Genomic DNA, 111,492 nt, shown 5'->3' with positions numbered 1-111,492 from the left:
CGTGCTCACCCACACCACGCCGGTTGACGCCTATCGCGGCGCGGGGCGGCCGGAGGCTGCCTATCTCATCGAGCGGCTTGTCGACGAGGTCGCCTTTCAGACAGGGCGCAAGCCCGAGGCGGTGCGCAGGCAGAATTTCGTGAAGCCGCGTCAGATGCCCTACAGGACGCAGACCGGCCCCATCTATGACTCAGGCGAGTTCGACGGGCACATGCGCCTGGCCATGGAACGCGCCGATTGGGCCGGCTTCCCGGCCCGGGCGCGTCAGGCGGCGCGTGCGGCCAAGCTGCGCGGCATCGGCATGGCGAGCTACATCGAGGCCTGCGGCGGCGGCGGGCCGGAAAGCGCCTGGGTGACGATCGAGGCGGACGGCTCGGCGACCGTGAAGATCGGTTCCCAGTCCAACGGGCAGGGCCATGAGACGGCCTACGCGCAGCTGGTTTCGCAGGAACTCGACCTGCCGCTCGACAGGATCCGCGTCCTTCAGGGCGATACCGACCAGATCGAGCATGGCTCGGGCACGGGCGGCTCGCGTTCAATCCCGGTCGGCGGCTCGGCTCTGGCCCATGCCTCGCGCACAATGGCCGAGAACCTGAAGCGGCTGGCTGCCGACAAGCTCGAGACGGCCGTGGCCGACCTCGAGATCGGCGCCGGGGCCGTGCGCATCGCCGGCACGGACAAGGCGATGAGCTTCGCCGAGATCGCGCAGCTGCCGGGCGCCACGCCTGACCTGCTCACCGTAAAGGACACGTGGAAGCCGCCCGAAGCGACCTACCCGAACGGCACGCATATCGCCGAAATCGAGATCGATGGAGACACGGGCGCGACCCGCATCGTCAACTACGTGGTGGTGGACGATTTCGGCGACACGCTCAATCCGCACATGCTGGCTGGTCAGGTTCATGGCGGCGCGGTCCAGGGCATCGGGCAAGCGCTGATGGAGGAGGTCAAATTCGACTCCAGCGGGCAGATGCTGACGGCCACCTACATGGACTACGCCATGCCGCGCGCGGCGGACTCACCGAGCTTCCATTTTGAAACACGGAACGTTCGCTGCGTCACCAACGCGCTCGGCGTCAAGGGCGCAGGGGAGGCCGGCGCGATCGGCGCTTGCCCCGCAGTGATGAACGCCGTGGTGGATGCACTCAAGCGGGCGGGCAAATCCACCTGCATTGACATGCCCGCGACGCCTGCCAAGCTGATGAAGCTGATCCGCAGCGGAGCCTGACGGAAGCGCCGCAGCGCTTCAGCGCGCTGCGATTTGTCGGCGGCCAGCACGCGGGGGCAGGCTCTTGAGGTACTCGGCCATGGCGCGTCGATCCTCAGGGCTGAGTTGTGCCGTGTTCTTCACGACGTCGGCCATCTCGTCGGCGACGAATGCGCCGGCAGGCGTGCCGCCATTGAGCAGCAGCATCTCGAAATCCGTTACGCTCCAGTCGGCCAGACCATCGGCGGCATGTTGCGAGATGTTCGGCACGAAGCCCTTGCCCTCGGCATTGGGGCCTCCCGCCATGCGGCCCCCGGCCGTGATCGCACCCAGCGCATTGCGGCGTGAATGGCACTCGGCGCAGTGGCCGGCGCCTTCCACAAGATAGGCGCCGCGGTTCATTGCCGGGCTGAGAGACGTTCTGGGCTCGAAAGCTTTGCCGTCGAGGAAGAGAAGCTTCCACATGCCAAGCGTGAGGCGTATATTGAACGGGAAAGCCAGATCATGGGGAGCATTCGGCTTGTCAACGGCCGGAAGCGTCTTCATGAAGGCGAACAGGTCCTGAACATCCTCAAGCTTCAGCCTCTGGTAGGATGTATAGGGGAAGGCGGGGTAAAGATGTTCTCCCCTCTTGCCGACACCCTTGATCATCGCAGTCGCAAATTCCGCCTCGCTCCAGCTGCCGATGCCGGCCGTGGGGTGAGAAGAGATGTTTGGTGCTATGAAAGTGCCAAATGAAGTCTTGAGCGCGTGCCCGCCGCCAAGGCTGAACGGATCTCTCTTGTCGCCAGTGGCGTGGCATGATGCGCACCCGCCGACATGGAAGATGGTCCTTCCATTGGTCAGATCTGCCTGGCGGGCGCTCATCGCAGAGGCCGGGATGACAGCCGGCATAGCAAGATAGAGCAACATGCCGCCGCCTGTGGCCAATGCTGCGCCGATGCCTGCAGCCACAAGTTTGAGCAGTCTTGGCATCACAGGCTCCCGGACGCGGTTTCACTCCAGTTCAGGCAGCCGCGAAGCCGACTGAGCGAAGAGCGCAGCCCTCGCGGGCCGGACTTCACTGGAGCGGGGTCTGCATCCGGCGGAAAGAGTCGCTCAGGCCAGGTGCATAGCCGCCCCGGTTCCCATGGCAGCTGCCGCAGGTGGCGGCGAGCTTCGCATACTCGACCTTGAACGAGGCTTCGTCGGTGATGGAGACCGAAGCGGCCTTGGCGTCCGCCACCCACTTGTCGATGATCGCGTCGAATTCCGCGCGGGAAGTCCAGACTTTCTCGGTCGCATCGGTGGAGCCGGTCTTCGAGTTGTCCGGAAACGCAGCCCTGAACCTGGGCGCGTTGTCCTGGATCGACTTCAGAACCGCCTGGACCGGGGCAAGGGCGAAGGGAAGCTCGCCGCGGGTCATCTTGAAGGGGTCTCCGCCAGCCTGGGCGATGGCGCGCATGGCCTCGCGCCGCTGCTTGATGGCGTCAGCATTCTGGGCTTGCGCCGTGGTCGCCATGAGGATGACCGCGGCTGACAGTGCGACGAAACGCAGCATTTTCGGAGGACTCCGGATTGTCGAAAGGTGTTATGCGGCGAGCTCTACCCGAAGGCGCTCTCTGGTGCGTGAACTGACGAACTGACACTGCATGCCGTGAGCCGTCATGCGAGACGGTACTACACAGCGCAAGCATGTAAACTCCCGCGCTGCTTCAGCTCGTTACACTTTAATTTGATCTTGCAGTTCCGCCAGAAAGCCTCTGCAATAATGCCGGAAGCTCCTTTGGCTGGCGCGTGCGCAGCGACCGCAAACCGGATCCTGTCAGCCCTGCCTGGCCGGGGTGTGGACCACCAGCCCGTCCAGCGCCTCCTTCACCTTGATCTGGCAGGACAGGCGCGAGGTGGGGCGCACGTCGAAGGCGAAGTCGAGCATGTCCTCTTCCATGGGCTCGGCCTTGCCCGTAGCTTGCGCCCAGTCCTCGGCGACATAGACGTGGCAAGTCGCGCAGGCGCAGGCGCCGCCGCACTCGGCCTCGATGCCCGGGATCGCGTTCTTGATCGCCGCTTCCATCACGGTGCAGCCGGCCTCCGCCTCGACCGAGCGCGAAGCCCCTGTGGAATCGATGAAGGTGATCTTTGCCATGGCCAAACCCGTAAACGGCCGCCGGTCCTTGCGGCGGCGGCGTGAAAAAAGGGCGCCGCATAGGCTGCGCGCGCCCGTCGATCCCGTCAGTTAAGGCGCAAGCTCAGCCTTGTGAAGGCGTCGCAACTCATAAGCCGCGTGAAATTTTGGCGAGGGCGCCTCAGGCCGCGCGCGCCATGAGCGCAATGGCCGCACGCGCGGCGTCGGTGGCGCGGCTGAGTTCGTCAAGTCCGGCCAGAGGCGCAGGGTTGGGGGCGGCCATTTGGGCCGCGCCGGCGCTCGAGAGCGCATGCTCAACCTTCTCGGCCGCGTCGGCCACGCCCCAGGCGCCGATGGCGCGGGCGGCACCCTTCAGCGTGTGCGCCGCCTCCATGCCGGAGCGGGACTGCGCGGACCGGATGGTGGCGAGATGCCGGATGCACTGATCGGCGAAAAGCGCCAGCAGCTCATGTTCAAGCGTCGAATCTCCGCCGCTCTGCCGCGCCAGGTGGACGAGATCGATCGGACCTGGATTCGTGCGGCTCATGGCGCTGGTTCCTTCGTGATGCGGGGATGGGCAGTCGCCATGCCGGCCGCGATGGCCGTCAGCCCCGTGCTGACCTTGGTCTCACGAACAGCTGGACCAGCATCGCCCGACATCCTGACCAAGCCGTTAACGACGTTTTGTAAAGATTGGTGGATAGACGGCGGTTGGCAGTTTCAATATGAGTTCCGGTCATTTACCTTTCGAAGTGGTAAACGTGTGGGCTTGAAGCGCCCGCTCCCTGTGGCGTGGCGTGAAAAGGCGGCTCTCATGTCAAAGATCAGAAAAGAAAATGATCCGACAGATATGGCGCTCAATGCGATCAAGGAAGCACTGAAGCTGGGTCAGCCTGGCGGTTCTGCTTCGAACCAGCACCGCACTGATGCCGCCGCCGGACAGGATCAGCAGGACGTTCGCAAATTTGGCTCGACCTTTGACCGGGCGGATGATCTGCGGATGCCGTCGGTCCATGACACGAATCTGGGTCCGCTGGAGCCCAAGGCCGCGTCGAGTGTGCAGCCGCTGCCCGATGCGCAGTCGTTGCCGCCCCTGCCGCCGCCATCGCAGCAAACCATTGTGCCGCCATCGGTGGTCGCCCCTGATTCCAGCCGCGTCGCCAATGACGACGGCCACAGCATGAACGATCTCGTGCAGGCTTTCTCGGCAAAGCCTTCACGCCGTCCCTTTGTCGTGGCGATCCTGAGCTCCGCCCTGTGGGCTGTCGGCATCGGCTTCATGCTCCATGCGCAGCATGACGGACTTGATGAGGCGGTGAGGGCCGTCGCCAGCTTCAATCCGGGGCAGTGGGCCCTGCTGGTCGGGGTGTTGCTCCTGCCCATCTTGCTCATGTTCGGGCTTGCGGCCATCTATGTCCGTGTGGGCGAAATGCGGCTTGCCGCGCGCGCCATGACCAGTGTGGCATTACGCATGTCGCAGCCGGAGACGGTGGCGACGGATTCGGTCGTTTCGCTCTCGCAGGCGATCCGGCGTGAGGTCGCGGCCGTGGGCGATGGCATCGAGCGCGCCGTGGCTCGCGCCGGCGAGCTTGAAACCATCGTCCGTTCGGAGATTTCCTCGCTCGAACGCGCCTATTCCGACAATGAGGTGCGGCTTCGCGCCTTGGTCGACGAACTCGTCACCCAGCGCGAAGCGATCGCTTCCAATTCCGAGCGCGTGAAGCATTCGATCAGCGGCGCCCACCAGAACCTGTCGCGTGACCTCGAGAGCGCTAGCCGTGTCATCGCGGAAGCGGTCAACACAGCGGGCGACCGCGTGACTTCGGCGTTGGGGGCGAAGGGCGACGACATCACCGACGCGCTGTCGCGCGTCGGTGACCGCATGGTCGACGACATCGCCATGCGCGGCACCGATCTGGTCGAGCGTCTGCAAGTGACGTCGGGTGAGGTGTCCAACCGGCTCGCGCGCGCCAGCGAAACGGTTTCGTCCACGCTTGAGGAGCGTTCGGCCGAAATCGCGCAGCGCCTGGAACAGGTCAGCGGGGACATGGCCTCCACGCTTGAGGAGCGTTCGGCCGAAATCGCGCAGCGTCTGGAACAGGTCAGCGGTGACATGACCTCCACGCTTGACGAGCGCTCCGCGCAGATCGCGCAGCGCCTTGAATTCGTCACTGGCGCGATGGCCGAAACACTGACGGATCGTTCCACCGAGATCGCGCAGCGGCTTGAGCAGGCCGGCAGCGCCATCGCCAACACGCTTGGCGAACGCTCGGCGGCGATCGCGCAGAGTCTCGAGAGCACCAGCTTCGAAGTCGCCAGCGCGCTGGACGCACGTTCTCGTGAGGTGGCCGCGCGCCTCGAGCACACCACGCAGGATGTGACGATGCGGCTGGACGCCAAGTCGCAGGAAATCACCGGTTCGCTGGAGCGCACCGGCTCGTTGGTCACCGAAGGGCTCACCGGCGGCGCGCGTGAGGTCACGCGCTCGATCTCCGAGACAGGCCGCAGCGTGGCCGAGGCCATCGCCATGCGGGCGGCGGAGGTCAACGAGGCGCTGGCGACCACGGGGAATCGCCTGTCCGGCGACATTGCCAGCCGCGCAGACGAGGTCGTCTCGCGGTTCAACGACAGCGGCCAGCAGCTTGCAGCGCTCATCAGCGAGCGTGGCAGCGAGCTTAATCGTCAGATCGGGGATGTCGGGTCGCGTATCCATGAGACGATCACGGTCAACGGCCGCACGCTCGCCGACGAACTCGCGGCGCGCACCGAGTCGCTGGGCAACGCGCTGGCGAGCCGCACGGCCGAGGCCCAGATGCTGTTCGGCAAGGCGGCCGACGAACTTGAGGCGCGCACCGACGTGCTGGGCGACGCGCTGGCGAGCCGCACGGCCGAGGCCCAGATGCTGTTCGGCAAGGCGGCCGACGAACTTGCGGCACGCACCGAGGCGCTGGGCGACGCGCTGGCGAGCCGCACGGCCGAGGCCCAGATGCTGTTCGGCAAGGCGGCCGACGAACTCGCGATGCGCACCGAGGTGCTGGGCGACGCGCTGGTGAGCCGCACGGCCGAGGCCCAGATGCTGTTCGGCAAGGCGGCCGACGAACTTGAGGCGCGCACCGAGGTGCTGGGCGACGCGCTGGCGAGCCGCACGGCCGAGGCCCAGATGATGTTCGGCAAGGCGGCCGACGAACTTGAGGCGCGCACCGAGGTGCTGGGCGACGCGCTGGCGAGCCGCACGGCCGAGGCCCAGATGATGTTCGGCAGGGCGGCCGACGACCTCGCGGTACGCACCGAGGTGCTGGGCGACGCGCTGGCGAACCGCACGGTCGAGGCCCAGATGATGTTCGGCAGGGCAGCCGACGACCTCCAACGCCGCATCGTGACCGAAACCGAGCAATCGCACCGGCTGCTCAGCGGGGCGGGCGAGGACATCGTCAGCGCGCTCCAGACCGAGCGTGCGCGAATCGACCAGGCGCTCACCGCCGGGTCGGCCACGCTCCATGACGGGCTGGCCAGCCGGACCGAGGCCCTGCGCGACACGCTTGCGATGCAGACCGCAGAAGCGCAGCGCCTGTTCTCTTCGACCACGACCGAGATGCAGATGCGACTCGCCGCAGAGAGCGAAGCCTCGCGCAACCTGCTCGCAGGCACCGGCAAGGACATTGTCCTGGCGCTCGCCAGCCAGGGAGTGCGCGTCAACGAAGCGCTGGCGGCAAACGGCGCCTCGATCCTGCAGACCGTCGAGGCGCGGGGCCGCGAGATTGAAAGCCTGATAGGCGGACGCCTGGAGACGCTGGAGGATGTGATCATCAACCAGGGCGGCCAGCTCGCACAGAAGCTGTCGACAGACTCGGTTCGCTTCGCCGACGAGATGGGCCAGCGCCTCATGCAGATCGAGATGCTGATGACCCGCGAGGGTGACCAGCTCATCGAACGGCTCACGCAGCGCACGGACAGCGCGGCGATGACCCTCTTGATGCGGACCAACGAGGCAGCGGCCGTGATGGAGACGCAGATCAAGGCGTTCGAGGACCGTTCGGGCACAAAGAGCATGGAGATCGCCAGCTCGCTCGATGGGCTCATCGCGCGGATCGACACCAATCTGGGCACTCGCGCCGAGGTCCTGAACGAAGCCCTTGTTGAGCGCACGGTGGAGATCGCCCGCGTGCTGGCCGAGGGCGGCCGCGAGGTCACGCAGGCTCTCGCAGCCAAGGCCGACGAGATCGGTGCGGTGGTGACATCCAAGAGCGACGCGCTCGCCCGCACGCTGTCGAGCAAGGCCGAAGAGATCAACGCGACGCTCGGTGGACGCACGCTCGAGATCGCGGAAACGCTGGACCTGCGCATTGCCCGCTTCGAGGAGCGCGTCGTTGATCGGCTCGACAACGTGTCGGGCATGCTTGACGAGCGCAGCCGCCTCATCGCGGAGACGCTCCAGTCCAAGTCCGCCGCCATTTCGGCGACGCTTGGCGCGCGCGCCGAGGAATTGCGCCAACTCTTCGACGAGAAAGGCGGCGGCGTCGTTATGGCCATCGGCCTTCGCGGCGAGGCCATCGCCGAGGATGTCGCCAGCATCGGCCAGACGGTCGTCTCGACCCTCGAAAGCCGTGGCGCGACGATCCTTGACGGGCTGCGCGCGCGCGGCGCCGAAGTCACCGACGCGCTGCAGGCGTCCAGCGACTCCCTGGCGCTGGAACTCGGCCGCAAGACCGAGGAGATGTCCGGTCTGCTGGCCCTCTCGCAGGAGCGGCTGCGCGATTCGCTCGACCAGCGCACCAGCGAGATGAATGCGGTTCTGAATACGCGCCGCACCCAGCTTGACCAGACCCTGGCGCAGCGGGCCGGAGAACTGGCCGCGGCGTTCACCCAGTCCCAGGATCAGCTGCACGAATCGCTCGACCAGCGCACCAGCGAGATGAATGCGGTTCTGGACAGGAGCCGCACCCAGCTCGACCAGACCCTGGCGCAGCGCGCCGGGGAACTGGCCGCGGCGTTCACCCAGTCCCAGGATCAGCTGCACGAATCGCTCGACCAGCGCACCAGCGAGATGAATGCGGTTCTGGACAGGAGCCGTACCCAGCTCGACCAGACCCTGGCGCAGAGGGCCGGCGAACTGGCTGCGGCGCTCACCGAGTCCCAGGACCATCTTCGCCAGACGCTCGAAAATGGCACCAGCCAGTCGGTGGCGACGCTTGTCAGCACCAACGAGCGCATCCGCAGCGATCTTGGCGGGACCCTGGAGCGGCTGGGCGACGCCAACCGCCTGATTCAGCAGATCGTAGCCTCGGCCAACAACAACCTCACGGGCGTGGAGATGAGCCTGGGCGAGCGCGTGCGCGAACTCGAGGCCATTCTAACGGCCGTCTCTGACGAGACATCACGCGCCAGCATGCAGGTCTCGGCCCAGGTGGATGCCCTCAAGGGCGTTTCGACCGGCGCCATCCAGGAAGCCTCGACCCTTGTCGGGCGTCTTGGCGAGCAGGGGCGTTCGCTCGCGGACAGCACCCGCGCCAATATCAATGCGCTCGTCGAAGCTACGGAGCAGCTTGAGAGCATCGAGGCGCGGGTCGGCGTGGCCCTGTACGACCGCAAGCAGAGTCTCGAGGAACTGCTCGAGGCGATCTCGACCCGCACTGAGGATGTGGAATCGATCACCAGCTCCTTCACCGCGCTGGTCGAGGATTCGCTGAAGGCCGCCGAACAGCGCGCCCGCCAGATCGGCGGCGTGCTGGCCGAGAGCGCGCAAGCGACCACCCACGCCATCACGGAGCATTTCGAGACGGTGCGCACCAACACTGGCAAGGAACGCGAGCGCACGGCCGCTGCGCTCCGGGCCGCCTATGAAAGCGTGGCGGGCGATCTGGGCGGGGGACTGACGCGGGCAACCGAGCAGTTCCAGCAGACAGCCGTCGAACTGCGCGCCATGAACGCCGAAATCCAGCGCGAACTGGAGGCCACACGCGCCGAACTGCGCCGCGGCGTGCTGGACATGCCGCGGGAGACGCAGGAAACCACCGCCGCCATGCGGCGGGTCGTGGCCGACCAGATCAAGGCGCTGAACGAGTTGTCCGACATCGTGACGCGCTCGGGACGAAACCTCGACGTAGCCGAGCCAGAGCCGGCCCGTGCCCGCGCCGTGGCGCGCGCGCCTGAGCCGGAGATGCCGCGCGTCGAGCCGAGGATCGAGGCCCGGGTTGAACCGAGGATCGAGGCCCGGGTCGAGCCGCGCGTCGAGCAGCCTCGCATCGAACAGCCGCGCGAGATCGCCCGAGAGCCTGCCCGCGAGTTGCCTGTCCGTGCTCCGGTGCGCATCGCCGCGGTGCCGCGCGCTGATTTGATGGGGCTTCCAGCCGAGGCTGCGCCGGCGCCAAGGGGCGGGTGGCTCTCGGACCTGCTGACGCGTGCCAGCCGCGATGAACGGCCCGCACACAAGCCGGCCGTCCCGGCGCTGGAGAAGCTGGATTCGCTCTCCGTCGACATCGCCCGCATGATCGATCATGACGCCGCAGTCGAGCTGTGGGATCGCTACAAGCGCGGCGAGCGCGGCGTGTTCACGCGGCGCCTCTACACCTTGCAGGGCCAGCAGACTTTTGACGAGATCCGCCGCCGCTATCGGCATGATGGCGAATTCAAGGAGACGGTCGACCGCTATATCGATGAGTTCGAGCGGCTGCTTGACGACGCCAGCCAGAGTGGCCGCGACCAGGCCACGGCCAACAGCTATCTCACCTCCGAAACCGGCAAGGTCTACACCATGCTGGCCCATGCGAGCGGCCGCTTCGAATAGGCAATCGCATCATCGCGCGAGATGCGAGAGCCGCCTGAGGGCGGCTTTCTGCTGTCGGGGGATGCTGGAAGGAAGGGGGGGCGCCCCGTGCCGTGGGACTGCAGGCCCGGCGGCTTGAGGCAGGCCAGGTGGTGGGGGGGCGGCCGCGCTCTAGCGCGCGTTCGCCCAGCGCACGATGTCGCGCAGGACCACGCCCATGGCCTGATCAAGGCCTTGCGCGGCTGCCGGTCCGCTGATGGCCGAGACCGGCATGCGGGCGCTGAAGCCGCGCGCTGCCGCCACGCGGCCCGAGCGGTCGCTGACGATGCGGACCGTCACCTCCACTACGGCCTCGGACGTGGCTGTCTCCACGGCAAAGGTGCGCAGATCGGCGTTGAGGCCCAGATCCGCCACGACCCTGTCGCCTGGACGGCCGACGCGACCGAGGCGGGATGCGTTCTCGAAGGTCTGGATCAGGCGGACCTGAAACAGCTTCGGCAGCCGGTCGGCCCATTGCCCATCCGGCAGATAGGAGATGACGGCGCCGTCGCGGACCATGATCCGGTCGGAATCGAGCGCCTGCAGGGCGGTGGGCTCGTTGACCACGAGCTGCGCGCCGCCCCGCGCGCCGCGGGCCCCGACATCGCCGGGGGCGGTGAGGTCGAAGGTGGTGCGCTGGGGCTGGCCGCAAGCGCCCACCAGGCCTGCTAACGCCAGCAGGGCCGGGGCAAGGGTGACGCCGCGAAGCTGGCGGCAGGCCGTGGCGCGGGGCATGATCAGCGTCGTCCGTTGTAATCCTGGATGGCGGGACGGCCACCGAAGATGAGCTGCTGCGGATTGCGCTCGAGGCTCCTCAGGGTGCGGTTGAGATCGTTCAGCGTGCGCCGCCCATCGGTGGCCAGAGCCTCGATGTCGCGCAGGCCGGGCCCGGTGAAGCGGCTGATCCCCGATGATATCTCGGCGGTGCGCTTGTCGAGGTTGTCGGCCAGCGTGCGCACCGAGCGCGCCGCGGCGCCGATGTCAGCCAGCGCGCCCTGGCCTTCGTCGCCTGCTGCCGAGCCGAGGAATGCCTGCGCGCTCTTGAGCAGGCCGTCGACCTGATCGGCGGCGCGGTTGAGCTTCTCGGTGATTGCGGCGACGGACTGCAGGGTCTTCGTCACATCGCCGGAACCGCCGGCCAGCGCGCTGGTGAAGGTGTCGACATTGTCGAGCGTGCGGTTGATCTTGGCGACATCGATCTGCTGCGCAACCGCCATGATGGTGCGGCTGAATTCCTCGAGCTGGTTGGCCAGTGGCCCGATTCGCTCCGCCGCCACCGCCACGCTGGCCAGCATCTTGTTGATGCCGTCGGCATTGTCGCCAAGCGCTGTGGAGAAGCGCTCGATGTTGCGCATGGTGCGCCCGATCGAATCATCATTGTCGTCGACGAGGCGCCCCAGCCGCTCGAACAGGTCGTTGGTCCGGGTCGCGACGTTACGCACAGTCTCAAGCAGATCCTGCACCTCGGAGCGTTCTGCGATGATGGTGGGCAGAGGCTGGCCTGCCTTGGCGACCAGGGGCGCAGCTGCGGGATTGCCGCCGAGAAGCTGCACGGCAACGACGCCCGCCAGCCCCTGCGCCTCGATTCGCGCGCGCGTGTCCTCTCGCACAGGGGTCGTCCCCGCGATTTCGATCACCGCGAAGATGGAGCGCGGATCATCGGGGAAAAACTGGATGTCCTTCACCTCACCCACGCGCAAGCCATTGAAAAGCACACTGGAACCGGATGTCAGGCCTGTGACCGAGCCTGAGAACACGATTCGGATCTGCCGGCGGTCCGCGCCGCCGCCAAGGCCGGAATACCAGGAGACGAAGCCGAAAGCTGCCGCCAGCACAGCGAGCGTGAACAGCCCCACCAAGGCATAGTTGGCCCGGGTCTCCATGTCGGAAACATCAACCTTTCAGCCGGGCGAGCGCACGCTCGCCGCGGAAATATGATTTCACCCATGGGTGGGGCGAGGCCACCAGCTCCGAGAGCGTGCCCACCGCAACCACCCTCCGGTCCGCCAGCGCCGCGATCCGGTCGCAAGCCGAGGCCAGACTGTCGAGGTCGTGGGTTACCATGAACACCGTCAACCCCAAAGTCTGCTGAAGGGTCCTTATCAGCTCGTCGAACTCCGCCGCGCCGATTGGGTCGAGCCCGGAGGTGGGTTCGTCCAGGAAGACGATCTCCGGATCGAGGGCGAGGGCGCGGGCGAGCGCGGCTCGCTTGATCATTCCGCCGGACAATTCGGAGGGGTGCTTGTCAGCAGCATCGGGCCGCAGCCCCACCATCTGGATCTTGAGCGAGGCCAGATCGTCCATCATCGCGGGGGAGAGGTCGAGATATTCACGCATCGGGACCTGGATGTTCTGCAGCACGGTGAGCGACGAGAACAGGGCGCCGTGCTGGAACATCACGCCCCAGCGCTTCTCCAGCAGCCGGTGATCGGCTTCCGGGATCGTATCGAGATCCTGGCCGAAGACCTCGATCGAACCTGCCCGCTTCTCGACAAGACCGAGGATGGTGCGCGTCAGCACCGACTTGCCGGTGCCCGAGCCTCCGACGAAGCCGAGAATCTCGCCCTTCATGACATCAAGCGACAGGCCATCGAGAATCACCTTCTCGCCGAAGCCCACGACAAGATCGCGCACGCGGATGACCGCTTCACCTGGTCCCGGAGCGGGCGGCTCGTCATGGTCCAGGGCCTGGGCGTCAGTCCGGGGCATGGTCAGTACCGGATCGCGGCGAAGAACATGGCAAAGAGGCCGTCCACCACGATCACCATGAAGATGGCCTTCACCACCGAGGCGGTGACCTGCTTGCCGAGCGATTCGGCCGAGCCCTTGACGTTGAGGCCCTCGATGCAGGCGATGGCGCCGATCACCACCGCCATGAAGGGCGCCTTGATCAGCCCCACGGAGAAGTGCTTCGTGGTGATGACGCTTTGCAGGCGCGCGAGGAAGGTGTCGGGTGCGATGCCGCCATAGAACCAGGCCGTCAGCCCCGCGCCGAACAGGCCTGCCATGGAGGCGAGAAAGGTGAGGATCGGCATCGCGATGATGAGCGCAAGGATGCGCGGCACCACCAGCACGTCCACGGGGTTGAGGCCCATCACGCGCAACGCGTCGATTTCCTCGCGCATCTTCATCGAGCCGATCTCGGCAGTGAAGGCCGAGCCCGAGCGGCCTGCGATCATGATGGCGCAGAGCAGAAGCGCCAATTCGCGCAGCGTGATGATGCCGACGAGGTCCACCACGAAGGCCGTCGCGCCGAAGCGCCGGAGCTGGAAGATGCCTTGCTGGGCCACGATGCAGCCGACGAGGAAGGTGATGAGGATGATGATGGGCGCGCCGCGAAAGGCGATCTGCTCCAGCTGGTTGACCAAAGAAGCCCAGCGGAAGGTCGATGGCCGGAGCATCACCCGGCCGATGGCGACGACCACCTCGCCGATGAAGCTGATGCCGCGGGCCAGATCCGAGCCGGCCCCGACCACGGCCCGGCCGATATCCGCCAGCATCTCCACGATGCGGGATGTCTGCGGCGGGATCACCGTCTCGCTGCGCGTCCGCACAGCCTCGATCAGCGTGGCATGGGCTGGCCGCGCGCGCGCAAGCTGCACGCGAACGCCATCACTGCCGATCCTGTGGGCGATCTGGTCGATGACACGGGCCCCGAGCGTATCGAGGCGGCCGACATCGCCTACATCGAGTTCGGCGCGGCGGACCTCGCCCAGTTCGGCAGGGAGCTCATCCAGCAGAGCCTCGAGGCGCCGCCCATGATCGAGGGTCCACTCGCCGCTCAGCGCGACGGTGGCCCGATCGTCGCTGCGGGCGATCCGGTAACCTGGAGAAACCAGTGTCTGTGACATGTGCTCGGCTCACGGCGTGCCGTCGGAAGGCGACGCCATGCCCACAGGTAGCGCGTGCGGGGAGAGACTGTCGAGGGCGAGAGGCCGCGCCAACCGATACGTGATGAGCAGTAGCACGAGGCCTGCCAGCGCCATCGGGATCATGCCGAGGAAGGCCTGCGCTCCGAACCGCTCATAGGCGAAGCCCGAGACGAGCGTGGCAGCGCCCATCAGGCAGGCATTTGCGGCGCTGAGCCGGCCCTGCATCAGCGCGCGGCGGCCCTCCGGCGCCAACCGCGCCACGATCGCCATGATGCCCATGAGCTGCGCGCCGAAGCTCAGCGCATGGAGAAGTTGCAACCCCACGATGAGCGGCAGCGAGGTGGCGAACGGCATGGCCGCGAAGCGGATGATGGCGGCGAGGCCGGCCAGTGCGAGGTAAAGCACCGCAGCCGACCAGCTCGACCAGGCGCGTCGGCCGAACCACCAGAACATCGCGATCTCGGCGACGACGGCCAGGGCCCAGAGCACCCCGATCGTGGCTTCGTCGAGGCCGATGGAGCGCCAGTGCAGCGTACCAAAGCCATAGAGCGTGGCGTGGCTGGCGTTGACGAGCGCCGAGCCGATGATGGCGAGCCATAGAAGCCTCGCCTTGGTGTCCGCGTTCGGATCGGCCGCGCCCGTCCTTTCTGCGGCTGCGGCCGGGGCGCGGTGCTCGGGCGCGAAACGGGCGGCCGCCACGGCCACAAGCGCGCACAGGCACAGCGCGAAGGGCACGATGGCGATGCCAAGGCGGGAGATGAGCAGCCCCGACAGGATGCTGACGACAAGGAAGGCCAGGGAGCCCCAGAGGCGGATGCGCGCGAAATCGAGGGCGGGACGCAGCCGCACCTGCGCCGTGGTGAGATGATCGCCCAGAGGCACGATTCCTGCCGCCAGAAGGGCGATGACCGCCATCGCGGCCATGATCGCACCCGGTGAGGGCAGCCACGCCAGGAGCAGATAACAGGCGGCGCTCAGGCCCTGAAGCATCATCAGGATGCGCGCGGCGCCCCACCGGCCGTCTCCCATCGCCGTCACCGGCTGGGACGCCAGCATGCGGATGATCATGCCGAGCGCAAGCGTGACGCCGATCTGCCGGTCGCTGAGACCCTGCGCGGCCAGCCAGGGCGGCATGAACGGCATGTAGATGCCGATGCCGGCGAAGCTCGATGCCTGGAGCGCGCCAAGGCGCACATCGACCCGCCTGCTCCAGCGGACAAGGGCCGGGTCCGCGGCCGCGGGGGAGGCTGGCTCGATGGTCATGGAGGTTTTTTTATCGGCAATATGATAATAATCCTTCGCGGAGACTGACGACAGCAGCGATTCGGACGCTGCGGCATGCCCTCCGGACATGGCCCATTATGACTAAAGATCCCCGCGCACTCACCCAGCTTTCGGCTTCCGATTATGAAGCGATCGAGCTGGCCGTCATGGAGACTGCAAGAGGCCGCTGGTTCCTGCACGAATTCGCCGCCCGCAACCGTACCGCAGACACCAACATGCTGCTTGGCGCCATGGCGCGGCTGGAAGGCGCCGTGGGCGGGGAGCGGGCGATGGAGCAGGTGGAGCGGGTGCGCTTCGACTTGCTGGAAATGGCCAAGTCCATCGCCGGGCTCAAGGTCGAGCTGGACCAGCATGAGAATGGCCCGGAAGGCGGACGCCTCGGTCAGGCGACCAATGCGCTCGACGGGATCGTGCGGACCACCGAGCAGGCCACCTCCAACATCCTCAGCGCTGCCGAAGCGATCCAGGAAATCGCCTGGAGCCTGCGCGAGCAGAAGCATGACGAGGCCATCTGCGATCGCATCGACAAGCTGGCCACCGACATCTACGCCGCATGCACCTTCCAGGACCTGACCGCGCAGCGCACGCAGAAGGTGGTGCGCACGCTGCGCTTCCTCGAAGGGCGCATCAACGCCCTGATCGACGCCTGGAGCGCAACCGAAGCGCCCATGCGTGATCGGACCGGGTGCGACGATCCAGGCCTTGGAGGGGCAGGCCCTGAAACCGATGGCGTCACGCCGTTGCCCTTTGATGGAAGGCTGGCGGATTCGTCGTCAGCCCTCCTGATGCTCCCCGCCTCTGCGGAACTGACGCAGAACGACGTGGATTTCGTGATCGTCGACGACGAGATCAGGGACGGGCCTCACGATGGCGAGCCCGCCATGCCGATGGCGCTGCCGCTGCCGGACGCGGCGGATGAGACCTGCCCCGGCGCGAGCCAGGCGTCTGATGGCGTGGACGACATCGCCTTCGGCCCGGAAGAGACGGTGTTCGAAGCAGCAGCGCCGGACTGTGTCCCTGCGACGCCTCCAGGTCCCGATCACGACCTGATGGCGGGGGACGAGCCGCAACTCATTGTTGGTGATCTCGACATGCCCGACGTCGATCTGCCGCCCGAGGATGCCGATCTCTTGCTGGACAGGTCTCCTGACAAGCGAGACGATGCCCTGACGGAGGACGAGCAAAGCAGGCCCGAGCATAGCGCCTCACTGGCGCAGATCGACGCGATGAGCGCGGTGATGAAGGCCCGCATCTTCAGCTGAGCGCGGCGACGCGAGCTGAGCGGCGCCAGGGCGTGCGCGCGAGCCGCAACGCTGCTGCATGATCCCCCTGCATCTTTGCGCTGGCGTGCCGGGAGAGGCCGCGCGATAACGCTGCCGGCAATTCAGGGAGTCTCGCCATGGATCTGGGTTTGGCAGGCCGCACGGCCATCATCTGCGCCTCGAGCCGCGGTCTGGGGCGCGGCGTGGCGTTCTCGCTGGCGCGGGCAGGCTGCACCGTGGTGCTCAACGGCCGTGACCAGGCGGTTCTTGAAAAGACCGCCGACGAGATCAGGGCCGAGACGGGCGTCAAGGTGCATGCCGTGGCGGCGGATGTCGGCACCAGGGCCGGGCAGGATGCGCTGCTCGCTGCGGCGCCGGATGTGGACATCCTCATCAACAACAATGGCGGGCCGCCGCCAAAGGGCTTCCGGGAACTTGACCGGGCCGCCATGCTCGATGGCGTGACGCAGAACATGGTCACCCCGATCGAACTGATCCAGCGGGTCATCGACGGCATGATGGCGCGCCGCTTCGGCCGCATCGTCAACATCACCTCGGCGAGCGTGCTGACCCCGCTGCCAGGACTCGACCTGTCCTCGGGCGCACGCGCGGGCCTCACCTCCTTTCTCGCCGGGGTGTCGCGCGAGGTCGCCCATGCCAACGTCACCATAAACAATGTGCTGCCGGGCATGTTCGACACCGATCGGCTGCGCGGAACCACGCGCAAGCTCGCCGAAGCGCAGGGCAAGACCGTGGAGGAGATTGTGAAGATCCGGATGGGCAACGTGCCAGCAGCCCGCTTCGGCACCGCCGAGGAGTTCGGTGAGCTGTGCGCCTTCCTGTGCTCGCGGCAGGCCGGCTACATCACGGGGCAGAACCTGCTGATCGATGGCGGCTTCTTCCGTTCGGCCTTCTGAGGCTGGCGGGCTTCAGGCGCGGTTCGCGACCGCGCACCCCTGATGCGCGCAAAGCGGGTTCCGGTGTGGAAGTGGCTGGGCTAAGAGGGGGGGCTCCTCCAGCCATTTGTCGATCTTGAAGCCGCTTCTTGGAATTTCACTGAAGATACTGTCCGCACTGGCTTTCACGCTGATGTCCTCGGTGGTGAAGACCTTGAGCGTGCGCTATCCTGTTGGCCAACTGATTTTCTGCCGCTCCTTCTTCGCGCTGATTCCGCTGATGATCTGGCTGAGCTTCCAGGGGCCGATTCTTGCCAACCTGCGCACCTCGCGCTTCGGCAGCCATCTCAGGCGCGGGCTCATCGGCGCGTGCGGCATGGTCTGCGGCTTCCTCTCGCTGGGGAGCCTGCCGCTGCCTGATGCCGTGGCCATCGGCTACGCGTCGCCGCTGCTCGCTGTGGTGCTGGCGGCGGTGGTGCTCAAGGAAACCGTGCGCATCTATCGCTGGTCGGCGGTGGCGGTGGGGTTCGTGGGCGTGCTGATCATGCTCTCGCCGCACCTCAACCTGTCCACGCTGGCGGCCGTCGCCAGCGGCGGGGCCGCGACCGGAGCCGCCTTCGGGCTGGTCGGGGCGCTGTGCTCCGCCTGGGCCATGACCGAGGTCCGGCGCCTAACCCGCTCCGAAACAACCGGCGCGATCGTGTTCTACTTCACCGCGCTCAGTTCCTGCCTTGGCCTCATGACGGCGGCACTCGGCTGGATCATGCCGATGGGCTTGTGGGATGCCAGCCTGATAGTGCTGATGGGCATTCTCGGCGGGATCGGGCAGATCCTGCTCACCGTCAGCTATCGCCATGGCGATGCATCCCTGGTGGCTCCCTTCGAATACACCTCCATGATCTGGGCCGTGGCGCTCGGCTGGATGCTGTTCGGCGATATGCCGCAACAGGTCGTGCTGATCGGGGCTGGCGTGGTGATCGCGGCCGGCATCTTCGTGATCTGGCGGGAGAAGCAGCTTGGCATGCTGCGCCCCGAAAACCGCGAGGCAGGACCCTCCATGGCCAAGTGAAGCTCGCCAGCTTCTCGCTCAAGGGCTGGCCGCCTGCCGCCGTTGGGGCGCTCGTGCTGCTGTCGATCACCATGATCATCGCCTGGGGCACGCTGTTTTACGGCATCACCCTGATCGGGCCGCGCATCATGGCCGAGACCGGCTGGAGCAAGACGCTGATCTACGGCGCGTTCTCGCTCGCCATGCTGACCTCGGGGCTCGTCGCGCCGCGCGTCGGCGCCGTCATCGACCACAAGGGCGGGCGCGGTGTGATGGCCCTGGGCTCGGTCATCGGCGGGCTGGGCTATCTCATGCTTGGCCTGTCGACGACGCCGCTGGCGCTTTACGCCGCCTACCTGGTGATCGGCCTCGGGATGGCGGGCAGCCTTTACGATCCGGCCTTCGCCTCGCTGGCGCGCATCGCCGGGCCGCGGGCGCGCATCGCCATCACCATGCTCACCCTTGCGGGCGGGCTGGCCTCGACCGTGTTCTGGCCGCTGGGGCTGTGGCTGCTCTCGTTCATGGACTGGCGCAGCCTGTGCTTCGTCTATGCCGCCCTCAACGCCATCGTGTGCGCGGCGCTTCATTTAGCCCTCAGCCCAGAGAAGGCGCCCTCCGCGCCTGCGGGCGGGGCCTCCGGCAGCGCCCATGGCAGCGCGCCGGCCGCGCTCAGGGGCAAGGTCATCGCCCTCCTGGCGCTGGTGTTCATGCTGCATGGGCTGGTGAGCAACGGCATGTCGGTGCACATCACCACGCTTCTGGCCGCGCTGGGCCTCACCGAAGCGCAGGCCGTTGCGGTCGGCACGCTGATCGGCCCATCGCAATCGGCAGGCCGGCTGGTGGAACTGGCGCTTGGCGGGGCCTATCCGGTGCTCAGGCTGGGCTATGTCGCGACCGGCGTGCTGCCGCTGGCCTTCACGGCGCTGCTGTTCGCGGGCGCGGCCATGGCCGGCGTCTTCGCGTTCGCGGTGCTTTACGGGATATCGAACGGCCTTGTCACGATCGCACGTGGCGTGATGGTGCTGGGGCTGCTGGGACGCGAGAATTACGGGCGCACCCTTGGAGCCGTCGCCGCGCCGACGCTCGCGGCCAAGGCGCTGTCGCCCATGGCCTTCGCCCTGCTCATCGATGGCGCGGGCGCGCCGGTCGCGCTGGGCGTGATGGCTGCCTGCGGGCTGGCCGCCTTCGTCGCCGTGGTGGCGCTGGGGGCGATGTTGCGCCGGGCGGGGGCCTGAACAGCAGGCTCGCGTGCTTGGTCGAGCCGCTTGCGGCTCCCCTCGTTCGATCCGCGCCAAGGCTTGCGCCCAGCCGCCATCGCGGGCATGGTTCGTCCTTAATGACAAACGCATGTTCGTTTTGACGGACAGCGGGGCAGTGACCGCGCCGCGGGCGCGACACGACGAAACGGAGGCCTGATGGGCATCGAGATCAAGGACAAGCCCCGCGAGCTGGAGAGCGGCGCGCAGATCATCTCGGGCAATCTCGGCAAGACGATCCAGCGCCTGCGCAAGGCCTACAACCTGTCGCTCTCGGAGTTGGCGGAGCAATCGGGCGTGGCCAAGTCGATCATCAGCCAGATCGAGCGCAACGAGACCAACCCGACCCTCGCCACCATCTGGCGGCTGTCGCAGGCGCTCGACGTGTCGATCGAGCGCGTGCTGTCCGACGCCGAGGAAGAGGCCTTCATCGAGAAGTCGACCAAGGCCGACACGCCCATCCTCGTTTCGGAAGATGGCAAGATGCGCCTGGCCATCGTCGGCTGGATCAAGACGGTGGAATGGCTGCAATGGTACGCCGTCTCGTCCGAGACGGGCGGCCAGCTCGAATCCGAGGGCCATCAGCGCGGCTCGGTCGAGTGCCTCTCGGTCACCTCCGGCGAGTTCGAAGTGGATGTGGCCGGCGTGATCCAGCGGGCCAGGGCCGGCGAGACGCTGCGCTATCGCTGCGACCGGCCCCATACCGTGCGCTGCATCAGCGAGGGGCCGGGCGAGGCCAGCATGGTCTGCATCCTGAAGGCCGCGGTGATGGAATGATCGCCGCGCAGGGCGCCGGCCGGGGCTCGGCGCTTAGTTGCCCACGAGGATGATGTGCACGCGGCGCGGCCCGTGCGCGCCCAGCAGCAGCACCTGCTCGATGTCGCCCGATCGCGAAGGGCCTGTGACCCAATTGACCGTTCGCGGCATCTCGCCCTTGCCGGTGGCGAAGCGAAGCCGTGTCCACATCTCCTCATAGTCGCCAGCGATGTCGCGCGCGTTGACCACGACGATGTGGTTGTCAGGCAGGAAATTGAGCGTGGTGGGGTTGGCGGAGCCCGATGTGAGCACGAGCGTGCCTGTCTCGGCCACGCCTGCGAAGGCATAGCAGACGCTGTTGAGGTCGCGCCCGTCGCTGGGGCCGCTCGCCATATCGAGGGCGGTGGACTGCCAGGGCATGGCCTTCAGCCTGAGATCATCGCCCATGCGGATCGTGGCGGGCAGGTTGTGATTCCGCAGATAGCTGGCCACCTCGCCCGGCACCTCGGACGCGCTGTCCACTGCGACGACGGTGGCGAATGTGGCCTCCGCCATCTGGCGGAACAGGGCGAGGCGCGCTTCGCCCGTGAGCTGGCTGCGCTCCACCACCACGCCGCGGGGCGCGCGATCGATGCGCTCATCGACCGCCTGGCGGCGCGGAGCCTCCTTGCCCGTCACGGCGAGCGAACGGCGTATGGACAGCATGATCTCGTCACGGGCGCTCATGAGCGGCGCTCCTTCTTCCAGCGTTCCTGGAATGTCGCGCCCTGCGGCGCGGGGAAATCGCGATGCTTCGTCCAGCCGTCCGCGAAGGGCAGCGAGGTGAAGCGGCCCCTGGCCTTGCCCATGGCCGCCATGGCCCGCATGCAGAGCGAGGTGGCAAGCCGGTAGAGCCTGGGCCGCTTCGCGAAGAAGCCCCAGAAGCTGATGCCATAACGCATCGTGGCCGGGGACAGATGCCGCTCGAACTCGCGCTCGCGCCACGAATGCATCATCTTCGGCAGCGGGATCTTCATCGGGCAGACGCTCTCGCAGCGCCCGCAGAAGGTGGAGGCGTTTGGCAGGTGCCCGCCCTTGTCCACCCCGATCAGCGAGGGCGTCAGCACAGCGCCCATGGGGCCGGGATAGACCCAGCCATAAGCATGGCCGCCCACGGCATGATAGACCGGACAGTGGTTCATGCAGGCGCCGCAGCGGATGCAGCGCAGCATGTCCTGGAACTCTGTGCCGAGCATCGACGTGCGGCCATTGTCGAGCAGCACGACATGGTACTGTTCGGGGCCGTCGGGGTCGCCCTTGCGGCGCGGGCCGGTCGAGAAGGTGGTGTAGACGCTCATCTCCTGGCCGGTAGCCGAGCGGGCCAGCACGCGCAGGATCTGGCTTGCATCCTCCAGCGTCGGCACGAGCTTCTCGAGGCTGGCGATGACGATGTGAACCTTGGGCAGGATCTGCGTGAGGTCGCCATTGCCTTCATTGGTGACGATGATCGAGGTGCCGGTCTCCGCCACGAGGAAGTTGGCGCCGGTGATGCCGACATCGGCTGCGAGGAAGCGGTCGCGCAGAACGCCGCGCGCCTCGGTGAGCAGCTGCACGGGCTGGGAGAGGTCGCGGCCCTTGTCGAGATGGGTGTGAACGCGCCGGAAATCCTCCTCCACCTGCGTGGCGTTGAGGTGGACGGCCGGGGCGATGATGTGGCTCGGCAGCTCGTTGCGCAGCTGGATGATGTATTCGCCGAGGTCTGTCTCGACCGGCGTGATGCCGTTGGCCTCGAGATGGGCGTTTATCGCGATCTCCTCGGAGATCATCGACTTGCCCTTGGTCACGGTCCTGGCGCCCACGGAACGGCAGATGTCGAGGATGAGGGAGCGGGCCTCGGCAGCGTCGCGGGCAAAATGCACATGCCCGCCGGCGGCCTTCACCTTGTCCTCGTAGCGCTCGAGATAAAGGTCGAGATGGGCCAGCGTATGGTCCTTGATGGCCTTGGCGCTCTCGCGCAGCTCCTCGAACTCCGGCAGCTTGCCGGCTGCGGCGAGGCGCTTGTCGATGAAGCCCTTGCGGACATTGCCCATCGCCTTCTGAAGCTGCTCGTCCTTGAGCGCCCGGACGGCGTTGTCCCTGAACCGGGGGGAGGTGGGGTGCGCGGTCATGCGGGCGTCCGGTCCTTGTGTCTTGACGATGTGGTCGGGCGTGGCGGACGGCGGGGAGCGCCGGCGAAGCGCGCGGCAGCCGCCCGGCAGCCGGTCATGGCTTCACCGCGCCGATCGGTGGGTCCTCGGTCATTCCGGCAAGCACCTCGGCCACGTGGCGCACCTGGATGGCGCGGCCCTCCCGGCTGAGCTTGCCAGCCATGTTCAAAAGGCAGCCGAGATCGCCCGCCAGCAGCAGGTCGGGTTCGGCCGCGGCGATGTTCTCGGTCTTCTTGCCGACTATGGCGTTGGAGATGTCGGCATACTTGACCGCGAAGGTGCCGCCGAAGCCGCAGCACACGTCGTTCTCGGCCATCTCGACCAGTTCGAGGCCTTCGACGGTCCTGAGCAGCTTGCGCGGCTGGGCCTGGACCTTCATCTCGCGCAGGCCCGAGCAACTGTCGTGATAGGTAGCCTTCGCGGTCAGCCTCGCCTCCACCTTGCTCACAAACATCACGTCCACGAGGAAGCTGGTCAGTTCATGGGTCTTGGCGCCGAGCGCGTGGGCGCGTGGCAGCCAGTTCGGATCATCGGCGAAGATCTCCGGATAATGCTTCCGGATCATGCCGGCGCAGGAGCCTGACGGGGCCACGACATAGGCGAATCCGCTGAAGGCCTCGATCACCTGCTCGGCGATGGCGCGCGTTGTGGCGCGGTCGCCCGAGTTCCAGGCCGGCTGGCCGCAGCAGGTCTGGCTGGGGACATGCACCTCACAGCCCGCTTCCTCCAGAAGCTTCACGGCGGCGAAGCCGATGGAGGGGCGCATGAGGTCGACAAGGCAGGTGACGAACAGGCCGATGCGGGGCCTGGCGAGCGGTGGTTGCATTTCCGACGGCATTCACTGGTTCCCGCGGTGGCCTGTAGCCATTGAAGCATGACGCCCAAACCTGCGCCATGTCCACCCCGTAACGCAAGGCCGTGCTGCCGCAGGCTTGTGCGCGTCTTTGCGATGACGTTGTGGATTGGGGAACAACACGGACGGCATGGGCGCAAGTATTGGGCTAGGATGAGGCGTCCGCGGGGGGCTGCGCCCCGTATAACCAGCGAGCGCATCCACAGGCCACCCGCATGACAAGCACCACCGACCAGGCCGCCCATGGCGACCATCCGCAACGCGAGGCGCTGCTGAGCGAGCTGCATGCGCGGCCCTTCGCCACCATGGATACGCCGCGGCGCGTGCTGCACTTCGCCTACACCACCGATGGCGGGCAGTCGATGGCGGCCGTGGCCGCGCTCGCGGCCTTCTGCTCGAAGCGATCGCTGCCGGCGCCTGCCGAGAATGCGCGACACCACAGGGTGAACGTCCAGGGCGCGATCCTGCGCTTCGAGCGGCACAGCGAGTTCTGCACCTACAGCTGGGAGTTCGACGCCGCCGCCGGCGCCGACGATGCGCCGTTCCGTCCGGCCGCGCGAGAATTCGGCAAGCTCATGCAGCTCTTGCCGCAGCCCGGGCCGCTGATGGTGCAGGTCGATCTGCACATGGTCAGGAGCGCACGGGTCACCGACAATCTCGAGACGGTGTTCGGCGTCGCCAACCTGGCCGCCTCCCAGGTGGAGGACAACACCGCCATCCTCGCAACGGACTTCCGCACCGATACGGACGGATATGTGCGTCTGCTGATCCTTGATGAACGGCTCACCCCGGCGCGGGCAGGCTCGCTCGTGCAACGCGCGCTGGAGGTCGAGACCTACCGCACCTTCGCGCTGCTCGGCCTGCCGGAGGCGCAGGCGCTGTCGCCGTCCATCCGCAAGATCGAGCTGCAGCTGCCCTGGCTGATGCAGCAGATGCAGGCGACCGAGGGCTTCGAGGCGAACCGCAAGCTGCTGTCTCGGCTGACCGAGCTTGCGGCGGAGCTGGAGGGGGGGGCGGCGGCCTCGCTGTTCCGCTTCGGCGCCACGCGCGCCTATGACGAGCTGGTGAGGCTCCGCCTTGACGCGATCGGGGAGAAGGCCGTGCCGGGACAGACGACGCTCTCGGGCTTCCTGTCGCGGCGGCTGGCGCCGGCCATCCGGACCTGCGTCACCACCGAGGAGCGGCAGGCCAACCTCTCGCGCAAGCTGGCGCGAGCGGCGCAACTGCTGCGCACCCGCGTCGACATTGACCTGGAGAGCCAGAACCAGGAATTGCTGCGGGCCATGAACGAGCGAGCCCAGGTGCAGCTCAGGCTGCAGCAGACCGTGGAAGGCCTCTCGGTGGCCGCCGTGAGCTATTACGTGCTCGGGCTGCTGGGCTATGTCTTCAAGGCGTGGAGGGAAAAGGGTGGAGGCCCCGATCCCACGCTGGCTGCCGCGATCGCGCTGCCCCTCGTGGTCATCGCGGTGGCGCTGGCCGTCAGGCGCGTGCGCCGGGGCCATGGCGAGAAGAAGAGCTGAGGCCGCAGCTCTGGCCGTCATCGCCAGCGCAGCGGGGCGATCGCGCGTTGCCGTTTGCCCGGCTGGTCGGCGGAGGCGTTGGGGTTGATGGATGGGTTGCTTCGGCCGCGCCTCGCAGTGATCGGGTTCACTCTGCCGCGAGCAGCGCATTGCGCCGCGCTTTCGGCCCCGTGATGGGCGGGTCGGTGAAGCCCGCTTCCTCAAGCGCCGCCGGAATCGGCCCGCCCGTGGCCCAGTCGATCAGCTCGGCGGTGTGGACCACCGGGATGGGGTGGCCGCCATCGACGAAGCCCCTGCCGATCTGGGTCATGCAGCCGATGTTGCCGGTTGCCACGAGATCGGGCCGCGTCTTGAGGATATTGCCGACCTTGCGGTCCCGCAGCTGGCCGGCGATCTGTGGCTGGAGGATGTTGTAGACGCCGGCCGAGCCGCAGCAGATATGGCCCTCTGGCACTTCGCGCACCCTGAAGCCTGCGGCGGTGAGCAGCTTTTTCGGCCCGTCCTTGAGCTTCTGGCCATGCTGCATCGAGCAGGCGGAATGGTAGGCCACGCTCAGGTCGAAGTCGCGAACCGGAGTCACTTCAAGGGTTTCCATGAACTCGCTGATGTCCATGGCGAGGGCCGAGATGCGGGCCGCCTTCCCGGCATAGGCCGCGTCATCCTTCAGCATGAAGCCGTAATCCTTGATCGTCGTGCCGCAACCCGATGCCGTGATGAGGATGGCGTCGAGGCCGGCGCCCTCGACCTCGGCCATCCAGGCGTCGATGTTGCGCCGGGCGGCGGCATGGCCGGCGTGCTCCTGGCCCATATGGTGCACCAGCGCGCCGCAGCAGCCTTCGCCCCTGGGCAGCACCACCTCCACGCCATTCCGGTTGAGAAGGCGGATGGCGGCATCGTTGATCATGGGGTTCAGCACGGGCTGCGCGCAGCCGGTGAGCATGGCGACCCGCTTCACGGGCGCTGCTGGAGGCGAGAAGGTGCGGCCCGGCTCGGCTGCCGAGCGCGGCGGGATGGAAGAGGGCGCAAGTTCAAGCATCGCCTTGATGCGAGGGCCCATGGCCGGGATGCCGGCGAGCGCATTGCGGAAGGGCCGGCCGATCATCGCGCCGAGGATCGCGAGGCGGAAGCGGTTGGGGTAGGGCAGGATCGCGCCCAGCACCCTGCGCATCAGCCGGTCATGCCAGGGGCGCTCATAGGTTTCCTCGATATGGGCGCGGGCGTGATCGACCAGGTGCATGTAGTGCACGCCGGAGGGGCAGGTGGTCATGCAGGCAAGGCAGCTCAGGCAGCGGTCGACATGCCTGACCACTTCCTTGGTGGCCGGCTTGCCGTTCTCCAGCATGTCCTTGATGAGGTAGATGCGCCCGCGCGGACTGTCGAGCTCGTCGCCCAGCAGCAGGTAGGTGGGGCAGGTGGCCGTGCAGAAGCCGCAATGCACGCAGGTGCGCAGGATCTTCTCTGAGCTCGGCATCCGGGGATCGGAGGCGAGTTGCTCGGGCGTGAAGTTTGTCTGCATCGTGTCGCCTGCTGTCTCAATGCTTCATGGCCTGAGCCGGGGCGCCGCCCTCCTGCGGGCAGGCCTCCGGCTGGCCCGGTATAACTGTTGTCATCAAGGATTGGCGGGCCCGGAATGGCTCCCTCATATCCCCGCATGCATCCGGCCGGGTTCGAAGATGCCGGCCGGATCGAAACTTGTCTTGATGCCGCCGGTCACGCCCGCGAGGGGGCCCAGCGGCTGGAAAACGTCGACGCTGGCGCGCACCTCGCGCGGGGCGCGGATCAGCGTTGCGTGCCCGCCCGCGGACGCCACGGCGGCGCGGATCGTGGCGCTGGCGGCATCGGACGAGGGCGGCACGGCCAGCCAGACCAGCCCGCCGCCCCAGTCATAGAACCAGCGGGCGCCGCCGATGTTGGCCGCGATGCCTGCCACCATGGCGGGGGCGCGGCCCGGAGCGGTGGAGATCCGCCACAGCGCGCTGTCCTGCGGTTCGGCCAGGAACTCGCAATCACGGATGCCTTGCCAGAGGCTGCTTGAATCCTCACCTTCCAGCACAACAAGCTCCTGAAATGATTCAAGAAGCTTGCGCAAGGCCTTGATCCGATAGTCAAGCGAGACGGAAAAGCCTTCCAGCCGGAGGATGGTCCTCGCCTGCGGCCTGCCGAGGCCAGCGGGCAGGTGGGCTGCGGCCGACGGCTCGAAGGGCGAACCCAGCGCAGCCGAAAGCGCGGCAATGGCGCGGGCGTCGTCGAGCCCCTTGAGCAGCAGGGTCAGCGTGCGCTCAGGTCGCGGGAGAACCTTGAAGGTGACCTCGGTGAGCAGGCCCAGCGTGCCGAACGAGCCGGTGACCAGTTTGGCGAGATCGAGGCCCGTGACGTTCTTCATCACGCGGCCGCCCGACTTGATCGCCTCACCGCGGCCGTTGATCACACGCACGCCGATGAGGCTGTCGCGGCAGGCGCCGGCCTGGATGCGGCGGGGGCCGGAATGATTGCCGGCCACAACGCCGCCGATGGTGGGCTCGCCGCGGGTGCCGTAGATCAGGCGGTGATCCATCGGCTCGAAGGGCAGCATCTGGTTCTGCGCCGCGAGCGTGGCCTCGACCTCCGCGACGGTGGTGCCGGCACGGGCCGAGATGACCAGTTCCGCCGGCTCGTGCAGCGTCACGCCCGCCATCTGCAGCGTCGAGATCGTGGCTTCGGTCTGGTTGGGACGGCCCAGGCCCGCGCGCGTCGCGCCGCCCTGGATGGTCACGGGCCTCTTCGTCAGGGCAAGGTCCGCGACAAGGCGCGCGGCTTCATCCTCGGTCTTGGGCGTGAACAGGCTCATGGCCTGACGTCCTGGATCATGCCCGGCCGCAGCGATCGCGAAAGGCGCGGAACCAGGCGCGGTTCATGTTGGCACCTCATCATGCCGCGATCCTTCCATCGAGCGGGAAGACCTTGGCCGGGTTGAGCAGCCAGGCCGGATCGAAGACCGCGCGCACGCGCATCTGCTGGGCGAGGTCTGCGGAGTTGAACTGAACATGCATCAGGTCGCGCTTCTCCACGCCGACGCCATGCTCGCCGGTAAGGCAGCCGCCCACTTCCACGCACAGGCGCAGGATATCCATGCCGCAATCCTCCGCCTTCTGGCGTTCGGCCGGATCGTTGATGTCGTAGAGGATCAGCGGATGCAGGTTGCCGTCGCCGGCATGGAAGACATTGGCGACGCGCAGGCCGTAATGGCTCACCAGTTCGCCGATGCGGGTCAGCACATGCGGCAACTGGCCGGTGGGGATGGTGCCGTCCATGCAGATGTAGTCGGCGATCTTGCCCGTGGCGCCGAAGGCTGATTTGCGACCCTTCCAGATCGCGGCCGTCTCCATGGCGGACTTGCTCTCGCGCACGGTGGTCACGCCATGGCGCCGGGCGATCTCGATGATGCGCACCAGCTGGTCGTCCATCTCCTGCTCGGAGCCCTCGACCTCGATGATGAGCAGCGCCTCGGCGTCCATTGGATAGCCCGCCTTCGCGAAGTCCTCGCAGATGGCGATTGCCATCTTGTCCATGTATTCCATCGCGACGGGGATGATGCCTGCGCCGATGATGGCGGCGACGGCTGCGCCCGCCAGCTCGGGCTTGGGAAAGCCGAACAGCACCGGGCGCGCGCCCTCGGCGCTGCGCAGGATCCGCACCGTGGCCTCGGTCACGATGCCGAGCTGGCCTTCGGAACCGATCAGCAGCCCCAGAAGGTCATAGCCCGGCAGGTCGAGATGATCGCCGCCGATCTCCACAACCTCGCCGTTCAGCAGCACCAGCTTGAGGCCGAGGATGTTGTTGGTGGTGACGCCGTATTTCAGGCAGTGCGCACCGCCCGAATTCATGGCGATGTTGCCGCCGATCGAGCAGGCCAGCTGCGAGGAGGGGTCGGGGGCGTAGAAGAAGCCGTCCGCCATGACGGCGCCGGTGATGGCAAGGTTGGTGACGCCGGCCTGCACGCGGGCGGTGCGGTTTGCGTAGTCGATGTCGAGGATGCGGTTCATCTTGGAGACGCCGATGACCACGGCATCCTCCTGCGGCGTGGCGCCGCCCACCAGAGATGTGCCCGATCCGCGCGGCACCACTGGCACGCCGTTCTCCGAGCAGAACTTCAGGACCGCCGACACTTCCTCGGTGGTGGAGGGCAGCACGACCGCCAGCGGCAGCTTGCGGAAGGCGGTGAGCGCATCGCTCTCATAAGGGCGCAGCTCATCCTCGGCGGTGATCAGCGCCTCGGGCGCCATGAGCCGGGCCAGCCCCGCGATGATCTCGGGTCGCCGGGCGAGGATCGCAGCATCGGGCGCGGGAAAGGCGATCGCTGTCATGACGGAGTTCCCCTGATGGTCGCAGGCGTTGTTAACCCAGCTGTTCGTCCGTTGCCACTCTAGCGCATCGGAATCGGACTTGAAGCGCGACAAAAAGGCGATCATTGTTTCCGTGATGGAAACAATCAGGGGTCATCTGGGCATCGGGGCATCAGCGCGCTGCAGAGGCGCACGCGCCGGCGCGTCCGGGCCATTCGCTGAGTGGCTGCGCAGGGCCTGATGGACCGGCTCGGAGATCTCGATGTGTTCGCGCGGGTCGTCACGGCGCGGTCGATGTCCGCGGCGGGGCGCGAGCTCAAGCTCTCGCCGGCCGTCATCTCGAAGCGAATACGGCGGCTGGAGGAGAGGCTCGGCGTGCGGCTGCTCCAGCGCACCACAAGGCAGCTGTCGCTGACGCAAGCCGGGCAGGGCTTTTATGAGCGCGTGATCTCCATACTCTCCAGCGTGGAAGAGGCGGAGAGCTGGGTAGCGTCCGGCGCCGCCACCGCGCGGGGGATGCTGAAGGTTTCCGCGCCGACCTCGTTCGGGCGGATGCATGTGGCTCCGCACATCAAGCAATTCCTCGACGCCAACCCGCTTGTGTCGGTGGAGCTTGTGCTCAGCGACAGCTTCGTGGACATCGTGGGCGAGAGCTTCGACCTGGCGGTGCGCATCGCAGACCTTCAGGATTCGAGCCTGGTGGCGCGGCGGCTCGCGTCCAATCACCGGGTGCTGTGCGCGACGCCTGCCTACGTCGCGGCACGCGGGGCGCCGCGCTCGCTGGCCGAGATCGAGGCGCATACGCTCATCGCGCACAATGCCGACCAGTGGCGGCTTGATGGGCCGAAGGGACCGGCGATCGTCCGCATCAACGGACCTTTGCGAACAAATTCCAGCGAAGTGGTGCGCGAGGCGCTGCTGGCCGGGCTCGGCATCGCGCTGCGTTCGACCTGGGATGTGGGCCCCGAATTGAAGGATGGCCGCCTCGTGCGGCTCCTGCCCGATTATTCCGGCGGACGCCGCGTCGCGATCCACGGCGTGTATCCGAGCCGGCGCCACATGGAGCAGAAGGTCAGGGCCTTTCTCGATTATCTCGCCGCTTTGTATGGACCCACGCCCTATTGGGATGACGGGCTTGAACTGGGCTGAGGCGCGGCAAGGGCCAAGGTGGCCTGCCCGGCCGGCGCGGTCCCGGCCCTCGGCAGCAGCGTGGTTTCCATACGCAATCATGCGGCGCATGCGGAGCGCGCGTGATCCAGATCAATCTGCGGCATCAGTGGCGGTGCAAGATGCGAGCGACAGAAGGAGGCAACATGTACAAATCAATCCTCGTTCCCATCGACCTGGCGGACATCGAAGTCGCGAGGCCGGCGCTGGATGCGGCGATCGAACTGGCAGGCCTCTCGGACGGGCATGTCCGGCTCGTGACGGTGCGCTCGCTGATGCCCGTGACCTACATGGAATACGTGCCGCCCGATTTTGACATCACGGCCAAGGCCGAGGCCGAGAAGGAGCTGACCGCGCTGGCCGCAACGCTGCCGCTGCCCAAGACACGGATCAGCGCCGTGGTGCGCATCGGTTCGGTCTATGGCGAGGTTCTGGACGAAGCCAAGGACTGCGCGGCCGATCTCATTGTGGTCGGCTCGCACAGGCCGAGCATGGCCACCTACCTGATCGGCTCCAACGCCAAGACCATCGTGCGCCACGCCACCTGTTCGGTGCTGGTGGTGCGCTGAGCCGGCGCCGCCTGCGCCCCGTCAGGGCCTGGGCGGCGAGGGCATGAGATGGGCCGGCACCTCGCCGGCCCGCAACGTGATCGGCTTGTTCAGGCGCACCATGGGCAGCATCTGCCAGAGCGCGACGACGCCAAGCAGCACCCCGATCCACATCGCGCCGGTGAAGCCCTGCGCGAAGGCGCGCCAGGCGAAATAGGCCATCATCCCCACCGACAGCGCCGCCACGCCCGCAAAGAGCGCCCAGACCAGCGGCGGCTTGCCGGCGAGGAACCGTGCGCGGGGGTTCTCGCGCGCGATCCCGGCTGCAAGCGCCGTGATGAAGGCGACGTAACGGGGCCCACCACGCTCGATCTCGACCAGGGAGCGCCATGAGGTGTCGCCGATGGTGATGGTCTTCCCATCCTTGAGGCGCAGCTGGGTGACGTAGCCCGTCGAGGCGATGTTGCCGGGCTTGAAGGTGAAGCGCACCTGCTCCACCGAGCCGAGCGGCACGCGGTCCACCTTGCGGGTGGAGTCGATGACGAGATCCGCTCCCTCCAGCTTGTAGGCCAGATCAAAGCCGATGGGCCGCGGGCGCTGCCGATAGGAAGGCAGCCCGTCATCATGATCGTGGCCGGGCGGAAGATGAAGCAGTGACATTCACAGCCTTTAGGGCACCAGGCAGGGAGCCGGCAAGCGGCGAAGGCGCGCGCAGCCGATCCTGAAGCGGATGCATCCAGAGCACGTTGACCTTGGTGCGCCCCCCTGGCGCTGGTTTGGCCGTTCGTGACACGCCAGCGCCTTCCACCTGCGCCGTGATCTGGCGTTGCGCTCCGCCAAAGGCTCCGCGCCAGATCCCGAAGCTCCCGCCAACGCAAACCCAAAATCCAGCACTCAGAGCGAACGCCGAACCGGACAAGACCTGGGGACAACGTCAGCGTGGCTGAGGGAATCGAGACGGCCCTGCTTCCCGCAAGCCGGCGGTTTCAAGGGCCGCAACTTGCCTTCCAGCCAGTGCTGATCGGGCTGGCGCTCCGGGTTGGCCGATGGCTGGTGCGCGTGCCTAGCGCGAGAGCGCCCTGATGGCGCGTTCCAGCCCGTCGAGATTGAGCGGGAACATCCGGCCGCCCATCATCCTGCCGATGAGGCCGATGGAGTGTGTGTAGGACCAGTGGTTCTGTGGGACGGGGTTGAGCCAGGCCGATTTCGGGAAGCGCTCGACAAGGCGCTTGAGCCAGACCTGGCCCGCCTCGTCATTCCAGTGCTCCACCGAGCCGCCGGGCTGGACGATCTCGTAAGGGCTCATCGAGGCGTCCCCGACGAAGACGGCGCGGTAATCCGCAGGGTAGGTCCGCAGGATGTCCCAGGTGGAGATGACCTGATCATGCCGCCGCCGGTTCTCGCGCCAGACGCGCTCATAGGGGCAGTTGTGGAAGTAGAAATGCTCGAAATGCTTGAACTCGGCCCGCGCGGCCGAGAACAGCTCCTCCGCCTGCTCGATGTGCCAGTCCATCGAGCCGCCAACATCGAGGAAGAGCAGCACCTTCACGGCATTGCGCCGCTCTGGCCGCAGCTTCACGTCGAGGTAGCCGTGCTCGGCGGTTGACCTGATGGTGTCGTCGAGATCGAGCTCCTCCGCCGCGCCGGTGCGCGCGAACTTGCGCAACTTGCGCAGGGCCAGCCGCATGTTGCGCACGCCAAGCTCGCGCGTGTCGTCGAAATCCTTGAACTCGCGCCGGTCCCAGACCTTCACCGCGCGGAAGTTGCGGTTGCCGTCCTGGCCGATGCGGATGCCCTCGGGATTGTAGCCATAGGCGCCATAGGGCGAGGTGCCGGCGGTGCCGATCCACTTCGAGCCGCCCTGGTGGCGGCCCTTCTGCTCATCAAGGCGCTTTTTCAGGGTCTCGAAGAGCTTGTCCCAACCCAGCGCCTCGATCTGCGCCTTCTCCTCCTCGGTGAGCATCTTCTCGGCCAGCTTGCGGAGCCATTCCTCGGGAACAGCGCCCTCGGGAATTGAATCTGACAACCGCTCCAGGCCCTTGAAGACATGAGCGAAAACCTGGTCGAATCGGTCAAGGTGTCGCTCGTCCTTCACAAGGCAGGTGCGGGCGAGATAGTAGAAATCCTCGACGCGCCAATCGGCGACGCCAGCCTCGACGCCCTCCAGCAGCGCGAGGTATTCACGCAGCGTGACCGGCACCTTGGCGGCGCGCAGCTCGGTGAACAGGTTCAGGAACATCCGCCAAGATTACGGGCGCGGGCAGCCCTTGTCACGCCTCAGCGCGCGGTGCCGGCGAGGAACCAGATGGCCACGCAGACGAGCGAGAGGGCCAGAACGCGCCGCACCGCCAGCATGCGCGCCTCGTCGATCAGGTTGCGGCGTGCTCCATCCGCCAGCAGCACCACGAGCGTGTGGATGATGGTGGCGACCAGGACATAGGCTGCCGTCAGCAGAGCGAGCTGCCAGCCGAGCGAGCCCAGATCGGGCTTCAGGAACTGCGGCAGCATGGCGACATAGAACACGGCCGCCTTGGGGTTGAGCAGATTGGCGATGAGTCCGCGCTGAAAGAGGGCGCGCGTCCCGTCCGAGACGGAGTTGAGGCCACGCTCGCTTTCGTCGATGGATCGCCAGGCATCCCAGGCCAGCCAGAGCAGATAGCCGGCACCTGCCCAGCGCAGGCCCTGATAGACCCATTCATTGGCCTCGATGACGGAGCCGAGCCCCAGCGCGGCCATGGCGCCGACGATAGCGAGCCCCAGCGCCACGCCCGCCACGACGGCAAGGCCCGCGAGCCGCCCGCGATCGAGGGCGACCTGCGCGAGGTAGGCCATGTTGGGCCCCGGCGTCAGCTCGATCAGCGTGGCGGCGAGGATGAAGGACGGCAGCACCGCCAGCGCGATGTCGAGCAAGTTCATGCCTCGCGGCCGCTCGCCTTGTTCGCTGCGGTGGCGCTCTGGCGCAGGCGGGTGGGGCCCGGCCGCGCGTCGCCGCGGTCGATGGTCTGGAACTCCGCGCGGAACTGGTCCCTGCGCTCATGGACTGAGGCGATGGCGAGGCCCAGCGGCACGCCTGCGCTGATCAACGTGGCCTCGGCCAAGTGCAGGCTGGCCTCGAAAGCTTCGGGCACGGCCTCGGTGACGCCTCGCGCGTAGAGCTCGCGCGCATGGTCGCGGTCCTTGGCGCGGGCCACCACCACGACATCGCCTCTGGTGCGGCGCACCGTCGCGGCGACGGTCTCAACCGCGGCGCGGTTGTCCATCGTCACCACCACGGCCAAGGCGCGGTCGAGACCGCAGCGCCGCAGGAAGTCCGGGCGGGCCGCGTCGCCATAATAGACCGGCCGGCCGCCCCGGCGCGCCTGCGTGACCGAGGCTGCATCGGTGTCGACTGCGATGTAGGAGACCTTGTTCTCCTCGAGCATGGCGGCGACCAGGCGGCCGACGCGGCCGAAGCCGACGATGATGACCTTGGCGTTGTTGTCGGTTCCGGGTTCGACGAGAGCCTCGTCGGGCAGGATCCGGGGCGGGGCGATGGCCTTCGCCACCGCGCGCCCTGCCATGCCTACCAGCGGCAGGATGACGAGCGAGAGAGAGGCAATGGTGATGGCGAAGCCGCCAATGTCGGCGCCGATGACATTCAGCCCCATGGCGATGCCCAGCGCCACGAAGGCAAACTCGCCGCCCGGGGAGAGCAGGGCCGCGCTCTCCACAGCCGCAGGGCGCGCGATGCGGAAGGCGCGCACGGTGGGGTAAATCACGGCGGCCTTGATCAGCAAAAGGGCGATGAGCGCTCCAAGGAGCGCAACGGGCTGCGCGAGGATCTTCTCCACGTTCAGCGTCATGCCGACGGAAAAGAAGAAGACGCCGAGCAGCAGGCCCTTGAAGGGCTCGATGGTGACCTCGATCTCGCGGCGATACTCGGTCTCGGCGAGGATCAGGCCAGCAAGGAAGGCGCCCAGAGCCATGGACAGGCCGCTGACCGCAGTGACGAGGCTGGTGCCGAAGATGACGAGCAGGCAGGCGGCCATGAACAGCTCGGGGCTGCGCGTGGCGGCGACGCGGCGGAAGACGGGGCGCAGAAGATAGCGGCCCGCCAGCACGATGCCGGCGACGGAAACCACGGCCTTCAGCCCGGCAAGGCCCAGCACGCTGGCGAGCCCACCGCTGGCCGAGGCGCCCAGAAGGCTGATCAGCACCAGGAGCGGCACCACGGCGATGTCCTGAAGCAGCAGCACGGCGAAGGAGGAGCGCCCCACCGTGCTGCCAAGGCGCTTCTGTTCCGCCAGGATCTGGATGACGAGCGCGGTCGAGGACAGGGCAAGCGCCGCGCCAACGATGAGGGCTTCAGCCGGCGTGCGGCCGAACTGGAGAATGACGACGCCAATGGCCAGCGTGCTGAGGACCATCTGGGTGAGGCCCATGCCCAGCACGAGGCGGCGCATGGTGCGCAATCGCTCGAATGAAAGCTCGAGCCCGATCATGAAGAGCAGGAACACCACGCCAAGTTCGGCGACATGCTCGAATTGTTCCCGCTCCGTGATGGTGACGTAACCCATCCAGGGCCAGGCCGCGGCCAGCCGTCCCAAGCCGTCAGGGCCGAGGATGACCCCCATCAGCATGAAGCCGAAGATCGGGCTGATCTTCAGCCGGTGGAAGGCCGGCACGATGATGGCCGCCGTGCCCAGAACGAGCAGGACTTCCTTGTAGGTGGCGGGATCGACTGCGGCGGCCATGGCGGAACCGTAATCGATTCGATGCGGAGCGCCAGCGAATCAGCGCAGGCGCCGGGTCAGAGCAAAGGCTCTCAACCTTCGCCTGAGGACAGGCCCGCCAGCGCCTGCGTCATGTCCGCGAGCAGATCGTCGATATGCTCGATGCCGATGGAGACGCGGATGGTGCTGTCGCTGACGCCGATGCGGTCGCGCACATCCTTGGGCACGCCCGAATGGGTCGTGGTGGCAGGGTGGCACATCAGCGACTCGGTGCCGCCCAGGCTGACCGCCAGCTTGAACACGGTGAGGGTGTTGAGCACCTGGAAGGCGGCTGCCTTGCCGCCCTTCACGTCGAAGGAAAAGGTGGAGCCCGGGCCGGTGGCCTGCGCCTTGTGCACGCGCGCCGCCTTCGAGCCGCGGGGCAGGGCGGTGAGATCATGCACCTTGTCGATCGCCGGGTGAGCCCGCAGGAAATCGGCCATCATCCGGGCGTTCTCCGCTGCGCGGTTCATGCGCAGTCCGAGCGTCTCCAGCGAGCGGCCGAGCATCCAGCACGAATGCGGATCGAGCTGGGTGCCGATGGCGGAGCGGAGCGCCTTCACCGGCCGGATCATATCCGCCGAGCCGAGCGCCGCGCCGGCGATCAGGTCGGAATGGCCGCCGACGTACTTGGTCAGGGAATAGACCGAGACATCGGCGCCTTGCTTCAGCGGGGTCTGGAAGACCGGCCCGAGCAGGGTGTTATCGCAGATGATCACCGGACGCATGCCGTCCTGCTTCGCCGCAATCTCCTCGGAGACGGCGCGCATCAGGGCGACGTCCACCAGCGTGTTGAGCGGGTTGGACGGCGTCTCGATCATGATGACCGAAAGCCGGCCCTTGCGCTTCCTCGCCAGCGACAGGGCCTCGCGCGCAGCGGCGCGCACCGCCCTGCCGGAGAGCCCGTCGGCAAAACCGATGCCCGCCATGCCGAAATTGGCGAGCGTCTTCGTCACCAGCGTCTCGGTGCCGCCGTAGAGCGGCTGCGAGTGCAGGATCACGTCGCCGGGCCGCGCATAGGCGAGGATGGTCGTGGCGATGGCCGCCATGCCGGAGGCGAAGAGCAGCGCGGCTTCCGCCTGCTCGTAGATGGCGAGCCTGTCCTCGACGATCTCGGAATTGGGATGGTTGAAGCGCGAATAGACAAGCCCTGCCGCCTCGCCCTTGGGCGGGGCCTTGCGGCCGGCCACAACATGGAAGAACTCCTCGCCATCCTCCGCCGACTTGAAGACGAAGGTGGAGGTGAGGAAAACGGGCGGCTTGACCGCGCCTTCCGACAGCAGCGGGTCGTAGCCATAACCCAGCATCATCGTCTCGGGGTGGAGGCGATGGTTGCCGATCCTGTCCTTGGAATAACGGGCTTTCGACATGGGTCATCCTTTGCGATGGCGTGCAGCATAGCGGATTCGGCCACGCCTTGCCGCAACGATGCGCGCCTCGCAATGCCGCGCGTGGCGCGTCCTTGGCGCGCCCGCCCGCCTTGTCGCCTGCCGCGCGCAATCGTAGAACTCGCCATCCTTGCGAAAGAGAGCCCATGCGCTTCACCGGCACGAAGAACTATGTCGCCACGGACGATCTCAGGGTTGCGGTCAATGCCGCGATCACGCTCGAGCGGCCCCTGCTGGTGAAGGGCGAGCCCGGCACGGGCAAGACCGTGCTGGCCGAGGAGGTGGCGGCCGCGCTGGGCACCCCGCTCATCACCTGGCATGTGAAGTCCACGACGAAGGCCCAGCAGGGACTGTACGAATACGATGCCGTGAGCCGCCTGCGCGACAGCCAGCTCGGCGACGCGCGCGTCTCCGACATCGCCAACTACATCAAGCGCGGCAAGCTTTGGGAGGCGTTCACGGCGCCGGAGCGGCCCGTGCTGCTGATCGACGAGATCGACAAGGCGGACATCGAGTTCCCGAACGATCTCCTGCTCGAACTCGACCGCATGGAGTTCCATGTCTACGAAACCGAAGAGACCATCAAGGCGGCGCGGCGGCCCGTGGTGATCGTGACGTCGAACAACGAGAAGGAACTGCCCGACGCCTTCCTGCGGCGCTGCTTCTTCCACTACATCCGGTTTCCGGATGCCGAGACGATGCAGGCCATAATCGACGTGCACTTTGCGGGCATCAAGAAGCGGCTGGTCGAGGAGGCGCTGAAGCTGTTTTTCGAGATCCGCGAGGTGCCCGGCCTCAAGAAGAAGCCGTCCACCTCGGAGTTGCTGGACTGGTTGAAGCTGCTGGTGGCAGAGGATATCGGGCCGGAGACCCTGCGCGAGCGCGATCCGAGGAAGCTCATCCCGCCGCTGCACGGGGCGCTTCTCAAGAACGAGCAGGATGTCAGCCTGTTCGAGAAGCTGGCCTTCATGGTCCGGCGCGAGGGGCGATGAGCCTTGCGCCGCCTTACTTGTACCAGGCCTCGACCTCGCCACTCAGCTTGATGGTCAGCGGCATGCCGAAACGGTCCTTGGATTTGCCGGCTGCAACCCGCACCCACCCTTCGGAGATGCAGTATTCCTCGACATCGAAGCGCTCCTTGCCGTTGAAGCGGATGCCCACCTCGCGCTGCAGCGCCTCGCCATCGTAATGCGGGCTGCGCGGGTTGACCGAAAGACGGTCGGGCAGGGCATGGGGGGGCGTCTCGGTCATCGTGCGGCTCTCAACATGGATGCTGTTGGCGCCACATAGTCGTAATGGCTGAAAAAATCCAAGGGCCATTGCAGTCAGCGCCTTGGTCAAAAGGAGGTGTTGCGCTCCGGCGCTGTCCGGCCAAAATCTGCGCTAGGGATGGTTCGAGCCATCACACGACTCAGGACGCCGCCACCGATGCTGCCGCACGATCCGATGACCTGGCTGATCATGTTGGGCAATGCTGCCCTGCTGGTCGTGCTTTACAGGCTGATCCGCGGCCGGCGCACAAGCTGAAACGCCGCGCAGCAGGGTGGCTTGCGCGGCGAATCGATGGCTTGGCGGCTGATGGACCTGGTCAGCCGGGCTTGCTTTCGGAGCCGCCTGCCGCGCCTCCGGGCTTGTCGCCCTGGCGCTGTTCGGCGCCTTCGCGGCGCGATTCGCGCTCCTGCATGAATTGCTCGAACTCGGTGCGGTCCTTGGCGCGCCTGAGGTCATCCAGGAAAGCGCCGAACGCTTCCTGTTCCGCCACCAGTTTGCGGCGCTCCTCTTCAAGACGGTCCAGCGTGGCGCGCTTGTAGTCCTCGAACACGGCGTTGCCGCTGTCGCGGGAGAGGTCGCGGCTGGTGCGGGACCACTGGCCGCCCTGCCATCCGCCGGCCATGCCCGCGCCCATGCCGCCGGTCATCGCCGCACAGGAATGGCGGATCTGACGGGCGGACCAGATGTTCCAGACCAGGAACGCAAGGCCGAGGGGAAAGACAATGATGAAGCCCACGATCATCGCCGCGATGTTGAAGCCGGTCCAGCCATAGGCCGGCCGCCAGGACAGCACATCGTTCAGGAAGCCGTTGCCCGTCATTCCGGCCCGGCCCGCATTGAAGCGCGCGCGCCATTCATCCTTCATCGCCCGGCGCTCGCTCTTCCACTGCTGCCGCTGCTCGCGGCTCCAGCCTTGCCCACACGATCCCATCGCACACTCCTATGTTAATGTGACTTACATTCACATAAAGGAGCGACGCGGCGATTTCAAGATCGTGGGTCCGGATGTCCGAAATTTAATCCAGCGGGGCTGCGCCGGCCGGCGAGCCGGCCTGCTGCGAAGCTTGGCCGGATCTTGCGCCCGTGCGCGCCAGCGCGCCGGCGACCAGCCGCTCGACGCCCTCGGTCAGCAGGTCCTGCGGATTGACGCCGAACCCATGTTGCAGTTGCCCGCTGGCGGCGAGCATCGCCACGCCGTGCGAAAGGGCCCAGACTTGGCAGGCGAGCTTCATCGGATCGAGCCCGTGCGGCGGTGGATCGCCGACCAGCGGGCGCAGGGCCTTGACCAGCGCCTCGAAGCCGGATTCGCGGACATCCCCGGAATGCGGCTGGCCCGCGCCCATGAACATGGCGGCATAGGCCCCAGGCTCCTCTCGAGCGAACGCAAGATAGGCGAGCCCCATGGCGCGGAAGGCGGCTATGGGGTCCGAATGGCCAGCCAGCGCGCCCTTCTGGCGTTCGGCAAAATCCTTGAAACCGCCCAGCGCGACCTCCGCCAGCAGGGCCTCCTTGTCGCGGAAGTGACGATAGGGCGCGGCTGCGCTGACCCCGGCGCGCCGCGCCGCATCCACGAGCGTGAAGCCGTGAGCGCCGTGCTCGGTGAGCAACTGTCGCGCGGCTTCGACCAGCGCATCGCGCAGGTTGCCGTGGTGGTAGCCTTTACGCGCCGAGAGATCGGATGTTAATGGCGTTGACATCGTGTCCATGTGGCGGAAGCATCGCCTGCTGGCAAGGGATCAGGTCCGGGGCAGAGCGTGGGCCTGCCTTGCGCCATTGGCAAGCGGCGCGCTCAATGGCTATGTAGGTGCGGACCCTGCCCGACCTCGAACCGATCGCCACCCCCGCCTATGCGCCGTCTGATGATCCTGCGCCATGCGAAGTCGGACTGGCCGTCCGGTTTCAGTGATTTCGAGCGGCCGCTCGCCCCGCGCGGCAAGCTAGCCGCCCCCCTGATGGGCCGCTACCTCAAGGCCGAGGGGCTGATGCCTGACCTCGCCATCGTGTCCTCCGCGCGCCGCACCGTGGAGACATGGGGCCTGGTGGCTGCGGAACTGGGCGAGGACGTGCCGCATGTGCTGGAGCGGCGCATCTATGAAGCGCCCTACGAGATGCTGGCGAGCGTCATCCGCGAGACGCCGCCGCATGTGAGGACGCTGCTCCTTGTGGGGCACAATCCCGGCTGCGAGGAACTGGCCGGCGCGATGATCGGCTATGGCGACCGTTTCGCGGCCCAGCGCATGCAGGCGAAGTATCCTACCGCAGGGCTGTGCCTGCTCGATTTCGATGTCGAGAGCTGGGATCACATCGCCGAAGGCTCGGCGCGGCTCGACCGCTTCGTCACCCCGGCTTCGCTCGGCGAGGGGCCGGACGAGTGACGGGTCCGCGATGAGCGCCGCCGCCACAGGCTGGCTTGATGGCATCGCCCAGGCCGCCACAGCCTTTTCCGAGGCGCTGATGGGCGTGGCGCAGCCGACGCTGAGGCTCGGCGTCACGGGCCTGTCGCGCTCGGGTAAGACCGTCTTCACCACCGCGCTGGTGCATCACCTCATCGAGGGCACGCGGCTGCCGCTGCTGCGCGCCTCGGCGGAGGGGCGCATCGCACGCGCCAGGCTTGCGCCGCAGCCCGACCAGGGCGTGCCGCGCTTCGCCTATGAGGCGCATCTGGCCTCGCTGACCGGGCCGGAGCGCAGCTGGCCGCAATCGACGCGGCGGATCAGCGAACTCAGGCTCGAGATCGGCTATGAGCGCCCGGGCGGCTGGCGCACGGGCGAGCGGACGCTGACGCTCGACATCGTGGATTATCCCGGGGAGTGGCTGCTTGATCTGGGGCTGCTCGGGATGAGCTATGCGGAGTGGTCGCGGCGCACCCTGAGCGATGCGCGCAAGGCCCACCGCCTGCCCTTCGCGCAGGCCTGGCTCGCGCTCACCCAGTCGCTCGACCCCGCGGCGAAGGCGGATGAAAGCCAGGCCCTCGCCACGAGCGAAGCCTTCAAGACCTATCTCTCCGCCCTGCGTGCGCATCCCGAGATGGTGGCCGTCACGCCGCCTGGCCGTTTCCTGATGCCCGGCGATCTCGAAGGCTCGCCCGCCTTGACCTTCGCCCCGCTCGAGGTGGGGAGCGAGTGCGCCGCTGGCTCGCTCGGCGGGCTGATGGAACTGCGCTTCGAGGCCTACAAGGCGCTCGTGGCGCGGCCATTCTTCCGTGACCACTTCGCGCGGCTCGACCGTCAGATCGTGCTCGTCGACGTGCTGGCGGCGCTGGATTCAGGCCCGCCCGCCCTGGCCGATCTCGAGACCGCGCTGGGCGACGCGCTGTCCGCGCTGTCGGTGGGCCGCAACAGCCTTTTCAGCAGCCTGTTCAGCCCGCGCATCGACCGCATCCTTTTCGCGGCCACAAAGGCTGACCATGTTCATCATGCGGAGCATGAGCGGCTGGAAAGGATCATGGAAATGATCGTGGGGCGCGCCCGCAGCAGGGCCGAAGGCTCGGGCGCTGACGTGCGGGCCATGGCGTTCGCGGCGGTGCGGGCCACGCGCGAGGTCCGCATCGAGGATCGCGGCGCAAGCCTGGCCGCCATCGCCGGCACGCCGGAGGCTGGCGAGGCCGTGGGTGAGGACCGGTTCGACGGAACCACGGAAGCGGCTGTGTTCCCTGGCGAATTGCCCGCCAATCCGGCCGCCCTGTTCGATCGCGACGGGCCGCGCTGGCGCGTCCGCGCGCCGCGATTTCGACCGCCGCTGCTGTTGCCCGATGCAGGGGGGCGGTTGCCGCCGCTGCCGCATATGCGCCTCGACAGGGCTCTGGATTTTCTGATCGGTGACAGGCTGACCTGATGAGCGCCGATCCCAAAGCGCCGCGCGCCTTCCGCCTGGAGCCTGGCGACGCCGGCCCGGCAGGCGGCATGCGCGCCCGTGACAGCGAGGTCGACATCGTGGCGGAGGTCGAGCCGCAGCTTGGGTCCGCATCAGCGCCAGATCTCCCGCGCAAGACGGGCTGGCTCTGGGCTCTGGGCTCGGCGCTGTCCGGGCTTGCGCTGATCTCGCTCTGTCTGTGGGTGCAGGACGCGGTGATCGCTGCGATCCGCCAGTCCGACGTGCTAGGGCTTGTTGCGCTGGGGCTGGCGGTTGTCGCCGCCATTGCGGGCCTCGTCCTTGCCGCCCGCTTCCTCAGGGACCTGCTTCGCGAGCGACGGATCGAGCGTCTCAGGGTGGATGCCGCCGCAGCGATCACGGCACGTTCGGCGCAGGGGGCAAGGGCAGTGGCCGAGGCGCTGGCTGCGCTGCAGGCGCACCGGCCGCAGACTGCACAGGCCCGGGCGCGCTTCGCAGCCGCCCTGCCGGGCATGAGCGATGCGCGCGACATCATCGCGCTCGCCGAGCGTGAACTGCTCGAGCCGCTGGACCGGATGGCGGCGGACGAGATCGCGCGGGCTGCGCGCCAGGTCTCGGTGGTCACGGCCGTCAGCCCACGGGCGTTGGTCGACATCATCTTCGTGGTCTTCGCCGGCGGGCGTCTGCTGCGCGCCGTGACCTCGATCTATGGCGGCCGTCCCGGCACGCTCGGGCTGCTGCGCATCGCGCGGGCCAGCGTGTCTCACCTGCTGGTGACGGGGGGGCTCGCCGCAGGCGATGCCGTCATCCAGCAGCTTGTCGGGCAGGGGCTCGCCGCGCGCCTCTCGGCCCGGCTGGGCGAGGGCGTGCTGAACGGGCTGATGACGGCGCGGTTCGGGCTTGCGGCGCTTTCAGTGTGCCGGCCGCTGCCCTTTGTCGAGGCTCAGCCGCCCACGCTGGCCGACGTGGCCTCCGGGCTGCTGTCATCCAGGGAGACGCCTGCGCAAGGCTGAAACATCAGCCAAGATAGTTGACGAGGCTCAGTCGCGAGAGGATCGAGGTCGTCTGATAGCTGGCCTGTAGCCGGGTCTGCATGGACAGGATTGCCGAGGCCACCTCCTCCTGCCGCGCATCCTCGACATCGGCCCGGGCGCTCCGGAAGAAGTTCGCCGCGAAGGTATGGCGCTCCTTGGCCGCCTTCATCGAGACCTGCGCTGCGGCGATCTCCATTCCGATATCCTGGGGCTTTTGCGCGCTGGCGAAGGTGAGCGTCGTGCGCACCCGCTCGGCGATGGCCTCGTAGCGATCGCGCGGCACGGGGTTGTAGAGCGGGCTGGCCGGGTTGGTGTTCTCGGTGAAATCGGCCGAAGCATAGACGGCGAAAGCCGCCAGCCCTTCGCGGAAGGCTTCCTCGTTGGCGCGAGCCCCGGTGGCGACCACCTGACCTGAATCCACCTGGAGCGGCGCTGTGTTGCGCGCCTGGATCGCCGGCTCCGCATCGCCCTTGTACCAGATCACTGTGGTGTTCGGCACGGGCGTGGCCGGGGGCGCGGTGGCGGTGGCGAAGCCCGGCCCTGGCACGCGCACTGGCGGATTGGCGGCCGTGCCCGCAAAGAAGGCGCGGGCCGCGACCGTCGCCGAGGCGGCGTTGAGGGCGGTGGCGGATTTCTTCTTCAGCGCGGCCTCGATGGAGGCGCCGAGATTGGCCGCGGTGGCGGCGGGCGTGGCCCCGATCGTGAAGCCCGTATCGGCCGGGCCATTGGACGTTCGCGCCTCAAGCTCGATCGTCTCGACGCTGCCGTCGGGCAGGTTCAGGGCGAGCGTGATCTTGTCGCCGGCGGCCGGGTTGGCGGCCACGTTGAAGCTCGCCGTCGCGGGCGTTCCGGCAGTGAAGGTCGCCGCGATGGCGGCTGTGCCGCTGGTCGCGCCGCGGATGGTGTAGCCATAGGGCGGATTCCCGGTCTCACGGGCCAGGTTCACGCTGGCACCGGCGACGGTGCTTGCCAGCCTGCCGAGATTGCCAACCCCGGCATCGGCCTGCTGGCGCTCCGAGATCATGGTGCGAATGCCGTCGAGGCCCGCGCCGTTGCCGTTCATGATCGTCTCGAAGCTCTCCACAGGCTTCACGTCATGGGTGCGACCCGAAAAGAGGTAACGGCCATTGACCTCGGCGTTGAGCATGTCGATCGACCGGGAAAGCCGGTCGCGAGCCAGGATCTGGCCAGCGACCTGGCCGCCGTTGCCGACGACAAAAGCGCCCGGACGCGCATCGCTCTTGCCGTCGAGCGTGGTCTTGGCGAAGCCCTCTATGCTCTGCATCATGAAGCGGATGCGCAGGTCGCCCTGATCGATGGATTGGGTCCAGCCTTCCAGCGCCGAGATTCGGGTGCGGGCGTCGAGGCTGATGCGCCGCTCGACGCCCAGATCGCTGAAGCTGTCGGCGCGCTTGCCGGTGGCGAGCTGGCGCTGGAGGTCCTCCATCTGCGTGCGCATCTGCACGAACATGTTGCCGTTGCGGCGCGCCGTGTAGGAACCGGGAATGAAGGGGTCGACCGCCATGTGCACAGCTCCTCGATCAGATCCGCAGCAGCACGTCCATCAACTCCTTCACGGCGGAGATGACGCGTGCATTGGCGGCGTAGGCGTTCTGCAGTTCAACCAGATCGGACATTTCCTGATCGACGCTGACGCCAGACTGTTCCGCGAAGCGGGACTGGATGGCGTTGAGCGCGATCTGCTGGCCGTCATTGAGGCGACGGCCGCTCTCGATGGTGTTGCCCTGCGCCTCGACAATGCGCTGGGCGAAGTTGACGATCGTCGAGCGCAAGGAGGAGGCCGTGCCGCCAATCCCCGTCTGCGGCGAGAAGGTCCGGACGGAACTGGTCAGGCGGCCCAGCATCAGGTCGACGCGCGTGGATTCGCCCTGCGGCGTCGTGCTGTTCGATGAGTACTGGACCAGCAGCGCCTTGTTGGCCACCAGTTCGGGGTTGATTTCGATGCGGCCGGAGAGGCCGCGCAACTGCGAGCGCCCCTCGAACGAGCCGGTGTAGAGATTGCCCGGCGCGCCCTTGTCCACGAAGAAAGGCAGTTCGGCGATGCGGGGCGCGGGCGGGGCGGGCTGCGCGCTGGTCGTGCCGACTACGGTCGGTCGGGCGGTCAGCGCGTCGACATTGCGCGTGTTGCCCGAGCCGTCATCAACAATGCGCAGGATCGTGCCGCCGGTATTGCTGGCGGTGAAGCCGACGCCCAGCGGCCCACCATCGAGCGCAGCCTGGATGCTGGCGGTGACGGCGGCCATCGAAGTGGGAAAGCCGGTGAAATCGATGCCGATGACGCGGTTGTCGCCAGAGTTGAGCCCGGAGGCCGCAATGCGGGCCACGGCAGCAGCGCTGTCGGCGCGGACGAAGGTGAAGCGGCCCTTCGCGCCGGTGACGCTGTCGGTGTAGTCCATGGTGATCTGGTTGCCGGCGGCGAGGCCGGCGATATCCACCTCGAAGCCGGCCGCGGCGCCCGCCGTGACCGGTGTGCCTGCAATCTCGCGGTCCGAAAGGGCGCTGGCCATGGCGGCGGCCAGCTCGTCGATCTGGTTCTGCGCCTGGACCAGCGTGCGGTCGCGCAACTCGATGAAGGCCGCAAGTTCGCCCGAGCGTATGCTGTTGGTGGCTATCAGGTCCGTGGAGCCGCCAAAGCCCATCTGCGCCCGGATGGTGCCGACTCCGCGCTCGGCGTCGTTGGGGCTCCAGAACTGGTCGGGGCCCACGCTGGCGGCGGCGTCGAAGGTCAGCACGGTGGCGTTGGAGCCTGCGAAGAGCGTGATGCCGTAGGTCGTGAAAATGCTCAGACTGCCCGACTCGTTCTCGCTTGTGCGTATATCGATGTAGCGCGACAGCTCGGTGACGAGCCGGTCGCGCTCATCGCGCAGCGGGGCGGAGGAATTGACGCCGGCACTTTCGCGAATGCGGCTGTCGACCGACTGGATCTGCCTGATCACCTCGTTGACGCGGGTCACCCCGGCTGCGATGCCTTCCTCGGCCTCACGCCGCAGGCTCTGGATGCCGCCCGAGAGGCTGCGCAGTCGGTTCGCCATCTCCTCGGCGGCCGTAATGACGCCGCTGCGCAGCGCATTGCTCGACGGATCGCCCTGAAGCTTCTGGAGCGACTGGGTGAAGCGGCCGAACACGGCACCGAGAGTGGAGGTTGAGGTGGGCGGGCCATAGACCTGATCGAGCGCGCCGAGCGCATTGCTGCGCGCCGCCGTGTAGCCCGCGCCGGAGGTTTCGTTCCAGAGCTGCCGCTGGACGACCCTGTCAAGCATGCGCTGCACGCCATCGGCGCGGGCAAAGCCGGAGGTGTCGCCGAGCGCCTGCTCGGAGACGGTCAGGCGGCGCCGGACATAGCCGATCGAGTCTGCATTCGAGATGTTTTGCGAAACGACGTCGAGGCCGGCTTGCGTGACCCGCATCCCCGACACCGCATTCAGCATCACCCCGTTCAGGCTCATGATCTCAGCTCCTGGCCCGCCTCAGGCGGCGTCTTCTTCAGCGGATGATGTTCAGGATGTCCGACAGCATCTGCTGCGAAGTGGTGATGACGCGGGTGTTGGCCGAGTAGGCCTGCTGCGTCACGATCATCTTCGAGAACTCGTCCGCGATGTCGGCGTTGGACTGCTCGGTGGCGCCGCCCACCAGCTGCGATCCGCCCGAGGCGGCCGAGCCGACGAGGGGCAGGCCCGCTTCGACCGTCTCCTCGAAGGTGCCGCCATCGAGGCGCTTGAGCGCGTTCGGCGCGGAGAACTGCGCGGTGAGCAACTGGGCGAGGGTCGCGACCTGTCCGTTTGAATAGGTGCCGATCACCGCGCCGCTTTCGTTGATGGTGGTGCGCTGGAGCGCGCCGGCGGCGTAGCCATTCTGCCGGATGGCGTTCGCTTCGAGCTGGCCGACATTCTGTGTGGAATTGACCTGCTTCATGCCTGTGCCGCCAATGCCGGTGGTCAGGCTGACGCCCGAGAGCGTGAGGCCGTTGGTCGTGACGGTCGGCAGCGTCGTTGTGGCGGCGGAGGTCAGTTTGCCATTGCTGTCGAAGGTGAAGGCGCCAGATGCGCCGGCGCGCGTCCAGGCGGGGGCGGCGCCGGTGGCTGCGGGGTCGCTCTGGACGTAAAGGCTCCAGGCGTCGGTCCCCATGCCGGAGGTGGTTTTGGCCCAGGCCAGCCGCACCGGGACGGGACGGCCAAGCGTGTCGTAGCCCGTGATCGTGCCGCCCTGGATGGACCGCGCCTCGAAGGTGGAGCTGTCGGAGGCTGCGATGGTGTTCAGCGCTGCCGGGCTGGCGGGGAACTGCGTCGACGCTCCGAGCAGTTCTGAGCCCACGGCGCCATTGGCCGCCACCCAGGCCGCGGTTCGTGGCGTCGCCGGCAGCGTGGCCCGATACTCGATCTCGGTAGTGCCGCGCGGGGGCAGCGAGTCGGTGGGGATGCGGATCACGTCAGCCTCGGTGGCCTTTGGGTTGCCGGTGATGGGGTCGATGTTGAGGCCCTTGAGGAAGTAGCCCGCGCCGTTGACCAGATAGCCGTTGCGGTCGAAGTCGAAATCGCCGCGCCGGCTGTAGAAATTGGTCTGCGAGAAGTTCGGCAGGCCATTCAGCTCGTTCTGCTTCTTGGCGACGATGAAGAAGCCGTCCCCGTTGATCGCGACGTTGGTGGCAATCGCGCTCGCGGTGATGTCGCCCTGGACTGAGTTGGTGGTAGCGGAGCGGGCCAGCACCGAGCCGGCCAGCTGGCGGCTCGCGGGCGCGTCGGGGATGAGATCGCCGAAGCTGGTGTCGATCCGCTTGAAGCCCGCAGTGCGGGAGTTGGCGATGTTGCCCGAGATGTTCTCCAGCGCATAGGACTGAGACCTCAGGCCAGATATCGCGGTCGACATTGCACCAAAAACACCCATTGACCCGTTCCTTCCAAAACCGCCGCGCAACGGCGCAGCACACATCAGCTCAACCTTGCCCAGCAGCAATTGTGCCACGGGCAAGATCCAGCAATGTCAATAGCTTGGATGGTTAAGGGATCGTTGCGCCGGCAAGGACGGGCAGGGGGCCTGGCGCAGGGCGGCAGATTTTGCCGGGAGGGCGAACCTCAGACGCCCACGCCGCCATCGTTCAGGTGGCAGGCGCTGACATGGCCGGGCGCGATCTCGCGCAGGGCGGGGCGCTCGGCCGAGCAGCGCGCCCCCGCCATGGGACAGCGGGGATGGAAGTGGCAGCCCGCCGGCGGATTGAGCGGCGAGGGGATCTCGCCCTTGAGGGGGGCGAAACGCTTGTGCCGGCTGGCCAGCGTCGGGACATTGGCGAGGAGAGCCTGGGCGTAGGGGTGGTTCGGCCCCCTGAACAGGTCCGCCGCGCTCGCGGCCTCCACGACACGGCCCAGATACATGATGACAACCTTGTCGGAGAGGTGGCGCACCACGCTGAGGTCATGGCTGATGAACAGATAGGTGAGCTTGAGATCCTGCCTCAGCTTCATGAAAAGGTTGAGCACCTGCGCCTGGATGGACACGTCGAGCGCGGCCACGCTTTCGTCGCAGACAAGGAAGCGCGGGTTGACCGCCAGCGCCCGGGCGATGCCGATGCGCGCACGCTGGCCGCCCGAGAACTGGTGGGGGTAGCGGCGGCGATAGGTGGGATCGAGGCCCACCCGCTCAAGCATGGCCTCGACATAGCCCTCCTGCTCCGCGCGGGTGACGAGCCCGTGGAACACCGGCGCCTCGCCCACGATGTCGGTGACCCGCAGGCGCGGGTTGAGCGAGGACATCGGGTCCTGGAAGATCATCTGGACCGCAAGGGTGGCGGCCTTCTTCCCGGCGCCGTCGAGGGCGGAGACGGGACGACCCTCCCAGACCAGTTCGCCGGAGCTTGGGGCATGGATGCCGGCGACGACGCGGCCCAGCGTGGACTTGCCGCAGCCTGACTCGCCGACAAGGCCGACGACCTCCCCCTCGCGCACGGCGAGGTCCACGCCGTCCACCGCATGCACGACCTGCTCGCGATTGCTCGCGCCCATGAGGTTGGCGAGGCGCGCGGCGGCGTCGAGCGGCTTGACGAAGCGCTTGGAGACGTCGCGCAATTCGATGATCGGGGCTTGCATCACGCGGCTGCCTTCGGCGCATCGAGGGGGTGGTGGCAGCGGGCTTCGCGGGCCGCGCCATGGTGCAGGCTCTCGGGAGCCGCCGCGCGGCAGATTTCGCTGGCGTAGCGGCAGCGCGGAGCGAACGCGCAGCCCTGCGGCAACCGCGCGAGCGAGGGCGTCGCGCCCGGAATCTGGACCAGCGGCTGGCCGGGCGTGCCGGCGGATGGCAGCGAGCCCAGAAGACCCTGCGTGTAGGGATGGATTGGCGCGTCGAGCAAAGCGTCGACCGGGCCTGTCTCCACGATGCGTCCGGCATACATCACGGCCACGCGCTGGGCGAGGCCTGCGATGACGGTGAGGTCATGGGTGATCCAGATGAGCGCGGTGCCCGTCTCGGCGCAAAGCTGCTGCATTTCGGCGAGGATCTGGCTCTGGATGGTGACATCGAGCGCCGTCGTGGGCTCGTCGCAGACGATCAGCGATGGCGAGTTGAGAAGCGCGATGGCGATGGCGACGCGCTGGCGCATGCCGCCGGAGAACTGGTGCGGATAGGCGCTGAGGCGCTCATCCGGCGAGGGGATGCCGACGCGGGCCAGCGCATCGCGCGCGCGGGCGCGCGCCGCCTTTTCCGAGACCTTCTCGTGGGCTGTTATGGCCTCCATCATCTGCGTGTCGATGCGCAGGACCGGGTTGAGCGTCATCATCGGGTCCTGGAAGATCATGGCCACGTCGCGGCCCCGGATCTTGCGCATGGCCTCGTCATCGAGACCGACCAGTTCCTGGCCATGGAGCCTGATCGAGCCGCCGACGATCATGCCGGGAGGGTCGATCAGCCCCATGATGGAGAAGCCGGTGACGGACTTGCCGGAGCCTGACTCGCCGACAAGGCCGAGCACTTCGCCCTTGTTCACATGAAACGAGATGCCGTCGACCGACTTCACGGTGCCGGCGCGGGTGATGAAATGGGTCTTGAGATCGGTGACCTCGATGACGGGCGCGGTCATCATTTCTCCAGCCTCGGATTCAGAACGTCGCGGATGCGATCGCCCATCAGGTTGATGGAGACGATGGTGAAGAGCAGCGCAAGGCCAGGAAAGACGCTGATCCAGTAGCTGCCCGAGAGCATGTACTGGAAGCCGTTGGCGATGAGCACGCCGAGCGAGGGCTCGGTCTGCGGCAGGCCGACGCCGAGGAAAGAGAGCGTCGCCTCCAGCGCGATGGCGTGCGCGGTCTGCACCGTGACGATGACGATCACCGGTGCGAGGCAGTTGGGCATGATGTGACGGAAGACCACGCGCGCATTGGACAGGCCGAGCGATTGCGCGGCCTCGACATATTCCTTGCGGCGCTCGACCAGCGCATTGCCGCGGACGGTGCGCGCATAATAGGCCCATTGCACCACGACCAGCGCGAAGATGATCTTGTCGACGCCCTTGCCGAGCGCCGCGACCAGGATAAGCGCGATCAGCACGGCGGGCAGCGACAATTGCAGGTCGACGATGCGCATCAGGATCGTCTCGACGCGCCCGCCGGCATAGGCGGCGATCAGCCCGACCGCCATCCCGATCGAGGCGGCGAGGATGCCCGACAGCGCGCCGACCATCAGCGAGATGCGCAGGCCGTAAAGGATGCCGGAGTAGAGATCGCGGCCGACGCCATCAGTCCCCAGCCATGCGGTGAAGCCTTCGCCGGTGACCCCGCCGGGCGGCAGGCGCGAATCCATGATGTCCACGCTGCGCAGGTCATAAGGGTTCTGCGGCGTGATGAAGGGCGCAAGCAGCGCCAGCGCCACGATGAGCGAGAAGACCAGAAGGCCGGCGACAGCCACCTTGTCCTCGAAGAAGGCCCTTGAGAAACGTGCAAGTGGCGTTTCTTCCCTGGGCGGGGCCGCCACCGCGCCGGGAAGCGTGTCCTTGAGGGCGCTGTCGGTCATGGCCTGTTCCTCACGCCCGGGCTTCGGTGAGCCGCACGCGCGGATCGAGAATGGAATAGAGCACGTCGACGATGAGGTTGATGGCGACGAAAAGGACCACCACCACCATCACATAGGCCACGATCACCGGCCGATCGAGCCGCTGGATGGCTTCCAGCAGGAGCTTGCCCATGCCGGGCCATGCGAAGATGGTTTCGGTGACCACCGAGAAGGCCACGAGGCTGCCGAACTCCAGCCCAAGCACGGTCACGATCGGGATCATGATGTTCTTGAGGATGTGGACGCCCACGATGCGCCGCTGGGACAGGCCCTTGGCGCGGGCGAACTTCACATAGTCCATCAGCGCGGCCTCGCGCGTGCCGGCGCGTGCCAGGCGGATGACGAGGCTGATCTTGAGCAAGGCGAGGTTGAGGGCCGGCAGGGCCACGAAGGTCCAGCCATTCCAGCTCAGCAGCGATGTCTCGATGCCGAGGATGCGCGTGGTGTCGCCCCGGCCGGTGGCCGGCAGCCAGCCCAGCATGATCGAGAAGAACATGATGAGCATCAGCCCCACCCAGAAGGTGGGCAGCGAGAAGCCGAGGATCGAGACGGCCATGATGCCCTTGGCGAGCCGGCTCTCCGGCTTCAGCCCGGCATAGATGCCGAGCGGCATGCCGATCACGATCGCCATCAGCAGCGCCACCAGCGCCAGCTCCATTGTGGCCGGCATGCGGCTGAGGATGAGCCTGATGGCCGGCTCGCCATGGACGAAGGAGCGGCCGAGGTCGCCCTGCAGCGCATTGCCGACGAAGATGAGGAACTGCTCCCAGATGGGCTTGTCGAGGCCAAGCGCGACCTTGGTGGCCTCGACCGCGTTCTGGTCCATTTCAGGCGAGATCAGCATCCAGACCGGATCGCCGATGACGTTCACGCCAAAGAAGACGATCACGATCATCACGCCGATGACGAGCGCAGCCTGGCCGAGACGTCGCAGGATGAAGGCGAGCATTCTTGATCCTCAAGCCCGGCTGGGCGCTTGTCGTGTTCGGGCCGGCGCCGGGCTTCGCCGCAATGCCGCCTGCATGGCCGGCCGGAAGCGAACCGGCGGAGAGGCGGCTGGACCCTGTGGCGCCCCGAGACGCCAAGGAGCCGGCCGCCAGAAGGCTCACCTGCGGCGAACGCCCGTCGCCAGGGTGTACTCGTCGGCGCGCGGGGTCACCGCGAAGCCCTTGCGGGAGGCCCAGACGTTGGTCTGGTAATGGGTGGTGATGATGCCGACATCGTTCATGGCGATCTCGGAGGCTTCCGCCAGCAGGGCCGCGCGCCTGGTGTCGTCGACGGTGCGCAGGGCTTCGGCCAGCTTCTCGTCGAACGCCTTGTTGGAATAGCGGCCACGGTTGGCCCCGCCCGAGCCCTTGGCGCGGTCGAAGGTGCCGAGCAGCGCGAGCAGCGAGCCCGAGGTTTCCCCCGTGCCGGCGCCCCAGCCGACGAGGATGAAGGAGAATTCCGGTTCGCCATTGGCGCCCTGGGACGCGCGCGTGAAGAAGTTGGCGGGCGGGATCGTCTCCAGCTCGGTATCGATGCCAAGGCGGGTGAACATCTGGGCCACCGCCTCGATGATCTTGGTGTCGTTGGTGTAGCGGCCATTGGGGCCGTGCATCTTCATCTTGAAGCCGTTCGGAAAGCCGGCGTCAGCCAGAAGCTTGCGCGCGCCTGCCAGATCGAAGGCGGTGGGCTTGAGCGTCTTCGATGTGCCGAAGAAGCTGGAGGGCAGCACCTGCTCGGCCGGCACGGCCTGGCCTTCCATGATGCGCTCGACGATGGCTGGGCGGTTGATCGCCATGGACAGCGCCTGGCGCACGCGCAGGTCGCGCAGCGGGTTCTTGATCGGCGAGCCGTCCTTGGCGGTGATGAAGGGGCTGGTCTCGCGGAAGTGATCCATGTGGAAGTAGATCACGCGGTTGGACAGCTCCTGCACCACCTCGAGGTTGGCGTTGCTCTTCAGCCGCGCCATGTCGGATGGCGGAACGCCTTCGATCACGTCGACATCGCCGGCGAGAAGGGCTGCAACGCGGGTCGGGGCGGCGGTCAGGAAGCGGAAGGTGACCTTCTCCCAGTCCGGCCTGGCGCCAACGAACGCGTTGTTGCGCTCCATGACGATGCGGTCGCCGGGCTTGAATTCGGTGTATTTGAATGGGCCAGTGCCGCCCTGGCACTTGATGGCGTTGAAATCCTCGGTGCTGAGGGTTTCCGCGCAAGCCTTCGAGACAATGCCGAAGGTCGAGAGGTTGGTGGGCACCAGCGGCGCAGGAGCCGCCGTCTTGATGCGGATGGTGTGGCTGTCGACCTTCTCGACGGTCAACCCGGCGATGAAGGAGGCAAAGCTCGATGGCGAGCGTGGCACGTTGGGCACGCGCTTGAAGGTGGCGAGCACATCGTCGGCGGTGAAGTCGGAGCCGTCGAAGAACTTGACGTTGCGGCGCAGCTTGAATTCCCAGGTGGTGTCGTCCACCGCCTTCCAGCTTTCGGCGAGGCCGGGCTCGAGCGCCTGCTTGGAGTCCTGGCTCACCAGCGGCACGAACACATGCCGAGACAGCATGTTGTTGGGGCTGAGGTTATGATAATGCGGATCGATGGAGCTTGGCTCGGCGGCCATGCCGACGCGCAATTCCTGCGCAGCGGCGGCTCCGATGAACGACAGCGCGGCAACAGTCGCCAGCGCCAGGTGCCTGATTGGTTTCATGGTCCGGTTCTCCCTTTGCAAGGCACGCGGCGGCCCTTTGTCGAAGCCTGTCGCTGCTTATGCCCACCTATCCCCCGCCCGGCCGTGGCTTGGCAAGAGCCTTGCCCCCGCGCCGGAGCCCTGGAAGGGTCATTCGCGCCCTGACAAGAGTAGATATGTCCGACCTGCATTTGTCATCTGAAATCATATAATGATAATGCATGATTGTATGTTCGCGTCGGATCAAACCGTGCCGTCCGGCGGCCATCAGTATTCGGCGCAGGTGATTGTACCGAATGTCCGAGCAATCCAATCAGGGCAACGAGTCCAGGTTAACGCGGTGAGGCATGGATGATCTGGGCGAGGGTGTTTGTGTTCCATCCAGCGGCTTTTCGGGCTGTTTTGATGGAGCGGTTTCCCTTTCCTGCGCGGACGAGGTTGAAGGCGAGCCTTCGCACGAGGGCCATGTTCTGCGCTCCATGACCGCGCCTGAGGCGTGATTGATCCTCCTTGAAGACGACATCGAGCACCCAGTGGAGGCTTTCGATGCCCCAATGGCTGCGAATGGCGGTTGCAGCGCGTTCGGGTGTGAGAAGGGCGGAGGAGATGAAGAACCGCGTCTCCCGGGAGGTCTTGCCCTGCCGTTCGACTTGTGTGGTGGCTCGCACGATGCTTCTGAGACGGTGGAAGCGATGCTCGCCGGGATGGCGTCGCCCGCCTTCCAGCCAGCCGATCTCATGGCTGACCGTGGTGGTACGGGTCTCGATGCGTCCATGATCCTTGTCGACGCTGATGCTGGTGGCGAGCCCTGTCGTGGCCGGATCGTCGAAATAGGCCGCGACCTCGTCGTGCAGGGTCGGCTGGTTGCGCTTGAGGGCCAGAAGATAGTCGCCTTCCTTGTCCGTGATCGCCTTGGCCATGGACGGGTTGGTGGCGATGGCGTCGATGGTGACGAGCGCGCCCTTGAGCGTCAGCCGCTCCAGGATTGCCAGCATGGCGGCGCATTCGTTGTCCTTGGCGTCCACGGCCTCCTGCGCCAGCACGAGGCGCTGGGTCGAGGCCCAGGCGCTGACCAGATGGATGGGGGGCAGACTGCGGCCAGCCTCGCCGCTGCGGCGCGCTGTCTTGCCGTCCAGCGCGATCAGGTCCGCCGCGTCCGGTCGCAGCTGCGTCGCCCAGGCCGTGAAGCAGGCCGCAAACAGCGCCGGATCGATCCGGTTCAGCACCACCCGCAGCCAATCCTCCTTGGGAGTGCCGAAGAAATACTCGGCATGCTCGCGCAGGAAAGGCAGATGCGCATCGCCCCAATCGGCGATCTCGTCATAGTCGTCGCAACCCGCGACAGACGCGCAGGTCACCAGAAAAAGCACTTCCGCAAGCGGATACTTGACCTTGCAGCTCTCGCGCGGGTCCCCGACGCGTCCGAAGTGATCCAGCAGAAGGCGCAACCGGTCCTTGACGAAAATCTGATCCATCGTTCGGGCTCCTGATCCGAGCCCGTTGAATCAGAAGCCATACTCCAAAGCTATCCCGTGCGCTCCGCCGTTAACCTGACAAAGTTGCCGTGGCAATCCAATGACCCGAATTGACATCTACTGTATGTCCACATAATCTTCACAAATTAGCCATGTATAATGTAAGCGCATAGATCCATGCATGCAAATGCGGACGCTGGACAGGACCGTCCAAGCCTGAGAGAGCTTGAGGTGCTGCGCGCGCTCATCAGGTCGCGCAAGACCACTTCCGCCGCCGCCAGCCTTGGCATCTCCCAGCCTGCCGTGTCGCGCGCCATCGCCTCGCTGGAGGAGCGGGTCGGACGGCCATTGTTCGCACGTGAGGGCGGGCGTCTGATCCCCAATGCCGATGCCTTCGCGCTCGACGAGGAGGCGCGCCCGATCTTCGCCGCCATGGACCGCATCAGCGCATGGCCGGACGGCGCCATGCGGCCGGGCATGCTGCGGGTCGCGGCCTCGCCGACGCTGGCGCATTTCCTCCTGCCCGACGTCGTGGCGCGGTTTCAGTCGCTGGAGCCGGCGTTGACGGTCCATGTCGAGATCGGAACAGGCTCGATGGTGATCGCGGCCGTGGCCGATCGCATCGCCGATCTGGGGCTGGTCGATGCACCCTCCTCGCATCCCGGCGTTCGCGCCGAGCCGGTGCGTGAGGAGATCGCGCATTGCCTGATGCGTGCGGACCATCCGCTCGCTGCCAAGCCCACCATATCGGTGACCGATCTGGCCGGCGAGGCGATGATCGCGCTGGCGCGGCGCTTTCCATCGCGCATCGAGGCGGAAAGGTTGTTTGCGAGCGCCGGCGTCGTTCCGCGCATCGTGGCGGAGGCGACGACCTCGGCCTTTGCGGCCGAACTGGTCAGGCGCGGCGTCGGCGTCGCGCTGATCAATCCGTTTCCGCTCGATTGCGGCGGCCTGGGCGGGCTTGTGGCCCGGCCGTTCACGCCCGCCATCCGCTACACGACGATGTTGCTGTTCGGGGTGGACGGCCCTGCCTCGCCCGCGGCGCGCCGCTTCGCTGACGCGCTGAAGGCGCATGCGACAGTCGAAGCGCTATCAACGCCGGCGCGCTAGGCGGCGTCTGTCCGCTTCGCGGACGCTGGCCCGCTTTTTCAGAACGCCTTGAAGGTGATGATCGTGTGCGTGTCCTGAATATCAGGCACGGTCTGCACGTTCTGCGCGATGAAGTGGCCGATGTCGACATCGCGCGGGATGTGGAACTTGGCGAGGATGTCGTAGTGGCCGGCCGTCGAATAGATTTCGGATGCGATGTCGCGGTCGGCCAGAGCGGTCGCGACATCGTAGGTCTTGCCGAGCTTGCATTTGATTTCGACGAAAAACGTTTGCATGGCCTGCCTCCTTGTGGGTTGGGTCCCGCTTAAACGATCCGCCGCGCCGATCAAGCGTGGCACAGGCCGGCGAGGCGCGCCGTCATGGCGCTGCCGGGCTCCGCCAGCGGGGCGATCACGGTGAAGTGGTTGCCCGGCAACTCCTCATAGCGCGTGACCACGCCTTCCAGCCCCCAGACATCGGTGATGCGGCGGCTCTGCTTGAGGTACTCGGCGCTTTCGTCGGCGCCGACCACGGCATCGAAGGCAAGGCGCGAAGGCGCGGGCCAGAACAGCGGGCTTTGCCGTTCCGCCTCGTCCATGTCGAGGCCGAGCGCCCTGTTGACGGATGTCTCGGTCAGCGGCTTGAGGTTGTAGAGCCCGGATATGCCATAGCCCGAGCGCACGAGCCGGGGCGGCAGATCCTGCGCAACGGCCTGCCAGTCGGTCGCCAGCAGGCAGGCTGCCAGATGTCCGCCCGCGGAATGGCCGTAGGCGACGAGGGGCAGCGCGAAGCGGCGGTGCAGGGCGGCGCAGGCGAAGCGCGTCTGCCCGATGATGCCGGCGAGCGACACATCGGGGCACAGATCATAGCCGATGACGGCCACGGCGACACCGTGCGCGTTGAGCCCGCGCGCCATGTGGCTGAAGAAGGTGATGTCCAGCGCCTGCCAGTAGCCGCCATGGAGGAACACGGCCAGCGCATCGGCGCTCATGTGCTGCGGCCGGAACAGATCGTAGCGCTGCCGGGGCGAAGGGCCGTAGGATACGCCATGCTCGGCTGACGCAATGTCGCGATAGGCGGCCGCATCGCGCGCCCAGCCCGCGATGATGCCCGGATGCTCCGGCACCCGGCCGCGGTTGTCATACTCGACCTCGTAACTGCTCATCATTCCGCTCCCGGCGCCGCCCAGCCAACAGCGCAAGCGCCGGCCGGGCTGTGGCCAACCTAAGGCAAGCCGTGCGGCAAGGCGAGGGTGCGGCAAGGGCAGCGTGCGCGCCGCGCGGGCTGCCCTGCAGGGGCCGGCTTTGACAGCCGCGCCCGGTTCGGACAACAAAAGCGCCCAACAAGGGGCTGAGCCATGGACAATCCTGTTCTCGTCGAGGTGGTGCGCGGGTCGGCGGTGGAGTCGGGCCATCGCGGCGCCTTCATCGTGGTCGATGCGGACGGTGCCGTGGTGATGTCGGCGGGCGATGTCGAGCGGCCCGTGTTTCCGCGTTCGGCCGTGAAAGCTATCCAGGCGCTGCCGTTGCTCGAAGGCGGCCATGCCGATCGCTATGGTCTGAGCGCTGCGGAAATCGCGCTGTGCTGCTCGTCTCACTCGGGCGAGCCGCACCATGCCGCAGCTTCGGCCTCCATGCTTGCCAAGGCCGGGCATGATCCCTCCTGCCTGGAATGCGGGACGCACTGGCCGATGTACGAAAAGGCCGCCCGCGCGATGGCGGCGTCGGGCGCCTCGCCTTCAGCCCTTCACAACAACTGTTCGGGGAAGCATGCAGGCTTCGTCTGCCTCTCATGCGGGCTTGATGAGGACCCGGCTGGTTACATCAATGCCGGCCATGCCGTGCAGCGCGCGGTGCGCGGCGCGCTGATCGAGATGACAGGCGCGGCGCATGATCCCGAAACGGCCGGGATTGATGGCTGCTCGATCCCGACCCATGCCGTGCCGCTGCGCGCCCTGGCGCTTGCGTTCGCGAGGTTCGGGGCCGGGGGCGGCAAGGGCGCGGCGATGGGGCCGGAGCGGGTGAAGGCAAGCCGGCGCATTCGCGCCGCGGTGGCCGCGCATCCGGAAATGGTGGCCGGCACGGGGCGCTTCGATACGAGGGTGATGCAGGCGCTCGGCGCGCGGGCCTTCACCAAGACGGGCGCCGAGGCCGTGTTCTGCGGCGCGCTGCAGGAACTGGGCTACGACATCGCACTCAAGATCGATGATGGCGGCACCCGCGCCTCGGAGGCGGTGATGGCGTCGCTTCTGGCCCGGCTGCTCGCGCCGGATGGTCCGGCGGCCGAGGTGCTGGACATGTTCGCCAGGCCGCGCATGGTCAACTGGAACGGCATCGAGGTCGGCCACGCCAGGGTGATCGGCCTCTGACGCGATCATGGCGACCGCAAGCGCCGCGATTTTTCAGGCGGCTCCCTGCGCCGGAGGGGTCTCGACACGCGTGCGCAGGCCCGAGGCGATTTCGCGGTTGATGTTGATCAGCACCTGCAGCTTTGCCGGATCAGGGTCATGCTGGGCGGTGAGCGCGATGGTGTGGTTGAAGATGAACATGCCTAGCCCGATGATGTTGCGCTTGATGTCGAGCGGCAGGGGGCTGGCCTCCTCGCTGACTGCGCTGACGAGCACAGTCCAGATCTTGCGGTTGATCACGAGCGCTTCGTCGAGCTCGCCCTTCTTGAGCTCCCAGTTTTCCTTGATCTGCTGCAGGCGCGCGGCTGACTTGATCAGAACATGGGCTTCGAGTTCACGAGGGCTGGTCGGAGCCGATTGGGCCGTCTTGGCGTAGGCGTTCGCCGCGTAGGACATGGGCTAAAAGCTCACTCTCATATGTGATCAGCTTCTTGGCTGCTTTCAGAGCTTTGTAGAGATCACCATTTAAGATGCGGTTATTGAGTTCGGACACCGCCGGGGCGGAACTGGGCACCGCCTCCAGAAACTCGCGCACGAGCGTGAAATAGATCTCGTGATGCTTGCCGATGACCTGATCGAGATACATCAGTTGCACGGCCAGGTAGATGCGCTTGGCCGGCGTGTCCGCGGTGCGGTGGGTGAGGATGTCCTTTTCCCGCAGGATCGGCGCATCGCCCTCGATGAACAGCCGCGTGCGCTGGTCGTCGGCGCGGATCACCACCGTGCCGATGATGATGCGCTCGTGCGGCTTGAGTTCGACCTTCAGAGCCATGACGGCCTCCTGTGATGGCCGCCGGGCGGCCGTGATGCAATCAGCTGAAGAGCCGCAGGATCGCCTGATCCGACTGGGACGCCAGCGACAGGGCCTGGGTCGACAACTGCTGGCGCGTCTGCAGGGCGAGGAGGTTGGCGCCCTCCTCGTTGAGATCGGCGACGATCAGCCCGTCGGAACCCATCTTCAGCAGCTTGACGGCCTCCTTGGTGAAGGCCTCGCGCGTGGTGGCGACGGTGTTGTTGGCGCCGAAGGTGGCGGCCTGGGCGCGGATCAGCTTGATGGACTCGCCGAGCCTCGCAATGCCGGTGTTGATCTCGGTGTCGGACTGCATGTTGCGGCGTGTGTCGCTGGGCGAGAGGCCGAGCCCCTTCGAGTCGAATACGACGCCGCGGATGACCATGCGCGTGGTGGCGTCCTCGTTGAAGATCATGTCGAGGCTCTGCCCGTACAGCAGGTTGGTGCCGTTGAAGCCGGCATCGCGCGCGGCAAAGGTGATCTGGGTCAGGAGGTCATTGTATTGTTCGGCGAACTTGGCGCGCGTCGGGTTGGTCGTTGCCCTGATCACGCCCGTGTCCGTGGCAGTGGAGGTTGGCAGCGGCGGCTCGAAGGTGCCAAAGAGCGTGCCCAGCGAGTTGGGCGGCACGCCCGTGCCGCCGAGCACCAACTGCAGCGTGCCATTGGTTGTGTTGTCGATGACCAGCCGGCCGCCTGCGTCGATGGAGGCGTTGATGTAGCGCTCGCCTGTGGTTGTGTTGTTGTTGGCGGTGTTGCTGTTGATCTGGTTGACCAGATCCTGCGCCGTCATCGGATTGGTGAAGGTGATGGTGAAGGTGCCAGCGGTGGGCGCGCCGGTGGCCGGGGGCACGGGCGGGACATCGAATTTGAGCTCGAGCGTGGCCCCGGCCGCGAAAGCCCCGGCCGCGCCGACGCCGGAGCTGCCGACCAGGTTAGAGTTGGTGAGATAATCCACCGCGCGCTTGTTGATCAGGTCCATGCCCGAGGCCAGCTTGGCGTTGGTGGCGGCGGTGTTGAGCGCCGTGCGCAGTCCTGCCTGCATCTGCTCGACCATGCGCGTGATGGCCTTCAGGCCATTGTCGGCGGCTTGGATCGTCTTGATGCCGAGGCCCTGATTGTCGAGCAGGCGGGTGAGATCCTTGCTGCGCGTGGTCAGCGTCTCGGACTGGAAATAGTTCAGCGGGTCGTCGAGGGCGGAGTTGACCTTTCGTCCTGTCGAAAGACGGTTCTGCGTCATGTCCTGGAGCGCAGAGGCGTTCTGCAAGGAGATCAGGTTGCTGCGAATGCCTTTTGAAAGAACAATGTCGTTCATCGATCAGATGTCCCGTTCTGGAGCAGCGATCCTTCTGAACCGCATGACACTGATCATGCCTTGTTAACCCTAATAGTTCGTTAATCGTTGCAGCCCCTTTCAGGCCAAAAAAAACCGGGCGCGGGCCCGGCTTGCGGCGATCATCGATCAAGGCGCGCGTTCAGCCCGGCTTGCGGGCATACAGCTCCATCTGCGCCTTGTAGCGGCCCGGAATGTCGAACATCTCCACGGTGAAGCCATGCTCGACCAGCTTGGCCGAAAGGGACTGGCGGGTGAAGTTATGATGGTGCTCGATCTCCATCCAGTAGGGATTGGCCGAGGCCTGGTCCATGAGCCGCCAGCTCGACGAATCCATGTTGGGCAGGGAGATGATCAGCAGCCCGCCCGGAGCCAGCAACTCACGCGCATGATCGAGCGCGCGGCGCGGGAAAATCATGTGTTCGAGCACGTCGAACATGGAGATGACGGTGACGGGCTCGCCGGCCTGGGCAGCCATGAACTCACTCTGCGTGGCGGCATAGCCCAGCCGCTGCAGCGCCGTCACGGGCTCGGCGCGCGCATCAAGCCCCAGCGCAGCAAAGCCGAACTCCGACGCCGTCATGACGAGCGCGCCGTCTCCGCAGCCGACATCGAGCCATGTCGGCGTGCCGGGGCCGGCCATCACCGACGGGTAGCCGCCCAGCAGGCGCAGCGCGTTCTGCAAGGTGGGGCGCCATGTCTGCCGCTTCTGGTCCGGATCGCCGCCGGCGACCTGCGAGGGATGCGACTTGCGGAACACCTCCGCGAGGCCGGCCTCGGTCCAGTAATGCTGGGTGAAGACATGGCTGCAGTCATCGCAGCGCATCCAGTCGAGAGTCGGCGGCAGGCCGCCATGCCAGTTGACATAGGATGTGGTGGCGGCGGCGCCGACATGGCGCATCCGGGTGCTGTCGCAGAGCGGGCAGCAGGCATAGGCCGTGCGAATGGCGTCGAAGCGCCCGGCGTGGGGCGCGGCGGCGACGCTTCTCTTCGATTCGGACATGGCGCGGCTCAGCGGGGCAGGGCGAGGCGCTGCTGGCGCGCGGCCTTGCGCTCGCTGTAGCCCTGCGCATACGCGACATGGCTGCCCTCGGGCAGCTTGCCGCGCTTGACCAGTTCGAGGATGCAGCGAATGGCGAGGTCGATGCTCTCATAGACCACTTCCGCGAGATAGGCGGTGCGGCGCAACGTGTCATCGTCGATGCCATCGGGGTGGACAAGATCGCGCATGTAGACGATGTCGGCCTCAAGAAGCTGGTTGAGCGGCCTGCGGAAATCGTTGCCGAGCACGGTGGGCGCGATGATCCAGCGCTTGCAGGCCTGCATGTGGTGCGGGATGAACCCCTTGGACCGCATGAAGCCGTCGATTTCGCCGAAGCTTGCCTGGTTCTTGTAGAGCGGCACGAAGGACACTTCGATCTGGATCATCGCCAGCTCATCCAGCTTGGCCCCGCCATGCCGCAGGATCATCAGCTCGGAGCCCTGAACGTCGATCTTGACGTAATGCAGGGCGTCGACCTCCTCGACATCGGCCAGCTTGCGGGTCGGCATCGGGATGGTGCGGTTGACCGTGCCGAAGCCTTCGAAGCCGTTGAAGAAGTTGAGCGCCGCAGGATCGGGCTCCAGCAGCGAGGTCATCCCAGCCGGGCATATGTGCAAGGTGTGCGTGCCGCCATCGCCGAGCGCGTAGGGCAGGTAGGTCTGCCGGTCGTTGTTGGTCCGCACCAGATCGTTGAAGCAGGCTTCCTCCGGCTCGAAGCCGAACTTGCGGGCATGGCCGCGCAGCGCGAGGTCGGCGAAGGCGTCGGGCTCGCCGTAATGGGCGGCGCCGATATCGGCGATGACCACCGGCCTGTCGAGGCCGAGGAAGGTCTTGAGCCAATCATGATCGGGCGCGAGCGCGAAGGCCGGCTGAAGCGCGCCGGCGATGCCGCCGATATGCGGAGCGGCGGGAGCAGGCTTGTTGAACACGAGGGTCTGCGGCCTGGCGCTCATCTGTGCGTCCTTCGGTAGCGCCGTGCGCCTGTGCATGGGTGGTGAGCCCCATGATTAGGCCGATCATGGTTAACGCATCGTTTGCCTTTGCAGGCTAGGTGTGGATCAGGGTCCGGGGGCGGGCCGCCAGCACCGGCGAGGACGAGACCATGGCCAAGCGCGAATGCGGATCCTGTTCGCTGTGCTGCAAGGTTCTGGATGTGCCGGCTGTCTACAAGCCGGCGGGCCAATGGTGCCGGCATTTCCGCGCAGGCGCGGGCTGCGACATCCATCAGCTTCGGCCCAAGCCCTGCCGCGAGTTCTCCTGCCTGTGGCTGGCCGAGGACTGGCTTGGCGAGGAATGGAAGCCCAGCACCGCCAAGTTCGTGATGGCCTGGGAGTATGGTGGCGATTGCCTGACGGTCTATCCCGACCCCAAGGCGCCGAATGCCTGGAAGCTCGAACCCTATTACACCGTGCTCAAGAAGCTGGCCCAACGCCACCTCTCCGAGAACCGCCTCGTGATGGTGGTGGAGACGAGCCGCCGCATCCTGATCCTGCCCGACCAGGATGTGGTGGTGGGCGTGCGCTCGGATGTTTTTGAATGGCAGATCACGCCGAAGGATGACGGCTCTGGCCAGTTCGATGTGGTTTTCGATCCCGTGTCGGACGGGGCCAAGGGCGGCGCGACCCGCTTCGATCAGCCGCCATCGCAGCCGCAGGCAGCCTCCGACAGCATCTCTTTCAGCTGATCCCCCCGCTTCGATCAGCGCAAAGCGCGATAGCGGGTTGCTGAAACACGTCAGCGATTTCGTCATTGCGAGCGAAGCGAAGCAATCCAGCGCGCTCAGTGGCGCATCTTGCGGTCTGGGCCCAAAGAATGCGCCCCAAGCCATGCTTTCGTGGCGCTTCTGGATGGCTTCGCTGCGCTCGCCATGACGCAAGCGCGGTTTTCGATGCCGTGTCGGACGGGGCCAAGGGCGGCGCGACCCGCTTCGATCAGCGCGAAGCGCGATAGCGGACCAAATCCCTTCAAGCGCGCGACAGCGGGTTGCTGAAACACGTCAGCGATTTCGTCATTGCGAGCGAAGCGAAGCAATCCAGCGCGCTCAGTGGCGCATCTTGCGGTCTCGGCCCAAAGAATGCGCCCCAAGCCATGCTTTCGTGGCGCTTCTGGATGGCTTCGCTGCGCTCGCCATGACGCAAGCGTGGTTTTCGATGCCGTGTCGGACGGGGCCAAGGGCGGCGCGACCCGCTTCGATCAGCGCGAAGCGCGATAGCGGACCAAATCCCTTCGATCAGCGCGACAGCGGGTTGCTGAAACACGTCAGCGATTTCGTCATTGCGAGCGAAGCGAAGCAATCCAGCGCGCTCAGTGGCGCATCTTGCGGTCTCGGCCCAAAGAATGCGCCCCAAGCCATGCTTTCGTGGCGCTTCTGGATGGCTTCGCTGCGCTCGCCATGACGCAAGCGTGGTTTTCGATGCCGTGTCGGACGGGGCCAAGGGCGGCGCGACCCGCTTCGATCAGCGCGAAGCGCGATAGCGGACCAAATCCCTTCGATCAGCGCGACAGCGGGTTGCTGAAACACGTCAGCGATTTCGTCATTGCGAGCGAAGCGAAGCAATCCAGCGCGCTCAGTGGCGCATCTTGCGGTCTCGGCACAAAGAATGCGTCCCAAGCCATGCTTTCGTGGCGCTTCTGGATGGCTTCGCTGCGCTCGCCATGACGCAAGCGCGGTTTTCGATCCCGTGTCGGACGGGGCCAAGGGCGGCGCGACCCGCTTCGATCAGCGCAAAGCGCGATAGCGGACCAAATCCCTTCAAGCGCGCGACAGCGGGTTGCTGAAACACGTCAGCGATTTCGTCATTGCGAGCAAAGCGAAGCAATCCAGCGCGCTCAGTGGCGCATCTTGCGGTCTGGGCCCAAAGAATGCGTCCCAAGCCATGCTTTCGTGGCGCTTCTGGATGGCTTCGCTGCGCTCGCCATGACGCAAGCGTGGTTTTCGGCAGCGCAATAGCGGGCTCTTCCCCCTCAGATCGTACCGGTGCGCAGCCGGTCCATGTAGTTGCCGGCGAAGATATACATGCCGATATGGCCGATCTTGCGGTCAACCCTTGCCCAGACCTCGCCGCCGCATTCCTTGATCCAGCGCTCGCAGAAGGACAGGTCCTCTGAAAGGTAGCGGCCGCTCTCCTCGGAGAAGACCGGATCGAAGAAGCCTGTCACGGCGCCGCTGAAGAAGCCGCCATTGTTTTCGGCCTTGCCGGGCTCGGGCGTCTTGACCACGCCCTTGTCGATCATGGTGCGGAAGGTGCTGAGCTTGATGAGGCACAGCCCCATGCCGACGCCGGCCACGGGGCAGAGCCCTTCGGTGATCTGCAGCGTCGTGGCCGGCAGGTGTCGATGCACGAAGTCGAGGGCGGCGGTGGAGGCCTCGTCCATCGTCTTGCCGGCCCTTGCGGCGGCGAAAAACTGCTCCTGGTTGAACAGCCGCTTGGGGTAGATGTAGCCGATCACATCCTTGTCGGCGCGCAGCAGGTCCACCACCGCGTCGGCCTCGAAGCTCATGTCGTCATCGACGAAGAGCAGGTGGGTGACATGCTTCTCGCGCAGCGCGTGGGACGCCATGGTGTTGCGCGCCATCGTGATCTCGGCGCTGTCGATGTTGATGACGTCGCAAGGGATGTTCAGCGTGGCGAGCAGGAACACGGTGCGCGACAGGCTCACCATGGTGTGGCTCATCACCGTGCCGCGGATGCTGGGCACGCAGATCAGGATGTTCACTTGGGTCTTGCCGCTCATGCCATGGCCTCCCGCCGCCCATGGGGATATGCGATTCGCGGGGCTTGCGTGAGGACAGAACCGCGCCGCGCGTTGGACGCAAACCGAAACGGCAAAGCCGGCGGGTCGCCCCGCCGGCTTGCCTTGCGCCGCTTCGTTGAAGGAAGCGTCGCGATCGGGATCAGAACAGACGCAGGATGGCCTGGTCGGCCTCGTTTGCCAGCGCGAGCGCCGTGATCGAGAGCTTCTGGCGTGTCTGCAGCGAGGTGAGGGCGGCGCCTTCCTCGTTGATGTCAGCCAGCGTCAGAATATCTGCGCCTTCGTTCAAGGTCTTGATCGTCTCGTTGTTGTAGTTCTGACGATTCTGCAGGATCGTCGCGTTGTTCGAGAATGCCGACGATACGGCGTTCACGGTTTCCTTGGCCCTCGCTATCTTTGCCAGTGCGGAATTGATTTCTCGATCATTCTGGAAGTTGCGCGCTGCATCGCCAGACTGGGCCACGGGGTTGTCGAGCGTGAAGCCCAGGGACGACGTGTCGACGCGTCGGCCCTGCGTGGTGATCGAGGTCGAACCGCTTTCATTGAACGAGGTCCGCATGAAGTCGCCCTGCAGCAGGTTCGTGCCGTTATAGCCAGCGTCCAGCGAGGTGTTGCGGATCTGGTTCAGCAGTTCACGGAACGAGGCGGCCGCAGCTTCGCGGATGGGCTGGTTGGCGGTGCCCCCAACCATGGTGACCGTCTGGGTGCCCGCACCGGTAGAGGTCGGCAGGCCGCCGACAACGCCCGAGAAGGCGAAGATGTCGGTGGTGTTGTTCTGGGTCTGCGTGCCGCCGCCGGCGGTGTTGACCACGAACTGCAGCGCCAAGACTTCGCCGGTGCCGGCATCCCTGCCGTTCACGGCATTCTCGATGACGATGTTGCCGGAGTCATTGAGATAGGCGGAGATGCGGGCCGACTGGCCGGCGCTGTTGATCGACGTGTTGTTGTTGACGTTGTCGAGCAGGTTCTGGACGGTGGTCGTGGCCGCCGTGGTCAGGGTCGTGCCGGTGCCTATAACTGTAGCCGTGCCGGCCGTGTTGACGCGCACGAGGTTGACCGTGATCGTGTCGCCAGCCTGAAGGCGGTTGGTGGCGGTGCCGGCGGCCGCTTCGGTCAGGAGTTGCGTCGCGTCAGCTGCGCCCGTTGCCGCGTTGCGGAAGGCGAATGTCGAAATGGCCTTGGCGTTGGTGCCGGTGCTGTTGAGAGCGCCCTGAAGGGCGCCTTCGGCCTGGTCAAGCGAGGCCTTCATCGAGTTCAGGGCCTTGCCGGTCTGCTTGATGACCTGAATGCTGAGGCCGATGTTGTCCTGGATCGTGGTGATGCTGCGGGCGCGGGAACTGAGTGAGTCTGCCTGGAAGAAGGTCAGGGGATTATCGATAGCCGAGTTCACCTTCTTGCCAGTGGCAAGGCGGTTGTTGGTCTTCTGGATGTTTTCCTGGAGGTCGGTGAGCGAGTTCAGGGCATTGCGCATGCCGATGGTAAGGGAGGTTGGCACTGGAGGGATCCTTTCTGGGTCCAAAGTCCGGTTTTGTGGATTGACGGACTTTCTGCCCGCCGCTCCGCCTGCCAGACTTGCCAGCGCCTCCTAATGCTTCTTCAAGTTGTATGGTGAGTCGTATTTAACGTTAAACGCTAGTGGACAAGCCTGGTTAGCGCGACGTTTCCCGATAAGGTTAAGCCTGTGTGTCCCGAATGGGCCCTGAAACGGCAGATGGCGGGCTCCTTGCGGGGCCCGCCATCCGTTTTCGCGCCTTGGCCTTCTGGCTGCCGGTGCGTGGTGCGTAGTCGGGCGCGTTCTGCGCCGTGGAAATCAGAACAGACGCAGGATGGCCCCGTCGGACTGGTTGGCCAGCGAAAGGGCCTGCACCGAGAGCTGCTGCTTGGTCTGCAGCGAGGCGAGAGTGGCGCCTTCCTCGTTGATGTCGGCCAGGGTCAGCAGATCCGAGCCGTCGGTGAAGTTCTTGATGGCGAACTTGGTGTATTCCTGCCGGTTGGTCATCAGGCTGCCGTTGGCCGCGAAGGCGGTGGTCATGCCGGAGATCGTGACCTTCGCGGCCTTGACCTTGGCGAGCGCCGCCGAGAGCTCGCGGTCGCCCTGGAAGTCGCGGAAGGCATCGCCCGACGCCGAGAGGATGTTGTCGAGCGAGAAGCCCAGCGCCGAAGCGTCGACGCGGCTGCCCCGGGTGGTGATCGAGGTGCTATCCTCCTCGTTGAAGCCCGTGCGCAGGAAGTCGCCCTGCAGCAGGTTCGTGCCGTTGTAGCCAGCGTCCAGCGCCGTGTTGCGTATCTGGTTGAGCACTTCGCGGAACGACTTGGCAGCCGAGGTGCGAGGCTCCTGCAAGGTGGAGGCACCCATCATGAGCACGGTCTGGGTGCCAGTGCCGCTGACCGTCGGGGTTGCGCCGACCGCGCCGGTGAAGCCGAACACATCGAGCGAGTTGTTCTGGGTCTGGGTGCCGCCGCCAGCCGTGTTGACCACGAACTGGAGAGCGAAGGTGTCGCCGGTGGCGGCATCCTTGCCGTTGACATTGTTCTCGATGACGATGTTGCCGGCGTCATTGAGGTAGGCGCTCATCCGCGCCGACTGGCCCGCGACGTTGATCGACGTGTTGGTGTTGATGTTGTCGAGCAGGTTCTGGACGGTGGTCGTGGCCGCCGTGGTCAGGGCCGTGCCGGTGCCGACAACCGTGGTCGTGCCGCCGGAGCTGACGCGCACCAGGTTGACCTGCACCGTGTCGCCAACCTGAAGGCGGTTGGTCGAGATGCCGCCGGCTGCTTCGGCGAGGAGCTGGTTGGCGTCGGCCGCGCCGGTGAGCGGGTTGCGGAAGGAGAAGTTGGTCGTGGCCTTGGCATTGGTGCCGGCGGTGTTCAACGTCGCGCGGAGCGTGCCTTCAGCCTGCTCGAGCGAGGTCTTGATCGAGTTGAGGGCCTTGTCAGTCTGCTTTATGACGTTCAGGCCGAGGCCGATATTGTCCATGACCGTCTGCAGGCCGCGGGCCTTGGACGAGAAACCGTCAGCCACGAAGTAGTTCAGGGCGTTGTCGAGCGCCGAGTTGACCTTCTTGCCGGTGGCGAGGCGATTGTTGGTCTTGTCGATCTGACCCTGGATATTGTCGAGCGCAGATAGGGCATTCTTCATGCCCGTGGTAAGCGACGCAGCTTTCATTTTACGCACCATTCTTGGCTTGGAACAGCCCATCCTGGGCTGGCCGGCCCTTCTGGCCGACGAACGGGATCATGGCGCGTTAAGTTTAATCGGCGGTAAACGCTAACCAGGTTTTTCGGTTAAGGCTTCACCATGGGGCGCCGGCAGCCGGAAAGCGTCTGCCTTCAGCTGCGCGGGGTCAGGGCGCTTCAGGCCGAGCGGGAGACGGAGGGCGCGCCGGGGGTTTCTCCGGCCCGGGCATCGCGCTCGCGATTCATGTATTCTCGCAGCTTGAGGCGCGTCTCGTCGGGGAATTGGCGCACCACCTCGCCGGTGCGGGTGTCGACGGCGCGAAACACCAGTTCACGGGTGCGGGGATCGACCTCGTTGCGGTTGCGGATGAAACTGCGCAGCAGACTTTCGCGATCGATCTGCTCGCGCGCCCTGTCATTGCTGATGTCGATGCGAACGCTCGGGCTGTCGCCTATGGCTTTCACTGCCGCCTCGCGCGGCAACTCGGTCGCTACGGCGCGCGCGCCGCTGGCCGTGGGCTCCACACGGTTGGCCGCGGGAATTGGCGCAGCGGCGGGTGCCAGTTTAACCCCGCCGATATCCATTGTCCGGGACTCCTGTTCCCGCCGGACTGACATATCCGGCACTGTCAGGATGTCACAGAAATACTAACGTCGGGTAAGAAATATTGGTGAATCCTTAAAGTCCCGACCAGCGAGGATTCATCGAGTCATCACAAGGATTTGCTCACCACGATGGGGCCCGCTCCGCCGCGCTGGGGGGGCTGGGTCACGGCGCCATAGCCGGAGCGGGAATAGCCCTGGGCCTGCGGCGCGCGTCCCGCATCCTTGGCGAGGTCGCGCACGATGGTCTCGGAGACAGCGCGCGCGGTGGCCAGCACGGCCTGGTTGGTTTCCAGCAGATCGCTGAAGGCCTGGTGCGCGCCCTTGAGCCGCTCCAATTCATCAGGAACGAAGCGCGCCAGCGCCACGGCGTTGGCCTTGACCACTTCCAGCCCGCGCATGTAGCGCCCTGCCAGCTCGGTCTTCTTCGGTTCGCGATCAAGCGCCGCACCGATCTGGCCGTCGCGCATCAGCTGCGTCTCCTCGCCCACCACATGGGAAAGGCCGGAAAGCGTCTCGACGATCATGTCCACAAGTTCGCGCGCCTCCGCCGCCGACGTGACGCGGGGGCGATCATGGACGGACTTCTCATGAGCCAGCATTGGCGCGCTCCTGCATCTGCAGCATCTGGCGGTAGATCGTGTCAGAAATGCCGATGCCGCCGGATTTCGCGACCGAGCGTGCATATTCGTTGACCAGCATGCCGCGATAGACCTCGGAGCCGGTGCCGTTGTCGCCCACGGGGCCTTCCCTGGCGTCCTGCGGGAAGACCTGCGCCATCATGTTCTCAAGGAACATGGTCTCGAAATCGTCCGCAGTCTTGCGGATCTTCTGTTCCTGCGGATTCAGCGCGTTCTTGACGGCGCCGAGGGCGGAGGTCGCAACGCCGATGGCGAGCTTGGCGGCCGGAACGGCCAGTCCGGTCAGGGCAAGGGTCATCACATCACCTCGATTTCGGCTTGGAGGGCTCCCGCGGCCTTGATGGCCTGCAGGATGGAGATCATGTCGCGCGGGCCGATGCCGAGCGCGTTGAGGCCATCGACGAGATCGCGCAGCGATACGCTCTCGTTGACGATGGCGAGCTTGTTGCCGCCTTCGGCATCGACCTTGACGCTGGTGCGCGGCACCACGGCCGTCTGGCCGCCGGCCAGCGCATTGGGCTGGGAGACCTGGGGCTGTTCGGAGATCGTGACCGTGAGGTTGCCCTGCGCCACCGCGACCTGGGAGACGCGCACGTCGCGGCCCATGACAATGATGCCGGAGCGCTCGTCGATGACGATGCGGGCGGTCTGGTCGGGCTCGACGCGCAACTGCTCGATTTCGGTCAGCAGGCGGATCATGTTGCCCTGGTAACGAGCCGGGATCTGGATCACGACCGTGGACGGATCGGTCGGCTCGGCCGTGGCGGCGCCCATGAAGTCGTTGATGGCGGCGGCCATGCGGCGGGCGGTGGTGAAATCGGGGTTGCGCAACGACAGGCGCAGCGTCTTGAGCTTGTTGAGCGCGAACTCGATCTCGCGCTCGACCATTGCGCCATTGGCGATGCGGCCGACCGTCGGAACGCCGCGCGTGATCGAGGCGGCGTCGCCCCCGGCTGCGAAGCCGGAAATGGAGACGGCGCCCTGGCTGACGGCATAGACCTCGCCATCGGCCCCCAGCAACGGCGTGACCAGCAGGGTGCCGCCCTGGAGCGACTTGGCGTCGCCCAGCGAGGAGACGGTGACATCGACCTTGCTGCCCTGGGTCGCGAAGGCGGGCAAGGTGGCGGTGACGATCACGGCCGCCATGTTGGCGGTGCGCATGTTGGCGCCGCGGGTATTGACGCCCAGGCGCTCCAGCATGGCCTGCGCTGACTGGCGCGTGAATGGCGCGTTGTTGAGCGTGTCGCCCGTGCCGTTGAGGCCGACGACGATGCCGTAGCCCACCAGCTGGTTCTGGCGCACGCCCTCGACAGAGGCGAGATCCTTGATGCGCGACATGGCGCTGGCCGGGGCTGCCGCCACGACGCAGAGCGCCGCCATGGCGGCGGCGGCAAGGAGGCGGAGCTGGCTGGCGAAACGAGGCTGCACGATGTCGCTCTTCCGGTCGATGAGGGCTGCGGAGCCCGATCAAGACAGTGTTCTGCGAAGGTCATGCCAATAGCTTGATTCAAATTTTATGTATTGATCTCATGGGCTTGGAGGATTCATGCCTGATGCTGGACGGCATTGGGGCCCGGCCGATCCTGCCCAGGCCGGCAAGTTCTGCCGGGCACGAAACGTATCGTTAACCATGTTCACTCCAAGGTGCAGCCATGTTGCCGATCGATCCCCGAGCCGTGATCCAGCGCACAGCGTCGACCCCGGCGCGCGCCGCGAACGGCAGCGGCGCGAAGTTCACGCTCGGCGGCGCCACGGCGGGTGGTGAGAGCGCCCGTATGGCCGGGGTCAGCGCCGCCATGCCGATGGACGCGTTGGTGGCGCTACAGGCCAATGAGGATGCCACCGAGCGCAAGAAGCGCCAGGTCCGGCGCGGGCATGACCTGCTCGATGGGCTGGACCGGTTGAAGGCCGCGCTGCTGGGCGGCGTCGTGCCGGTGTCGCAGCTGGCGCAGCTCAAGACGCAGCTTGAGGCGCGGCGCGAGAACACGGACGATCCACGCCTTGAGGACCTCATCGGCCATATCGAGCTGCGCGTCGCGGTGGAGCTGGCCAAGCTCGGCCGCTGACTGAACGGCGCCGGAAGGCCCACGCCCGATCAGCGCCCTGTCATGACATGATCGCGGCCGTCTGGCGTGACAGGCCCGCGCAGCCTCAGGGGCGGCTGGCAGGGGCGGCCGGCGCGATGGCCTGCAGTTCGTTCGAGCCTGCCGGCGCAGCTGCGGCCGCGGCGGTCGGCTCTGTCCGGGCGCGCGCGCGCAGGGCGAGGGCCACCGTGAGCTTCTCGGCCGACTCCGAGCTCATCGAGGCCATGACCTCGGACATCTTGCGCGGATTCATTTGCAGCACCATCGGCACCAGCACATCGGCGGGGAGACGGTCGAAGACCCGGGCTGCGTCCTTGGGCTTCATGTTCTCGTACATGATGACGAGCTTCTTCAGGCCCTGCGACTCGGCGCTTTCCTTCTCGTCCTTCTTGCCGTCGAGCTTCTCCTCAACGGCCTTGAGTTCGCCTACCCGGCCATCGAGCTTGCGTTCGGCGGTCTCCAGCAGCTTTTCGCGCATATCGAGCTCGCGCTGGCGCGCCTCGATCGCATCGCGGCGCTCTCCGAGGCGTTCGGCCAATGCGCGCTCGGCGGAGGACAGGGTGCGCTGGCTCTCGTTCATCACGGCGGCACGATCCTTGAAAGGCGGCTCCGGCATGGCCGGGGCCGTCGCGGGCGTGGCGCCGGCCGGAGCCTGGGCGGCGGACGTCTGGGGCGGCTTGGCCGGAACCGAGCCAGTGACGTCGACCCGGTCCGGGAAGTAGGGCTCGCGGGCGCGGGCGAACATCTGGGTCATGCCCCTGAAATCGGACGGATTGTAGCTGCCATCCGGCTGGACGATGGCCGTGCGCGGCGCCACCTGCTCAGCCAGCGGCGTGATCTGGAGGCTGCCCGCAAGCCCCAGCCACGACATCGCCTTCAGCGCGAGAAGGCCCATCGCGCCAAGGATTACTGCCGGGATCAGGCGCCGCCTGTCGATCATGATGAGGCCGAGCCAAGCACAAAACCGTTCATGCCGCGTTGCCATCAAGGCGACGAACCGCGCGTTGCGTGATCGCTGCGGCGAGTTCAGCGGCTTCAGAGAGCTTGCGCGTGGTGGCGCCTGGCTCCGGCTCGGCATTGGCCGCCGGGGGCGCGACAAGGCGCGAAGCCTCGACGATGCGGGTGATCCGGGACATGACCTGCTCCCCCGCCTCGATCTGCGCCGCAAGGTCGGCGGCGTAGCGCTCGGCGGTGCGCAGGCGCTCGGCGAGCGTGCGGTCGCATTCGTTGAGGGTCAGCTTGAGGCCCGAGATCGCGCGCTCGGCGCTGTCGGTGGCGGCCAGCAATTCGCCGATGGTGCGGCGCATGGCGCCTTCATCGGCCTTGAGACGCTCGATCCGCTTGGAAAGCACGATGCAGGTGCTGATCGTGGCGACGAGCAGCACGGCCACAAGCAGATCCGCAACGAGCGCGATGGTGAAACTCATGGCCTATGGTCCTCTGGATAACGCACTTATCGGCCGCCATCGCCGCGAGGCGATGCCGTCGAGTCAAACACGCCGATCGTGGTCTTGGAGCGCCTGAGCGGCGCTATGGTCTGGACGGCGATCTTGTCGTCCACCCGGCCGACCCGGCCCTCGGTCACGCCGAAATCGCCGCAGCGCAGCGTGATGAAGCGGTCCGGCTTGGCGTCGAAGACGAGGGTGTCGCCGATGTCGAGCTTCATGATGCGCGAAAGAGGCATCAGCTCCTCGTGCAGCACCGCCTCGACCGGCACGCTGGACTGGTAGATCTCGGTGGCGAGGTGGTTCTCCCAGATCGGGTCACGCCCGATCTTTTCACCCATGAAGCTCTCGAGCAGCAGGTCGCGGACCGGCTCGATCGTGGCATAGGGCAGCAGCACCTGGAGCGAGCCGCCCCGGCCTTCCATGTCCAGCCTGAGATCAACGCGGATCGCGGCGTTGGCTGGGCGCGAGATGGTGGCGAAGCGCGGGTTGGTCTCGATCCGGTCGACCGTGAAAGTCACGGGCGAGAGCGGCTTGAAGGCCAACTCGGCATCCATCATCACGACGCTGATCATCCGCCGGAGCAGGTTCATCTCGATTGTGGTGAAGGGGCGGCCGTCATTGCGGATGGCGGCATTGCCGCGCCGTCCGCCCAGCATGGTGTCAAGGACGGCGTAGGTCAGTGTCGACTCGACCGTGACCAGCCCGAAATTGTCCCATTCCTCAGCCCGGAACACCGCAATCATGGCCGGCAGCGGGATGGAGTTCACATAATCGCCAAACCGGACGGAGCGAATGGCGTCGAGCGTGACTTCGACGTTGTCGTTGAAGAAGTTGCGCAGGCTGGTCGAAAGGTGCCGCACCATGCGCTCGAAGATGATTTCGAGCATCGGCAGGCGTTCGTAGGACACCGTGCCTGAATCGACGATGGCGCGGATGCCGGCGCGGCCGCCCGCGCCAAGCTCGCCCACCGAGAAGCCCAGCATCGAGTCGATCTCGTCCTGGTTCAGCAGGCGATCGACCCCGCTCTCGGCGTCCTCGAAATTGGTCTGCGAATCGAGCATGGAGGCCCATTCGGTCGACTTCGTGTCGCCGCCGCCGCCATCGGCGCCCTGTTCGGCGAGCGCCGCACCCCATTCGCCGGCCAGGGAATCCTTATCGCCGCCTTCGGTGTCGTTGTCGTCCGGTCCTGCCATGGTGATGCCTATTGAACCAGAAGTTCCTTGAAGAGGATGGCGTCCACCTTGGCGGGCTGCACCGCCACGTTGACGCGGCGCAGCAGCTCTTCCTTGAGGCGGAAGGTTCCCGCAGAGCCTTCAAGGTCGGCAGGGCGCAGTTCGCGCAGATAGACCTGGAACATATCCTCCACGCGCGGCAGGAGCGGCTGGATCTCGGGAGCCATCTTCGAGTCCGCGATCTCGAGCGCGACCTTGATCTTGATGAAATTCTGGCGTTCGCCGGGCTGCGCTCCGGCGATGTTCACCATGATCTCCTTCATATCGACGAAACCGGTGGTGCGGGGCGCGGGCTTGGCGGACTCCGCAGCTGCCGCGGCCGGCTTCATCTTGAGAAAGTAATAGGCTCCGCCGCCGCCCAGAAGCAGCACGACCGCCACGCCGCCGAGAACGAGCTTGTTGCCAAGCAAGGACTTGAGCCCGCCCTTCTTGGAGGCGTCGCCCTCGCCCGGGGTGGCCCCGTCGGCCTCCTTCTCAGGTGCTGTTGGTTTTTTCGCCATGGATCCGTGAAGCCTCAGGCTGGCAGTTCAGCGCAATTCAAGCTGCATGACATGCAAAGTGGGCAATCATGGTTAACGCCTCGTTAAACCCGGCAGATGTTGCCGGGCCGCTTTTGCCGCCAGGTGCGAACCCGGCAGGGGAGGCGCAGCGCGTAGAGATCGCCTAACATATTGATAGAAAAAAGATTAATACAATTCATCTGGTTTGGCACGGCTCATGCGAACCCTTGGGGTGCGGTGGCCGCGCTGGGGAGCGTCCCGGTCTGCCGCGTAACATGGGAGCAGGCAGCATGGAGAACTCGCTTCTCGTCGGATTGTCACGCCAGATGGTGCTTCGGCGCGAGATGGATGTGATCGCCAACAATGTGGCCAACATCAACACCAACGGCTTCAAGGCCCGCTCCTTGCGGTTTGCGGAGCATATCCAGCCCGCCGCCAAGGCCGAGACATTTCCCAACGCCGACAAGAAGGTGTCCTACGTCATTGACCGCGGCACGCCGATCGACCTTTCGGGCGGGATGATGGAGCGTACTGGCAATCCGCTGGACGTGGCGGTGCGCGGCGACGCCTTCTTCACGGTGCAGACCCCGAACGGCGAGAACCGATACACCCGCGATGGCGGTTTCGAGATCAATGCCCGCGGCCAGCTCGTCACCCAGAGCGGCCTGCGCGTGATCGGCGAGAACGGCCCCATCGAAATCTCCGCCAACGAGACGGGCGTGCGAATCGCCGAGGACGGCACGGTGCTGACCGACCAGGGCACGCGAGGCAAGCTGAGCCTGGCGCGCTTCGCCGACCCGCGCGCCCTGCGCAACGAAGGCGGCAACCTGTTCACCAGCACGGGTCCCGCCCAGCCCGCCGGCCCCACCGCCCGCGTCGAGACGGGCGTCATCGAGCGTTCCAACGTCAAGCCCGTGCTTGAGATGAGCCGGCTCGTCGAGGTGCAGCGCGCCTATTCCTCCGTCACCAGCATGATGGGGCGCACTGACGAACTCCGGCGCGACGCCATCCGCCGCCTTGCTGACCTCCAGAGCTGATCGGGAGCAACCGCCATGCGCGCTCTTTACACCGCCGCGACCGGGATGATGGCCCAGGAGCTGAATGTTCAGGTCATCTCCAACAACATCGCCAACGTCCGGACCAATGGCTACAAGCGCCAGCGGGTCCACTTCCAGGATCTGCTCTACGAGAACTTGCGCCGCGCCGGCTCCGCCACCTCCGACCAGGGCACGCAGGTGCCCGCCGGAACTTTCGTGGGGTCAGGCGTCAAGACCGTGGCCACGGGCCGGGTGATGGGGCAGGGCCCTCTCACCGAGACCGACAAGGAATATGACCTGTCGGTGCGGGGCGACGGCTTCTTCCGTGTGCGGATGCCCGATGGTCGCACCGCCTACACCCGCGACGGCTCCTTCGATCTCGACAGCCAGGGCCAGCTCGTCACCAAGGATGGCTACATCGTCGAGCCGGGCATCAACGTGCCACAGAACGCGCGTGCAGTGACGGTCAGCGGCACTGGACAGGTGCAGGCGCTGATCCCCGGGCAGACTGCGCCGCAGGATCTTGGGCAGGTCCAGCTGTCGCGATTCGTCAACCGCGTTGGCCTTGAATCCATCGGCGACAACCTGTTCGTCGAAACCGCCGGCTCGGGGCCCGCCATCGACGGCAACCCCGGCGGCGAGGGTTTCGGCACGGTTCAGCAGAGATGGCTGGAAGAATCCAACGTGAACGCAGTGGTCGAGATCAGCTCGCTCATCGCCGCGCAGCGCGCCTACGAAATGAACTCCCGCGTCATCTCGGCCACCGACCAGATGATGCAGGCCACCAGCCAGCTGTTCAGGGGTTGATCGTGATGATGCGCGCTTCTGCCGCTTTCTTCTGCAGCCTCTCCCTTGGCTTCATCGCGCTGGCGCCCGCCCCGGGCTTCGCCTCGCCCGGCATGTCCGTGCGCGTCGCGGCGGCGCCGGCCAAGCCCGCGCTCAAGCCCGACATCACCGCCACGCGCGATATCCTGACGCTCGGCGATCTGGTCAGCGGCCTGCCGGTGTCGGTTGCCGCGCAGCCTGCCTTCCGCGCTCCGGCGCTTGGCGAAACGGGCACGATCCAGTCTGCCCGCATCATGGAGGCTGTGCGCGCTCAAGGTGTCGAGACGCTCGCCGATGGCGGGGCCGCGCAAGTTGTGGTGACCCGCGCCGCACGGCGCATCGGGATGCTGGACATCGAAGGCGCGCTGCGCCGCGCCATTGAGGAGCGCTACGGCGTCGATGCCCGCAGCCTGAGCCTCGTGCTCGACAATGGCGCGCCCAACCTCGTCGTCGAACCCGATCTGCGCGGCGCGCTGCAGACCCAGGATCTCGTCTATGACGCGCGCAGCCGCCGGCTCACAGCCACACTGATGCTGCCTGGCAGCGCTTCGATGCGGCTCAAGCCTGTCCGGGTGACGGGCCAGATGGTCGAGACGGTCGAGGTCGTGGTGCCGGTGCGGACCATCGCCCGCGGCGAGATCGTTCAGGCGGCCGACCTCATGGTCGAGCGCCGTCCGCGCGACGCAGCCAGTGCCGACCTCGTGGTGGAGACCACCGCCGCGATCGGCAAGGCCGCGCGCCGTGCGCTGATGGCCGGGCAGCAGCTGCGCGCCAACGACCTGCAGCGCCAGGAAATCGTGGCGCGCAACGAGGTCATCACCGTCGTCTATGAAGCGCCGGGCCTGATGCTGACGATGCGCGGCCGCGCGCAGGAGGGCGGAGCGCAGGGCGACATGATCTCGGTCATGAACGTCCAGTCCAAGAAGATCCTGCAGGGCACCGTGATCGGGCCGGGCCGTGTCGCCGTCAACGGCGCCGCCAGCGGCCGTGTCGCAGCCGCCAACTGAAGCACGAGGGAAAGACCATGAGCCAGACCAGCCTTACCTTCCGCCTCGTCGCCGTCGCCGCGATGGGCCTCACCCTCTCGGCCTGCGGTGCGGCGGACCGCCTCGCCAATGTCGGGCGCGCGCCGGCCCTCTCGGCCATCGAGGACCCCACCGCGCAGGAAGGCTACAAGCCGGTGCGGATGCCGATGCCGACGCCCGAGCATGTCTCCTTCGGACCCAACTCCCTGTGGCGCCAGGGCAGCCGCGCCTTCTTCAAGGATCAGCGCGCCCGCCAGATCGGCGATCTCGTCACGGTGAAGGTGCGCGTCACCGACCGGGCGGAGCTTCAGAACCAGACCAGCCGCTCGCGCAGCGGCAAGGACAGCATGGGCGTGCCCAACCTGTTGGGAATCGAGTCCAATCTGCCCGCCATCCTGCCCGAGTCCGTTTCCCCCGGCTCGCTCGTCTCCACCAATTCGAACACCTCGACGCAAGGCGCAGGCTCCGTCCGCCGCTCCGAGCAGCTCTCCACGAATGTGGCGGCAGCGGTCACCCAGCTGTTGCCGAACGGCAACCTCGTCATCGAGGGCAAGCAGGAGATCCGCATCAACTTCGAGGTCCGCGAACTGATCGTGGCCGGCGTCGTGCGCCCTGAGGATATCGACAGCGACAACACGATCGACTCCACCAAGATCGCCCAGGCGCGCATCGCCTATGGCGGGCGCGGCCAGATCACGGATGTGCAGCAGCCTCGCTATGGCCAGCAGGTGATGGACGTGCTGCTGCCTTTCTGAGCGTCATCGATCAGGCCCCGCCGGCGTGACGCTCCCCCCCAACGCCGGCGGGTGACAGGCCAAGGCCGTTCCTCGCTCCCCAGCCGGGGCCCGGTCCTGGCGCCCGGTGACCAGCCGCTTCCCATGGCGGCCCGTCACTGCGGCGCGCAGCAGCGCTTCCCACCTTGCTGCCGCCAGCTGACGAAAGCCCCGCGCCTCCCACGCGGGGCTTTCGCGCGTCAGGCTTGCAAGGCGGCGGGTGGCGGCAGGGTGCGCAGGCGGGCGAGCGAGGAAGCCAGAACGGCCAGCAGTGAGGCGGCAAACAGGCCGACGATAAGCCCCATGGCCGCGCTGAAACCGAAACGGGCCGCGACGATGCCGCCCAGCAGCGCGCCAACTGAGCGCACCCCATAGATCGCGACCTGAATGACCGATCCGACTCGCCCGAGCAGGACCGACGGCGTCACCAGTTGGCGGATGCTGTTCTGGCAGACGAACCACAGGATCGGGCCAAAGCCAAGCAGCAGGAATACCGCTACCGGCCCGGCCAGACGAAAGCCTGTGCCGGCAATTTGGGGCGACAGCGCCAGGATCACCGATGCCAGCATTGAGGATGCTGGCCCGAACACGAGGATCAGCCGGGGCGAGAGCCTTGCCATGGCCATGGTCGCCAGCAGGGCGGCAGCCAATGAGCCGATGCCCATGGCCGATTGTGCGATTCCCGTCTCGGCCGCGTTGAGCCCCAGCGGGCCGAGCGCGAAGGGCACGAACACGGCGGTAAGGGCGAAGAAAGCCATGTTCCAGAACAGCGCGCAGGCGACGATGCCGACGAGCAGCGGCTGGCGGCGCACGAATGCGAACCCTTCGGCGATCTCTGCCAGGGGTTCGCGCATGCGCGGTGCTCGCGCCGGCTGTCTGCCGAAGCCGAGGGCAACGGCAAGACCAAGAGCTGCGATAAACCCAGCCAGGAGGTAGGCCTGCATGGTCCAGCCCTGAAGCACGGCGAGGCCCATCAGTGCGGGCCCGGCGAGGGCGGCACTGGACTGGACCAGTTGCAGCCTTGCATTGGCGCGCGGCAACTGGTTGGCCTGGACAAGGGCCTGCACGCTGGCACTTTCGGCGAGGAAGCCGACGACGGCAGCGGAGGCGCTGAGAAAGGCGCCCGCTGCAAACAGGGCAAGGTGCCCTGCGCCCAGTCCGGCCATGGCCAGGAGAACTCCGGCGACAGCCATGGCCATGGCGGCCTTCAGCCCGTTGAGCGGAGCGATGCGATCAACCCAGACCCCGGCCGGCAGCGACATCAGCAGCCAGGCGGAGCCCTGGACCGCAACGATGAGCCCGACGATGTCAGGCCCGCCACCGAACAGCGCGGCAACGACCAGCGGTGTTCCGGCAACCATGAGCTGGTCGGCACCACGAAAACCCGCAGCAACGGCGGTGAGACGGTGAAAAGCGGCTGGAAGCATGGTCCGTCATCCCTGTGAGCCCCGTCTGAACCACGAAAGGGCTGTCTCGGGACACCCGATTTCCGGGAAGGCCGAACCGCGGCTATCGCCTAGTCGTCGCGGAAGACGCGCTCGTTGCGTTCGTGGCGCTCCTGCGCCTCGAGCGAGAGGGTGGCGATGGGCCGCGCTTCGAGCCGCTTCAGCGAAATCGGCTCGCCGGTCTCCTCGCAATAGCCGTAGGAGCCATCCTCGATCCGCGCGAGGGCGCTGTCGATCTTGGAGATGAGCTTGCGCTGCCGATCGCGGGCCCGGAGTTCGATGGCGCGATCTGTCTCGGACGAGGCGCGGTCGGCGATGTCGGGGTGGTTCTCGTTTTCAGCCTGCAGGGCGAGGATCGTCTCCTTCGCTTCCTTCAGGATGTCCTCCTTCCAGCGGAGCAACTTTTGCCGGAAGTAGACCTTTTGGCGTTCGCTCATGAAGGACTCGTCGTCAGTGGGTTTGTAATCCACGCTGATGATGATCTCTTTCTCCATGACATGCCTCGTTCGAAGGTTCATTGCGCCGAGATGACCCCCGACGGGAAGGTCCCGCCTGAGCCCCCCGACTCGTCCGACCCGTCGTGACCACGCGGCTGCTATAGACTCAAGTCCAGACCGAGACAACGATGCATATCGCTCGCAACCGCCGCTTCGTGTCGATTTGAAATTGTTGATTTTGAAAAGACCCTCCTTGGCCGGTCTTCGGCCATTCCGCCCATGTCACCAAGGCGAGGCAACGGCTTAACCGAGCGATAACCTCGTTGGCTCATGGTGCATCAGGGCCAGTGTGCCGGGCCGCGCTTCTTCGGCATGAGTAAAGTTATGGTGGCGTTGCGTTCCCCTCGCACACGATCCTTCCGCGCGCGGATGCTGGGCATCGGCGTGGCGGCGCTTCTGTGCGCCCTGTCGCCTGGCGCGGCGCGTGCGCAGCAGGAAGCCACGCTGAAGGGCGAGGAAGAGCGCAATTTCGGCCGCCTCGTCTTCACCTTGCCCAGTTCCCAGCCCGTCAGCGCGCGCGTCACCAACGGCGTGCTGATCGTCGGCTTCAGCGAGCCTGTCCGCCTCACAGCCGACCGCATCTTGCGTGAAATGCCGTCTTATGTCTCGGCAGTGCGCGTGGACCCTGACGGTCGGGGCGTGCGCTTTGCCCTGACGCGCGCCTTCACCTCCAACATGATCGAGGCTGGCGAGCGCGTCTTCGTCGATCTCCTGCCGCAGAACTGGCAGGGGCTGAAGCCAAGCCTGCCGCCCGAAGTGATGAAGGAGATGGTTGACCGGCTGCGCCAGGCGGAACTGATCGCGCGCGAGCTGGTGCGCAATCGCGAGCGGACCGAGGGGCCGGAGATCGCCGTGCGCGGCGCCACGCTGCCCACGCTGTCGCGTCTTGTCTTCGAGGTGCCGCAGGAGATGAACGTCGAGGCCAGGGCCGAGGGCGACGCCCTGACGGTCGCATTCCGCGCGCCGGCCAGGCTCGCGGTGGGCCAGGTGCGATCGCTGCTGCCCCCCGGGGCGAGCGTCGACGCGATCGAACGATCTGCGGACGGCATCGTGATGCGCCTCAGGGTCGATCCCCAGCTTGAGCCCCGCACGTTCCGCGAGGAAGACGGCTTCATCATCGATCTGGTGGACCGGGCCAAATCCGCCGCTGCCGCGAAGGCTGCGGAGGCGCAGCTTGCGGCACGCGTCGCCGAGGCTGAAGCCGCCGCGCGCCCCACGGCTCCACCCGCTGCCGCACCCGCTGCCGCACCTGTTGCCGCACCTGCTGCCACTCCCGCCGCCACTCCCGCCGCCAAGGCAGCCCGCGCTGCAAGCGCGGAGGCGCCGCCCAAGCCAGCGGGAGCCGCTCCCGCCGATCCGCCGGCCGCTCCGGCCTGGCAGACGGCAGGCCCCGCCGCGCCGCCGCAGTCCGTCGGCATCGCCGTGACGCAGGCGCCCGATGGCGCGCGCATCGATTTCGCCTTCCCGCGCCGGACGGCCGCGGCGGCCTTCGACGATCGCGGCGAGACGGTGGTGGTCTTCGATACGATTGACACACTCGATGCCCGGCAACTGATGGCCGAGGCTGGCGCCCATATCGTGAGCGCGGCGGCGACCCGCGAAGGCAAGGCCACCGTGCTGCGCCTGCAGATGAAGCCCGGCGGCATCGTGCGGCTTGCGCCCGATGGGCTGCGCTGGTCGCTGACGCTGGGCGACAAGGGCGTGCAGGCGGCCGAGCCGCTGCTGGCGCGCCGCAGCTTCGACGAGCGCGGCCAGAGCGTGATCAGCCTGCCTCTCACCCAGGTTTCCAGCGTGCACTGGATCGGAACCGAGCCGGGCCAGAGCGTAGCTGTGGCCACCGCCTATGGGCCGGGCGCATCCACGCCCAAGGTGCAGCGTTTCGTCGAGTTCCAGATCGAGCAGACGGTCCAGGGTGTCGCGGTCAGGCCCGTCGCAGACGATGTGATGGTGCGCGTCGGCGTCGGCGAGGTCATCATTGGCCGCGGCAGCGGTCTGGCCGTCTCGGCGGGACATGACAAGCCGCAGGTGCCGGGTTCGGATGAGGCCGGCTCCAACCTGGTGGCCGACCAGGCCAGCTGGACAGACATGCGCAAGGGCGACACCTATGCGCAGCTCCAGGAACTGATGCGCAAGGCCGCCGACGCACCCCGCTCGGAGCGGAGCGTGGCGCGGCTGAAGCTGGCCACATTCCAGCTCGCCAACGGCCTGCATGCCGAAAGCCTCGGCCCCGTGGCGACCGTGCTGGCGGATGATCCCAACATGCGCAACGACAGGCGCGCGCATCTTCTGCGCGCCATCGCGCTGACTTTGCTTGACCGTGGGGAAGCAGCCGAGAAAACGCTCTCAGCGAGCTTCCTCAAGGACGATGCCGAAGCCCACATCTGGCTGGCGGTGAATGATGCCCGCCTGGGGCGCTTTCCCCGTGCGCTGTCGTCGTTCCGCAGGTCCATGGATGTATTGGATGCCTATCCGGACATGCTGCAGGCCGTGGTCCGCAGAGAGATCGTCAACGCCGCTATCGCCATGCGCGATGTGGGCGTGGCGGATCGCGAACTGACATTGCTGGCGGCGCTTGCGCCACACTGGACGCCGCAGGACGAGGTGGAACTGCTGCGCGCGCAGCTTGACGAGATCAGCGGCCGGCCCGAGGCGGCGCTGGCCGGTTACCGGGCGCTCTTCAATTCGAACCGCCGACCTGTCGCCGCCAGCGCGCAGCTGCGCGCGGTGCAGCTGGCCGCGCGAGAAGGCGATGCCTCGATGAGCGTCGACGAGGCGCGCGCCCGGCTCGAGACGGTGGCCTTCATCTGGCGCGGCGGCGACACCGAGATCGAGGCCATGGGCGAGCTTGGCGCCATCTACGCCGTGCAGCAGAAATGGCGCGAGGCCTTCGCCCTGGCGCGCAAGGCCAATGGCGTCTTCCCGGACCACCCGATCACACGCAAGCTGCATGACGATACGGCACGCCAGTTCGAGGAGCTGTTCACCAACGGCAAGGCGAACCAGTTGCCGCGCATCGACGCGCTGGCGCTGTTCTACGATTTCAGGGAGTTCATGCCGATCGGCCGCCGCGGCGACGAAATCATCCGGCGCCTGTCGGACCGGCTCGTGGAAGTCGATCTGCTGGACCAGGCGGCCGAGCTGCTGCAGCACCAGATCGATAACCGGCTCGCGGGCGGCGCGCGCGCCACGGTGGCGGCGCGGCTTGCAATGGTGCAACTCATGAACGGCAAGCCGGCCGAGGCGCTGCGCTCGCTCAGCACCACGCGGCTGGCGGAGCTGCCACGCGACGTGAAGCGCGCGCGCCAGCTGCTCGAAGCCAAGGCGCTGTCGGACCTGTCCCGCACCGACCTCGCGCTCGAGGTGCTGGAGAACGAGCGCGGCCCCGAGGTGGACCGGCTGCGCGCCGACATCCTGTGGATCGCCCGGCGCTGGCGCGAGGCGGGCGAGGCGCATGAACGCCTGCTCGGCGAAGCCTGGCGCCAACCCGCGCCGCTCGACGAGCGCCAGCGCGCCGACACCATGCGCGCCGCCGTGGCCTATGTCATGGCCAGCGAGGGGCTTTCGCTCGACCGGCTCCGGGCGAAATACGCCAATGCCATGTCGCAGACGCCCGACGCGCGCACCTTCGCCTTCGTGACGGGGGCCAATCGATCGCGCAGCGGCGATCTGAGGGAACTCGCGCGGACCGTGGCCAATGCGGACACGTTGATGGAGTTCATGACTGAATACCGCAAGCGCTATCCCGATTATGCATCAAGCCTGCGAACGCGTCCGGCGCAGCCGGCCGCCCGGCCCGATGCAGCGGCCGAGCCGCCATCGGGGGCTCCGGCGCCAGAAGCCGCAGCGCCCGGACCCGCGCCGCGTCAGGGCTGAGGCCGGGCGCGGGCCCTACTCGCCGTAGCTCTTCACAAGCGAGCCGGCTACCAGGCCCCAGCCATCCACCAGCACGAAGAAGATCAGCTTGAACGGCAAGGCGATGATGACTGGCGGCAGCATCATCATGCCCACCGACATCAGGATAGAGGCCACGACCAAATCGATGATGAGGAAGGGCACGAACAGGAGAAAGCCGATCTCGAAAGCCCTGCGCAGTTCCGAGATCATGAAGGCCGGCACGAGCACCTGAAGGCTGACCTGCTCGGGAGAGGCCGGCGCCGGCTCCTTCGACAGCTCGATGAACAGGGCGAGATCCTTCTCGCGCACATGCTTGAGCATGAAGGCCCGGAAGGGCTGGACGCCCCGCTCGAAGGCCTGCTGGGGCGTGATCTGGTTGGCGAGCAGCGGCACCGCCGCCACCGTGTAGGCCTCGCGGAAGGTCGGCGCCATGATGAAGGCTGTGAGGAACAGGGCAAGCCCGGTGATGACCGCATTGGGCGGGGCGGTCTGCGTGCCCAGCGCCGAGCGCAGCAGCGAAAGCACCACCACGATGCGGGTGAACGACGTCACCATGATGAGGATGCTGGGCGCCAGGGACAGCACCGTGATCAGGGCGATGAGCTGGAGCGCACGCTCGGTGACGCCGCCGCCCTGGCCGAAATCCAGCGTCATCGTCTGTGCCATGGCCGGGACCGCAAGCCCGGCCGCGGCTAGCCAGCCAAGAGCAAGCAGTAAGGCTGCCAACGGACGCCCGAGACCTCGCCGGGCGGCTCGGCGCTGAGGCCGATCCCCTTGATCCCCGCCGACAGGGGCGGGGGGAGGAGACGGCACCTGATATGCAACAGCCGACATCGTGAACCCGACTCACCTCGCGCGAGACTGTCACGATAGAGCAGGTCAGCCCGCAAAGGGGAACTGGCCGCAAGGCGCCGCGACGCCGCAGCGTCCGATCAGGTCCGGGGCGGGGCTCCGCGGTTCAGGAGGCGTGCGAACTCGGCCTCTATGGCATCGAACGAGAACGGATCGGAGGCGGCTTCCGGCTCCGCAGGGCGCGCCTTGTTCCCGTCGGGATTGTCAGAGGTTGTCTCCAGTTCGGGGCTGGCGGGTTCCGGCGCAGGCTCGGCAGGCTCCGCCACCGCCGTGCCAGGCGTGTTGAGCGCAGGCTCAACCGACTTCGCACGGGCAGCGGCGGCGGCCTTGAGTCCCTCCATCCTGCGCGGTTCGGACGCGGCCGGCGCCGGAGCAGCAGGCGGAGGCGGGGCAGACGGGGCAGACGGGGAAGGCGGAGGCGGGGCAGCCGGCTCGGAAGCGCCGATCCTGACTGACGGCGCCACGGGGACGGGGCTCTGCGGCGTGTCAAGGGCAGGCGCGGATGGAGCATCCTCGGCCTTCGCCGGCTCAAGGCGGGCCTGCGGGCTGGGCTTCACCCCCGAGAAGGGGCGCTTCAAGGCCTCCTGTAATTGCCGCGTCATGTCATCGATCTCATCGCGCGAGGCGCGCGCCGACGCAGACGATGCGATCGGCTCGAGGATCTGCTTGCCTGGGCCCGCCTCGTCGGACTTCGCGTCGTGGGACTTCGCGTCGTGGGACTTCGCGGCGGTGGGTGCTGCGCCGGTGGATTCTGCGCCGGTGGATGCTGCGGCGGACGTTGCGGCGGCCTGGGCCGTCATGTTGTCCATCTCCGCCGCGAAGGCGGCTTTGATCTCGTCCGGCGCGGCAGGCGCTGATGGGCCTGAGGCGGAGGGGGCGGCATCGGGGGGCTGCGGCTGCGCCATGGTTGGCGCGGCGGCTGCGCTGGCCGGCCGGGCAATGATGGCGGCGGCGCCAGCAATGGCGGCCGCTGACAGGGCCGGCTCGGCATTGGGCGAAGCGGGGCGTGTTGGCGCGCTTGCCGGGCGTGGCGGCGGGGTCGGCATTGCGAGCGGCGGCTCCGGCGAGGCGGGGCGTGTTGGCGCGCTTGCCGGGCGCGGCGGCGGCGTCGGCATTGCGAGCGGCGGCTCCGGCGAGGCGGGGCGTGTTGGCGCGCTTGCCGGGCGTGGCGGCGGGGTCGGCATTGCGAGCGGCGGCTCCGGCGAGGCGGGGCGTGTTGGCGCGCTTGCCGGGCGTGGCGGCGGGGTCGGCATCGCGGGCGACGGCTCCGGCGAGGCGGCAGGAGCGATGACCCTAACCGGGGCTTTGGGTTCGGCCGGCGGGGGCGGCGGCTCGGGTTCGGGCGCCGGCGCGGGCGTCTGCGCCCGGACGACGCCGCGCACGATGCTGGCCTCGACCAGCAGATCGTTGGGGCCGCCGATCATCACGAGGTGCTCGACATTGTCGCGGCGCAGCAGCACGAGCTGGCGCTGGCGGTCGAGATCGAAGGTGTCCACGATGCCGAGCCTTGGCTGGCGCGTCAGGGCCGCCTGCCCGGGCAGGCCGGGCAGCCTCAGCCGCCCGCCGGCGATCTTGCGCAGCGCAAGGCCCGCGAGGACAACCAGAATCAGGACGAAAGCCAGGGACAGGATCGCCTTGGCGGGCGTCGAAAGTGCAGTGAACCAGTCCACGATCTCGTCGCCCTCGATCATCCTGCCAAGGCGCCGCTTGTAGACGGCTCCGGCAATCTTTCCGCGAAAGCTTCACCATAACACCGAACCGCAGCCTGCGGAAAGCATGGTTAGCAAGCTGTTAAGATGTCCTGTGGAGCACGCTCCCTTAACCGGATGTTAACCATGAACGCGGCAATTATTGCCTGTCGCAACGCAGCGCCTCATTGATCGGTTCCTGTCATGGCCATCGGCGGACTTCCTCTTTTCGACGCGCTCAAGGCGCGGATGAGCTGGCACCATGCCCGCCAGAAGGTTTTGGCGGAGAACGTCGCCAACTCCGACACGCCGGGCTTCCGGCCCCAGGATCTCAGGCCGCCGCCGACAGCAACGTCCGGGCTGCAGATGGCGCGCACCAGCGCCGTCCACATTCCCGCGGGCGGGGCCGACCCTAACAGCAACCCGATGAAGCAGCGCCGATTCGAGACCACGCCATCGGGCAATGGCGTCAATCTCGAGGACGAGATGCTGAAGGTTGCGCAGAACAACCAGGATTATCAGATGGCCGCAACGCTCTACCAGAAGAGCCTGGGGCTGATGAAGACCGCCATCGGGCGAGGCCGCTGAGGAGGGCGCATCATGGATCTTCTGAAAAGCATTGTCGCCGCCGCCTCGGGCCTTCGCGTGCAGTCCGGTCGCATGAAGGTGATCTCCGAGAACATTGCCAATGCCGACTCAACCCGCGATGCGCCGGGCCTTGATCCTTACCGCCGGCAGGTCCCCACCTTCCGGGGGCAGCTTGACCGCGAACTCGGGGTGCGGACTGTGGAGCTCGGCCGCGTCAAGACCGACACATCGCCCTTCCGGACCCGCATCGAGCCCGGGCACCCCGCCGCCAACGCCAATGGCGAGGTCAGGCTGCCCAACGTCAATTCGCTGATCGAGACCATGGACATGCGCGAGGCGCAGCGCAGCTACGAGGCCAACCTCAACGTCATCGCCTCGGCGCGCCGCATGATCAGCCGCACCATCGAGATCCTGCGCGCCTGAGGCGGCGCGCGGATCACCCGGCGGGTAACCGCAACTGACGAGCACAGGGAGAGACAGCCATGACCACATCATCCTTCGTCGCCGGCGCCTACTCCGCCGTGCAGGGGCTGGGAACGCGGACGCTGGCCGCCAGGCCGGTCCAGGGCGCCGGCGCGCTGGGCGGCGAGGTTCCCGATTTCTCCGCGATGGTGAAGACCGCCATAGCCGGCGTGGGCGCCGCAGGGTCCAAGGCCGACACGCAGGTCGCGGCGGCGGTGGGCGGTCAGGCAGACCTCGTCAACGTGGTCACGGCCGTCGCCGAAAGCGAGGCCGCGATCGAGACGCTGGTGGCCGTGCGCGACCGCGTGATCGCCGCCTATGAGGAAATCATGCGTATGCAGGTGTGATCCGGGCCTTTCTTCGGCCCGCCGCCTCCGCCAACCGCACCTGATGAAAGCCCTGACCCCATGACCGGCGCCCTGATTCTCGACATCGCCCGCGACGGCATCGTGACTTTCCTGAAGGCGGGGGCGCCGGTGATGCTGGTGGCGCTGGCGATCGGGCTTGCGATCTCGATCCTGCAGGCTCTCACCCAGGTGCAGGAACAGACCCTGGTGTTCGTGCCCAAGATCATCGCGGTGTTCGCCTCGATGATGCTGTTCCTGCCCTTCATGGGCGACGCGCTGGGAGGCTATATGCTGCGAGTGGCGGCGCGAATCGCCTCCGGTGGCTGATGGCGGTGTTTGCGCCGATCGGCCAGGGCGGGGGCCAGGCGCGCAGCCTGAGCCCGGGGCGTCATGACCTTCACCTTCCTGCCAGAGCTGGCTGCCTTGTTCATGCTCGTCTTCGCGCGGGTGGGGACGATGGTGATGCTGATGCCGGGCATCGGCGAGCGCTTCGTGCTGAACCGGGCGAAGCTGGCCGTCGCGGTGTTCATCGCGCTGCTGCTTGTGCCGGTTGCGCGGCCGCTGATGCAGGTGCCCACCGATCCGGGCGCGCTGATGACGCTGCTGATCACGGAAATCCTGATCGGCGCGATCCTGGGACTCTCGGCCCGGCTGATCATGACCGCGCTGCAGACGGCCGGCGTGATCCTGGCCAACCAGATCGGGCTCGGCTTCGCCACGGCGGTGGACCCGGCCATGGGCCAGCAGAACCCGTCCATCGGCAACCTGCTGACCATCCTGGGCGTGACGCTGGTGATGGTCGCGGACCTGCACCATCTGGCGATCTCGGCGATCCACAACAGCTACATGCTGCTGCCGCCCGGCGCCTACCCGTCGGTGGGCGATGCCTCGGCCCTCGGGCTCCAGGCGGTGTCGAAATCCTTCGCGGTCGCGGTGCAGCTTTCGGCGCCGTTCATCGTGTTCGGTCTGCTGTTCAACCTCGGCCTCGGCATCCTGGCGCGGCTCATGCCGCAGTTCCAGGTGTTCTTCCTGGGCGCTCCGGCCTCAATCCTGCTGGGCATGGCGATGCTCGCGGCGCTGATCGGCGTCATGATGACCCTGTTCCTCGGCGAACTCGGCGGCTTCCTCAAGCAACTGTCTGGCGGGTGACGCGCCATGGCTGACACCAAGGAAGACGACGACAAGACAGAAGAGCCGACCCTCCGGAAACTCGAGGAGGCCATCAAGAAGGGCGACGTCGCCAAGAGCGTCGAGCTCAACACCTTCTTCATCCTCGGCGGCTTCACCCTTGCCGTCCTGATCGCCGGCGGCCATGCCGCACGCGAAAGCGCGCTGAGCCTGCGCGCCTTCCTGATGAACGCGCATCAGGTGCCGTCCAGCGGCCACACCATCCAGTGGGTCACCGGCAAGGGCTTCTTCAACGTGATGGTGGCCTCGGCCGGGGTTTTCGGGATCGTGCTGGCCGCGGCGCTGGCGGGCTGCCTCGTGCAGCACAAGCCCTTGTGGACTTTCGAGCCGATGACTCCCAAGCTCAGCAAGCTTTCGCTGCAGCAGGGGGCCAAGCGCATCTTCGGCAAGGATGCGATCGCCAACTTCATCAAGGGCATCCTCAAGGTCTTGATCGTCGGCGTCGTCGTCGGCGTCGTGCTGTGGGCCGAGCATGACAGGCTCGACGCCTTCACGCGCATGGACATCGCCGCCATCCTGCCGGCCACGGCCGGGATCGTGCTCAAGATGATGGTCGGCGTGCTGTCGATCTATTTCTTCGTCGGCGTCGGCGATTACGTGCATCAGCGCTTCACCTGGATGAAGCGGCAGCGCATGACGCGCGAGGAGCTGAAGCAGGAATACAAGGACACGGACGGAAACCCCGAGATCAAGGCCAAGCTGCGCCAGATCCGGATGCAGCGCCTGCGCCGGCGCATGATGGCGAAGGTGCCCGAAGCCACCGTGATCGTGACCAACCCGACGCACTATGCCGTCGCGCTGCAATACGAGGCCGGCATGGACGCGCCGATCTGCGTCGCCAAGGGCGTCGACGCCATGGCCCTGAAGATCAGGGAGGTGGCGGGCGAGCATGACGTGCCGATCATCGAGAACCCGCCTCTGGCGCGCGCGCTGCACGCCTCGGTCGACCTCGACGAGGCCGTGCCGGTGGAGCATTACAAGGCGGTCGCCGAGGTCATCGGTTTCGTCTTGCGCACACGGCGCCGGCGCGCCTAACTAACCCCACGGACGCGGCGCGGAGCGAAGCGTGGCAAGCGAGGCTTTCACGGCATGACCCAGGCAATCAAGAGCGAGGCTGCCGGCCAGGTCGGCGCGGGCGCGGCCATCGACCGCTCCGACAGGCCCGGCAATGTCGGCCTGCTGCTCGTGGTTGCGGGGATCATCGTCGGCGCGGCCATCGGGCTCGGCTTTCTGGCCAATGAATGGGCGCAGCCGCTCATCCTCGCCTTCCTTGCCATGCTGTCGGTCATCGGCGTGTTCTGCCTCTTCTCCCTGGCGATCGGGCTGCTCCAGCTGTCGGGCCGCTCGGGGCGCAATGACCTCACCAAGATCATCGTGGACGAGGCCGAGGATGGCGTCATCGTCACGGAGTCCGACAACCACATCATCTACGCCAACCGCGCCTACCAGTCGCTGTCGGGCGCGGCATCCGTGTCCGAGATCAAGCCCGTGGAACGGCTTTTCGCCGGGGGCTCGGAGGTGTCGGAGGTGGTGTACCGCCTCGCGCTCGCCGCGCGCGAGGGCCGGTCCCAGACCGACGAGATCAGACTGTCGCCCCCGCTCACCGGCAAGGGCGATGCCGGCTGGTACCGCGTCTCGGTCAGCATGACCACGCGCGGGGACGGGCGCACCGCCTCGCTCTGGCGCGTGCGCGACATCACGCGCGAGCGCGTCGGACAGGAGAACGTCTTCCAGGAACTGCAGCACGCGATCGATTTCCTCGATCATGCGCCCGCCGGCTTCATGTCGATCGATCCTGACGGATCGGTGCCCTATCTCAACGCCACGCTCGCCGGCTGGCTGGACTATGACCTCGCCAAGGTGGGGTCGGGCGGGCTCCTGCTGCGCGACATCGCCCCGATCAACGCCGTCGCGCTCGTGGCGGCGATAGCCGGCAAGCCGGGCGAGGTGCGTACCGAGGTCGTGGATGTGGACCTGCGCCGGCGCAACGGCCAGTCCTTGCCGGTTCGCCTGCATCACGAGGTCGCCTTCGGCCAGGATGGCAAGCCGGGGGCTTCGCGCACGCTGGTGCTGAACCGCTCACCCGGCGAGGCCGGCGCCGATGCGGGCACCGCGGCGGAGGCGCGGCTGGCGCGATTCTTCAACAACACGCCCATGGCGATCGCGACCGTCGGCGCCGACGGGCGGATCGTCCGCGCCAACGGCGCCTTCGCGCGCCTGTCCTCGGGCCTGCCGGCGACGAGCCTCAAGGCGCTGCTGAAGGATGCGGACTGGGCCGCGCTGCAGCCCGCGCTCACGGCGGCCGGCGTCGGCAGCGCTGACATCAAGCCGCTGGACGTCTCGATCACGGGTGAGGGCGAGCGCTCCGCCAGGCTCTTCCTCGCACCCGTCATCGATGGCGAGGGCGGCGAGGAAAAGGCCATCGTCTATGCGCTCGAGACCACCTCCGAGCGCAAGCTCAAGGAGAACATCGATCAGGCGCAGAAGATGCAGGCGGTAGGCCAGCTTGCCGGCGGCATCGCGCATGACTTCAACAATGTGCTCCAGGTGATCATCAACGCCTCGGATTTCCTGCTCGCCAGCCACAAGCCCACCGATCCGTCCTTCCAGGACATCATGCAGATCAAGCAGAACGGGCTTCGTGCGGCTTCGCTGGTGCGTCAGCTGCTCGCCTTCTCCCGCCGCCAGACGCTGCGACCGCAGGTGCTGGAGTATGGCGACGTGCTGTCGGACCTGTGGCTCATGCTCAAGCGCGTGGTGGGCGACACGATCGGGCTCGACGTGCGCCATGGCCGCGACTTGTGGCCCATCAAGGCCGATGTCGGCCAGCTCGAGCAGGTCATCGTCAACCTTGCCGTCAACGCGCGCGACGCCATGAAGCCGGGAGGCAAGCTGACCTTGCGCACCCGCAACGTCACCGAGGCGGAGTCCCGCGCTTTCAGCTACGCCTCGATTCCGAAGGCGGACTATGTGCTGCTCGAGGTCGAGGACACCGGCACGGGCATCCCGCAGGAGTTCATCGACAAGATCTTCGACCCGTTCTTCACCACCAAGGATGTCGGCAAGGGCACCGGTCTCGGGCTCTCCATGGTCTATGGCATCGTCAAGCAGACGGGCGGCTTCGTGTTATGCGATTCGACCGTCGGCAAGGGCACGACCTTCCGCATCTTCCTGCCGCGGCATGTCGCAACGGCTGAGGAGGAGGCCGATGCGTCGGCCAAGATGGCGGCTGCCGCCGCTGCGCCAGCCATCTCGGTCGACCACACCGGCGCGGGCACGATCCTGCTGGTGGAGGACGAGGATGCGGTGCGCGCGCTCAACGCCCGCATGCTGGTGAGCCGCGGCTACACGGTGCTGGAGGCGGATTCAGGCGTCAGCGCCCTGCGCGAGATCGAGGCGCACGGCGCCGAGGTCGATCTGGTCGTGTCGGATGTGGTCATGCCCGAGATGGATGGCCCGACGCTGCTGGTCGAGTTGCGCAAGCGCAACCCGAAGACCCGCTTCGTGTTCGTGTCGGGCTACGCCGAAGAGGCCTTCAAGAAGAACCTTCCCGAAGGCGAGAGCTTCCACTTCCTGCCCAAGCCTTTCACCATGAAGCAGCTCGTGGAGACGGTGAAGGCGGCGATGGCGTGATCGACGCCTCTTGCCCTACGTCTCGCTTGGGGTAGTCTACGCTCCCAAGACGGTGCGTGAACAACGCAATCAAAAACATTGAGGGAGAGATACATGTCGTCACCATTCGAACGCCTGTCGCGCCGCGATGCGTTGCTGGGCAGCGCCGCAGGGCTGGCGGCCCTGGGCCTGCCTGCCGGCCTGAGCGCGCAGGAGGTGATTGACCGGGTGCAGATCCTGATCGGCTTCGGCGTGGGCGGCGGCTTCGACCAGACGGGCCGCGGCACGCAGGAGGCACTGCAGAAATCCGGCCTCGTGCCGAACGTCTCGGTCGAGAACCGCACTGGCGGCGGCGGCTCGGTGGCGATCGCTCATCTTATCGAAACCGCCACGCGCCAGCAGAACACGCTGATGGTCAACGGCACATCGATCGTGGTGCGTTCGCTGAACCGCGAATTCCAGCAGACCTTCCGTGACATCACGCCGGTGTGCACCATCACCGCAGAAATCTTTGGCGTGATCGTCAACGCCTCCTCGCCCCATGCGGACATCGCCAGGCTCACAACGGCCTTGCGCGGCGATGCGCGCGCCGTTCGTTTTGGCGGGGGCAGCCCGCGAGGCGGGATCGATCATCTCGCGGCTGCGCGCTATCTCAAGCAGGCGGGCGTCGATCCCAAAGGGATGCAATACATCGCCTATGACGGCGGCGGGAAAGCCATGGCCGGCCTGTTGGGCAACGAAATCCAGTGCCTTGTGATGCCCTTCACCGAGGCGCTGACCCAGATCAAGGGCGGGCAGGTGAAGCTGCTCGCGATCATGAACGATTCGCGCGTCGCCGACGTGCCCACCGTCCCGACGCTGACGGAAAGCGGGGTTCCGGGCGCCGTGCTGGCCAATGTGCGCGCCTTCTTCATGGCTCCGGGCACTCCGGCTGCGCGCGTCTCGGCCTTCGCCGATCTCATCGAGCGTCTGACAAAAACGCCGGCCTGGGAAGATGTTCGCGCGCGCTACGGCTGGAACATGGCGTTCTCACGCGGCGCCGCCACTTCCGCCTTCTTCGATCAGCACGAGAAGGATATCCGAGCCATGCTCGTGGAATTGGGCTTCATCCAGGCCTGATCGGCGGGCGTCGAAGCGCCTCAGCCTCGTGCGCCGGCCTTGCGCTGGCGCGAAATCGGGCTGCAATGGTCGGGGGACCCATGACACGCACCGGCCTCGAACGCCTGACGGCGCTTCTGATCTTACTGTTCTCGCTGGCCTATTTCATACTGGCCTTCAACATCAAGCTGCCGCCGGGTTCCGATGAGTCGCCGTTCTCGGCGCGCACCTTTCCGCTTGTGCTGGGCCCGCTCGGCATGGCGCTGTCGCTGGCGCTGGTCATAAAGCCGCCAGATGGTGCGCCGATCGGCGCGGCAAGCCTGGCCTGGGGGCGCGCAGGGGGGCTCCTGGCCCTGATGGCGCTTTATGCGCTCGCCATCAACCGGCTCGGCTTTGTCGTCACCTCGTCGCTCTTCCTCGCGGGGGGCTTCCGGGTGCTGGGCGAGCGGCGCCTCAAGGTTCTGGCGCCCGTGGCGCTCGTCACGGCACTTGGCTTCTGGGTCATGTTCACGCTGCTAAAGGTCGAGCTTGACTGGGGTATTTTCGGGCGGATGCTCGGATGATCGAAGGTTTGCTCACCGGTTTCCAGACCATCATCACGCCGATGAATTTTGGCATCCTCATCCTCGGATGCCTGATGGGGACATTCATCGGCATGATGCCGGGGCTGGGGCCCGTGACGGCGGTTTCGCTTCTGGTGCCGGTTGTTCTCACCATGCAGCCGGCGACCGCGATGGTGCTGCTTGCGGCGATCTACTACGGCGCGATGTTCGGCGGCTCGACCGCCTCGGTGCTGATCAACGCACCGGGTGAGTCGAGTTCGGTGCCCACCACCTTCGACGGCTATCCGATGGCGAAGGCCGGGCAGGCCGGCAAGGCGCTGGCGCTTTGCGCCTGGGGTTCCTTCGTCGGCGGCACGGTCGCGACGCTGCTTTTGATGCTGGCCGCGCCGACGCTGGCGGGCTGGGCGCTCAACTTCCAGTCGCCGGAATACTTCGCGCTGATGGTGCTCGGCCTTACAGCGGTGGCGGCCTTCACCGAAGGCGGCGGCGTCATCAAGGCGCTGCTGATGACGGTGGTCGGGCTGATGCTGGCGACCGTCGGCACCGATGTCGCCGACGGGGTGGAGCGCTATACCTTCCGCATCGCCGATCTGGCGGACGGGCTCTCATTCGTGCTGCTCGCCATGGCCGCCTTCGCGCTGGCCGAAGCCATCACCGCCGCCCTGCGCAACGAGAAGGTCTCCGAAGAGGCAAAGAAGGCAGCGCGCGGCAATGTCGGTTCGCTGAAGCTCACCGGCGATGACGTCCGCGAGGTCGCGCCGACAATGGCGCGCTCGTCGGTGCTGGGCTTCGTCGTCGGCGTCCTGCCCGGGGCCGGAGCCACGATCGCCGCCTTCATGTCCTATGCAGTGGAGCGCAACATCGCCACGGGCGCGCGCCGGGACGAGTTCGGCAAGGGTTCGCGGCGGGGCGTGACGGCGCCTGAAACCGCCAACAATGCCGCTGCGGGCGGCGCCTATGTGCCGTTGCTGACCCTCGGCATTCCGGGGTCTGGCACGACGGCGGTCATCCTCGGCGCGCTGGTGGCGCTCGGCGTGCAGCCCGGCCCGCGCCTCTACATCGAGCAATCTCAGATGTTCTGGACTGTCATCGTCTCGATGTATCTGGGCAACCTCGTGCTGCTCATCATCAACCTGCCGCTCATTCCCTACATTGCGCGCACGCTCGCCATCCCTGAACAGATGCTCGTGCCGCTCATCCTGTTCTTCTGCCTTGTCGGCGTCTACCTCGTCTCCTTCAACACCTTCGATCTGTGGATGCTGATCGGGCTGGCTGTGATCTGCGTGGGCCTGCGCCTCGTCGACTATCCGATGGCGCCGCTGTTGCTGGGCTTCGTGCTCGGCAAGCTGATGGAGGAGAACCTGCGCCGCGCGCTGCTCGTCAATGACGGCTCGTTCTCGTTCCTGTGGGACAGGCCGATCACCGCGCTGCTGCTGGCCATCTCGCTCATCTGCGTGCTGACCCCGCTGCTTGGAAAACTGCGCAAGGCGCGTCGCGCCGCCTAGGCTGTCCAGTCCTGGGCGGTTCAGTCCTGGGCGGTTCAGTCCTGGGCGGTCATGCCTGGCCGATCACGGCGAGTTCTCCGGCAAACCGCTTCCAGTTCGCGACATAGCCGGCTGCGCTGGCGGTGATGCGCGCGGCGGCGGCGTCGTCCAGCGTGCGGATCATGCGTGCGGGAGAGCCGACGATCAGGGAATTGTCGGGGAATTCCTTACCCTCGGTGACGAGCGCGCCGGCGCCGACGAGGCAGTTGCGCCCGATGCGCGCGCCGTTGAGGATGATCGCGCCCATCCCCACCAGGCTGTTGTCGCCGATGGTGCAGCCATGCAGGATGGCGTGGTGGCCGATGGTGCAGTCCTCGCCCACACTCAGCGGAAACCCGATGTCCGTGTGCAGCATGGCGCGTTCCTGAATGTTCGAGCGCGCGCCGATGGCGATCAGCTCGTTGTCGCCGCGCAGCGTCGCCCCGAACCAGATGCCGACATCTGTTCCGATGCGGACATTGCCGATGACGCTGGCGTCGGGGGCCACCCAGAACTGGCCCGGCCCGGGCAGCTGCGGCGCGATGCCGGCAAGCGCGTAGATCGGCATGGTCAGGCTCCTGTGGCGGGAAGCGGGGTTATGCGGGCAAGGAAATCGCGCACCGCGGAGGTGAAGTCGTCATTGCTGTCGCCGGCCACCATGTGGCGCGCCTTGGCGACATCGACGCTGGTCATGGTGCTGGCGACGCTCAGGAAGGCGCGCGCGGCCTCGTCTGTGACCAGCTCGCTGAAGGCGCCGCGCACCAGAAGGCCCGGAATGTTCAGTCGCGCAGCCTGCCGCATCGCCCGCTCGCCCACGGCGTCCCACTCAGCGTTGACGGTTCGCGGCCCGTCGAGAAAGCGCGGATCCCAATGCCAGCGCCAGCGGCCATCGGGATCATGGCGCAGATTGCTGCGCAATCCGTCCAGCGATCGGGGCCTCGGGCGGTGCGGCAGATAGGCGGCGACCGCATCCGCCGCCTCCTCCACCGAGGCGAAGCCCTCGGCGGCGCGGGCGCGCATGAAGCCCTGGATGGTGTCGACGCCGACGGGGTTCATCTGTGGCACGATGTCAACCATGCACAGCGCCGAGAAGGCGGGGTCGGCCGGGTCGTCCAGCGCCAGAAGCGATGCGATGCCGCCGAGCGACGCGCCCACCGCGACGGGCTTGACGCCGGTTTCAGCCGCGATCTGCCGCGCCACGGCTTGCGCATCGCGCGCATAGTCAGTGAAGGCATAGGCGCCATCGGTCGCCCAGTCGCTGTCGCCATGGCCGCGCTGGTCGAGCGCGATGATCCGCCAGTCCTGCGCCAGCGCCAGCGCCAGCGCTGTCCTGCGCCAGGCACGACGCGTCTGGCCGCCGCCATGCAGCAGAAGGGCGCTGCGCTGGGCGTCGCCATGGATGGTGGCCATGAGCCGGCCGCCGTCTGCGCCGGTGAAGGCCTGGATGCGTTCGTGCGTGCGGGGCAACTGGGCTGCTGCGGTGGCTTCGGAGATCGAGGTCATGGCGCTCAGGGCCTGCGCTGGAGGAAGTTCAGCACGCCTTGCTTGTGGGTGCGGTCGCCGACCGCGAGGTTGTGGTCCCGGCCCGGAATGTCCAGCACCTCGCCTTTCGGCAGCAGCGCCGCCAGAGGCGCCGCGGCTCCCGCTATCTCGTCCGCCGTGCCGACCGAGACCAGAACGGGCATGGCGATGGCCCGCACCTGTTCCCCGGTAAGGGTCTGGCGCGAGCCGCGGATGCAGGCAGCCATGGCGCCGAGATCGCTGCCGGTGGATTGGGCGAAGGCGCGGAACATGCGCTGCGTCGGATCGGTGAGCGTCGCCGGGTCCGGCGCCTCCATCGCGTCGGCGATGCCGGGGGGCAGGCCCACGCCATCGATGAGCTTGATGCCGAGGCCGCCCAGAAGGGCCGAGCGCATGCGTTGCGGATGGGCCAGCGCCAGATGCGCCGTGATGCGCGCACCCATGGAATAACCCATCACGTCGGCACGCTCGATGCCGAGATGGTCCATGAGGCGGCGCGCATCCTCCGCCATCAGGCTGGCATGATAGGCGGCGGGGTCGTGCAGGCGCTGGCTGCGGCCATGGCCGCGATTGTCGAAGGCCAAGACCCGCCGGCCATCGCGCGTCAGGGTGCTGGTCCAGCTGGTGTTGACCCAGTTCACGGCATGGTTCGAAGCGAAGCCGTGGATGAGCACGATCGGCTCATTCTTGTCCTCGCCCGTGGCCGGCAGGTCGATGTAGGCGATGGCGACGCCAGCGGAATCGAAGCTGTTCATGGCGTCCGCTCTCAACGTGTCCCGGCCGCAGCCCTTGCAGCAGGGCGCCGCGCTGCCCGGCGGATGCGCGTCTTCACCACCGGCTGGAGTTCCTTGGCGATGGTGCGGCCCACACGCTCCACCTTGCGCATCACCCGCAGGAAATTGGCTCCCGCCACGCGCGAAAGGATATGCTCGCCATGGCCGCGCCGGATAAGCTCGGCGAAGAGCGCGGGATAGACCGAGGCGTCCTCCAGCCCGATCGGCTGAGGGCCGCCATAGAAGTCGCCGCCAATGCCGACATGATCCGGCCCGGCGATCTTCAGCAGATAATCCAGATGGTCGCAGAACTGCGCGAGCGTGGCGGCGGGCAGGGGGCCGAAACTGGCCGGATCGTCGAGCGCGGCGATCTGGGCGGGGTCGGCATTGGGCCAGTGTGCGCGCTTGGCGCTCTCGATGCGGGCCCAGAGCTCGGGATTGATGAAGGACGGCACGAAGGTCGCCATGATGACGCCGCCCGAAGCGGCGACCGCGCGGATCACCTCGTCCGGCGCATTGCGCGGATGCGGGCACAGCGCATGGGCGTTGGAATGGGACAGCACCACCGGCGCGCGGCTGGCCTGCACCGCCGCCAGCGCGGAGGCGGGCGCGGCGTGCGACAGGTCGATGATGATGCCGAGCCGGTTGAGTTCGGCGATCATGGCATGCCCGAAACCGGACAGCCCATGGGCCTTCGGCTTGTCCGTCGCGGAGTCCACCCAGGGCAGGGAGCCGTTGTGGCAAAGGGTGACGAGGCGCACGCCGAGCTGGTGCCACATGCGGATGGGCGCGAGCGAGCCCTCGCAGCCCACCGTGCCCTCGACCGAGATCAGCGTCCCGATCCTGCCCTTGCGCTTGGCGGCCGGGATGTCGGTGGCGCGGCGGATCGGCATGAAGACATCGGCGTGAAGCGCCTCCATGCGGCGGACGAGGTCGATCTGCTCGAGGGTCACCGTCGCAGGGTTGGGAATTTCGGTGGGCAAGAAGGCCGCCATCACCTGCACGTTGACCATGCCTGCCTTGAGGCGCGGAATGTCTGTGTCGGTCTCGGGGTGAACCTTGCGCAGGTCATAGCTGACGAGGTCGCCCTTGGCGGCCTTGCGCACCACCCAGGGAAGGTCATTATGCCCGTCGATCAGGGCGGCCTTCTTCAACAGGTCGATGGCGCGCTTGTGAGCGGCGTCCTTGCGTCCGGTTTCGCGCGCCAGCGCCATGTCAGTCTCCCTGTCCCTCTTCGCGCCGCGTCGCGTCCAGCACGAGGGCGGCCGCGTCGTAATCGCGGCGCCGCGCCGCCATGCGGGCCGTAGCCTCGTCATCGACGCCCCAGACGCGTGACTGATGATCCTCGTCGACATGGGCGGCGCCCCAGCCCTCGTCAGGGCCGAGGCGACCATGGGCCAGCGCCAGCGCGATGATGGCGGAACCGGTGAGCGTCGTGACGGTGCTGAGCGCGGCCAGCGGCAGGGGAGCCGGCACGGCCTCCACGGCACGCGCCACCTGCTCGAGCGCCAGCTCCGGCTGCGGCACATGGACCACGCCGGCGCCGAGCATCAGCGGAGCGCCCAGCGCCTCGCGCGCCCAGGCTACAAGCGGATCCCAGAGCCCTGCCTGTGCATCCGACAATTCGGCCGGCGCCTCGGCGCGGTAGCAGATCAGATCCGTGCCGGCATAGCGGGTGATCTCGGCACGGACGGCCCCGGCCTGCGCTGCCACGCCATCGAGCGCGGCGTTCACGAGGCGCGTCAGCGGCATGGTGGCAGGGTCGATCAGCTCCGCCTGTGCGTTCCATTCCGACGCCAGCGCGGCTGCCACTGTCTCATTGGCGGCCATGAGCGGATGCCGGGCCGGCGTGCGGGCCGGCTTGCCGTCGAGGACCAGACGCCAGCCATCGGCCATGCGCTCAAGCCCGGCCGTCTGGTAGAAACGGCGCGGCAGGCCAGCGCGCATCGACTGCTGGGCGGCCTTCATCGGGTCGCGCGGCTCGTGCGGCTCGCGCGGGGCAAAGAGCCCGAGGAACTCGTCGGTGGACATCGGGGTTTGCTATCATGCCCTGCCGACAGCGTCAGCGGCAAAGATGACAAAACCGTCATGCGCGGGCCATCGCCGCGACAGGGCGCGCCCCTCACAGTGGTGCCATCGAGACCTTTCAGCCCACCAGCCCCGGAGACCGACCATGAAACGCCTGACCCTCGCCGCCACCGCCGCAGCAGCCCTTCTTCTCGGCGCCGCTGCCTATGCCCAGCCGTCGCCCGGGGCAGGCGCGCCTGATGCGCCGCGCGCCGAGCAGCGCGGCCAGGACCGCATGGAGCGCCGCGCTGCGCGGATGCAGGAGCGGATGACACAGCGGATCGAACGGCTCAAGGCCGATCTCAAGCTCAACACGCAGCAGGAGGCGCTCTGGACGCCGCTCGAAGCGCATCTGAAGACCCTTCAGGCGGAGCGGCAGACCATGCGCGAGACCATGCGCGGCGCCATGCGCGGCGCCGACATTCCCGAGCGGCTCGACATCATGGCTGAGCGCACGGCCAAGGCGGCCGCCAACATGCAGCAGCTGGCCACGCTGGTGAAGCCGTTCTGGGCCACTCTCGACGAAGGCCAGAAGCGCATCGTGCGCAACAGCCTGCCGAACGCCGGCTGGGGCCAGCAAGGGCAGGGCTTGCATGGCGAGGGCCGTGGTGAAGGCCGCGGATATGGCCATGGCGGCCGCAACTGACGGCGTGGAGACCGCCACACCAAACGAAAAAGCCGCCCTTCAGGGCGGCTTTTGCATGTCGGGACGGTGAGAGCAGCGGCCGTCTGGCCGCAGCGCTCTCAGCGCGAATAGAATTCGACGACGAGGTTGGGCTCCATCTGCACCGCGTAGGGCACATCCGAAAGCTGGGGCACGCGCACCATCTTCGATGTCATCTTGCTGTGATCCGTCTCCAGATAGTCGGGCACGTCACGCTCTGCGAGGCCGACCGCCTCGAGCACCAGCAGCATCTGCCTGGAGGCTTCCTTGACGGCGACGACGTCGCCCGGCTTCACGGCGTAGCTCGGGATGTTGACCTTGCGGCCATTGACCGTGACGTGGCCGTGGTTGACGAACTGGCGCGCTGCGAAGACTGTCGGCACGAACTTCGCGCGATAGACCACCGCGTCGAGGCGGCATTCGAGCAGACCGATCAGGTTCTCCCCTGAGTCGCCCTTCATGCGCACGGCCTCGGCATAATAGCCGCGGAACTGGCGCTCGGAAATCGAGCCGTAATAGCCCTTCAGCTTCTGCTTGGCGCGCAGCTGCGTGCCAAAGTCGCTCATCTTGCCCTTGCGGCGCTGGCCATGCTGGCCGGGTCCATATTCGCGGCGGTTCACCGGGGACTTCGGGCGGCCCCAGATGTTCTGGCCCATGCGGCGGTCGAGCTTGTATTTTGCGGCGTGGCGCTTTGACATGTATCGCGTGTCCTCTTGGATGCGAGTTGTGAGGACCGCGCCCTCCTGTTCCGCGCTTCAGACCTTGATCCGGAGCGGGCGACAGAACCAGGCTGGTCTCAGCCGGTTCACGGGTGCGGAAAAAGCCACGCGGGCCATTGCTGACCCGCGCGACGGGCTGCTTAAAGCCATGAAAGCGCAGCCATGTCAACGCATGATCGCGCCGCGCGATGGCTATCGCGCAGGGAAGCGGGTGGGCGGCAGCATCGCGCCGATGCCGAAGTGTTCCAGCACGGCGCCAAGCGCCGCGGGGGACTTTCCTGCGGTGAAGCTGGCGCGCGCCCCGCCGGGAGAAGCCGCATCGGGCGCGCTCCCCAGCACCTCCACCACCCGTCTGGCGATGGCGGGGGCGGGGTCGATCCACTGCACGGGCCAGGGCGCGAGGCAGATGAAGCGATCGAGCAGCAGGGGATAATGTGTGCATGAGAGCGTTATGACATCGGTGCGCCGGAAGCGCCCGCTCTCGTCGCTCACGCTCTCGCTGCCGCCCTGCCTCTCATGCGTGACGAAGCAGGGCGCTATCTCAGCAAGGATGTCCGCGTCGGAAACCACCTCACCCCGCAGTTGCGCTTCCGCCATGCCGGCGAGGCGCGCTGATCCGACCAGCGTGACCTCGCAATCGCCGGCGAAGCGCGCGATCAGGCTGCGGGTGTAGTCGCGCGAGACGGTGCCGGGGGTGGCAAGGACGGTGATCATCCGAGAGACGGAGATCTGCGCCGCCGGCTTCACGGCCGGAACCGTGCCGATGAAGGGCAGGTCGAAGCGCGCGCGCAAGGCAGGCAGGGCAAGGGTGGAGGCCGTGTTGCAGGCCAGCACCACGCAATCGGGCCGGTGCTCGCCCACAAGCGCCGCCATCAGCGCAACGATGCGCTCCACCAGCGCGTCCTCGGGCCATGCGCCGTAGGGAAAGGCCGCGTCGTCGGCCACATAGATGAAGGCCGCATCGGGCCGCAGCCTGGCGACTTCGGCAAAGACAGTGAGGCCGCCAAGGCCCGAATCGAAGACCAGAATGCGGCGCTGAAGTGTGTTCATGATGCCCGCGCCATGGTTTCGTCCCGCCAGAAGATCAATGGTTTGCACGGTCGCGCACCCGCAGCGCCGAGACGGCCCAGATTTTCCGCATAAAGTTGCTTTGATATCAATTTCACTGATCAATCGCTGAAATCAGCCGACTTGGCCGTATTTTACACACTTTTTGCGAGCACTCGCGCGTTTCATATGTCAAATAACACGCGAACGAACTTGGCGTGGCGACACGCGATCGCACAGGGCATCGGCCTTTGAAGCGACGTTGGTCGGCACGTCTGTCTGAGGGGCACCACTATGCATGACAGGAAAGGCATCATCCGGCATTTCCGCGTTAGGGACGTGGCCGAGAAAGCCTTGTCGGCCGGGTGGATCGACTGGGCCAGCCTGCAACATGGCATCGGCCCGTCCCTCGTCAGCATGGACATGCGCCTGGGAGGGACGGGGCAGGCCGGGGTGTCGCTCGACATGATGGACCTCGACGGCATTTACCTCAACTGGAGCTCGGCCACCACCGTCAGCATGGTGCGCCATGACCGCCACCTGGGCGACGGCAACGACATCACGCTCACGATCCCGTTCTCCGGCTCGATGAGGGCCAGCCAGTGCGGCGCCAACGCCGCGTTAGGCAACGGACATGCGGTCATCCTCCGGGCTGCCCTTCCCAATGACGTGGACGTGGCGCAGCGGTGCAATTTCGTGGGGGTCAAGCTGGCCGAAGCGCTGCTCGAGGAGAGGGACACAGTGCTGCTGCGTCGGCTCCGGGCCCAGGCCGGCCCTGGCCTGCTCGCAACCGAGAGCCCGGCCTTCAAGCTGCTCCGCAGCTACATCTTCGGCCTGCGCACCATTCCTGACGGGCTTTCGACATCCGAGGCGCATCTCGCCTCGCGGCAGGTCATCGAGTTGTTCGAGCTGTGCCTGGCCTATCCGCTCGCGGGCAGGCTGCCGGCTGCCGTGCGCCTCGACTACGACAGCATCCGCAAGGCGGTGCGCGCGCTGATGGAGCGCCACTACCAGGACGCGACGATCACCGAGGTCGATGTAGCCGGATGGATCGGGATCGAGCCGAGCGTGATCGAGACCAGCTTCGCCGAAACGAACAGCTCCTTCGACGTGGAGTTGCTCAAGATCAGGCTTGGCCATATCGGCCGCTCGCTGCGCGATCCGGCCTCGCGCCAGCGACGCATCGGAGAAGTGGCGCTCGAGCATGGGGTGGACGACAGCCGGGCGCTGATGCTCGCCTTCGAGCGCTTCTTCGGAACCGATCCGGAAACCTACCGCCGCACCCGGATGGGCTGAGGCTCAGCGCGGCCTCAGCAGGCTTGCGCAGGCGCGCACGGCCCTCCGCGCCGACAAGGTGGCGCCGCCCACAGTCATCGAGCCGCCCTCAGACGTGGCTTCGCCTGCGAACCAGAGCCTGTCGGCGATGGGGGCGGCGAGAGCGGACCGCGCCGCGCTTGCGCCGGGGCGGCATACCGAATACGCCCCGCGCGACAGCGGATCCGCCCACCAGGAATGCAGGCGGCCGCCCGTGACCGCCGCTCTGGCTTGCGCGCCAAGCATCGCGCCGATCATGCCGGTTATCTCCGCGACCGCCGCGGCTTCTCCGCCCGACGCCAGATCACGCGCGAAATCGCCCCCGCAGATCGCGATCGCGAGGGGACGGCCTGACGGGAACATCTCGATCATGGTCATCGCCTCGGGCTTGCCGGCCTCCATCAGCGTGGTCGAATCGGAGAGGCCGAAGCGCCCGGGGCCCAGGCGCAGCGCGATCTTGGTCAGCGCGCCCATGCCGATGCCGCCCAGAGCGTCGCGATGGCTGCCGGGAAGGTCCGGGGTGAAGCTGATGCCGCCGGCCGCCAGCACGCCGACCGGAGCGGTGACGATGGCCGCGTGGGCCCGCAAGAGTCCGGCCGGGGTCTGCGCCTCGATGCCGCCATCGCCCCAGGCGATGCGCGTCACCGGGGTCGACAAGGATACGGGCAGGCCGGCGCCATAGGCGGCCACCAGCGCGCCATAGCCATGGCGCGTGACGTAATCGGGGCCGGTCCAGAGCCGCTGGTTGTCGAGCACGGAGATGCGCGCGCCATCCTCCCCCAGCACGAGCAGCAGGCCGGAGCGGGCGATGGCGCGCGCCTCGGGCTCGAACTCGGCCACCGCCTCAGCCAGGGACATGTCGCGTCCGGCCGCCTGCACCGCTTCCAGCCGCGCTTCCATGGCGCGGAAGACCTGCCAGCGCCGGCTGCGATCGAGGACGCCGAGCGGCCGGCCGCGATCGAAGACCTGCCAGCCGCCCAAGCGTCCGCCCGAGGTGTCGAGTTCGACGCCAAGGCTTGCGGCGATCTCGACCCAGGGGTTGGCATGGGCGAAATGGACGATCTCCGCTCCGGCATCGAAGGGCGCGCCGAGGCTGTTGTCGGTGAAGGCGCGTCCGCCGATGCGGTCGCGAGCCTCGACGATCGTGAAGCTGAGGCCCAGGGCGGCGCATTCGCGTGCGGCGCTGAGGCCGGCTGCGCCCGCTCCGACGATCAGCACGTCGCTTTGCGCCGCGAAGAGGCGGCGCGGCATGCCCAGAAGGGCTGCGGCGCCCAGGCCCGCGCCGATCATGCCCCGTCGGGTCAGAGGCAGGGTCGATGAACCAAACGGCATGTCACGCAGCGGCATGGAATCAAGCTTCGGCTTATGGCGCAGCATGTGGAAGGGGCCGGCCGCTCACAAGCCTGTCAACCGACCGTTTCAGCGCGCGTGCAATCCGGCGAGCATGGCCCTGACGGCCTCCATTCCAGCCGCCAGCGCCGCTGGATCGCGCGAGCGCACGATCAGGTTGGTGTTGGGCTGGCCGTTCTCGTCCCAGAAGGGATAGGAGCCGATCATGGCATCGGGATGCGCCTTGGCGACGGCGCGCAGCGGCTCGCCAAGATCGCCCTCCTTCATGTCGGCGCGGACGCTTTCCGAAAGAAGCTTCACGCCGGTCTGGAGCGTGGGCGCGACGGCATCAAGCATGGCCTGCATGATGACCGGGACGCCCGCCATGACGATGACATTGCCAATGCGGAAACCCGGCACCTTGTTGTAGCTGTTGTGGACCAGTTCGGCGCCCTCGGGCATGCGCGCCATACGAAGACGCGCCTCGTTCAGCTCCTCTGGCTTGAAGCGCTCGCGCATCACCGCCACGGCGCGCGGATCCACGTCGATGGGCAGTCCAAAGGCCTTGGCCACGCAGTCGGCCGTGATGTCGTCATGGGTGGGGCCGATGCCGCCCGTGGTGAAGACGTAGCTGTACCGGTGCCGCAAGGCGTTGAGCGCCGCCACGATCCCGGCTTCCTCGTCGGGCACCACGCGCACCTCGCGCAGGTCGATGCCGATATTGGTCATGTATTCGGCGATGTAGCCGATGTTCCTGTCCTTGGTGCGGCCTGACAGGATCTCGTCGCCGATGATGAGCAGGGCCGCGGTGATGATGGTGGGGGGCATGACAAGGGCTCGCTGTGCGGCTCAGGCGCCGGCTGACAGTTCGAAGACGAAGTTGAGCCGGGTCTGCCGGACAAGGCGATAACCGGCGCGCTCGAGCAGGGGCCTCAGGTCGACATTCCATTTGGAGGTGGAATCCTCGATGATGAGCAGGCGCGGCCACAGAGCGCTGTTCGCCGCAGAGAGAAAGGGCTCGAGGATCAGATCCTCGGCGCCCTCGACGTCGATCTTCATGCCATCGACTTGCTCGAAGCCCTCGGAGCGCAGCAGGTCCGCCAGCGGCACGGCCGGAACCTTGACCGAGCCGGCCCCGGTGGAGCGCAGCATCCGCATGCTCGACTCGCCCTCGTTGCGGGCATCGAGAAACAGGGTGAGCTCGCCAGCCTTGTCCGCCACGGCGCAGGCCACGGCCTTGACGGTGCCGAAGGGATTGAGCGCGATGTTGAAGGCGAGCCGTGCGAAGACCTGCGGCTGCGGCTCCACCGCAAGGATGCGCGCCGCATTGCCGGCCCGGGCAGCCACGAACAGGGAATAGGCACCGACATTCGCGCCGATGTCGATGAAGCGGTAGCCTTCGGTGATGTGGGCGCTGAGGATCGCCAGTTCATCGGTGTCGAAGAATTGCGGCATGAACAGCACCCGCTTCTCGCAGACATTGCTCTGCGGCTGGATGCGCATGCGCGCGCCGAGCGTCGTTGTGTCCACCGGCGCGCCGCTGAGCGAGCGGATGGCGAGGCGGCGCAACAGGAAGGCCATGCGGCGGCTGGCCCAGGACCTTGAGCTGGCGCGGGTCCGCTCGATCGCCCAGGCCACGAAGCCGCGTGGTTCAAATGCGCCGAAGGGCGGCGTCTCGGTCTGCGGTTGGTTCGGCATGGCGGGGGCTTACCACCGGAAGCGCGCGAGGCAAAGGGGCGGACGCCTGCGCCGCTGCAACGCGCCTTTCGCGGGGGCATCCCTTGCGTGACAGGCTTGCTCGCATAGTTTAAGACCCATCGCGTCAAGCCCGAGCGATCCGAGCCATGTCCAGCACTGACGCTACCCTCGCGCGCCGGCGCACCAACGAGATCAAGCAGCACGGACCCGAGGCCTTTGCGGCGATGCGGGTGGCTGGCCGGCTGGTCGCGGAAGGGCTCGACATGATCGCCGCCCATGTGCGGCCGGGCGTGACAACGGTCCGCCTCGACAGGCTGCTCTTCGAATTCGCCATGGATCATGGCGCCTACCCGGCCACGCTCAACTATCGCGGCTACCGCCATTCGAGCTGCACCTCGATCAACCATGTCGTCTGCCATGGCATGCCCGAGGACAAGCCGCTGCGCGAGGGCGACATCATCAACATCGACTACACGCTCATCGTGGCGGGCTGGCATGGCGACGCCAGCCGGATGTATGGCGTCGGCCAGCTTGCGCGCAAGGCCGAGCGGCTCTGCGAGATCACCTATGAGAGCCTGCGGCGCGGCATCGCTGCGGTGCGCCCGGGCGGCCACATGGGGGATATCGGCCACGCCATCCAGAGTTATGCGGAGGGCGAGCGGTGCTCGGTGGTGCGAGATTTCTGCGGGCACGGACTAGGCCAGCTCTTTCATGACGCGCCCAACATCCTTCACTATGGCGTGCGCGGCGAAGGCCCGCGCATGGAGCCGGGCATGCTGTTCACGATCGAGCCGATGATCAACCTTGGCAAGGCGCATGTGAAGGTGCTTGGCGACGGCTGGACGGCCGTGACGCGCGACCGGTCGCTCTCCGCCCAGTTCGAGCACACCGTCGGTGTGACGGACAACGGCGTCGAGGTGTTCACGCTCTCGCCGGCCGGGCTTGACTACCCCATCGCTCGGTCATCCTAGCGCGCCGCGCCGAGCCCATGTCGGCTGAAACGCCTTCCGAGCCCCATTACATCGGCCACCGCGACCGGCTGCGCGAGCGGTTCGCGGCAGCGGGCGGCGAGGCCATGGCCGATTACGAACTGCTGGAGCTGGTGCTGTTCCGCTCCATTCCCCGCCGCGATGTCAAGCCGATCGCCAAAGAGATGATTCGCCGCTTCGGTTCCTTCGCCGAGGTGCTGGCCGCCCCGGTGCATCTGCTGTGCGAGGTGCAGGGGGTGGGTGAGGCGACGGCCAATGACCTCAGGATCGTCGCCGCAGCAGGGCAGAGGCTGGCGCGGGGACAGGTCACGAAGCGGCCGTTGCTGTCGAGCTGGTCGTCCGTGCTCGACTATTGCCGCACCGCCATGGCCTTCGCGGCGCGCGAGCAGTTCCGCATCCTCTTTCTCGACAAGAAGAATGCGCTGATCGCCGACGAGGTGCAGCAGGTCGGCACGGTCGACCACACCCCGGTCTATCCCCGCGAGATCGTGCGGCGGGCGCTGGAGTTGTCGGCGACGGCCATCATCCTTGTGCACAACCACCCCTCCGGCGACCCCATGCCAAGCCAGGCCGACATCACGATGACACGGCAGATCGTGGACGTGGCCAAGCCCATGGGCATCATCGTGCACGACCACATCATCGTGGGCAGAGACGGGCATGCCAGCTTCAAGGGGCTGCGGCTGCTCTGACGGCTTGATCCTCCGCACAAGGGCTGATGCACGCGGCCAACTCGCCTCTTCCAACGCCTGCCTTCGGACACTAAGGTGCCGGCCACATCACGATCCAGGAGCCGCCGACATGGCCGAGAAGGGCGTTCCCCATTTCCATAATGAAGCCGGCGTGCCGACAGTCCGGGTGGGCTCGCGCGAGTTCATGTGCATCGGCGCCAAGCCGCCCTTCGATCATCCGCATGTCTTCCTCGACATGGGCTCGGACAGCGAGATCATCTGCCCCTACTGCTCGACGCTGTATCGTTTCGACGCCGCCATCGCGGCGGGGCACGGCGAGCCTGCCTCCTGCGAATGGGCCGGCGACGGCATCCGCGCAGCCTGATCGGGGCGCGCCGCGCACCAGCCGATGATCAGACCCCCTGTCCTGATCGCCGGGGCCGGCATTGCCGGCCTCACGGCCGCCATCGCGCTGGCGCGGGCCGGTGTGGAGGCGCTGCTTGTCGAGCGCAGGCCCGGCTTCACGGAAGTGGGCGCCGGGCTTCAACTGTCCCCCAACGCCAGCAGCGTGCTGCACAGGCTCGGGCTGGCGCCGGCCGTCGCGCGCCATGCCGTAGCGCCGCGCCGGCTCGACATTCGCAGCTGGGACAAGCCGCGCAGCTTTGCCGGCATGCCGATGCAGGAGGCGGCCGAACCTGACGGCGCGCCCTTCTGGTGCCTGCGCCGTGCCGATCTCCAGACAGCCCTTCTCGACCAGGCGCGGATGATGCACGGCATCCGGCTCATGGTGGGCCGCCGCATCGTGGCGCTGACGCAAGATGGCAGGGATATCGCCGTGACCGTCGAGACGGAGCGGGGGAGCAGCGAAACGCTGCAGGCCTCGGCGCTGATTGGCGCTGACGGGATCTGGTCGGATGTCCGGCGGCTGCTGGGCGATGCGGGCCAGCCCGCCTTCACTGGCCATGAGGCGTGGCGGACGCTGATTCCGGCTGACGCCGCAGCCGAGTTCGCGCACATGCCTGCGGTCAACCTCTGGCTTGGGCGGCAAGGCCATGCCGTGCATTATCCGGTCGCGGCCGGGCGCTTCATCAACCTCGTGCTGATCCGGAAGGGCGGGCCGGCGCGCGAGGGCTGGACGCGGGAGGGCGACCGTTCGGAGGTTCAGGCGATGCTGGCGGGCGCCGCGAAGCCGCTCAAGGCGCTGGGCGCCGCAGCCGAGGGCTGGCAGGTCTGGTCGCTTTTTGACCGCCCTGCCGCCGCCATGGCGAAAGGCCGCGCTGCGCTGATCGGGGATGCGGCGCACCCTGTGCTGCCGTTCCTGGCGCAGGGCGCAGCCCTTGCCATCGAGGATGCAGGGCTGCTGGCAGCGCTGCTGGCGCCGGCCCTGGCCGCCGCTCAGGAAGGGGCGATCGAGGCGGCGCTGGGCCGCTTCGCCACGCTGCGGCGACAGCGCGCCGCCCGGGTCCAGGAGACGGCGCGGAGCAATGGCCGCATTTATCACGCAGGCTTTCCCCTCGCCGTGGCGCGCGATCTGGTGCTGCGGCGCCTCGGCGATGAGGGCATGCGCAAGCGCTATGGCTGGCTCTATGGCTGGCGGATGGACGCATCCTGAGCCGCGCGTTCCGGCGTCCGGAAGGCC

At 66.9% G+C, this 111,492-nt stretch carries 105 protein-coding genes (1 of these 105 only partly in view); 40 read left to right on the top strand and 65 right to left on the bottom strand.

The window, feature by feature from the left end:
• On the top strand, positions 1–1,228 hold the 3' portion of the coding sequence (locus HEQ16_14720) for a xanthine dehydrogenase family protein molybdopterin-binding subunit (protein ID MCO4055271.1). The gene continues 1,073 nt to the left of window position 1, outside the view; 1,228 of the gene's 2,301 nt are visible here — the last part of the coding sequence; its start codon lies beyond the left edge, outside the window; its stop codon occupies positions 1,226–1,228.
• A gap of 18 nt (positions 1,229–1,246) precedes the next feature.
• On the opposite strand, the gene HEQ16_14715 is transcribed toward HEQ16_14720, so the two are convergent.
• The 5 genes from HEQ16_14715 to HEQ16_14695 all read right to left on the bottom strand — a co-directional run bounded on the left by HEQ16_14715 (position 1,247) and on the right by HEQ16_14695 (position 4,326).
• A complete protein-coding gene (locus HEQ16_14715) occupies positions 1,247–2,182 on the bottom strand; it encodes a c-type cytochrome (GenBank protein ID MCO4055270.1) in 936 nt (311 codons plus the stop codon).
• Positions 2,183–2,267: 85 nt separating this feature from the next.
• Entirely contained in the window at positions 2,268–2,747 is a 480-nt protein-coding gene (locus tag HEQ16_14710) for a cytochrome c (protein ID MCO4055269.1), read from the bottom strand.
• 264 nt (positions 2,748–3,011) lie between these two features.
• The gene (locus HEQ16_14705; GenBank protein ID MCO4055268.1) at positions 3,012–3,332 is read right to left on the bottom strand and encodes a 2Fe-2S iron-sulfur cluster binding domain-containing protein; all 321 of its coding nucleotides are present in this window, start codon (positions 3,330–3,332) and stop codon (positions 3,012–3,014) included.
• A 160-nt stretch (positions 3,333–3,492) separates the two neighbouring features.
• A complete protein-coding gene (locus HEQ16_14700) occupies positions 3,493–3,858 on the bottom strand; it encodes an Hpt domain-containing protein (GenBank protein ID MCO4055267.1) in 366 nt (121 codons plus the stop codon).
• 270 nt (positions 3,859–4,128) lie between these two features.
• Positions 4,129–4,326, bottom strand: coding sequence for a hypothetical protein (locus HEQ16_14695; GenBank protein ID MCO4055266.1), 198 nt, complete (start codon positions 4,324–4,326; stop codon positions 4,129–4,131).
• On the opposite strand from HEQ16_14695, the gene HEQ16_14690 reads away from it, so the two are divergent.
• On the top strand, positions 4,312–10,095 hold the full coding sequence (locus HEQ16_14690; protein MCO4055265.1) for a hypothetical protein: 5,784 nt from the start codon (positions 4,312–4,314) through the stop codon (positions 10,093–10,095). The genes HEQ16_14695 and HEQ16_14690 overlap by 15 nt on opposite strands.
• Positions 10,096–10,245: 150 nt before the next feature.
• On the opposite strand, the gene HEQ16_14685 is transcribed toward HEQ16_14690, so the two are convergent.
• The 5 genes from HEQ16_14685 to HEQ16_14665 are packed head-to-tail and all read right to left on the bottom strand — an operon-like array spanning position 10,246 to position 15,248.
• Entirely contained in the window at positions 10,246–10,848 is a 603-nt protein-coding gene (locus tag HEQ16_14685) for an ABC transporter (protein MCO4055264.1), read from the bottom strand.
• Positions 10,849–10,850: 2 nt separating this feature from the next.
• Positions 10,851–11,996, bottom strand: a complete 1,146-nt coding sequence (locus tag HEQ16_14680) for an MCE family protein (protein MCO4055263.1) — start codon at positions 11,994–11,996, stop codon at positions 10,851–10,853.
• 10 nt (positions 11,997–12,006) lie between these two features.
• Positions 12,007–12,822 carry an ATP-binding cassette domain-containing protein gene (locus HEQ16_14675; protein MCO4055262.1) on the bottom strand — a complete coding sequence of 272 codons (816 nt, stop codon included), beginning with the start codon at positions 12,820–12,822 and terminating at the stop codon, positions 12,007–12,009.
• A gap of 2 nt (positions 12,823–12,824) precedes the next feature.
• Positions 12,825–13,964, bottom strand: a complete 1,140-nt coding sequence (locus HEQ16_14670; protein ID MCO4055261.1) for an MlaE family lipid ABC transporter permease subunit — start codon at positions 13,962–13,964, stop codon at positions 12,825–12,827.
• Between the two features lie 9 nt (positions 13,965–13,973).
• Positions 13,974–15,248: an MFS transporter gene (locus HEQ16_14665; protein ID MCO4055260.1), complete on the bottom strand. Its 1,275-nt coding sequence runs from the start codon at positions 15,246–15,248 to the stop codon at positions 13,974–13,976.
• A gap of 98 nt (positions 15,249–15,346) precedes the next feature.
• On the opposite strand from HEQ16_14665, the gene HEQ16_14660 reads away from it, so the two are divergent.
• From HEQ16_14660 to HEQ16_14640, 5 genes are all read left to right on the top strand, one after another.
• A complete protein-coding gene (locus tag HEQ16_14660) occupies positions 15,347–16,531 on the top strand; it encodes a hypothetical protein (GenBank protein ID MCO4055259.1) in 1,185 nt (394 codons plus the stop codon).
• Positions 16,532–16,668: 137 nt separating this feature from the next.
• On the top strand, positions 16,669–17,448 hold the full coding sequence (locus HEQ16_14655) for an SDR family oxidoreductase (GenBank protein ID MCO4055258.1): 780 nt from the start codon (positions 16,669–16,671) through the stop codon (positions 17,446–17,448).
• 115 nt (positions 17,449–17,563) lie between these two features.
• A complete protein-coding gene (locus HEQ16_14650) occupies positions 17,564–18,496 on the top strand; it encodes a DMT family transporter (protein MCO4055257.1) in 933 nt (310 codons plus the stop codon).
• Complete coding sequence (locus HEQ16_14645; GenBank protein MCO4055256.1) at positions 18,493–19,710, top strand: MFS transporter; 1,218 nt, start codon at positions 18,493–18,495, stop codon at positions 19,708–19,710. The genes HEQ16_14650 and HEQ16_14645 overlap by 4 nt, the downstream gene beginning before the upstream one ends.
• 180 nt (positions 19,711–19,890) lie before the next feature.
• Complete coding sequence (locus HEQ16_14640; GenBank protein MCO4055255.1) at positions 19,891–20,508, top strand: helix-turn-helix domain-containing protein; 618 nt, start codon at positions 19,891–19,893, stop codon at positions 20,506–20,508.
• A gap of 33 nt (positions 20,509–20,541) precedes the next feature.
• On the opposite strand, the gene HEQ16_14635 is transcribed toward HEQ16_14640, so the two are convergent.
• The 3 genes from HEQ16_14635 to HEQ16_14625 form a co-directional block, all read right to left on the bottom strand.
• Positions 20,542–21,213, bottom strand: a complete 672-nt coding sequence (locus HEQ16_14635) for an LUD domain-containing protein (protein ID MCO4055254.1) — start codon at positions 21,211–21,213, stop codon at positions 20,542–20,544.
• On the bottom strand, positions 21,210–22,634 hold the full coding sequence (locus HEQ16_14630) for an iron-sulfur cluster-binding protein (protein ID MCO4055253.1): 1,425 nt from the start codon (positions 22,632–22,634) through the stop codon (positions 21,210–21,212). Before HEQ16_14630 ends, HEQ16_14635 begins: the two co-directional genes overlap by 4 nt.
• 94 nt (positions 22,635–22,728) lie before the next feature.
• Positions 22,729–23,511, bottom strand: coding sequence for a (Fe-S)-binding protein (locus HEQ16_14625; protein ID MCO4055252.1), 783 nt, complete (start codon positions 23,509–23,511; stop codon positions 22,729–22,731).
• Between the two features lie 230 nt (positions 23,512–23,741).
• Between HEQ16_14625 and HEQ16_14620 the strand changes: the two genes are divergently transcribed.
• Positions 23,742–25,046, top strand: a complete 1,305-nt coding sequence (locus HEQ16_14620) for a DUF3422 domain-containing protein (GenBank protein ID MCO4055251.1) — start codon at positions 23,742–23,744, stop codon at positions 25,044–25,046.
• Positions 25,047–25,173: 127 nt separating this feature from the next.
• Here the strand turns inward: HEQ16_14620 and glcF are convergent, their stop codons facing one another.
• The 3 genes from glcF to HEQ16_14605 all read right to left on the bottom strand — a co-directional run bounded on the left by glcF (position 25,174) and on the right by HEQ16_14605 (position 29,389).
• Complete coding sequence (gene glcF, locus HEQ16_14615) at positions 25,174–26,562, bottom strand: glycolate oxidase subunit GlcF (GenBank protein MCO4055250.1); 1,389 nt, start codon at positions 26,560–26,562, stop codon at positions 25,174–25,176.
• Positions 26,563–26,685: 123 nt separating this feature from the next.
• Complete coding sequence (locus tag HEQ16_14610) at positions 26,686–27,873, bottom strand: FAD-binding protein (protein MCO4055249.1); 1,188 nt, start codon at positions 27,871–27,873, stop codon at positions 26,686–26,688.
• A 79-nt stretch (positions 27,874–27,952) separates the two neighbouring features.
• A complete protein-coding gene (locus HEQ16_14605) occupies positions 27,953–29,389 on the bottom strand; it encodes an FAD-binding protein (protein MCO4055248.1) in 1,437 nt (478 codons plus the stop codon).
• Positions 29,390–29,605: 216 nt separating this feature from the next.
• On the opposite strand from HEQ16_14605, the gene HEQ16_14600 reads away from it, so the two are divergent.
• Positions 29,606–30,517 carry a LysR family transcriptional regulator gene (locus HEQ16_14600; protein MCO4055247.1) on the top strand — a complete coding sequence of 304 codons (912 nt, stop codon included), beginning with the start codon at positions 29,606–29,608 and terminating at the stop codon, positions 30,515–30,517.
• A gap of 164 nt (positions 30,518–30,681) precedes the next feature.
• Positions 30,682–31,104, top strand: coding sequence for a universal stress protein (locus HEQ16_14595; GenBank protein ID MCO4055246.1), 423 nt, complete (start codon positions 30,682–30,684; stop codon positions 31,102–31,104).
• A 21-nt stretch (positions 31,105–31,125) separates the two neighbouring features.
• On the opposite strand, the gene HEQ16_14590 is transcribed toward HEQ16_14595, so the two are convergent.
• From HEQ16_14590 to HEQ16_14570, 5 genes are all read right to left on the bottom strand, one after another.
• Positions 31,126–31,743, bottom strand: coding sequence for a hypothetical protein (locus tag HEQ16_14590; GenBank protein MCO4055245.1), 618 nt, complete (start codon positions 31,741–31,743; stop codon positions 31,126–31,128).
• 403 nt (positions 31,744–32,146) lie between these two features.
• Positions 32,147–33,322 (bottom strand): VWA domain-containing protein, encoded by a 1,176-nt coding sequence (locus HEQ16_14585; GenBank protein MCO4055244.1) that lies wholly within the window; start codon positions 33,320–33,322, stop codon positions 32,147–32,149.
• Between the two features lie 38 nt (positions 33,323–33,360).
• Positions 33,361–33,999, bottom strand: a complete 639-nt coding sequence (locus tag HEQ16_14580) for a LysE family translocator (GenBank protein ID MCO4055243.1) — start codon at positions 33,997–33,999, stop codon at positions 33,361–33,363.
• Positions 33,996–35,816: a potassium transporter TrkA gene (locus tag HEQ16_14575; GenBank protein MCO4055242.1), complete on the bottom strand. Its 1,821-nt coding sequence runs from the start codon at positions 35,814–35,816 to the stop codon at positions 33,996–33,998. Before HEQ16_14575 ends, HEQ16_14580 begins: the two co-directional genes overlap by 4 nt.
• Positions 35,817–35,887: 71 nt before the next feature.
• On the bottom strand, positions 35,888–37,204 hold the full coding sequence (locus tag HEQ16_14570; protein MCO4055241.1) for a cystathionine gamma-synthase family protein: 1,317 nt from the start codon (positions 37,202–37,204) through the stop codon (positions 35,888–35,890).
• A gap of 164 nt (positions 37,205–37,368) precedes the next feature.
• On the opposite strand from HEQ16_14570, the gene HEQ16_14565 reads away from it, so the two are divergent.
• Positions 37,369–38,214, top strand: a complete 846-nt coding sequence (locus HEQ16_14565; protein ID MCO4055240.1) for a MoxR family ATPase — start codon at positions 37,369–37,371, stop codon at positions 38,212–38,214.
• Between the two features lie 13 nt (positions 38,215–38,227).
• Here HEQ16_14565 and HEQ16_14560 read toward each other — a convergent pair whose 3' ends face one another.
• The 3 genes from HEQ16_14560 to HEQ16_14550 form a co-directional block, all read right to left on the bottom strand.
• Positions 38,228–38,473: a DUF3297 family protein gene (locus tag HEQ16_14560; protein ID MCO4055239.1), complete on the bottom strand. Its 246-nt coding sequence runs from the start codon at positions 38,471–38,473 to the stop codon at positions 38,228–38,230.
• A 337-nt stretch (positions 38,474–38,810) separates the two neighbouring features.
• On the bottom strand, positions 38,811–39,425 hold the full coding sequence (locus HEQ16_14555) for a DUF2852 domain-containing protein (protein MCO4055238.1): 615 nt from the start codon (positions 39,423–39,425) through the stop codon (positions 38,811–38,813).
• Positions 39,426–39,510: 85 nt separating this feature from the next.
• A complete protein-coding gene (locus HEQ16_14550; protein MCO4055237.1) occupies positions 39,511–40,191 on the bottom strand; it encodes a TetR/AcrR family transcriptional regulator in 681 nt (226 codons plus the stop codon).
• Between the two features lie 150 nt (positions 40,192–40,341).
• Between HEQ16_14550 and HEQ16_14545 the strand changes: the two genes are divergently transcribed.
• The 3 genes from HEQ16_14545 to HEQ16_14535 are packed head-to-tail and all read left to right on the top strand — an operon-like array spanning position 40,342 to position 43,338.
• A complete protein-coding gene (locus HEQ16_14545; protein MCO4055236.1) occupies positions 40,342–40,869 on the top strand; it encodes a histidine phosphatase family protein in 528 nt (175 codons plus the stop codon).
• A gap of 10 nt (positions 40,870–40,879) precedes the next feature.
• Positions 40,880–42,328 (top strand): YcjX family protein, encoded by a 1,449-nt coding sequence (locus HEQ16_14540; protein MCO4055235.1) that lies wholly within the window; start codon positions 40,880–40,882, stop codon positions 42,326–42,328.
• Positions 42,328–43,338: a TIGR01620 family protein gene (locus HEQ16_14535; protein ID MCO4055234.1), complete on the top strand. Its 1,011-nt coding sequence runs from the start codon at positions 42,328–42,330 to the stop codon at positions 43,336–43,338. The genes HEQ16_14540 and HEQ16_14535 overlap by 1 nt, the downstream gene beginning before the upstream one ends.
• 4 nt (positions 43,339–43,342) lie before the next feature.
• Here the strand turns inward: HEQ16_14535 and HEQ16_14530 are convergent, their stop codons facing one another.
• The 9 genes from HEQ16_14530 to HEQ16_14490 all read right to left on the bottom strand — a co-directional run bounded on the left by HEQ16_14530 (position 43,343) and on the right by HEQ16_14490 (position 55,548).
• Positions 43,343–44,884 carry a hypothetical protein gene (locus tag HEQ16_14530; protein ID MCO4055233.1) on the bottom strand — a complete coding sequence of 514 codons (1,542 nt, stop codon included), beginning with the start codon at positions 44,882–44,884 and terminating at the stop codon, positions 43,343–43,345.
• A 16-nt stretch (positions 44,885–44,900) separates the two neighbouring features.
• Entirely contained in the window at positions 44,901–46,826 is a 1,926-nt protein-coding gene (flgK, locus tag HEQ16_14525; GenBank protein MCO4055232.1) for a flagellar hook-associated protein FlgK, read from the bottom strand.
• Positions 46,827–46,863: 37 nt separating this feature from the next.
• The gene (locus tag HEQ16_14520) at positions 46,864–48,261 is read right to left on the bottom strand and encodes a flagellar hook-basal body complex protein (protein MCO4055231.1); all 1,398 of its coding nucleotides are present in this window, start codon (positions 48,259–48,261) and stop codon (positions 46,864–46,866) included.
• Between the two features lie 188 nt (positions 48,262–48,449).
• Complete coding sequence (locus HEQ16_14515; protein MCO4055230.1) at positions 48,450–49,457, bottom strand: ATP-binding cassette domain-containing protein; 1,008 nt, start codon at positions 49,455–49,457, stop codon at positions 48,450–48,452.
• Positions 49,457–50,443, bottom strand: a complete 987-nt coding sequence (locus HEQ16_14510; GenBank protein MCO4055229.1) for an ABC transporter ATP-binding protein — start codon at positions 50,441–50,443, stop codon at positions 49,457–49,459. Before HEQ16_14510 ends, HEQ16_14515 begins: the two co-directional genes overlap by 1 nt.
• On the bottom strand, positions 50,443–51,372 hold the full coding sequence (locus tag HEQ16_14505; protein MCO4055228.1) for an ABC transporter permease: 930 nt from the start codon (positions 51,370–51,372) through the stop codon (positions 50,443–50,445). Before HEQ16_14505 ends, HEQ16_14510 begins: the two co-directional genes overlap by 1 nt.
• A 10-nt stretch (positions 51,373–51,382) precedes the next feature.
• On the bottom strand, positions 51,383–52,360 hold the full coding sequence (locus HEQ16_14500; protein MCO4055227.1) for an ABC transporter permease: 978 nt from the start codon (positions 52,358–52,360) through the stop codon (positions 51,383–51,385).
• Between the two features lie 156 nt (positions 52,361–52,516).
• Positions 52,517–54,094, bottom strand: a complete 1,578-nt coding sequence (locus tag HEQ16_14495; protein MCO4055226.1) for an ABC transporter substrate-binding protein — start codon at positions 54,092–54,094, stop codon at positions 52,517–52,519.
• Positions 54,095–54,405: 311 nt separating this feature from the next.
• On the bottom strand, positions 54,406–55,548 hold the full coding sequence (locus HEQ16_14490) for an ISAs1 family transposase (protein ID MCO4055225.1): 1,143 nt from the start codon (positions 55,546–55,548) through the stop codon (positions 54,406–54,408).
• A gap of 231 nt (positions 55,549–55,779) precedes the next feature.
• On the opposite strand from HEQ16_14490, the gene HEQ16_14485 reads away from it, so the two are divergent.
• Positions 55,780–56,658: a LysR family transcriptional regulator gene (locus HEQ16_14485; GenBank protein ID MCO4055224.1), complete on the top strand. Its 879-nt coding sequence runs from the start codon at positions 55,780–55,782 to the stop codon at positions 56,656–56,658.
• 38 nt (positions 56,659–56,696) lie between these two features.
• On the opposite strand, the gene HEQ16_14480 is transcribed toward HEQ16_14485, so the two are convergent.
• Together HEQ16_14480 and HEQ16_14475 are read right to left on the bottom strand one after the other, a co-directional pair.
• On the bottom strand, positions 56,697–56,933 hold the full coding sequence (locus HEQ16_14480) for an Lrp/AsnC family transcriptional regulator (protein MCO4055223.1): 237 nt from the start codon (positions 56,931–56,933) through the stop codon (positions 56,697–56,699).
• A gap of 50 nt (positions 56,934–56,983) precedes the next feature.
• Complete coding sequence (locus HEQ16_14475) at positions 56,984–57,802, bottom strand: alpha/beta hydrolase fold domain-containing protein (GenBank protein MCO4055222.1); 819 nt, start codon at positions 57,800–57,802, stop codon at positions 56,984–56,986.
• 192 nt (positions 57,803–57,994) lie between these two features.
• Between HEQ16_14475 and HEQ16_14470 the strand changes: the two genes are divergently transcribed.
• Positions 57,995–59,005 carry an asparaginase gene (locus HEQ16_14470; GenBank protein MCO4055221.1) on the top strand — a complete coding sequence of 337 codons (1,011 nt, stop codon included), beginning with the start codon at positions 57,995–57,997 and terminating at the stop codon, positions 59,003–59,005.
• Positions 59,006–59,038: 33 nt separating this feature from the next.
• On the opposite strand, the gene flaF is transcribed toward HEQ16_14470, so the two are convergent.
• The 5 genes from flaF to HEQ16_14445 all read right to left on the bottom strand — a co-directional run bounded on the left by flaF (position 59,039) and on the right by HEQ16_14445 (position 63,159).
• On the bottom strand, positions 59,039–59,440 hold the full coding sequence (gene flaF / locus HEQ16_14465; GenBank protein ID MCO4055220.1) for a flagellar biosynthesis regulator FlaF: 402 nt from the start codon (positions 59,438–59,440) through the stop codon (positions 59,039–59,041).
• Positions 59,379–59,816 (bottom strand): flagellar biosynthesis repressor FlbT, encoded by a 438-nt coding sequence (gene flbT, locus HEQ16_14460; GenBank protein ID MCO4055219.1) that lies wholly within the window; start codon positions 59,814–59,816, stop codon positions 59,379–59,381. Before flbT ends, flaF begins: the two co-directional genes overlap by 62 nt.
• A gap of 40 nt (positions 59,817–59,856) precedes the next feature.
• Positions 59,857–61,146: a hypothetical protein gene (locus tag HEQ16_14455; GenBank protein MCO4055218.1), complete on the bottom strand. Its 1,290-nt coding sequence runs from the start codon at positions 61,144–61,146 to the stop codon at positions 59,857–59,859.
• A 160-nt stretch (positions 61,147–61,306) separates the two neighbouring features.
• Positions 61,307–62,167 (bottom strand): class I SAM-dependent methyltransferase, encoded by an 861-nt coding sequence (locus HEQ16_14450; GenBank protein ID MCO4055217.1) that lies wholly within the window; start codon positions 62,165–62,167, stop codon positions 61,307–61,309.
• 8 nt (positions 62,168–62,175) lie between these two features.
• On the bottom strand, positions 62,176–63,159 hold the full coding sequence (locus tag HEQ16_14445) for an FkbM family methyltransferase (GenBank protein MCO4055216.1): 984 nt from the start codon (positions 63,157–63,159) through the stop codon (positions 62,176–62,178).
• 149 nt (positions 63,160–63,308) lie between these two features.
• On the opposite strand from HEQ16_14445, the gene HEQ16_14440 reads away from it, so the two are divergent.
• Together HEQ16_14440 and HEQ16_14435 are read left to right on the top strand one after the other, a co-directional pair.
• Positions 63,309–63,890: a hypothetical protein gene (locus HEQ16_14440; protein ID MCO4055215.1), complete on the top strand. Its 582-nt coding sequence runs from the start codon at positions 63,309–63,311 to the stop codon at positions 63,888–63,890.
• 675 nt (positions 63,891–64,565) lie between these two features.
• A complete protein-coding gene (locus tag HEQ16_14435) occupies positions 64,566–64,865 on the top strand; it encodes a hypothetical protein (protein ID MCO4055214.1) in 300 nt (99 codons plus the stop codon).
• 305 nt (positions 64,866–65,170) lie between these two features.
• On the opposite strand, the gene HEQ16_14430 is transcribed toward HEQ16_14435, so the two are convergent.
• The 7 genes from HEQ16_14430 to HEQ16_14400 form a co-directional block, all read right to left on the bottom strand.
• Positions 65,171–65,941, bottom strand: coding sequence for a hypothetical protein (locus tag HEQ16_14430; GenBank protein MCO4055213.1), 771 nt, complete (start codon positions 65,939–65,941; stop codon positions 65,171–65,173).
• Positions 65,942–66,101: 160 nt separating this feature from the next.
• Positions 66,102–67,454: a hypothetical protein gene (locus HEQ16_14425; protein MCO4055212.1), complete on the bottom strand. Its 1,353-nt coding sequence runs from the start codon at positions 67,452–67,454 to the stop codon at positions 66,102–66,104.
• A 315-nt stretch (positions 67,455–67,769) separates the two neighbouring features.
• Positions 67,770–69,125 (bottom strand): hypothetical protein, encoded by a 1,356-nt coding sequence (locus tag HEQ16_14420; GenBank protein ID MCO4055211.1) that lies wholly within the window; start codon positions 69,123–69,125, stop codon positions 67,770–67,772.
• 188 nt (positions 69,126–69,313) lie between these two features.
• A complete protein-coding gene (locus HEQ16_14415; GenBank protein ID MCO4055210.1) occupies positions 69,314–69,721 on the bottom strand; it encodes a flagellar protein FlaG in 408 nt (135 codons plus the stop codon).
• A gap of 128 nt (positions 69,722–69,849) precedes the next feature.
• Complete coding sequence (locus HEQ16_14410; protein ID MCO4055209.1) at positions 69,850–70,341, bottom strand: hypothetical protein; 492 nt, start codon at positions 70,339–70,341, stop codon at positions 69,850–69,852.
• Positions 70,328–70,678, bottom strand: coding sequence for a flagellar biosynthesis protein FlgJ (locus tag HEQ16_14405; protein ID MCO4055208.1), 351 nt, complete (start codon positions 70,676–70,678; stop codon positions 70,328–70,330). The genes HEQ16_14410 and HEQ16_14405 overlap by 14 nt, the downstream gene beginning before the upstream one ends.
• A complete protein-coding gene (locus HEQ16_14400) occupies positions 70,678–71,760 on the bottom strand; it encodes a flagellar basal body P-ring protein FlgI (GenBank protein ID MCO4055207.1) in 1,083 nt (360 codons plus the stop codon). Before HEQ16_14400 ends, HEQ16_14405 begins: the two co-directional genes overlap by 1 nt.
• Positions 71,761–72,032: 272 nt before the next feature.
• Here HEQ16_14400 and HEQ16_14395 point away from each other — a divergent pair, with 272 nt between their 5' ends.
• A complete protein-coding gene (locus HEQ16_14395) occupies positions 72,033–72,446 on the top strand; it encodes a flagellar assembly protein fliX (GenBank protein ID MCO4055206.1) in 414 nt (137 codons plus the stop codon).
• 85 nt (positions 72,447–72,531) lie between these two features.
• Here the strand turns inward: HEQ16_14395 and HEQ16_14390 are convergent, their stop codons facing one another.
• From HEQ16_14390 to fliL, 4 genes are read right to left on the bottom strand one after another with little or no spacing between them, the layout of a single operon-like run.
• Positions 72,532–73,449 carry a hypothetical protein gene (locus tag HEQ16_14390; protein MCO4055205.1) on the bottom strand — a complete coding sequence of 306 codons (918 nt, stop codon included), beginning with the start codon at positions 73,447–73,449 and terminating at the stop codon, positions 72,532–72,534.
• Positions 73,433–73,891: a glutamyl-tRNA reductase gene (locus HEQ16_14385; protein MCO4055204.1), complete on the bottom strand. Its 459-nt coding sequence runs from the start codon at positions 73,889–73,891 to the stop codon at positions 73,433–73,435. The genes HEQ16_14390 and HEQ16_14385 overlap by 17 nt, the downstream gene beginning before the upstream one ends.
• Before the next feature lie 26 nt (positions 73,892–73,917).
• Positions 73,918–75,105 carry a flagellar motor switch protein FliM gene (fliM, locus tag HEQ16_14380; protein MCO4055203.1) on the bottom strand — a complete coding sequence of 396 codons (1,188 nt, stop codon included), beginning with the start codon at positions 75,103–75,105 and terminating at the stop codon, positions 73,918–73,920.
• An 8-nt stretch (positions 75,106–75,113) separates the two neighbouring features.
• Complete coding sequence (gene fliL / locus HEQ16_14375; GenBank protein MCO4055202.1) at positions 75,114–75,644, bottom strand: flagellar basal body-associated protein FliL; 531 nt, start codon at positions 75,642–75,644, stop codon at positions 75,114–75,116.
• 290 nt (positions 75,645–75,934) lie between these two features.
• Between fliL and flgF the strand changes: the two genes are divergently transcribed.
• Genes flgF through HEQ16_14355 form a run of 4 tightly spaced genes read left to right on the top strand, consistent with a single transcriptional unit; the run spans position 75,935 to position 79,286 of the window.
• Positions 75,935–76,681: a flagellar basal-body rod protein FlgF gene (gene flgF, locus HEQ16_14370; protein ID MCO4055201.1), complete on the top strand. Its 747-nt coding sequence runs from the start codon at positions 75,935–75,937 to the stop codon at positions 76,679–76,681.
• Between the two features lie 15 nt (positions 76,682–76,696).
• Positions 76,697–77,488 carry a flagellar basal-body rod protein FlgG gene (gene flgG, locus HEQ16_14365; protein ID MCO4055200.1) on the top strand — a complete coding sequence of 264 codons (792 nt, stop codon included), beginning with the start codon at positions 76,697–76,699 and terminating at the stop codon, positions 77,486–77,488.
• Between the two features lie 5 nt (positions 77,489–77,493).
• Complete coding sequence (flgA, locus tag HEQ16_14360; GenBank protein ID MCO4055199.1) at positions 77,494–78,513, top strand: flagellar basal body P-ring formation protein FlgA; 1,020 nt, start codon at positions 77,494–77,496, stop codon at positions 78,511–78,513.
• Between the two features lie 17 nt (positions 78,514–78,530).
• On the top strand, positions 78,531–79,286 hold the full coding sequence (locus HEQ16_14355) for a flagellar basal body L-ring protein FlgH (protein ID MCO4055198.1): 756 nt from the start codon (positions 78,531–78,533) through the stop codon (positions 79,284–79,286).
• A gap of 218 nt (positions 79,287–79,504) precedes the next feature.
• Here the strand turns inward: HEQ16_14355 and HEQ16_14350 are convergent, their stop codons facing one another.
• Together HEQ16_14350 and dksA are read right to left on the bottom strand one after the other, a co-directional pair.
• On the bottom strand, positions 79,505–80,731 hold the full coding sequence (locus HEQ16_14350) for an MFS transporter (protein MCO4055197.1): 1,227 nt from the start codon (positions 80,729–80,731) through the stop codon (positions 79,505–79,507).
• 89 nt (positions 80,732–80,820) lie between these two features.
• The gene (gene dksA / locus HEQ16_14345) at positions 80,821–81,243 is read right to left on the bottom strand and encodes an RNA polymerase-binding protein DksA (protein ID MCO4055196.1); all 423 of its coding nucleotides are present in this window, start codon (positions 81,241–81,243) and stop codon (positions 80,821–80,823) included.
• Positions 81,244–81,615: 372 nt separating this feature from the next.
• Here dksA and HEQ16_14340 point away from each other — a divergent pair, with 372 nt between their 5' ends.
• A complete protein-coding gene (locus HEQ16_14340) occupies positions 81,616–85,119 on the top strand; it encodes a hypothetical protein (GenBank protein ID MCO4055195.1) in 3,504 nt (1,167 codons plus the stop codon).
• Positions 85,120–85,134: 15 nt separating this feature from the next.
• Here the strand turns inward: HEQ16_14340 and fliP are convergent, their stop codons facing one another.
• Positions 85,135–85,974, bottom strand: coding sequence for a flagellar type III secretion system pore protein FliP (gene fliP / locus HEQ16_14335; GenBank protein MCO4055194.1), 840 nt, complete (start codon positions 85,972–85,974; stop codon positions 85,135–85,137).
• A 98-nt stretch (positions 85,975–86,072) separates the two neighbouring features.
• Positions 86,073–87,683: a hypothetical protein gene (locus HEQ16_14330; protein MCO4055193.1), complete on the bottom strand. Its 1,611-nt coding sequence runs from the start codon at positions 87,681–87,683 to the stop codon at positions 86,073–86,075.
• Between the two features lie 201 nt (positions 87,684–87,884).
• Here HEQ16_14330 and flgB point away from each other — a divergent pair, with 201 nt between their 5' ends.
• The 10 genes from flgB (at position 87,885) to HEQ16_14280 (ending at position 97,043) form a co-directional block, all read left to right on the top strand.
• A complete protein-coding gene (gene flgB, locus HEQ16_14325; GenBank protein MCO4055192.1) occupies positions 87,885–88,268 on the top strand; it encodes a flagellar basal body rod protein FlgB in 384 nt (127 codons plus the stop codon).
• 12 nt (positions 88,269–88,280) lie between these two features.
• Positions 88,281–88,691: a flagellar basal body rod protein FlgC gene (gene flgC, locus HEQ16_14320; protein ID MCO4055191.1), complete on the top strand. Its 411-nt coding sequence runs from the start codon at positions 88,281–88,283 to the stop codon at positions 88,689–88,691.
• Between the two features lie 59 nt (positions 88,692–88,750).
• Positions 88,751–89,077 carry a flagellar hook-basal body complex protein FliE gene (locus HEQ16_14315; protein ID MCO4055190.1) on the top strand — a complete coding sequence of 109 codons (327 nt, stop codon included), beginning with the start codon at positions 88,751–88,753 and terminating at the stop codon, positions 89,075–89,077.
• Positions 89,078–89,137: 60 nt separating this feature from the next.
• A complete protein-coding gene (fliQ, locus tag HEQ16_14310; protein MCO4055189.1) occupies positions 89,138–89,404 on the top strand; it encodes a flagellar biosynthesis protein FliQ in 267 nt (88 codons plus the stop codon).
• 63 nt (positions 89,405–89,467) lie between these two features.
• On the top strand, positions 89,468–90,226 hold the full coding sequence (gene fliR / locus HEQ16_14305) for a flagellar type III secretion system protein FliR (protein MCO4055188.1): 759 nt from the start codon (positions 89,468–89,470) through the stop codon (positions 90,224–90,226).
• A gap of 6 nt (positions 90,227–90,232) precedes the next feature.
• Complete coding sequence (flhB, locus tag HEQ16_14300; GenBank protein MCO4055187.1) at positions 90,233–91,300, top strand: flagellar biosynthesis protein FlhB; 1,068 nt, start codon at positions 90,233–90,235, stop codon at positions 91,298–91,300.
• A 54-nt stretch (positions 91,301–91,354) separates the two neighbouring features.
• The gene (locus HEQ16_14295; protein MCO4055186.1) at positions 91,355–93,898 is read left to right on the top strand and encodes a response regulator; all 2,544 of its coding nucleotides are present in this window, start codon (positions 91,355–91,357) and stop codon (positions 93,896–93,898) included.
• Between the two features lie 93 nt (positions 93,899–93,991).
• The gene (locus HEQ16_14290) at positions 93,992–94,996 is read left to right on the top strand and encodes a tripartite tricarboxylate transporter substrate binding protein (protein ID MCO4055185.1); all 1,005 of its coding nucleotides are present in this window, start codon (positions 93,992–93,994) and stop codon (positions 94,994–94,996) included.
• Positions 94,997–95,076: 80 nt separating this feature from the next.
• Positions 95,077–95,538: a tripartite tricarboxylate transporter TctB family protein gene (locus HEQ16_14285; protein ID MCO4055184.1), complete on the top strand. Its 462-nt coding sequence runs from the start codon at positions 95,077–95,079 to the stop codon at positions 95,536–95,538.
• Complete coding sequence (locus HEQ16_14280; GenBank protein MCO4055183.1) at positions 95,535–97,043, top strand: tripartite tricarboxylate transporter permease; 1,509 nt, start codon at positions 95,535–95,537, stop codon at positions 97,041–97,043. The genes HEQ16_14285 and HEQ16_14280 overlap by 4 nt, the downstream gene beginning before the upstream one ends.
• Positions 97,044–97,092: 49 nt before the next feature.
• On the opposite strand, the gene HEQ16_14275 is transcribed toward HEQ16_14280, so the two are convergent.
• From HEQ16_14275 to HEQ16_14255, 5 genes are read right to left on the bottom strand one after another with little or no spacing between them, the layout of a single operon-like run.
• Positions 97,093–97,629 (bottom strand): gamma carbonic anhydrase family protein, encoded by a 537-nt coding sequence (locus HEQ16_14275; protein ID MCO4055182.1) that lies wholly within the window; start codon positions 97,627–97,629, stop codon positions 97,093–97,095.
• A 2-nt stretch (positions 97,630–97,631) separates the two neighbouring features.
• Complete coding sequence (locus HEQ16_14270) at positions 97,632–98,564, bottom strand: alpha/beta hydrolase (protein ID MCO4055181.1); 933 nt, start codon at positions 98,562–98,564, stop codon at positions 97,632–97,634.
• Between the two features lie 5 nt (positions 98,565–98,569).
• Positions 98,570–99,337 carry an alpha/beta hydrolase gene (locus HEQ16_14265; GenBank protein MCO4055180.1) on the bottom strand — a complete coding sequence of 256 codons (768 nt, stop codon included), beginning with the start codon at positions 99,335–99,337 and terminating at the stop codon, positions 98,570–98,572.
• 11 nt (positions 99,338–99,348) lie between these two features.
• Positions 99,349–100,569: a membrane dipeptidase gene (locus HEQ16_14260; protein MCO4055179.1), complete on the bottom strand. Its 1,221-nt coding sequence runs from the start codon at positions 100,567–100,569 to the stop codon at positions 99,349–99,351.
• Position 100,570: 1 nt separating this feature from the next.
• A complete protein-coding gene (locus tag HEQ16_14255; GenBank protein MCO4055178.1) occupies positions 100,571–101,386 on the bottom strand; it encodes an ATPase in 816 nt (271 codons plus the stop codon).
• A gap of 142 nt (positions 101,387–101,528) precedes the next feature.
• On the opposite strand from HEQ16_14255, the gene HEQ16_14250 reads away from it, so the two are divergent.
• A complete protein-coding gene (locus tag HEQ16_14250; GenBank protein ID MCO4055177.1) occupies positions 101,529–102,068 on the top strand; it encodes a hypothetical protein in 540 nt (179 codons plus the stop codon).
• Between the two features lie 98 nt (positions 102,069–102,166).
• Here the strand turns inward: HEQ16_14250 and rpsD are convergent, their stop codons facing one another.
• Together rpsD and HEQ16_14240 are read right to left on the bottom strand one after the other, a co-directional pair.
• On the bottom strand, positions 102,167–102,784 hold the full coding sequence (gene rpsD, locus HEQ16_14245; protein MCO4055176.1) for a 30S ribosomal protein S4: 618 nt from the start codon (positions 102,782–102,784) through the stop codon (positions 102,167–102,169).
• Between the two features lie 213 nt (positions 102,785–102,997).
• Positions 102,998–103,855, bottom strand: a complete 858-nt coding sequence (locus HEQ16_14240) for a glutamate racemase (protein MCO4055175.1) — start codon at positions 103,853–103,855, stop codon at positions 102,998–103,000.
• Between the two features lie 291 nt (positions 103,856–104,146).
• Between HEQ16_14240 and HEQ16_14235 the strand changes: the two genes are divergently transcribed.
• A complete protein-coding gene (locus HEQ16_14235) occupies positions 104,147–105,148 on the top strand; it encodes a helix-turn-helix transcriptional regulator (GenBank protein MCO4055174.1) in 1,002 nt (333 codons plus the stop codon).
• A gap of 3 nt (positions 105,149–105,151) precedes the next feature.
• On the opposite strand, the gene HEQ16_14230 is transcribed toward HEQ16_14235, so the two are convergent.
• The 3 genes from HEQ16_14230 to HEQ16_14220 form a co-directional block, all read right to left on the bottom strand.
• Complete coding sequence (locus tag HEQ16_14230; protein MCO4055173.1) at positions 105,152–106,417, bottom strand: FAD-dependent oxidoreductase; 1,266 nt, start codon at positions 106,415–106,417, stop codon at positions 105,152–105,154.
• A 168-nt stretch (positions 106,418–106,585) separates the two neighbouring features.
• The gene (locus HEQ16_14225; GenBank protein ID MCO4055172.1) at positions 106,586–107,323 is read right to left on the bottom strand and encodes a competence/damage-inducible protein A; all 738 of its coding nucleotides are present in this window, start codon (positions 107,321–107,323) and stop codon (positions 106,586–106,588) included.
• Positions 107,324–107,344: 21 nt separating this feature from the next.
• On the bottom strand, positions 107,345–108,193 hold the full coding sequence (locus tag HEQ16_14220; GenBank protein MCO4055171.1) for an FkbM family methyltransferase: 849 nt from the start codon (positions 108,191–108,193) through the stop codon (positions 107,345–107,347).
• A 146-nt stretch (positions 108,194–108,339) separates the two neighbouring features.
• On the opposite strand from HEQ16_14220, the gene map reads away from it, so the two are divergent.
• The 4 genes from map (at position 108,340) to HEQ16_14200 (ending at position 111,465) form a co-directional block, all read left to right on the top strand.
• Positions 108,340–109,164 carry a type I methionyl aminopeptidase gene (map, locus tag HEQ16_14215; protein ID MCO4055170.1) on the top strand — a complete coding sequence of 275 codons (825 nt, stop codon included), beginning with the start codon at positions 108,340–108,342 and terminating at the stop codon, positions 109,162–109,164.
• A 17-nt stretch (positions 109,165–109,181) separates the two neighbouring features.
• Entirely contained in the window at positions 109,182–109,874 is a 693-nt protein-coding gene (gene radC, locus HEQ16_14210; GenBank protein ID MCO4055169.1) for a DNA repair protein RadC, read from the top strand.
• 109 nt (positions 109,875–109,983) lie between these two features.
• Positions 109,984–110,238: a zinc-finger domain-containing protein gene (locus tag HEQ16_14205; GenBank protein ID MCO4055168.1), complete on the top strand. Its 255-nt coding sequence runs from the start codon at positions 109,984–109,986 to the stop codon at positions 110,236–110,238.
• 24 nt (positions 110,239–110,262) lie between these two features.
• The gene (locus tag HEQ16_14200; protein MCO4055167.1) at positions 110,263–111,465 is read left to right on the top strand and encodes an FAD-dependent oxidoreductase; all 1,203 of its coding nucleotides are present in this window, start codon (positions 110,263–110,265) and stop codon (positions 111,463–111,465) included.
• The last annotated feature ends 27 nt before the right edge of the window (positions 111,466–111,492 follow it).

The organism is Bosea sp. (in: a-proteobacteria) (assembly GCA_023910605.1).
Taxonomy (GTDB): Bacteria; Pseudomonadota; Alphaproteobacteria; order Rhizobiales; family Beijerinckiaceae; genus Allobosea.
The sequence above is the reverse complement of the archived record's forward strand: the minus strand, read 5'-3'. Positions and strand labels throughout refer to the sequence as shown.

Excerpts from the sequence above, each read along its gene's own strand:
- HEQ16_14715 (MCO4055270.1), bottom strand. The coding sequence starts at position 2,182 with ATGCCAAGACTGCTCAAACTTGTGGCTGCAGGCATCGGCGCAGCATTG.
- HEQ16_14710 (MCO4055269.1), bottom strand. The coding sequence starts at position 2,747 with ATGCTGCGTTTCGTCGCACTGTCAGCCGCGGTCATCCTCATGGCGACC.
- HEQ16_14705 (MCO4055268.1), bottom strand. The coding sequence starts at position 3,332 with ATGGCAAAGATCACCTTCATCGATTCCACAGGGGCTTCGCGCTCGGTC.
- HEQ16_14700 (MCO4055267.1), bottom strand. The coding sequence starts at position 3,858 with ATGAGCCGCACGAATCCAGGTCCGATCGATCTCGTCCACCTGGCGCGG.
- HEQ16_14690 (MCO4055265.1), top strand. The coding sequence starts at position 4,312 with ATGCCGTCGGTCCATGACACGAATCTGGGTCCGCTGGAGCCCAAGGCC.
- HEQ16_14695 (MCO4055266.1), bottom strand. The coding sequence starts at position 4,326 with ATGGACCGACGGCATCCGCAGATCATCCGCCCGGTCAAAGGTCGAGCC.
- HEQ16_14685 (MCO4055264.1), bottom strand. The coding sequence starts at position 10,848 with ATGCCCCGCGCCACGGCCTGCCGCCAGCTTCGCGGCGTCACCCTTGCC.
- HEQ16_14680 (MCO4055263.1), bottom strand. The coding sequence starts at position 11,996 with ATGGAGACCCGGGCCAACTATGCCTTGGTGGGGCTGTTCACGCTCGCT.
- HEQ16_14675 (MCO4055262.1), bottom strand. The coding sequence starts at position 12,822 with ATGCCCCGGACTGACGCCCAGGCCCTGGACCATGACGAGCCGCCCGCT.
- HEQ16_14670 (MCO4055261.1), bottom strand. The coding sequence starts at position 13,964 with ATGTCACAGACACTGGTTTCTCCAGGTTACCGGATCGCCCGCAGCGAC.
- HEQ16_14665 (MCO4055260.1), bottom strand. The coding sequence starts at position 15,248 with ATGACCATCGAGCCAGCCTCCCCCGCGGCCGCGGACCCGGCCCTTGTC.
- HEQ16_14660 (MCO4055259.1), top strand. The coding sequence starts at position 15,347 with ATGACTAAAGATCCCCGCGCACTCACCCAGCTTTCGGCTTCCGATTAT.
- HEQ16_14655 (MCO4055258.1), top strand. The coding sequence starts at position 16,669 with ATGGATCTGGGTTTGGCAGGCCGCACGGCCATCATCTGCGCCTCGAGC.
- HEQ16_14640 (MCO4055255.1), top strand. The coding sequence starts at position 19,891 with ATGGGCATCGAGATCAAGGACAAGCCCCGCGAGCTGGAGAGCGGCGCG.
- HEQ16_14635 (MCO4055254.1), bottom strand. The coding sequence starts at position 21,213 with ATGAGCGCCCGTGACGAGATCATGCTGTCCATACGCCGTTCGCTCGCC.
- HEQ16_14630 (MCO4055253.1), bottom strand. The coding sequence starts at position 22,634 with ATGACCGCGCACCCCACCTCCCCCCGGTTCAGGGACAACGCCGTCCGG.
- HEQ16_14625 (MCO4055252.1), bottom strand. The coding sequence starts at position 23,511 with ATGCCGTCGGAAATGCAACCACCGCTCGCCAGGCCCCGCATCGGCCTG.
- HEQ16_14620 (MCO4055251.1), top strand. The coding sequence starts at position 23,742 with ATGACAAGCACCACCGACCAGGCCGCCCATGGCGACCATCCGCAACGC.
- glcF (MCO4055250.1), bottom strand. The coding sequence starts at position 26,562 with ATGCAGACAAACTTCACGCCCGAGCAACTCGCCTCCGATCCCCGGATG.
- HEQ16_14610 (MCO4055249.1), bottom strand. The coding sequence starts at position 27,873 with ATGAGCCTGTTCACGCCCAAGACCGAGGATGAAGCCGCGCGCCTTGTC.
- HEQ16_14605 (MCO4055248.1), bottom strand. The coding sequence starts at position 29,389 with ATGACAGCGATCGCCTTTCCCGCGCCCGATGCTGCGATCCTCGCCCGG.
- HEQ16_14595 (MCO4055246.1), top strand. The coding sequence starts at position 30,682 with ATGTACAAATCAATCCTCGTTCCCATCGACCTGGCGGACATCGAAGTC.
- HEQ16_14590 (MCO4055245.1), bottom strand. The coding sequence starts at position 31,743 with ATGTCACTGCTTCATCTTCCGCCCGGCCACGATCATGATGACGGGCTG.
- HEQ16_14585 (MCO4055244.1), bottom strand. The coding sequence starts at position 33,322 with ATGTTCCTGAACCTGTTCACCGAGCTGCGCGCCGCCAAGGTGCCGGTC.
- HEQ16_14580 (MCO4055243.1), bottom strand. The coding sequence starts at position 33,999 with ATGAACTTGCTCGACATCGCGCTGGCGGTGCTGCCGTCCTTCATCCTC.
- HEQ16_14575 (MCO4055242.1), bottom strand. The coding sequence starts at position 35,816 with ATGGCCGCCGCAGTCGATCCCGCCACCTACAAGGAAGTCCTGCTCGTT.
- HEQ16_14570 (MCO4055241.1), bottom strand. The coding sequence starts at position 37,204 with ATGTCGAAAGCCCGTTATTCCAAGGACAGGATCGGCAACCATCGCCTC.
- HEQ16_14565 (MCO4055240.1), top strand. The coding sequence starts at position 37,369 with ATGCGCTTCACCGGCACGAAGAACTATGTCGCCACGGACGATCTCAGG.
- HEQ16_14560 (MCO4055239.1), bottom strand. The coding sequence starts at position 38,473 with ATGACCGAGACGCCCCCCCATGCCCTGCCCGACCGTCTTTCGGTCAAC.
- HEQ16_14555 (MCO4055238.1), bottom strand. The coding sequence starts at position 39,425 with ATGGGATCGTGTGGGCAAGGCTGGAGCCGCGAGCAGCGGCAGCAGTGG.
- HEQ16_14550 (MCO4055237.1), bottom strand. The coding sequence starts at position 40,191 with ATGTCAACGCCATTAACATCCGATCTCTCGGCGCGTAAAGGCTACCAC.
- HEQ16_14545 (MCO4055236.1), top strand. The coding sequence starts at position 40,342 with ATGCGCCGTCTGATGATCCTGCGCCATGCGAAGTCGGACTGGCCGTCC.
- HEQ16_14540 (MCO4055235.1), top strand. The coding sequence starts at position 40,880 with ATGAGCGCCGCCGCCACAGGCTGGCTTGATGGCATCGCCCAGGCCGCC.
- HEQ16_14535 (MCO4055234.1), top strand. The coding sequence starts at position 42,328 with ATGAGCGCCGATCCCAAAGCGCCGCGCGCCTTCCGCCTGGAGCCTGGC.
- HEQ16_14530 (MCO4055233.1), bottom strand. The coding sequence starts at position 44,884 with ATGGCGGTCGACCCCTTCATTCCCGGTTCCTACACGGCGCGCCGCAAC.
- flgK (MCO4055232.1), bottom strand. The coding sequence starts at position 46,826 with ATGAGCCTGAACGGGGTGATGCTGAATGCGGTGTCGGGGATGCGGGTC.
- HEQ16_14520 (MCO4055231.1), bottom strand. The coding sequence starts at position 48,261 with ATGGGTGTTTTTGGTGCAATGTCGACCGCGATATCTGGCCTGAGGTCT.
- HEQ16_14515 (MCO4055230.1), bottom strand. The coding sequence starts at position 49,457 with ATGCAAGCCCCGATCATCGAATTGCGCGACGTCTCCAAGCGCTTCGTC.
- HEQ16_14510 (MCO4055229.1), bottom strand. The coding sequence starts at position 50,443 with ATGACCGCGCCCGTCATCGAGGTCACCGATCTCAAGACCCATTTCATC.
- HEQ16_14505 (MCO4055228.1), bottom strand. The coding sequence starts at position 51,372 with ATGACCGACAGCGCCCTCAAGGACACGCTTCCCGGCGCGGTGGCGGCC.
- HEQ16_14500 (MCO4055227.1), bottom strand. The coding sequence starts at position 52,360 with ATGCTCGCCTTCATCCTGCGACGTCTCGGCCAGGCTGCGCTCGTCATC.
- HEQ16_14495 (MCO4055226.1), bottom strand. The coding sequence starts at position 54,094 with ATGAAACCAATCAGGCACCTGGCGCTGGCGACTGTTGCCGCGCTGTCG.
- HEQ16_14490 (MCO4055225.1), bottom strand. The coding sequence starts at position 55,548 with ATGGATCAGATTTTCGTCAAGGACCGGTTGCGCCTTCTGCTGGATCAC.
- HEQ16_14480 (MCO4055223.1), bottom strand. The coding sequence starts at position 56,933 with ATGCAAACGTTTTTCGTCGAAATCAAATGCAAGCTCGGCAAGACCTAC.
- HEQ16_14475 (MCO4055222.1), bottom strand. The coding sequence starts at position 57,802 with ATGAGCAGTTACGAGGTCGAGTATGACAACCGCGGCCGGGTGCCGGAG.
- HEQ16_14470 (MCO4055221.1), top strand. The coding sequence starts at position 57,995 with ATGGACAATCCTGTTCTCGTCGAGGTGGTGCGCGGGTCGGCGGTGGAG.
- flaF (MCO4055220.1), bottom strand. The coding sequence starts at position 59,440 with ATGTCCTACGCGGCGAACGCCTACGCCAAGACGGCCCAATCGGCTCCG.
- flbT (MCO4055219.1), bottom strand. The coding sequence starts at position 59,816 with ATGGCTCTGAAGGTCGAACTCAAGCCGCACGAGCGCATCATCATCGGC.
- HEQ16_14455 (MCO4055218.1), bottom strand. The coding sequence starts at position 61,146 with ATGAACGACATTGTTCTTTCAAAAGGCATTCGCAGCAACCTGATCTCC.
- HEQ16_14450 (MCO4055217.1), bottom strand. The coding sequence starts at position 62,167 with ATGTCCGAATCGAAGAGAAGCGTCGCCGCCGCGCCCCACGCCGGGCGC.
- HEQ16_14445 (MCO4055216.1), bottom strand. The coding sequence starts at position 63,159 with ATGAGCGCCAGGCCGCAGACCCTCGTGTTCAACAAGCCTGCTCCCGCC.
- HEQ16_14440 (MCO4055215.1), top strand. The coding sequence starts at position 63,309 with ATGGCCAAGCGCGAATGCGGATCCTGTTCGCTGTGCTGCAAGGTTCTG.
- HEQ16_14430 (MCO4055213.1), bottom strand. The coding sequence starts at position 65,941 with ATGAGCGGCAAGACCCAAGTGAACATCCTGATCTGCGTGCCCAGCATC.
- HEQ16_14420 (MCO4055211.1), bottom strand. The coding sequence starts at position 69,125 with ATGAAAGCTGCGTCGCTTACCACGGGCATGAAGAATGCCCTATCTGCG.
- HEQ16_14415 (MCO4055210.1), bottom strand. The coding sequence starts at position 69,721 with ATGGATATCGGCGGGGTTAAACTGGCACCCGCCGCTGCGCCAATTCCC.
- HEQ16_14410 (MCO4055209.1), bottom strand. The coding sequence starts at position 70,341 with ATGCTGGCTCATGAGAAGTCCGTCCATGATCGCCCCCGCGTCACGTCG.
- HEQ16_14405 (MCO4055208.1), bottom strand. The coding sequence starts at position 70,678 with ATGACCCTTGCCCTGACCGGACTGGCCGTTCCGGCCGCCAAGCTCGCC.
- HEQ16_14400 (MCO4055207.1), bottom strand. The coding sequence starts at position 71,760 with ATGGCGGCGCTCTGCGTCGTGGCGGCAGCCCCGGCCAGCGCCATGTCG.
- HEQ16_14395 (MCO4055206.1), top strand. The coding sequence starts at position 72,033 with ATGTTGCCGATCGATCCCCGAGCCGTGATCCAGCGCACAGCGTCGACC.
- HEQ16_14390 (MCO4055205.1), bottom strand. The coding sequence starts at position 73,449 with ATGGCAACGCGGCATGAACGGTTTTGTGCTTGGCTCGGCCTCATCATG.
- HEQ16_14385 (MCO4055204.1), bottom strand. The coding sequence starts at position 73,891 with ATGAGTTTCACCATCGCGCTCGTTGCGGATCTGCTTGTGGCCGTGCTG.
- fliM (MCO4055203.1), bottom strand. The coding sequence starts at position 75,105 with ATGGCAGGACCGGACGACAACGACACCGAAGGCGGCGATAAGGATTCC.
- fliL (MCO4055202.1), bottom strand. The coding sequence starts at position 75,644 with ATGGCGAAAAAACCAACAGCACCTGAGAAGGAGGCCGACGGGGCCACC.
- flgF (MCO4055201.1), top strand. The coding sequence starts at position 75,935 with ATGGAGAACTCGCTTCTCGTCGGATTGTCACGCCAGATGGTGCTTCGG.
- flgG (MCO4055200.1), top strand. The coding sequence starts at position 76,697 with ATGCGCGCTCTTTACACCGCCGCGACCGGGATGATGGCCCAGGAGCTG.
- flgA (MCO4055199.1), top strand. The coding sequence starts at position 77,494 with ATGATGCGCGCTTCTGCCGCTTTCTTCTGCAGCCTCTCCCTTGGCTTC.
- HEQ16_14355 (MCO4055198.1), top strand. The coding sequence starts at position 78,531 with ATGAGCCAGACCAGCCTTACCTTCCGCCTCGTCGCCGTCGCCGCGATG.
- HEQ16_14350 (MCO4055197.1), bottom strand. The coding sequence starts at position 80,731 with ATGCTTCCAGCCGCTTTTCACCGTCTCACCGCCGTTGCTGCGGGTTTT.
- dksA (MCO4055196.1), bottom strand. The coding sequence starts at position 81,243 with ATGGAGAAAGAGATCATCATCAGCGTGGATTACAAACCCACTGACGAC.
- HEQ16_14340 (MCO4055195.1), top strand. The coding sequence starts at position 81,616 with ATGCTGGGCATCGGCGTGGCGGCGCTTCTGTGCGCCCTGTCGCCTGGC.
- fliP (MCO4055194.1), bottom strand. The coding sequence starts at position 85,974 with ATGTCGGCTGTTGCATATCAGGTGCCGTCTCCTCCCCCCGCCCCTGTC.
- HEQ16_14330 (MCO4055193.1), bottom strand. The coding sequence starts at position 87,683 with ATGATCGAGGGCGACGAGATCGTGGACTGGTTCACTGCACTTTCGACG.
- flgB (MCO4055192.1), top strand. The coding sequence starts at position 87,885 with ATGGCCATCGGCGGACTTCCTCTTTTCGACGCGCTCAAGGCGCGGATG.
- flgC (MCO4055191.1), top strand. The coding sequence starts at position 88,281 with ATGGATCTTCTGAAAAGCATTGTCGCCGCCGCCTCGGGCCTTCGCGTG.
- HEQ16_14315 (MCO4055190.1), top strand. The coding sequence starts at position 88,751 with ATGACCACATCATCCTTCGTCGCCGGCGCCTACTCCGCCGTGCAGGGG.
- fliQ (MCO4055189.1), top strand. The coding sequence starts at position 89,138 with ATGACCGGCGCCCTGATTCTCGACATCGCCCGCGACGGCATCGTGACT.
- fliR (MCO4055188.1), top strand. The coding sequence starts at position 89,468 with ATGACCTTCACCTTCCTGCCAGAGCTGGCTGCCTTGTTCATGCTCGTC.
- flhB (MCO4055187.1), top strand. The coding sequence starts at position 90,233 with ATGGCTGACACCAAGGAAGACGACGACAAGACAGAAGAGCCGACCCTC.
- HEQ16_14295 (MCO4055186.1), top strand. The coding sequence starts at position 91,355 with ATGACCCAGGCAATCAAGAGCGAGGCTGCCGGCCAGGTCGGCGCGGGC.
- HEQ16_14290 (MCO4055185.1), top strand. The coding sequence starts at position 93,992 with ATGTCGTCACCATTCGAACGCCTGTCGCGCCGCGATGCGTTGCTGGGC.
- HEQ16_14285 (MCO4055184.1), top strand. The coding sequence starts at position 95,077 with ATGACACGCACCGGCCTCGAACGCCTGACGGCGCTTCTGATCTTACTG.
- HEQ16_14280 (MCO4055183.1), top strand. The coding sequence starts at position 95,535 with ATGATCGAAGGTTTGCTCACCGGTTTCCAGACCATCATCACGCCGATG.
- HEQ16_14275 (MCO4055182.1), bottom strand. The coding sequence starts at position 97,629 with ATGCCGATCTACGCGCTTGCCGGCATCGCGCCGCAGCTGCCCGGGCCG.
- HEQ16_14270 (MCO4055181.1), bottom strand. The coding sequence starts at position 98,564 with ATGACCTCGATCTCCGAAGCCACCGCAGCAGCCCAGTTGCCCCGCACG.
- HEQ16_14265 (MCO4055180.1), bottom strand. The coding sequence starts at position 99,337 with ATGAACAGCTTCGATTCCGCTGGCGTCGCCATCGCCTACATCGACCTG.
- HEQ16_14260 (MCO4055179.1), bottom strand. The coding sequence starts at position 100,569 with ATGGCGCTGGCGCGCGAAACCGGACGCAAGGACGCCGCTCACAAGCGC.
- HEQ16_14255 (MCO4055178.1), bottom strand. The coding sequence starts at position 101,386 with ATGTCCACCGACGAGTTCCTCGGGCTCTTTGCCCCGCGCGAGCCGCAC.
- HEQ16_14250 (MCO4055177.1), top strand. The coding sequence starts at position 101,529 with ATGAAACGCCTGACCCTCGCCGCCACCGCCGCAGCAGCCCTTCTTCTC.
- rpsD (MCO4055176.1), bottom strand. The coding sequence starts at position 102,784 with ATGTCAAAGCGCCACGCCGCAAAATACAAGCTCGACCGCCGCATGGGC.
- HEQ16_14240 (MCO4055175.1), bottom strand. The coding sequence starts at position 103,855 with ATGAACACACTTCAGCGCCGCATTCTGGTCTTCGATTCGGGCCTTGGC.
- HEQ16_14235 (MCO4055174.1), top strand. The coding sequence starts at position 104,147 with ATGCATGACAGGAAAGGCATCATCCGGCATTTCCGCGTTAGGGACGTG.
- HEQ16_14230 (MCO4055173.1), bottom strand. The coding sequence starts at position 106,417 with ATGCCGCGCCGCCTCTTCGCGGCGCAAAGCGACGTGCTGATCGTCGGA.
- HEQ16_14225 (MCO4055172.1), bottom strand. The coding sequence starts at position 107,323 with ATGCCCCCCACCATCATCACCGCGGCCCTGCTCATCATCGGCGACGAG.
- HEQ16_14220 (MCO4055171.1), bottom strand. The coding sequence starts at position 108,193 with ATGCCGAACCAACCGCAGACCGAGACGCCGCCCTTCGGCGCATTTGAA.
- map (MCO4055170.1), top strand. The coding sequence starts at position 108,340 with ATGTCCAGCACTGACGCTACCCTCGCGCGCCGGCGCACCAACGAGATC.
- radC (MCO4055169.1), top strand. The coding sequence starts at position 109,182 with ATGTCGGCTGAAACGCCTTCCGAGCCCCATTACATCGGCCACCGCGAC.
- HEQ16_14205 (MCO4055168.1), top strand. The coding sequence starts at position 109,984 with ATGGCCGAGAAGGGCGTTCCCCATTTCCATAATGAAGCCGGCGTGCCG.
- HEQ16_14200 (MCO4055167.1), top strand. The coding sequence starts at position 110,263 with ATGATCAGACCCCCTGTCCTGATCGCCGGGGCCGGCATTGCCGGCCTC.